At 53.2% G+C, this 112,933-nt stretch carries 118 protein-coding genes and 1 tRNA gene (1 of these 119 cut by a window edge); 37 read left to right on the forward strand and 82 right to left on the reverse strand.

The window, feature by feature from the left end; translation table 11 throughout:
* Window positions 1-380 precede the first annotated feature (380 nt).
* From rplI to ACT6RZ_RS04865, 5 genes are all read right to left on the reverse strand, one after another.
* The gene (gene rplI / locus ACT6RZ_RS04845) at window positions 381-830 is read right to left on the reverse strand and encodes a 50S ribosomal protein L9 (RefSeq protein ID WP_444701057.1); all 450 of its coding nucleotides are present in this window, start codon (window positions 828-830) and stop codon (window positions 381-383) included.
* 21 nt (window positions 831-851) lie between these two features.
* A complete protein-coding gene (gene rpsR, locus ACT6RZ_RS04850) occupies window positions 852-1,085 on the reverse strand; it encodes a 30S ribosomal protein S18 (RefSeq protein ID WP_024929836.1) in 234 nt (77 codons plus the stop codon).
* Window positions 1,086-1,394 (reverse strand): primosomal replication protein N, encoded by a 309-nt coding sequence (gene priB, locus ACT6RZ_RS04855; protein WP_444701058.1) that lies wholly within the window; start codon window positions 1,392-1,394, stop codon window positions 1,086-1,088.
* A gap of 5 nt (window positions 1,395-1,399) precedes the next feature.
* The gene (gene rpsF / locus ACT6RZ_RS04860) at window positions 1,400-1,774 is read right to left on the reverse strand and encodes a 30S ribosomal protein S6 (protein ID WP_379056222.1); all 375 of its coding nucleotides are present in this window, start codon (window positions 1,772-1,774) and stop codon (window positions 1,400-1,402) included.
* 125 nt (window positions 1,775-1,899) lie between these two features.
* Window positions 1,900-2,229 carry a hypothetical protein gene (locus ACT6RZ_RS04865; RefSeq protein ID WP_444701059.1) on the reverse strand — a complete coding sequence of 110 codons (330 nt, stop codon included), beginning with the start codon at window positions 2,227-2,229 and terminating at the stop codon, window positions 1,900-1,902.
* Between the two features lie 267 nt (window positions 2,230-2,496).
* On the opposite strand from ACT6RZ_RS04865, the gene epsA reads away from it, so the two are divergent.
* A complete protein-coding gene (gene epsA / locus ACT6RZ_RS04870) occupies window positions 2,497-3,276 on the forward strand; it encodes an XrtB/PEP-CTERM-associated transcriptional regulator EpsA (protein WP_444701060.1) in 780 nt (259 codons plus the stop codon).
* Between the two features lie 13 nt (window positions 3,277-3,289).
* Here the strand turns inward: epsA and ACT6RZ_RS04875 are convergent, their stop codons facing one another.
* From ACT6RZ_RS04875 to ACT6RZ_RS04910, 8 genes are all read right to left on the reverse strand, one after another.
* On the reverse strand, window positions 3,290-3,727 hold the full coding sequence (locus ACT6RZ_RS04875) for an RNA-binding S4 domain-containing protein (protein ID WP_444701061.1): 438 nt from the start codon (window positions 3,725-3,727) through the stop codon (window positions 3,290-3,292).
* An 8-nt stretch (window positions 3,728-3,735) separates the two neighbouring features.
* The gene (locus tag ACT6RZ_RS04880; RefSeq protein WP_444701062.1) at window positions 3,736-5,901 is read right to left on the reverse strand and encodes a Lon protease family protein; all 2,166 of its coding nucleotides are present in this window, start codon (window positions 5,899-5,901) and stop codon (window positions 3,736-3,738) included.
* The gene (locus tag ACT6RZ_RS04885) at window positions 5,898-6,389 is read right to left on the reverse strand and encodes a molybdenum cofactor biosynthesis protein MoaE (protein ID WP_444701063.1); all 492 of its coding nucleotides are present in this window, start codon (window positions 6,387-6,389) and stop codon (window positions 5,898-5,900) included. Before ACT6RZ_RS04885 ends, ACT6RZ_RS04880 begins: the two co-directional genes overlap by 4 nt.
* Before the next feature lie 2 nt (window positions 6,390-6,391).
* Window positions 6,392-6,649, reverse strand: coding sequence for a molybdopterin converting factor subunit 1 (gene moaD / locus ACT6RZ_RS04890; RefSeq protein ID WP_444701064.1), 258 nt, complete (start codon window positions 6,647-6,649; stop codon window positions 6,392-6,394).
* Window positions 6,646-8,022, reverse strand: coding sequence for a DNA recombination protein RmuC (locus ACT6RZ_RS04895; RefSeq protein ID WP_444701065.1), 1,377 nt, complete (start codon window positions 8,020-8,022; stop codon window positions 6,646-6,648). The genes moaD and ACT6RZ_RS04895 overlap by 4 nt, the downstream gene beginning before the upstream one ends.
* Before the next feature lie 102 nt (window positions 8,023-8,124).
* Window positions 8,125-8,874, reverse strand: coding sequence for a hypothetical protein (locus ACT6RZ_RS04900; protein ID WP_444701066.1), 750 nt, complete (start codon window positions 8,872-8,874; stop codon window positions 8,125-8,127).
* 99 nt (window positions 8,875-8,973) lie between these two features.
* Window positions 8,974-10,515, reverse strand: a complete 1,542-nt coding sequence (locus ACT6RZ_RS04905; protein WP_444701067.1) for an alkaline phosphatase — start codon at window positions 10,513-10,515, stop codon at window positions 8,974-8,976.
* An 82-nt stretch (window positions 10,516-10,597) separates the two neighbouring features.
* Window positions 10,598-11,344 (reverse strand): PEP-CTERM sorting domain-containing protein, encoded by a 747-nt coding sequence (locus tag ACT6RZ_RS04910; protein ID WP_444701068.1) that lies wholly within the window; start codon window positions 11,342-11,344, stop codon window positions 10,598-10,600.
* Between the two features lie 401 nt (window positions 11,345-11,745).
* Between ACT6RZ_RS04910 and ACT6RZ_RS04915 the strand changes: the two genes are divergently transcribed.
* From ACT6RZ_RS04915 to ACT6RZ_RS04930, 4 genes are read left to right on the forward strand one after another with little or no spacing between them, the layout of a single operon-like run.
* Complete coding sequence (locus ACT6RZ_RS04915; RefSeq protein ID WP_444701069.1) at window positions 11,746-11,901, forward strand: hypothetical protein; 156 nt, start codon at window positions 11,746-11,748, stop codon at window positions 11,899-11,901.
* An 18-nt stretch (window positions 11,902-11,919) separates the two neighbouring features.
* Complete coding sequence (locus tag ACT6RZ_RS04920) at window positions 11,920-13,548, forward strand: CHASE2 domain-containing protein (RefSeq protein WP_444701070.1); 1,629 nt, start codon at window positions 11,920-11,922, stop codon at window positions 13,546-13,548.
* A gap of 23 nt (window positions 13,549-13,571) precedes the next feature.
* Entirely contained in the window at window positions 13,572-14,066 is a 495-nt protein-coding gene (locus ACT6RZ_RS04925; RefSeq protein ID WP_444701071.1) for an SH3 domain-containing protein, read from the forward strand.
* A 53-nt stretch (window positions 14,067-14,119) separates the two neighbouring features.
* Window positions 14,120-15,031 carry a M48 family metalloprotease gene (locus tag ACT6RZ_RS04930; protein ID WP_444701325.1) on the forward strand — a complete coding sequence of 304 codons (912 nt, stop codon included), beginning with the start codon at window positions 14,120-14,122 and terminating at the stop codon, window positions 15,029-15,031.
* Window positions 15,032-15,100: 69 nt separating this feature from the next.
* Here the strand turns inward: ACT6RZ_RS04930 and ACT6RZ_RS04935 are convergent, their stop codons facing one another.
* The 8 genes from ACT6RZ_RS04935 to ACT6RZ_RS04970 all read right to left on the reverse strand — a co-directional run bounded on the left by ACT6RZ_RS04935 (window position 15,101) and on the right by ACT6RZ_RS04970 (window position 22,276).
* A complete protein-coding gene (locus ACT6RZ_RS04935) occupies window positions 15,101-16,105 on the reverse strand; it encodes an AI-2E family transporter (protein WP_444701072.1) in 1,005 nt (334 codons plus the stop codon).
* Window positions 16,106-16,134: 29 nt separating this feature from the next.
* A complete protein-coding gene (locus ACT6RZ_RS04940; protein ID WP_444701073.1) occupies window positions 16,135-16,692 on the reverse strand; it encodes an IMPACT family protein in 558 nt (185 codons plus the stop codon).
* Window positions 16,693-16,713: 21 nt separating this feature from the next.
* Entirely contained in the window at window positions 16,714-17,112 is a 399-nt protein-coding gene (locus tag ACT6RZ_RS04945) for a type II toxin-antitoxin system death-on-curing family toxin (protein WP_444701074.1), read from the reverse strand.
* Window positions 17,109-17,333, reverse strand: a complete 225-nt coding sequence (locus tag ACT6RZ_RS04950) for an AbrB/MazE/SpoVT family DNA-binding domain-containing protein (RefSeq protein WP_444701075.1) — start codon at window positions 17,331-17,333, stop codon at window positions 17,109-17,111. The genes ACT6RZ_RS04945 and ACT6RZ_RS04950 overlap by 4 nt, the downstream gene beginning before the upstream one ends.
* A 71-nt stretch (window positions 17,334-17,404) precedes the next feature.
* The gene (locus ACT6RZ_RS04955) at window positions 17,405-19,054 is read right to left on the reverse strand and encodes a formate--tetrahydrofolate ligase (RefSeq protein WP_444701076.1); all 1,650 of its coding nucleotides are present in this window, start codon (window positions 19,052-19,054) and stop codon (window positions 17,405-17,407) included.
* 27 nt (window positions 19,055-19,081) lie between these two features.
* Complete coding sequence (locus tag ACT6RZ_RS04960; RefSeq protein WP_444701077.1) at window positions 19,082-20,578, reverse strand: helicase HerA-like domain-containing protein; 1,497 nt, start codon at window positions 20,576-20,578, stop codon at window positions 19,082-19,084.
* A 105-nt stretch (window positions 20,579-20,683) separates the two neighbouring features.
* The gene (locus tag ACT6RZ_RS04965; RefSeq protein ID WP_444701326.1) at window positions 20,684-21,127 is read right to left on the reverse strand and encodes a DUF302 domain-containing protein; all 444 of its coding nucleotides are present in this window, start codon (window positions 21,125-21,127) and stop codon (window positions 20,684-20,686) included.
* Between the two features lie 222 nt (window positions 21,128-21,349).
* Complete coding sequence (locus tag ACT6RZ_RS04970) at window positions 21,350-22,276, reverse strand: CysB family HTH-type transcriptional regulator (protein ID WP_444701078.1); 927 nt, start codon at window positions 22,274-22,276, stop codon at window positions 21,350-21,352.
* A 106-nt stretch (window positions 22,277-22,382) separates the two neighbouring features.
* Here ACT6RZ_RS04970 and ACT6RZ_RS04975 point away from each other — a divergent pair, with 106 nt between their 5' ends.
* The 7 genes from ACT6RZ_RS04975 to fdxA all read left to right on the forward strand — a co-directional run bounded on the left by ACT6RZ_RS04975 (window position 22,383) and on the right by fdxA (window position 29,074).
* Complete coding sequence (locus ACT6RZ_RS04975) at window positions 22,383-23,153, forward strand: sulfite exporter TauE/SafE family protein (RefSeq protein WP_444701079.1); 771 nt, start codon at window positions 22,383-22,385, stop codon at window positions 23,151-23,153.
* A 40-nt stretch (window positions 23,154-23,193) separates the two neighbouring features.
* On the forward strand, window positions 23,194-24,867 hold the full coding sequence (locus ACT6RZ_RS04980) for a nitrite/sulfite reductase (RefSeq protein WP_444701080.1): 1,674 nt from the start codon (window positions 23,194-23,196) through the stop codon (window positions 24,865-24,867).
* The gene (locus tag ACT6RZ_RS04985; protein WP_444701081.1) at window positions 24,864-25,481 is read left to right on the forward strand and encodes a DUF934 domain-containing protein; all 618 of its coding nucleotides are present in this window, start codon (window positions 24,864-24,866) and stop codon (window positions 25,479-25,481) included. The genes ACT6RZ_RS04980 and ACT6RZ_RS04985 overlap by 4 nt, the downstream gene beginning before the upstream one ends.
* Complete coding sequence (locus ACT6RZ_RS04990) at window positions 25,478-26,236, forward strand: phosphoadenylyl-sulfate reductase (protein ID WP_444701082.1); 759 nt, start codon at window positions 25,478-25,480, stop codon at window positions 26,234-26,236. Before ACT6RZ_RS04985 ends, ACT6RZ_RS04990 begins: the two co-directional genes overlap by 4 nt.
* A 49-nt stretch (window positions 26,237-26,285) precedes the next feature.
* Window positions 26,286-27,215 carry a sulfate adenylyltransferase subunit CysD gene (gene cysD, locus ACT6RZ_RS04995; protein WP_444701083.1) on the forward strand — a complete coding sequence of 310 codons (930 nt, stop codon included), beginning with the start codon at window positions 26,286-26,288 and terminating at the stop codon, window positions 27,213-27,215.
* 153 nt (window positions 27,216-27,368) lie between these two features.
* Complete coding sequence (gene cysN / locus ACT6RZ_RS05000) at window positions 27,369-28,643, forward strand: sulfate adenylyltransferase subunit CysN (protein ID WP_444701084.1); 1,275 nt, start codon at window positions 27,369-27,371, stop codon at window positions 28,641-28,643.
* 107 nt (window positions 28,644-28,750) lie between these two features.
* On the forward strand, window positions 28,751-29,074 hold the full coding sequence (gene fdxA / locus ACT6RZ_RS05005) for a ferredoxin FdxA (protein WP_444701085.1): 324 nt from the start codon (window positions 28,751-28,753) through the stop codon (window positions 29,072-29,074).
* Between the two features lie 80 nt (window positions 29,075-29,154).
* On the opposite strand, the gene rnhB is transcribed toward fdxA, so the two are convergent.
* The 15 genes from rnhB to rpsB form a co-directional block, all read right to left on the reverse strand.
* Window positions 29,155-29,730, reverse strand: coding sequence for a ribonuclease HII (gene rnhB / locus ACT6RZ_RS05010; protein WP_444701086.1), 576 nt, complete (start codon window positions 29,728-29,730; stop codon window positions 29,155-29,157).
* Window positions 29,727-30,893 carry a lipid-A-disaccharide synthase gene (gene lpxB, locus ACT6RZ_RS05015; protein WP_444701087.1) on the reverse strand — a complete coding sequence of 389 codons (1,167 nt, stop codon included), beginning with the start codon at window positions 30,891-30,893 and terminating at the stop codon, window positions 29,727-29,729. The genes rnhB and lpxB overlap by 4 nt, the downstream gene beginning before the upstream one ends.
* Window positions 30,894-30,903: 10 nt before the next feature.
* Complete coding sequence (gene lpxA / locus ACT6RZ_RS05020) at window positions 30,904-31,683, reverse strand: acyl-ACP--UDP-N-acetylglucosamine O-acyltransferase (protein WP_444701088.1); 780 nt, start codon at window positions 31,681-31,683, stop codon at window positions 30,904-30,906.
* A gap of 45 nt (window positions 31,684-31,728) precedes the next feature.
* Complete coding sequence (fabZ, locus tag ACT6RZ_RS05025) at window positions 31,729-32,193, reverse strand: 3-hydroxyacyl-ACP dehydratase FabZ (RefSeq protein ID WP_444701089.1); 465 nt, start codon at window positions 32,191-32,193, stop codon at window positions 31,729-31,731.
* Between the two features lie 8 nt (window positions 32,194-32,201).
* Window positions 32,202-33,263 (reverse strand): UDP-3-O-(3-hydroxymyristoyl)glucosamine N-acyltransferase, encoded by a 1,062-nt coding sequence (lpxD, locus tag ACT6RZ_RS05030; RefSeq protein WP_444701090.1) that lies wholly within the window; start codon window positions 33,261-33,263, stop codon window positions 32,202-32,204.
* A gap of 46 nt (window positions 33,264-33,309) precedes the next feature.
* Entirely contained in the window at window positions 33,310-33,807 is a 498-nt protein-coding gene (locus ACT6RZ_RS05035; RefSeq protein ID WP_444701091.1) for an OmpH family outer membrane protein, read from the reverse strand.
* 52 nt (window positions 33,808-33,859) lie between these two features.
* Window positions 33,860-36,181, reverse strand: a complete 2,322-nt coding sequence (gene bamA, locus ACT6RZ_RS05040; RefSeq protein WP_444701092.1) for an outer membrane protein assembly factor BamA — start codon at window positions 36,179-36,181, stop codon at window positions 33,860-33,862.
* An 11-nt stretch (window positions 36,182-36,192) separates the two neighbouring features.
* On the reverse strand, window positions 36,193-37,569 hold the full coding sequence (gene rseP, locus ACT6RZ_RS05045; RefSeq protein ID WP_444701093.1) for an RIP metalloprotease RseP: 1,377 nt from the start codon (window positions 37,567-37,569) through the stop codon (window positions 36,193-36,195).
* Window positions 37,566-38,771: a 1-deoxy-D-xylulose-5-phosphate reductoisomerase gene (gene ispC / locus ACT6RZ_RS05050; RefSeq protein ID WP_444701094.1), complete on the reverse strand. Its 1,206-nt coding sequence runs from the start codon at window positions 38,769-38,771 to the stop codon at window positions 37,566-37,568. The genes rseP and ispC overlap by 4 nt, the downstream gene beginning before the upstream one ends.
* Window positions 38,772-38,780: 9 nt before the next feature.
* Window positions 38,781-39,608, reverse strand: a complete 828-nt coding sequence (locus ACT6RZ_RS05055; RefSeq protein WP_444701095.1) for a phosphatidate cytidylyltransferase — start codon at window positions 39,606-39,608, stop codon at window positions 38,781-38,783.
* A 3-nt stretch (window positions 39,609-39,611) separates the two neighbouring features.
* Window positions 39,612-40,376: a polyprenyl diphosphate synthase gene (gene uppS / locus ACT6RZ_RS05060; protein WP_444701096.1), complete on the reverse strand. Its 765-nt coding sequence runs from the start codon at window positions 40,374-40,376 to the stop codon at window positions 39,612-39,614.
* A 27-nt stretch (window positions 40,377-40,403) separates the two neighbouring features.
* Window positions 40,404-40,961, reverse strand: a complete 558-nt coding sequence (gene frr / locus ACT6RZ_RS05065; RefSeq protein ID WP_444701097.1) for a ribosome recycling factor — start codon at window positions 40,959-40,961, stop codon at window positions 40,404-40,406.
* Window positions 40,962-41,005: 44 nt separating this feature from the next.
* Entirely contained in the window at window positions 41,006-41,722 is a 717-nt protein-coding gene (pyrH, locus tag ACT6RZ_RS05070) for a UMP kinase (RefSeq protein ID WP_444701098.1), read from the reverse strand.
* A gap of 132 nt (window positions 41,723-41,854) precedes the next feature.
* Window positions 41,855-42,730, reverse strand: coding sequence for a translation elongation factor Ts (gene tsf, locus ACT6RZ_RS05075; RefSeq protein WP_444701099.1), 876 nt, complete (start codon window positions 42,728-42,730; stop codon window positions 41,855-41,857).
* 140 nt (window positions 42,731-42,870) lie between these two features.
* Window positions 42,871-43,626, reverse strand: coding sequence for a 30S ribosomal protein S2 (gene rpsB, locus ACT6RZ_RS05080; protein ID WP_379056279.1), 756 nt, complete (start codon window positions 43,624-43,626; stop codon window positions 42,871-42,873).
* A 387-nt stretch (window positions 43,627-44,013) separates the two neighbouring features.
* Between rpsB and dhaL the strand changes: the two genes are divergently transcribed.
* Both dhaL and dhaK read left to right on the forward strand, forming a co-directional pair.
* On the forward strand, window positions 44,014-44,661 hold the full coding sequence (gene dhaL, locus ACT6RZ_RS05085) for a dihydroxyacetone kinase subunit DhaL (RefSeq protein ID WP_444701327.1): 648 nt from the start codon (window positions 44,014-44,016) through the stop codon (window positions 44,659-44,661).
* A gap of 56 nt (window positions 44,662-44,717) precedes the next feature.
* A complete protein-coding gene (gene dhaK / locus ACT6RZ_RS05090; protein WP_444701100.1) occupies window positions 44,718-45,716 on the forward strand; it encodes a dihydroxyacetone kinase subunit DhaK in 999 nt (332 codons plus the stop codon).
* A gap of 10 nt (window positions 45,717-45,726) precedes the next feature.
* On the opposite strand, the gene glnE is transcribed toward dhaK, so the two are convergent.
* Window positions 45,727-48,450 carry a bifunctional [glutamate--ammonia ligase]-adenylyl-L-tyrosine phosphorylase/[glutamate--ammonia-ligase] adenylyltransferase gene (glnE, locus tag ACT6RZ_RS05095; protein WP_444701101.1) on the reverse strand — a complete coding sequence of 908 codons (2,724 nt, stop codon included), beginning with the start codon at window positions 48,448-48,450 and terminating at the stop codon, window positions 45,727-45,729.
* Window positions 48,451-48,584: 134 nt separating this feature from the next.
* Between glnE and acs the strand changes: the two genes are divergently transcribed.
* The 4 genes from acs to ACT6RZ_RS05115 all read left to right on the forward strand — a co-directional run bounded on the left by acs (window position 48,585) and on the right by ACT6RZ_RS05115 (window position 53,307).
* Window positions 48,585-50,561 carry an acetate--CoA ligase gene (acs, locus tag ACT6RZ_RS05100; protein WP_444701102.1) on the forward strand — a complete coding sequence of 659 codons (1,977 nt, stop codon included), beginning with the start codon at window positions 48,585-48,587 and terminating at the stop codon, window positions 50,559-50,561.
* A gap of 219 nt (window positions 50,562-50,780) precedes the next feature.
* On the forward strand, window positions 50,781-52,355 hold the full coding sequence (locus ACT6RZ_RS05105; RefSeq protein ID WP_444701103.1) for a peptide chain release factor 3: 1,575 nt from the start codon (window positions 50,781-50,783) through the stop codon (window positions 52,353-52,355).
* A gap of 27 nt (window positions 52,356-52,382) precedes the next feature.
* Window positions 52,383-52,847 carry an ASCH domain-containing protein gene (locus ACT6RZ_RS05110; RefSeq protein ID WP_444701104.1) on the forward strand — a complete coding sequence of 155 codons (465 nt, stop codon included), beginning with the start codon at window positions 52,383-52,385 and terminating at the stop codon, window positions 52,845-52,847.
* A 79-nt stretch (window positions 52,848-52,926) separates the two neighbouring features.
* Window positions 52,927-53,307 carry a YchJ family protein gene (locus ACT6RZ_RS05115; protein WP_444701105.1) on the forward strand — a complete coding sequence of 127 codons (381 nt, stop codon included), beginning with the start codon at window positions 52,927-52,929 and terminating at the stop codon, window positions 53,305-53,307.
* Window positions 53,308-53,378: 71 nt separating this feature from the next.
* On the opposite strand, the gene prfB is transcribed toward ACT6RZ_RS05115, so the two are convergent.
* A protein-coding gene (prfB, locus tag ACT6RZ_RS05120) for a peptide chain release factor 2 (protein ID WP_444701328.1) occupies window positions 53,379-54,483 on the reverse strand; the annotation gives its coding sequence in 2 pieces (ribosomal slippage) (window positions 53,379-54,401 and window positions 54,403-54,483; 1,104 coding nt in all).
* Between the two features lie 169 nt (window positions 54,484-54,652).
* Here prfB and ACT6RZ_RS05125 point away from each other — a divergent pair.
* From ACT6RZ_RS05125 to ACT6RZ_RS05155, 7 genes are all read left to right on the forward strand, one after another.
* Window positions 54,653-55,309, forward strand: coding sequence for a DUF47 domain-containing protein (locus ACT6RZ_RS05125; protein ID WP_444701106.1), 657 nt, complete (start codon window positions 54,653-54,655; stop codon window positions 55,307-55,309).
* Window positions 55,310-55,318: 9 nt separating this feature from the next.
* Window positions 55,319-56,320 carry an anion permease gene (locus tag ACT6RZ_RS05130; protein ID WP_444701107.1) on the forward strand — a complete coding sequence of 334 codons (1,002 nt, stop codon included), beginning with the start codon at window positions 55,319-55,321 and terminating at the stop codon, window positions 56,318-56,320.
* A gap of 141 nt (window positions 56,321-56,461) precedes the next feature.
* Entirely contained in the window at window positions 56,462-57,457 is a 996-nt protein-coding gene (locus tag ACT6RZ_RS05135) for a PstS family phosphate ABC transporter substrate-binding protein (RefSeq protein WP_444701108.1), read from the forward strand.
* A 108-nt stretch (window positions 57,458-57,565) separates the two neighbouring features.
* Window positions 57,566-58,492, forward strand: coding sequence for a phosphate ABC transporter permease subunit PstC (gene pstC, locus ACT6RZ_RS05140; protein ID WP_444701329.1), 927 nt, complete (start codon window positions 57,566-57,568; stop codon window positions 58,490-58,492).
* A 90-nt stretch (window positions 58,493-58,582) separates the two neighbouring features.
* Entirely contained in the window at window positions 58,583-59,521 is a 939-nt protein-coding gene (gene pstA / locus ACT6RZ_RS05145) for a phosphate ABC transporter permease PstA (RefSeq protein ID WP_444701109.1), read from the forward strand.
* Between the two features lie 25 nt (window positions 59,522-59,546).
* Window positions 59,547-60,326, forward strand: coding sequence for a phosphate ABC transporter ATP-binding protein PstB (gene pstB / locus ACT6RZ_RS05150; RefSeq protein WP_055825903.1), 780 nt, complete (start codon window positions 59,547-59,549; stop codon window positions 60,324-60,326).
* 356 nt (window positions 60,327-60,682) lie between these two features.
* Entirely contained in the window at window positions 60,683-61,780 is a 1,098-nt protein-coding gene (locus ACT6RZ_RS05155; protein WP_444701110.1) for a porin, read from the forward strand.
* Window positions 61,781-61,881: 101 nt separating this feature from the next.
* Here the strand turns inward: ACT6RZ_RS05155 and ACT6RZ_RS05160 are convergent, their stop codons facing one another.
* From ACT6RZ_RS05160 to msuE, 8 genes are all read right to left on the reverse strand, one after another.
* Entirely contained in the window at window positions 61,882-62,670 is a 789-nt protein-coding gene (locus ACT6RZ_RS05160) for an ABC transporter ATP-binding protein (RefSeq protein WP_444701111.1), read from the reverse strand.
* Window positions 62,671-62,780: 110 nt separating this feature from the next.
* Window positions 62,781-64,127: an ABC transporter substrate-binding protein gene (locus ACT6RZ_RS05165; protein WP_444701112.1), complete on the reverse strand. Its 1,347-nt coding sequence runs from the start codon at window positions 64,125-64,127 to the stop codon at window positions 62,781-62,783.
* A gap of 114 nt (window positions 64,128-64,241) precedes the next feature.
* Complete coding sequence (locus ACT6RZ_RS05170; RefSeq protein WP_444701113.1) at window positions 64,242-65,309, reverse strand: branched-chain amino acid ABC transporter permease; 1,068 nt, start codon at window positions 65,307-65,309, stop codon at window positions 64,242-64,244.
* A 10-nt stretch (window positions 65,310-65,319) separates the two neighbouring features.
* Window positions 65,320-66,201, reverse strand: a complete 882-nt coding sequence (locus tag ACT6RZ_RS05175) for a branched-chain amino acid ABC transporter permease (RefSeq protein ID WP_444701114.1) — start codon at window positions 66,199-66,201, stop codon at window positions 65,320-65,322.
* 19 nt (window positions 66,202-66,220) lie between these two features.
* On the reverse strand, window positions 66,221-67,036 hold the full coding sequence (locus tag ACT6RZ_RS05180; protein ID WP_444701115.1) for an ABC transporter ATP-binding protein: 816 nt from the start codon (window positions 67,034-67,036) through the stop codon (window positions 66,221-66,223).
* The gene (locus tag ACT6RZ_RS05185; RefSeq protein ID WP_444701116.1) at window positions 67,033-68,187 is read right to left on the reverse strand and encodes an AMP-binding protein; all 1,155 of its coding nucleotides are present in this window, start codon (window positions 68,185-68,187) and stop codon (window positions 67,033-67,035) included. The genes ACT6RZ_RS05180 and ACT6RZ_RS05185 overlap by 4 nt, the downstream gene beginning before the upstream one ends.
* A gap of 23 nt (window positions 68,188-68,210) precedes the next feature.
* Entirely contained in the window at window positions 68,211-69,299 is a 1,089-nt protein-coding gene (gene sfnG, locus ACT6RZ_RS05190) for a dimethylsulfone monooxygenase SfnG (RefSeq protein WP_444701117.1), read from the reverse strand.
* 26 nt (window positions 69,300-69,325) lie between these two features.
* Complete coding sequence (gene msuE / locus ACT6RZ_RS05195) at window positions 69,326-69,898, reverse strand: FMN reductase (protein WP_444701118.1); 573 nt, start codon at window positions 69,896-69,898, stop codon at window positions 69,326-69,328.
* Between the two features lie 468 nt (window positions 69,899-70,366).
* On the opposite strand from msuE, the gene ACT6RZ_RS05200 reads away from it, so the two are divergent.
* Entirely contained in the window at window positions 70,367-71,599 is a 1,233-nt protein-coding gene (locus ACT6RZ_RS05200) for an SfnB family sulfur acquisition oxidoreductase (RefSeq protein ID WP_444701119.1), read from the forward strand.
* An 83-nt stretch (window positions 71,600-71,682) separates the two neighbouring features.
* Here ACT6RZ_RS05200 and ribB read toward each other — a convergent pair whose 3' ends face one another.
* From ribB to ssuD, 4 genes are read right to left on the reverse strand one after another with little or no spacing between them, the layout of a single operon-like run.
* A complete protein-coding gene (gene ribB, locus ACT6RZ_RS05205; protein ID WP_444701120.1) occupies window positions 71,683-72,393 on the reverse strand; it encodes a 3,4-dihydroxy-2-butanone-4-phosphate synthase in 711 nt (236 codons plus the stop codon).
* Window positions 72,386-73,270, reverse strand: coding sequence for an amidohydrolase family protein (locus ACT6RZ_RS05210; RefSeq protein WP_444701121.1), 885 nt, complete (start codon window positions 73,268-73,270; stop codon window positions 72,386-72,388). The genes ribB and ACT6RZ_RS05210 overlap by 8 nt, the downstream gene beginning before the upstream one ends.
* A gap of 21 nt (window positions 73,271-73,291) precedes the next feature.
* Window positions 73,292-74,509, reverse strand: a complete 1,218-nt coding sequence (locus tag ACT6RZ_RS05215; RefSeq protein WP_444701122.1) for an acyl-CoA dehydrogenase family protein — start codon at window positions 74,507-74,509, stop codon at window positions 73,292-73,294.
* Between the two features lie 8 nt (window positions 74,510-74,517).
* Window positions 74,518-75,651, reverse strand: a complete 1,134-nt coding sequence (gene ssuD, locus ACT6RZ_RS05220; RefSeq protein ID WP_444701123.1) for an FMNH2-dependent alkanesulfonate monooxygenase — start codon at window positions 75,649-75,651, stop codon at window positions 74,518-74,520.
* Window positions 75,652-76,022: 371 nt separating this feature from the next.
* Here ssuD and ACT6RZ_RS05225 point away from each other — a divergent pair, with 371 nt between their 5' ends.
* From ACT6RZ_RS05225 to ribA, 3 genes are read left to right on the forward strand one after another with little or no spacing between them, the layout of a single operon-like run.
* On the forward strand, window positions 76,023-77,231 hold the full coding sequence (locus tag ACT6RZ_RS05225; RefSeq protein WP_444701124.1) for an acyl-CoA dehydrogenase family protein: 1,209 nt from the start codon (window positions 76,023-76,025) through the stop codon (window positions 77,229-77,231).
* Between the two features lie 5 nt (window positions 77,232-77,236).
* Window positions 77,237-78,349, forward strand: a complete 1,113-nt coding sequence (locus tag ACT6RZ_RS05230) for a sigma-54 interaction domain-containing protein (RefSeq protein WP_444701125.1) — start codon at window positions 77,237-77,239, stop codon at window positions 78,347-78,349.
* On the forward strand, window positions 78,336-78,965 hold the full coding sequence (gene ribA / locus ACT6RZ_RS05235; protein ID WP_444701126.1) for a GTP cyclohydrolase II: 630 nt from the start codon (window positions 78,336-78,338) through the stop codon (window positions 78,963-78,965). The genes ACT6RZ_RS05230 and ribA overlap by 14 nt, the downstream gene beginning before the upstream one ends.
* A gap of 126 nt (window positions 78,966-79,091) precedes the next feature.
* On the opposite strand, the gene ACT6RZ_RS05240 is transcribed toward ribA, so the two are convergent.
* On the reverse strand, window positions 79,092-79,415 hold the full coding sequence (locus ACT6RZ_RS05240; RefSeq protein WP_444701127.1) for a DUF1330 domain-containing protein: 324 nt from the start codon (window positions 79,413-79,415) through the stop codon (window positions 79,092-79,094).
* Between the two features lie 347 nt (window positions 79,416-79,762).
* Entirely contained in the window at window positions 79,763-80,962 is a 1,200-nt protein-coding gene (locus ACT6RZ_RS05245) for a glycosyltransferase (protein WP_444701128.1), read from the reverse strand.
* A 157-nt stretch (window positions 80,963-81,119) separates the two neighbouring features.
* Between ACT6RZ_RS05245 and ACT6RZ_RS05250 the strand changes: the two genes are divergently transcribed.
* A complete protein-coding gene (locus tag ACT6RZ_RS05250) occupies window positions 81,120-81,983 on the forward strand; it encodes a zinc dependent phospholipase C family protein (RefSeq protein WP_444701129.1) in 864 nt (287 codons plus the stop codon).
* Window positions 81,984-82,013: 30 nt separating this feature from the next.
* The gene (locus ACT6RZ_RS05255) at window positions 82,014-83,270 is read left to right on the forward strand and encodes a metallophosphoesterase (protein WP_444701130.1); all 1,257 of its coding nucleotides are present in this window, start codon (window positions 82,014-82,016) and stop codon (window positions 83,268-83,270) included.
* A 27-nt stretch (window positions 83,271-83,297) separates the two neighbouring features.
* Here ACT6RZ_RS05255 and ACT6RZ_RS05260 read toward each other — a convergent pair whose 3' ends face one another.
* From ACT6RZ_RS05260 to ACT6RZ_RS05285, 6 genes are read right to left on the reverse strand one after another with little or no spacing between them, the layout of a single operon-like run.
* On the reverse strand, window positions 83,298-84,251 hold the full coding sequence (locus ACT6RZ_RS05260) for a vWA domain-containing protein (protein ID WP_444701131.1): 954 nt from the start codon (window positions 84,249-84,251) through the stop codon (window positions 83,298-83,300).
* Window positions 84,251-84,787, reverse strand: coding sequence for a hypothetical protein (locus ACT6RZ_RS05265; RefSeq protein ID WP_444701132.1), 537 nt, complete (start codon window positions 84,785-84,787; stop codon window positions 84,251-84,253). The genes ACT6RZ_RS05260 and ACT6RZ_RS05265 overlap by 1 nt, the downstream gene beginning before the upstream one ends.
* The gene (locus ACT6RZ_RS05270) at window positions 84,788-85,753 is read right to left on the reverse strand and encodes a vWA domain-containing protein (RefSeq protein ID WP_444701133.1); all 966 of its coding nucleotides are present in this window, start codon (window positions 85,751-85,753) and stop codon (window positions 84,788-84,790) included.
* Entirely contained in the window at window positions 85,753-86,649 is an 897-nt protein-coding gene (locus ACT6RZ_RS05275) for a hypothetical protein (RefSeq protein ID WP_444701134.1), read from the reverse strand. Before ACT6RZ_RS05275 ends, ACT6RZ_RS05270 begins: the two co-directional genes overlap by 1 nt.
* Before the next feature lie 9 nt (window positions 86,650-86,658).
* Window positions 86,659-87,519: a DUF58 domain-containing protein gene (locus tag ACT6RZ_RS05280; RefSeq protein ID WP_444701135.1), complete on the reverse strand. Its 861-nt coding sequence runs from the start codon at window positions 87,517-87,519 to the stop codon at window positions 86,659-86,661.
* Window positions 87,516-88,562 (reverse strand): AAA family ATPase, encoded by a 1,047-nt coding sequence (locus tag ACT6RZ_RS05285; protein ID WP_444701136.1) that lies wholly within the window; start codon window positions 88,560-88,562, stop codon window positions 87,516-87,518. The genes ACT6RZ_RS05280 and ACT6RZ_RS05285 overlap by 4 nt, the downstream gene beginning before the upstream one ends.
* A 183-nt stretch (window positions 88,563-88,745) precedes the next feature.
* Between ACT6RZ_RS05285 and ACT6RZ_RS05290 the strand changes: the two genes are divergently transcribed.
* Complete coding sequence (locus ACT6RZ_RS05290; protein WP_444701137.1) at window positions 88,746-89,519, forward strand: hypothetical protein; 774 nt, start codon at window positions 88,746-88,748, stop codon at window positions 89,517-89,519.
* Between the two features lie 68 nt (window positions 89,520-89,587).
* A complete protein-coding gene (locus tag ACT6RZ_RS05295; protein WP_444701138.1) occupies window positions 89,588-90,142 on the forward strand; it encodes a TetR/AcrR family transcriptional regulator in 555 nt (184 codons plus the stop codon).
* A 13-nt stretch (window positions 90,143-90,155) separates the two neighbouring features.
* Here the strand turns inward: ACT6RZ_RS05295 and ACT6RZ_RS05300 are convergent, their stop codons facing one another.
* The gene (locus ACT6RZ_RS05300) at window positions 90,156-90,794 is read right to left on the reverse strand and encodes a TetR/AcrR family transcriptional regulator (protein WP_444701139.1); all 639 of its coding nucleotides are present in this window, start codon (window positions 90,792-90,794) and stop codon (window positions 90,156-90,158) included.
* Window positions 90,795-90,926: 132 nt separating this feature from the next.
* Here ACT6RZ_RS05300 and ACT6RZ_RS05305 point away from each other — a divergent pair, with 132 nt between their 5' ends.
* Both ACT6RZ_RS05305 and ACT6RZ_RS05310 read left to right on the forward strand, forming a co-directional pair.
* Window positions 90,927-91,670 (forward strand): SDR family oxidoreductase, encoded by a 744-nt coding sequence (locus tag ACT6RZ_RS05305; protein ID WP_444701140.1) that lies wholly within the window; start codon window positions 90,927-90,929, stop codon window positions 91,668-91,670.
* Window positions 91,664-91,912, forward strand: a complete 249-nt coding sequence (locus ACT6RZ_RS05310; RefSeq protein WP_444701141.1) for a DUF2798 domain-containing protein — start codon at window positions 91,664-91,666, stop codon at window positions 91,910-91,912. The genes ACT6RZ_RS05305 and ACT6RZ_RS05310 overlap by 7 nt, the downstream gene beginning before the upstream one ends.
* A gap of 79 nt (window positions 91,913-91,991) precedes the next feature.
* Here ACT6RZ_RS05310 and infA read toward each other — a convergent pair whose 3' ends face one another.
* The 3 genes from infA to ACT6RZ_RS05325 all read right to left on the reverse strand — a co-directional run bounded on the left by infA (window position 91,992) and on the right by ACT6RZ_RS05325 (window position 94,218).
* A complete protein-coding gene (infA, locus tag ACT6RZ_RS05315; protein ID WP_018985695.1) occupies window positions 91,992-92,228 on the reverse strand; it encodes a translation initiation factor IF-1 in 237 nt (78 codons plus the stop codon).
* An 87-nt stretch (window positions 92,229-92,315) separates the two neighbouring features.
* A complete protein-coding gene (locus ACT6RZ_RS05320) occupies window positions 92,316-92,522 on the reverse strand; it encodes a cold-shock protein (protein WP_018985697.1) in 207 nt (68 codons plus the stop codon).
* 286 nt (window positions 92,523-92,808) lie between these two features.
* Complete coding sequence (locus ACT6RZ_RS05325) at window positions 92,809-94,218, reverse strand: aminotransferase-like domain-containing protein (protein WP_444701142.1); 1,410 nt, start codon at window positions 94,216-94,218, stop codon at window positions 92,809-92,811.
* A 104-nt stretch (window positions 94,219-94,322) separates the two neighbouring features.
* Between ACT6RZ_RS05325 and ACT6RZ_RS05330 the strand changes: the two genes are divergently transcribed.
* Together ACT6RZ_RS05330 and ACT6RZ_RS05335 are read left to right on the forward strand one after the other, a co-directional pair.
* A complete protein-coding gene (locus ACT6RZ_RS05330) occupies window positions 94,323-94,529 on the forward strand; it encodes a hypothetical protein (RefSeq protein WP_444701143.1) in 207 nt (68 codons plus the stop codon).
* A 21-nt stretch (window positions 94,530-94,550) separates the two neighbouring features.
* Entirely contained in the window at window positions 94,551-95,189 is a 639-nt protein-coding gene (locus ACT6RZ_RS05335; RefSeq protein WP_444701144.1) for an FMN-binding negative transcriptional regulator, read from the forward strand.
* Between the two features lie 93 nt (window positions 95,190-95,282).
* Here ACT6RZ_RS05335 and ACT6RZ_RS05340 read toward each other — a convergent pair whose 3' ends face one another.
* The 20 genes from ACT6RZ_RS05340 to ACT6RZ_RS05435 form a co-directional block, all read right to left on the reverse strand.
* The gene (locus ACT6RZ_RS05340) at window positions 95,283-95,816 is read right to left on the reverse strand and encodes a phosphatase PAP2 family protein (protein WP_444701145.1); all 534 of its coding nucleotides are present in this window, start codon (window positions 95,814-95,816) and stop codon (window positions 95,283-95,285) included.
* A gap of 140 nt (window positions 95,817-95,956) precedes the next feature.
* Window positions 95,957-96,238 (reverse strand): DUF2818 family protein, encoded by a 282-nt coding sequence (locus ACT6RZ_RS05345; RefSeq protein WP_444701146.1) that lies wholly within the window; start codon window positions 96,236-96,238, stop codon window positions 95,957-95,959.
* Window positions 96,239-96,243: 5 nt separating this feature from the next.
* Window positions 96,244-97,689: an NADH-quinone oxidoreductase subunit NuoN gene (gene nuoN, locus ACT6RZ_RS05350; protein ID WP_444701147.1), complete on the reverse strand. Its 1,446-nt coding sequence runs from the start codon at window positions 97,687-97,689 to the stop codon at window positions 96,244-96,246.
* A 16-nt stretch (window positions 97,690-97,705) separates the two neighbouring features.
* Window positions 97,706-99,214, reverse strand: coding sequence for an NADH-quinone oxidoreductase subunit M (locus ACT6RZ_RS05355; protein ID WP_444701148.1), 1,509 nt, complete (start codon window positions 99,212-99,214; stop codon window positions 97,706-97,708).
* Window positions 99,214-101,292 carry an NADH-quinone oxidoreductase subunit L gene (gene nuoL, locus ACT6RZ_RS05360; protein WP_444701149.1) on the reverse strand — a complete coding sequence of 693 codons (2,079 nt, stop codon included), beginning with the start codon at window positions 101,290-101,292 and terminating at the stop codon, window positions 99,214-99,216. The genes ACT6RZ_RS05355 and nuoL overlap by 1 nt, the downstream gene beginning before the upstream one ends.
* 5 nt (window positions 101,293-101,297) lie before the next feature.
* Complete coding sequence (gene nuoK, locus ACT6RZ_RS05365; RefSeq protein ID WP_055825950.1) at window positions 101,298-101,603, reverse strand: NADH-quinone oxidoreductase subunit NuoK; 306 nt, start codon at window positions 101,601-101,603, stop codon at window positions 101,298-101,300.
* A gap of 2 nt (window positions 101,604-101,605) precedes the next feature.
* Window positions 101,606-102,235, reverse strand: coding sequence for an NADH-quinone oxidoreductase subunit J (locus tag ACT6RZ_RS05370; RefSeq protein ID WP_444701150.1), 630 nt, complete (start codon window positions 102,233-102,235; stop codon window positions 101,606-101,608).
* Between the two features lie 18 nt (window positions 102,236-102,253).
* Window positions 102,254-102,745, reverse strand: coding sequence for an NADH-quinone oxidoreductase subunit NuoI (gene nuoI / locus ACT6RZ_RS05375; protein ID WP_379030951.1), 492 nt, complete (start codon window positions 102,743-102,745; stop codon window positions 102,254-102,256).
* Between the two features lie 52 nt (window positions 102,746-102,797).
* Window positions 102,798-103,826, reverse strand: a complete 1,029-nt coding sequence (gene nuoH, locus ACT6RZ_RS05380) for an NADH-quinone oxidoreductase subunit NuoH (RefSeq protein ID WP_444701151.1) — start codon at window positions 103,824-103,826, stop codon at window positions 102,798-102,800.
* 1 nt (window position 103,827) lies between these two features.
* Entirely contained in the window at window positions 103,828-106,260 is a 2,433-nt protein-coding gene (nuoG, locus tag ACT6RZ_RS05385; protein ID WP_444701152.1) for an NADH-quinone oxidoreductase subunit NuoG, read from the reverse strand.
* Between the two features lie 151 nt (window positions 106,261-106,411).
* Window positions 106,412-107,761 carry an NADH-quinone oxidoreductase subunit NuoF gene (gene nuoF / locus ACT6RZ_RS05390; RefSeq protein ID WP_444701153.1) on the reverse strand — a complete coding sequence of 450 codons (1,350 nt, stop codon included), beginning with the start codon at window positions 107,759-107,761 and terminating at the stop codon, window positions 106,412-106,414.
* An 11-nt stretch (window positions 107,762-107,772) separates the two neighbouring features.
* Window positions 107,773-108,252 (reverse strand): NADH-quinone oxidoreductase subunit NuoE, encoded by a 480-nt coding sequence (gene nuoE, locus ACT6RZ_RS05395; protein WP_444701154.1) that lies wholly within the window; start codon window positions 108,250-108,252, stop codon window positions 107,773-107,775.
* A gap of 48 nt (window positions 108,253-108,300) precedes the next feature.
* The gene (locus ACT6RZ_RS05400; RefSeq protein ID WP_444701155.1) at window positions 108,301-109,554 is read right to left on the reverse strand and encodes an NADH-quinone oxidoreductase subunit D; all 1,254 of its coding nucleotides are present in this window, start codon (window positions 109,552-109,554) and stop codon (window positions 108,301-108,303) included.
* Window positions 109,555-109,650: 96 nt separating this feature from the next.
* Window positions 109,651-110,247 carry an NADH-quinone oxidoreductase subunit C gene (locus ACT6RZ_RS05405; protein ID WP_379056355.1) on the reverse strand — a complete coding sequence of 199 codons (597 nt, stop codon included), beginning with the start codon at window positions 110,245-110,247 and terminating at the stop codon, window positions 109,651-109,653.
* Between the two features lie 33 nt (window positions 110,248-110,280).
* Window positions 110,281-110,760, reverse strand: coding sequence for a NuoB/complex I 20 kDa subunit family protein (locus ACT6RZ_RS05410; RefSeq protein ID WP_055825969.1), 480 nt, complete (start codon window positions 110,758-110,760; stop codon window positions 110,281-110,283).
* Window positions 110,761-110,809: 49 nt separating this feature from the next.
* Window positions 110,810-111,166, reverse strand: a complete 357-nt coding sequence (locus ACT6RZ_RS05415; protein WP_444701156.1) for an NADH-quinone oxidoreductase subunit A — start codon at window positions 111,164-111,166, stop codon at window positions 110,810-110,812.
* A gap of 171 nt (window positions 111,167-111,337) precedes the next feature.
* Window positions 111,338-111,422, reverse strand: a tRNA-Leu gene (locus tag ACT6RZ_RS05420).
* Between the two features lie 9 nt (window positions 111,423-111,431).
* Window positions 111,432-111,776, reverse strand: a complete 345-nt coding sequence (secG, locus tag ACT6RZ_RS05425; RefSeq protein ID WP_444701157.1) for a preprotein translocase subunit SecG — start codon at window positions 111,774-111,776, stop codon at window positions 111,432-111,434.
* Between the two features lie 66 nt (window positions 111,777-111,842).
* Complete coding sequence (gene tpiA / locus ACT6RZ_RS05430; RefSeq protein WP_444701158.1) at window positions 111,843-112,625, reverse strand: triose-phosphate isomerase; 783 nt, start codon at window positions 112,623-112,625, stop codon at window positions 111,843-111,845.
* 114 nt (window positions 112,626-112,739) lie between these two features.
* On the reverse strand, window positions 112,740-112,933 hold the end of the coding sequence (locus tag ACT6RZ_RS05435) for an alkene reductase (RefSeq protein ID WP_444701159.1). It continues 886 nt past the right edge of the window; only the last 194 of its 1,080 coding nucleotides appear in the window; its start codon lies off the right edge, out of view; it ends in the stop codon at window positions 112,740-112,742.

A 112,933-nucleotide genomic window follows, 5' to 3' on the forward strand; every position in this document is an offset into this window, starting at 1 on the left:
AGTCAGCGTGGGAGTTTTCGGCCAGCGTCTGTTCGAGTTCCGCGGTGGCTTGCGCAGTGTGCAAGCCGCTAGGGCGAGTTTCGTTGGACGCCCACGCTGACGAGCAACGCAGGAAACAAGCGGAAGCTAGGGTGCCCTTTCCTTTGGTTACTTATCCTTTGGGCAAGCAAAGGAAAGTAACTCGCCGAGGGGCGAAATAAAATGCCGAAACTGAGCACTAATCCATCCAAAGAATTACCGATTAAACCGTCACAACCGACGCAACAACCGTTCTATCCAACCGCTATGCACACAGCCCAACCACCCATAGCCAGGATGGCTTTCACCAAATAAAAAAGGCTACCGAAGTAGCCTTTTTAAAGTACTGCTAAAAGCTAGAATTAAGCTTCAGCAACCACTGTCACAGTGATATCAACCACAACATCATGGTGCAGTGCAACGCTCACAACAAACTCACCGATATTCTTCAGTGGGCCGTTAGGCAAACGTACATCTGATTTTTTCACTTCATGACCCTGAGCTTGCAAACCAGTTGCAATATCCAGATTGGTCACAGAACCGAACAGACGGCCATCAACACCTGCTTTTTGCGCAATGGTTAACGCAAAACCTGCCAGTTTTTCGCCACGTGTCTGCGCAACAACCAACAAGTCAGCCTGTTGTTTTTCCAGATCAGCACGACGGGCAGCAAATTCAGCCTGGTTAGCTTCAGTTGCACGTTTGGCTTTGCCTTGTGGGATCAGGAAGTTACGGCCGTAACCGTCTTTCACACGAACCACGTCACCCAGTCCACCCAGGTTTGCTACTTTTTCTAATAAAATTACTTGCATGTTATTCTCCTAAGCCGCCGATTAACCTGGGTGTTTGTCTGTGTAAGGCATCAGCGCCAGGAAACGTGCGCGTTTAACCGCAGTTGTCAGTTGGCGTTGGTATTTAGCCTTGGTACCAGTCATACGGGCTGGAATGATTTTGAAGTTCTCAGAAACGAAATCTTTCAACAGATCCACGTCCTTGTAATCAACTTCTTTGATGCCTTCTGCACTGAAACGGCAGTAACGGCGGCGTTTGTACATATCTCTTGCCATTTATAACTCCTTCAATTCTGTATGCTGTATTAGCTGTATCTCTTGTATATGCATGACCACTTGTGTGCTTTTTGCACTGCGCTGCGCCAGGAAACCTTTGGCTTTGATGCGATCTCCGCTTTGCAGTGGCAGACTGGCTTTTTCACCAATCAACACTGCGGGTAACTGACACTGCACTTTGCGATTCAGGCCAGCTTCTTGCTGCTCTGAATCATGTTGCAACTGCAAACGCAACAAGGGTAACCCGGCCGGTGTATAGCGTAACGGTTCAATCGTTTGCACCGTTGCGGCGATCACCAGCGTATTCACGACGCTTAGGCGGCTGCCTCAGTAGTTGCTGCAGGTGCATCACCAACGATGGTTTTGGATTTTTCCTCTTTCATCATCGGGCTTGGTGCAGTCACTGCTGTTTTAGTCGAAATAGTCAGGTGACGTAATACAGCATCGTTAAATTTGAAGCCGTGTTCCAACTCTTCCAGCACTTCCTGGCTCACTTCGATGTTCATCAACACGTAGTGGGCTTTGTGTACTTTATTAATTGGGTAGGCAAGTTGACGACGGCCCCAGTCTTCCAGACGATGGATGTTGCCGCCATTACCAGTGATCTGAGTGCGGTAGCGCTCAATCATCGCAGGCACTTGTTCACTCTGGTCTGGGTGAACAATAAACACGATTTCGTAGTGTCGCATGTAATCTCCTTACGGTTATCAGCCACCCCGAATGCGAAATCAGGTGTGGCAAGGTTGGAAAAGCGTGCGATTATAGACTATAAGTCCTGTGTGAATCAAGGACTTATCTGCAATCCTGACTATGGCTAGCCACTATTGTCTTTATTTTCCAGGCTTTTGTCTTCTTTAGGCAGGTAATAAGGGTCGGCCACATAGCCCGGCCCTTTCATGATGATGATCACCACCAGCCCTATCATCATGGCGCCGATAAAAAACCAGAATGTGAACAGCAGGCCGAGAAACATCGAGGTGCGTTCAATGTTTTGCGACAGCAGGTCTTCCTGCTGCCACCAGGTGTAGGCGATAGGGCTTGCGAATACCAGCGTACCCAGCAACCACCACTTGGGCAGCTTTTTTAGCAATTGCCACTCTTTGTGGCTGGAATAACGTACCCCGTTAGGGAGCTTGTTCAACATAACCTTACCCTGCTCGCTGATCTATCAGCAAGTTGTGACACAAGAAAAAAACATTCATTCATTTTATCGCAAGTAGCGGCAGGTACCAGCCCAAACTCCCCCCACACGCAGCCGGTTTGATCTTTATCAAGCGTCTATTTCAGGCGGGCGTGATGTTTTGCAGGGAAACAGATTAAAGAAGCACGCGGTCGCTGCCGTAAACAAAGTTAAACCATGAATGTGCATGGGTGAAGCCTGGCCTGCGCACAATAACTTTGAGGTATCTCCATGCTGGCACAAAAAAAACAAACACATTGGGAGGGAATTCTGCATGCGATCCAGAATTCATACGCCATTCAACGCCATGTTGATTTTTTCAACTGGCTGAAACAGGACATACATCCGCTGATGCGCCACGACGCCCTGCTGGCGACCTGGGGCAATTTCAGCACCGGCGACCTGCACTTTGATGTGTCTTCTTCGCTGCCTGAAGTGACCACACAGCGTCTGCTGCAGGATTCTGCCATCGTCAATTACCTGATGTGCAACCTGCACAAGCGCTGGCTGGAAAATGACGAGAAATGGTATGTCATCAACCGCTTTGACGCCAGCGGCATACATGCGCAATCGCCCAATGCCTTTACCCAGCAATTAATGAAGATGCACTCGCTGCTGGTGTATGGCGTGCGCGATACCCGCGGAAAAAATGATTGTATCTATGTGTTTTTTGATCGCACACGCGAGTTTCATGTGCCGGACCAGTTTCTCGGTATGATCATGCCGCATGTGGATGCCGCCATACGCCGTGTCGGCCATCTGAAACCGATAGTGAAAGATGAAGAGCTACTCGATAGCATGGCCCAGGGTGGATTGTCTGATCGCGAGCAGGAGATCCTGCATTGGGTGCGCGGTGGCAAAACCAATCTGGAGATAGGCATGATCCTGGATATCAGCGCCAACACCGTGAAAAACCACCTCAAGCGTATTTTCCAGAAACTGGATGTTTCCTGCCGTGCGCAAGCAGTGGCCAAAACCGGCACCGTGACGGCCTACCCCAAACCTAGCTAGGCTGGAATGCGCTTTAATCCCTGCCGGTAAAGCGCTGGATATCGCGCATCTGCCGTTTGGTGGGGCGGCCTACGCCTCTATCACGCTCAGCAAAATGGTCAGCGCCACTTTCCTGGGCCTGTTGCCGTATGCGCAGGCTTTCTTCTGTTTCGCGGTATAGCAGTGCCGCTTCTGGCGCGCCGCGCCGCACATTACTCAGTGCCAGCACTTCGACTTCTATCTGCATATCTTTGTTTTTGATGCTGACGCGCATGCCGGGCTTCATCTCCCTGGCATTCTTGGCGCGGTCACCGTCTATGCGCACCTTGCCGCCATCGACGGCATCGGCTGCCAGGCTGCGTGTCTTAAAGAACCGCGCCGCCCATAACCACTTGTCCAGGCGGCAACTGTCATCCTGGTCGTTGTCGACGGACGATGGTTTATCCTGTTTTTTATTGTGCGTTCTGGCCATGGCGTTGTTTAAGGCTTGCCGCTGTCTGCCTGCGGTTGAATATAGGCCAGATGGGCCTGGTTGCGCTCCAGCGTCTGCCTGAAACTGGCAAGCATGGTTTGTGCACGCGCCATCAGCGTATTGCCGCTATAAGTGCCGTCAGCTTCCTGGGTGCCGGCTTCGCAACCTGTCAGGTGCGCAATGCCTTCCAGCACATGGTCTATGGTAATGATCTTGAACATGCCATTATTCACCGCCGTCACCACGCTCTCATCCAGCACCAGGTGGCGCTGGTTGCGTTTGGGGATGATCACCCCCTGCTCGCCATTCAGGCCCAGTGCCTGGCAGACGCGGAAATAACCTTCTATCTTCTCGTTGACGCCGCCTATAGGCATCACTTCACCAAACTGGTTGAGCGCGCCAGTCACGGCGATGCCCTGTTTGATAGGCAAGCCGGTCAGTGCCGACAGCAATGCAAACAACTCGGCACAAGAGGCTGAATCACCCTCCACGCCGTTGTACTCCTGCTCAAATACCAGCGAAGCGCTCAGGCTTAACGGGGCCAGTGCCCAGAAACTGGCACTCAGCCAGTTTTGTAATATATAGATACCCTTGTCGTGGCTGGGGCCGCTCATCTCGACTTCGCGATCTATATTGATCACCCCGCTACGGCCAGGGTAGCAACGCGCCGTGATACGGATAGGTGAGCCAAAACTGGCATCGCCCAGCTCGATATGGGTCAGGCCATTGACCTGGCCGACCACATCGCCATGCACCTGGATCAGCAGCTCGTTATCAATGATGGAGTCGCGGATCTGCGTTTCGAAGAACTGCTGGCGCAACAGGCGCGCCGAGAGCGCCTGCTTGACATGCGTTTCTCTCACCAACCGCGCATCTGCCGCCGCGGCCACGCTTTCATGCATCAGCTGGTCCAGGTGCGCAAAACGGATGCTGATGCGGCTCTGGTCTTCTTCCAGCCTGTGCATAAAGTGCAATAGCTCGTTGACTGCCGCGCCACTGAAATGTGGCAGGCTGTGCTGCTGGCATTTTTGCGCGATATAACCCGCCACCCAGGCATAGTTTTCCAGCGAGGCGACGACCCGGTCTTCAAACTCGACCTTGACCGGGAAAAAGTCAAAGAAATCCGGCTGCGCTTCCAGGCAATCATAATAGTCTTCGCGCGTGGCGATCATGATCAGCTTGACATGCACCGGCAAGGCGCCGTGGCGGTTGCCGCCCGCGCCTTGCTGGGCATGGTTGGCCCAGTCTTCGATCTGCACTTCGCGGTTACGCATCAGGCGGTAGAGTTTCTCCAGCAAGGCGCCACCGTTATTCTCATCCTGCATCAGGTCACGCAGATGCAGCAGCAGCATGCCGCCATCTGCCCTGTGCACGCTGCCTGCGCGCAAGCGCAGAAACTCCGGCCATTGCGCGGCTTCACCGGCGGCGGTTTCCAGCATGCCGAACAGCGCAGCAAAACCGGGGTCTTTTTCTTCCACCACCGGCTGTTTGACAGCGGCGGTCAGATTGGCCCGCTGGTCTACCAGCAGATTGACGCGGAAACGCGATAAAAAGCCTTCATTGACCAGGCCATCGTTGCTGCTTTCAGGCTCACTGCCCAGTTGCTGCCAGGCTTGCAGATAAGCGAGCACTTCTGGCTTGATCACATTAAACAGCGGCGACAGCTTGGCACTGCTCAGTTGCGCGCGCAGGCTGTCTACCCGCTCTTCCAGCCAGACTTCTGCCTGCGGGAAATTCACCTGGCCGTTGCTATCCAGCCACTGCGACATCTCCACCATCAGCGTCTTGATGAATGCATCCATCACGGTGCGCAACTGCGCACCCAGCCCGGCCGGCAGCTTGATGTAATTGGCACAGGATTGCTGGCTGAAATCATAGAGTGCGACCAGGTCAGTCAGTGTACTGTCTATGCCGGTCACGGCCGAGGCTTTCATGGCGGCCAGGCTCAGAGTGGCACGACCTGAGCCAGGCGTGCCCAGCACCAGCACATTGCAACCGCCCTCTTGTATGGACAAGCCCATCATCAAGGTCTTTTGCGCCTCGGGCTGCAATTTCCAGCCGTAGTCGGTCAGGCTGAGATCAGACGCATCCAGCAATTCTTGCGTAGATTCAAACGCCATGGGCGACAGTTTGTACGACACTGTCATTTCATCAGGATTTAATACTTGCATCATGTAGGTGACTTTCCGTTATTCTTTTGCCACTGTTGTTTTGCGTGTTCATCCGAGACACGGGCCTCGACCCAGCGCTCGCCAAAATCGCCGATTTCTTTTTTCCAGAACGGAGCTTCCGTTTTCAAATAGTCCATGATAAAAGCGCAGGCTTCAAATGCGGCCTGCCGGTGCAGGCTGCTGGTGGCCACCAGCACGATCTGCGCCTGTGCCGCCAGGGCGCCCACGCGGTGGATCAAACGCACACCGAGCACAGGCCAGCGCTGGCAGGCCTGTTCGGCGATACGCTGCAAGGCCGCTTCTGTCATGCCCGGGTAATGCTCTATCAGCATCTGAGCCAGCTTGCCATCTGCCGACAGATCGCGCACCAGCCCGACGAAACTGACCACGGCGCCAGCTTGCGGCGTCGCCGCCCGCAGCTGTTGCAACTCAAGGCCGGTGTCAAAGTCTTGCGACTGCACAGAGATCTTCAGGGTGGCAGGTACGCTCAAGTTCAGCCTCCGGTCACCGGCGGGAAAAACGCCACTTCGTCGCCATCGTCCATGGTCGCCATATCATCTACCAGCTCATGGTTGATGGCGGCACGTACTACGCCTGCACCACTGAACAGTTTCTGCCAGGTGGCACCGCGACCAGACAGCCAGGCTTTTAAAGCAATGATGGTCTCCACACCTTCGGGCAGCGCCACCTCCTCAGAGGAGTAATTGACGACTTCCTTGATGCGGGCAAAGTACAAAATGGTGATCTTCATAAAGGCTTGCTCTTCTCTATATCTTCTAACTCTTCCAGCAGTTCCATCGTGTCCAGCCCTTCTTCCTGCGCCAGTTCTACTTTCTCTATCTGGGCAAAGCGTCTGGAAATCTTCTGGCTGCTGATATGCACGTCCTGTGCGTTTTCATGTGCCTGGCGGATATTATCTGCCAGTTTTTTCATGCGCGTATCAAAGCGCTCAAAGTCTTTGCTGAGTTTGCCCAGCTCGTCTTTAATGATATGCACCTGCTTGCGCATCTCCACATCCTTGAGTACGGCGCGGGCGGTGTTGAGCACTGCCATCAGCGTGGTCGGTGATACCAGCCACACGCGTTTCTTCATCGCATAATCCACCACTTCGCTGTGGTAGGCATGGATCTCGGCAAATACCGCTTCGGCCGGAATAAACATCACCGCGCCATCTGAAGTCTCATTGGCGATGATGTATTTCTGGCTGATATCGTCTATATGTTTTTTGACATCGGCCTTGAACTGTTTGCCGGCCTGCGCCTGTACTAACTCACCCAGGCTGCTGTCATACATGCGATGGTAGTTCTCTAGCGGGAATTTGCTATCGACCGCCACCGTGCCGGTAGGCTCGGGCAAGAACAAGGCACAGTCCACGCGCAAGCCGTTACTCAGGGTATGCTGCATGGCAAAACTGTTGCTAGGCAGCACATTACGCACCAGCCCTTCCAGCTGCACCTCGCCAAAGGCGCCACGGCTGCGTTTATCGCCCAATAACTCTTGCAAGCTCACCATGTTGACGCTGAGGCCATCAATTTTCTTCTGTGCTTCATCTATGGTTGCCAGACGGGCCATGACGCTGGCGAAAGTTTCGTTGGTTTTCTTGAAGCCGGCTTCCAGGCGTTCAGAGACTTTTCCGCTCATTTCTTCCAGGCGAGAATCCACCACCTTGGTTAAGGACTCAATACTTTGCAGCAGGCTTTGGGTGGTGGTTTGCAAGGCGGTGTTGAGCAAATTTTGCTGCGCCATGCCCTGCTCTGACAAACCGTTACGCAGACTCAGACTGAGCTGCTCGCTGCTTTGCGCCAGGTGGTCGCGCTGGGCTACCTGCAGCTCCTGCATGGTGACGCGCAACGCCTGCATGGAATCACGCGTGGCAGTCAGCTCCTGCGACAGCTGCGTGCGTAAACGGTCTTGCTGGTCGGCGTTCTGGTTTTGCAGACGATCTGCCAGCAGATTGAGCGATTGATGCATCTCGCTCATCATCAGTCTATGTTTTTCTTCCAGTTGCTGGGACAGCAACAGGGCGAGTGCCTGCTGCGAAGCCTGTTGCTGCTTGCGTGACTGCCAGACCAGTATGCCTATGATCAGGGCTAACAGGAGTAATTGAATGATTTGTAGGGCCATCAGCGCATTATAGCCGATGACAGTTGCGCCATAGCGCCTCGCAGAAAATTACGCTGCGAGGCGCCGGCATAGTTTGTGCCTGTGAGCCAGGCCAGATGTCAGTTAATGACTATGTGACTGCACGCCAGGCGCGCCGTGTGCGCGGGCCAGCCACTGCATTTCCGAAGGGTTATGCTCCATATCGCCGATGTCGGTAAAATCGACATGCTGGTAATTGCTCAGCGTCGCCAGGCTCGCTTTTGGCGGGATCACCGCATCGCTGGCAGCCAGGGCACCGGTCTGCAATGCCTGCAGCTGGATAGTGACGGTATGCCCGGGATAGTGATATTGCACTGAATAAGGCAATTTCACCGCCGGCATCCACAATATCTCTGTACGCACGCCGTTACCCAGTTCGCCTACATATTTCTCTACGTCCTGACCGTATTGTTTTTGATTGTCAGACTGCACTTTCTTCAGTTTTCCCAGCTCTTCATCGGCGACCAGTTGTGATTTCACCTGCCAGATATTGAGATCGGTTTTAATTGCCAGCAACTTCAGGTCTACATCAGAATAGTCGATAGTGCGGCCATCTTCATGCATGAGATAGCTGTAATTGAACTGACCGGCCGGTTTTTTCATCCACAGGCTGCTGTTATGGGCTGGCTGGCCATTCTGGTACAAGTGGCGGATCTCGACCTGGTCGTCTTCACGCATCAACCACCACTGCAGGCGCTTAGCCGAACCATCTATGCAAGGTGTCGCACATTGTGTGGTTTCGAAACGCGCATTGACGATCTCCTCGGCAATACTTGCTTTGGCAGCCAGCATGGACAGCGCGGCCAAACCAAGCATTTGAATAGTTTTGTTCATTATTTCTTTCCCTCAAGTGGGACAGGGCGACAGATTGTCGCCCTGCATTACAGCTGATAATAACTAGACTAGATAATAACCAGACTAATACGGCTCAAATTAATAACCGAAAGCGTCTTTCATCACCTGGTAGATATAGCTTTGCTCTTGCACGCCATGCACCAGGTAAGATTTAGGGCCTATGGCATAGATAGCCACTTCTTCACCTGCGTGGGTCTCAGAGCTCAATGGTACCAATGCTTCCTGATGGAAATCAGGATCTTCAGTATCTACGCCTGACATATCCACCACGCGGCCAGCAGCGATCGCTTCATTGTAAACAGCTTCGCCCGGTGAGTTAGTGTGGTAACCAGGGCCGTTAGCAAAGCTCACTGTGGTGTAAGGCTTGCCATCAGCAGCCAGCGTCGGCGCTGTTCTGCCTGGCTCAACCACTTTACCCAGAATAGGGTTGCCACGTTTTGGATAACCACCGATAGTCAGTGTGTGGCTATGGTCAGCCGTCACAATGATCAGCGTTTCGTTCAGGTTCACCTTGCTGGCAGCTTCACGTACCGCGTCAGACAGTGCCACTGCGTCCTTGAAGGTACGGAAGGCGTTACCAGCGTGTGAAGCGTGATCGATACGGCCACCTTCAACCATCAGGAAATAACCGTTCTGGTTTTTCTTCAGGATATCGATCGCTTTGCCGGTCATGTCAGCCAATGAAGGCTCGCCTGCGATATCGTTGGCACGGTCTTGCTCAAACTCCATGTGCGATGGATTGAACAGGCCGATGACTTTATTGGTGGTCACCGGGTTCAGTGCATTGAAACCGTTCTGGTCCTGAATATACACACCACCGAATTTGGTGACATATTCTTGCGCCAGATTACGGCCATCGGTACGGCGGCCTTTAGTGCCTTCGATATCAGTCACTGTGTTTGGCAGGAAATAGCTACGGCCACCGCCAAATACCACATCAATACCATCACCGATCTTGCCGGTACCGAAGTTGTCTATCAACTGTGCAGCAATGTCTTTTACACCATTGGCGGCTGCGGCAGGGGTCAGGTTTGCGTTACCTTCCCAGTCACGGTTTGAAGTATGAGCATAAGTTGCAGCAGGTGTAGCGTGCGTGATACGTGCAGTCGATACCACGCCTGTAGATTTACCTGCTGTTTCAGCCTGCTCAAGCAAGGTAGTCACTTTATTAGCATTAATAACCGCTGGATTCGCTTCGTTTCTTGGCACAGACTGGTTCAGCGAAATAATGCCATCATTGGTTTTCACACCAGAGATGATTGCTGTCATGGTAGGTGCAGAGTCAGAAGTCTGCTGGTTGGTCGAGTAGGTCTTGGACAAGGCTACATAAGGAAACTCTTCGAATGACAGCTTGTTACGCTCGCCGTCTATGCCTTTTAACTGGCCTTCAAAGATACGTGCGCCGGTCACGGTAGAGATACCCATGCCATCGCCTACGAACAGGATGATGTTCTTGGCTTTTTTGGCATTCGGTACCAGCCTTTTGCTGTCATTCAGGCTGGCAACGCCATCATTCAGCCAGAACTGTGCATCTTCAGCCAGTGCCACATTAGACAGTGCGAATTGCGAGCCCAGCAGCATGGCGACCACGGCCGTGCGTTTCAAGTTTAAAAAGTCCATGATGTTTTCCTTTAATTTAGAGTTAATCTTATATTTTTATACAGATTTTTATACAGATTTTTATACAGGCTTTGCATTTCAGTTAGCTGCGGCGACGGCGCATGACGCCAGCCATCAGGCCCAGGCCTGCCAGCAACATGGCAGCTGAATCAGCTTCCGGCACCATAGCGATGGCATTGATGCTGACATTGTCTACGCCCAGTTGTAACGAGTTCTGGTTAGCGACAGTGGCGAAACGCAACACGTAGTTGCCACCGGCCGCCAGGCTGGAAGTGAGATCAAACTGGTAGTTGATATAGTTGTTGGCACCCAGTACGCCATTGGCACCGCCCAGATACAGGCTTTGCAATACGTCTGCGCTGCTGGTTGAAAACGGGTCGCTGCCAGCTTTCAGCACATCCACACGTACATGCTGGTTTGGGTTATCGCTCGCATCCACGCTGTAATCCAGGCCGGCTACATCTACATGGCTGCTGGCGTTCTGGTTATTTACAAACATCTGGAAGCTCAAAGTAGCAGAAGAGACCGCACCGGTGCTAAAGGTCTGGAACAGAGCGCTGCCTGACAGACCATTGTTATCCAGCAGGCCATAGTAGCTGCCCTGAAAAGCGCCTACCGTGGTATTGCCTGTCACTTCAGTGGTGGTGCCGGACTGGGCCAGCACACTGCCGAAAATGCCCTGTTCGGCTGACTGCCAGCCGGTAATATCGTAATTGTCCGCACCATGCGTTTCAAAACCACCGTTTTGGATAAGTTCGGCCGCCTGTGTCGCAGGTGACAGTGCTGCCATTACCAGCAAGCCGGTCATCGCCCAAGAGTTAAGCTTCATGTGTAGTTCTCCCTGATTGTATGTGATTAACTTGCGCACCGGCATGCAAGCCAGCGCGTTTACCTGGTGTATTGTTAAAAACATCTGTTGCAGAAAGGTTGCACTAACGTGAAGCTTGTGTGACTGGTGAGACTAGGCTGGCCGGAAGGCTGTTACTGATATGCGCCAGAAAAGAAAAAACCCCGTCAAGACGGGGTTATAAATGACTTTAAACTTGAAAAACACGCCACACTCACACAAAGACGTCCATCATGCTGATGATCATGAGCAGAATAAATCCAAAAAAGACAATTTTCAGATTTACACTCATAAACGACCCTGCGCATTTGTGATGTTGCTAGAATAAGACTATTACACTTGGCGCTCAATGGCCCGTTCGGGTCAATGCAAACATGGCGTCAATGCAGAGATGGCGTCAATACAAACATAGCGTCACTAAAAATACCGACCGGCGTGACCCGTCACCACCAGGGAGCGATATGCTAAAACTGAAACTCATGCTCGGGTTCTGGCTGGCCAGCCTGACCCGCAGGCTCAAGAATAACTTTTACCTTTAACTGGCGCTGCTGTTCAGCGTGGTGATCCTGCTGGATGCCGGCGTGTTTCATGTCGGCCAGAACATGCGCGACAAGGCGTTTGACCTGATGGTGAAGAACCGCATCTTCAAACCGGCCGCCGACCCTGCCATCGTCATTATCGATATCAATGAAGCCAGCCTGGAAGCCATGTCCAAAGAATATGGCCGCTGGCCGTGGCCGCGCCAGGTGATAGGCGAGCTGGTAGAGAATATCCAGCGCCAGCAACCTAAAGCCATCATTTTTGATATCGTATTCTCGGATGCCGATGTCTATAACCCGGATAGCGACAGCTATTTCAACGATGTCATCACTGCCTGCGATCACTGCTTTTTTCCGCTGTTAAGGCTGGATCCCAGCCAGGACAGCAAAAGCCAGCTCACCTATGCGAATATCCCCGGCCTGACGCACACGCAGGATGCCGAGCAGCAGGCCACTTTTGCCGCTATCCCGCCCTACTTTAAAGGCGCCTGGCAAGCGCAGCGTCTGGGCACGCATAATGTTTACCCCGACAACGATGGCGTAGTGCGCCAGTACCGCATGCGCCATCACGACCGGGGCTGGACCTTGCCTGCCCTGCCCTTGCTGGTGGCGGATGCCATGCAGTTCGAGACTGGCGATACGCCGGATGAGATGCTGCTGAACTGGCGCGGAAAACCGTTCACCTATCAGTATGTTTCGTTCAGCGAGGTGTATAGCGATAGCGCCAGCTCGCAGCCCAAGCGCCCGCAGGGTGAGTTCAGGGACAAGATCGTCATCATAGGCTCCACCGCACCGGCGCTGTTCGATATCAAACCTACCGCCATGGATAAGCAGTTTCCGGGAGTGGAGATCCTGGCAACGGCGCTGGACAACACCTTGCACCAGGATTACCTGAAAGTCTGGCGCGGCAAACTGCCTTATATACTGCTCAGCCTGTTACTGGTGTGGCTGACCACGCTGGCGTTTTATTTCAAGGTAGACCGTGACCGTTTCAATGGCATCTTCACCGGCAGCCAGATCGGCCTGCTGGTGCTGTCTTACCTTGCCATCAATTTTTTTCACACCTATCTCGACCTGGCGGCCCCCATCGTCTGGGCAGTGGCCTATTTCGGCATTGCCAAGATCTATGCACTGGCGACCGACCGTGCCCTGCAACGCTGGCTGGCATTTGGCCTGAGCGCCAACAGTGCAGAGCTGGAAGTCTTGCTCATGCCTATCGTGATCGAAAGCCCGGAGACCCTGGGCGATGCGGTGATGAAACTGGTACGCAAGGAGATAGAATCCGCCTGCCGCGCGCCCAACCAGACAGATATCCTGGTGGGTACGCAAAGCGGTATCTGGGGTCTGTTTGGCGACCTGGTCATCGTCAGCTGGCAATACAAGCCGGAAACCGTTTACCGCGAAGCCGCCGCGCAGGACGCGCAACAGCTGGCAGCACAATTACCGGCTTTACTGGATAAATTGCGGTTACCGAATAAGCCGGCTATCCGTTATGGCATGCACCAGGGCAAGATCGCCAACCAGGTGGAGCAACTGGCGGCACAATGGCGCATCCTGTTTGCGCAAGCCATCATCCAGCTGGAAATGGCAGATTTACCAAGCATGGCACAACCATCAGGCACGCAGAAAGTGGAGACACCTATATGATAAAAACCATGATAAAAACAGGCATGATCAAACAAAGACTGATCGCACTGCTGGCTGTATGTTGTTGCAGCAGCGCGATCGCAGCCGACACCGGCGTGGTGTTGAAACCTGACCAGCTGCGCGCCGATGCATTTGGCGACGCCAAAGTGGTCGGCAATGTGAACAAGAATGATGCGGTCGAGATACTGAATAAAAAAGGTGCCTGGCTGCAGATCAAAACAGCAGGCAAGAGCGGCTGGGTGCGTTTATTGACCGTAAAACGCAATACCGCCTCCGGCAATAATGTCGCCGGTGTGGTGGGCGTGGCGACTGGCCGCAGTGGCACCGGCAAAGTGGTGTCGACCACCGGCATCCGCGGACTCAGTGCCGAAGATCTGAAAACCGCGCAGTTCAGTGAAACAGAGACCAAAAAGCTGGAAAGCTATAGCGTGAGTGCCGATGAAGCAAAACAATATGCTGCCAGCGCTGGCTTGAGCAGTCATCAGTACCCTTATTTTCAGGGAGGTAACCTGCCGTGAAACCAGTAGTGAAGCGACACTTATTGAATAACACCCTGCTCAAACGGGCAGTCATGGTTGCCGTATCCAGCGGCTTGCTGGCTGCTGGCAGCGCCTTACTCTTTGCTGGCAGCGCCTTGGCCTTCGACCTCAAGGGCGCACTAAAGGATGCGGTGAGCGATCAGCTGGGCGGCAACAGCAAGACCGAGCAACCTGCCGCCAGCGATAACCAGAACGCTACTGCTCAGGAAAAATCGGCCCAGGAAAAATTAGCCAATATCAACTGGAAGAACCCCAGCCAGGAAGATGAGATCGCCGTAGGCCGCAATGTGACCGGCACCATACTCGGCGCGGCGCCGCTGGTGAATGATGCCAAGTTGCAGCAATATGTGAACAAGGTGGGCCGCTGGGTGGCCAGCCAGTCAGAACGTACCAGCCTGCCCTGGCATTTTGGTGTCATAGACAGTAGCGATGTCAATGCGTTTGCCGCACCGGGCGGCTATGTGCTGATCACCAAAGGCCTTTATCAGCGGTTGAGCAGCGAAGCACAACTGGCCGGTGTGCTGGGGCATGAGATCGCCCACATCGTGCAGAGGCATCACCTGAAAGTGATGCAGAAACAGGCACTGATGGATGCAGGCAGCTCATTTCTGAAAGAGAAGATCAGCAAAAACAAGATCACCCAACGCGCCTTGTCTACCGGCGCCGAGATCAGCGCCCGCAACCTGGATAAAAGCGCCGAGTATGAAGCCGACAGCATGGGCACAGTGCTGGCGGCGCGTGCCGGCTATGAAGCCTATGGCCTGGCCGAAGTGCTGCAGGACATGGAGACCCTGAGCAGCAATGATGGCAGCGTGGCCCTGCTGTTTCAGACCCATCCGCACCCGGATGACCGTGTCGCGCAACTGAGCCTGGTCAGTGGCGAGCAGATCGATAAGATCAGCGGCGGTAAAACGCTGGAAAACCGTTTGTACAAGCTGAAGTGACCGCGCCAGCCGGCAAAACGATCAGGCTCGCGATTGCGAGCCTGATCGTTTTATGAATACGCCACCCGTCTAGACCCAGCCGCGTTCGCGGCACTCACTTTTAATATAGGCGTAATAGATAGGTGCCGCCACTATGCCGGGCAAGCCGAATGTCGCTTCCATCAGCAGCATGGCCACCAATAGCTCCCAGGCATGCGCGCGTATCTGGCTGCCAACGATGCGTGCATTTAAAAAGTATTCCAGCTTGTGGATGACGATCAGGAAAAACAGCGAACCGATCGCCACCACGAATGAATGACTGATACTGACGATTACGATCACGGTATTGGAGATCAGGTTACCGACTACCGGCAGCAAACCGACCAGAAAGGTGATCAGGATCATGGTTTTGGTAAACGGCAGATGTATGCCGCACAGGGGCAATATGATGGCCAGATAGACCGCGGTCAGGCTGGCATTCACTGCAGAGATCTTGATCTGGGCAAAGATGATATTCTTAAACGCCTGGGCGAACAGCGTGATGCGTTGCAACAGGCTGAGTGCAAACGGGCGCGGGTTGGTCTTGGTCTGCACGTCATGCAAAGCCACCATCGCCCCTATCACCATACCTATCAGTATATGTGCCAGGTGATGGCCGGCTTCTTTACCCAGTAACTGCCAGTCAGCCGAGTGCGCACGCAGCCATTCGATCACGGTATGCTGCAAGGTGATCGCATCATCCGGCAACCTGTCATTCAGCCACACTGGCAGTACCTGGCGCGAGTCTTCAATGATCTTGGCCAGCTGGTCGAACAACATGGTCAGCCCGCCGGTGTCACTGCGTATCAGGGTGATGATACTCATGCCGATGGCGACCAGCAGGCCTATCACCAAGGTTGCCAGCAACACCACAGCCAGCCACTTGGCATATTTGCCTGGCAAGCGGCGCGCGATCAATGGCGCGATCACATGGATCAGCTCGTAGACCAGCAGACCGGCCAGCAAGGCTGGCAGCAACTGTACTTTCAATACCAGCCACATCAGTACCGCGATCAACACATAGGTGGCAGTATCGAATTTTTGCGCTTGGGTCACATCAGACTCCGGACTTTAATCATAAATGGCTAATATTTGGCCTGTAACTGCCTGGCCGCATCAATCGGTAGTTTAAGCAGAAAATGCACCGCTTCATCAAATTTCTTGTCCAGCACCTCGCCGTGCAATCTCTGCACTTCGCGGGTCAGCTCATCGACACGTTTGTAAGTGGTCGATATCTTCAGCTGCACCATCTCAACGAAAGGGATGCTGCCTGCCTGCTCCATCGCCTGTTTGGCAGTGCCGCCATAAGCTCTGACCAGGCCGCCGGTGCCCAGATTGATGCCGCCATAATAGCGTATCACCGCGACACAGCAGTTCACATAATTCTGCCCGTCCAGCATCTGCTGTATCGGTTTTCCGGCGGTGCCCGCAGGCTCGCCAGCGTCAGAAAAACGGGCGACTATGCCTTCAGCCGTCTTCATGCGGAAAGCATATGCCAGATGGCCCGCGCTTTGATGCTCGCTGGCAAACTGGCGCAAAAACAAGGCCAGCTCGCGCTCGTTCTCGCAACGGCCGGCACGGGCAATAAAACGTGATTTGTTGATGGTCTGGTCGGCGTGGCCGGTTTGTTGAAAGGTCAGCATGAATATTCGTCTTTGAAATGCCTAAGCCTGGAAAGTCGCATGCTGACGTATCCATTCGGCAAAAACCTCTTCATCCATATCACCGGCGGCCACGGCCAGCATGACCATGACGCACTCTACATCAGTGGCATTGAGCTCATAACCATTCAGGACCAGAAATAACTCCATCGCGACAAAGGCGGTGCGTTTGTTGCCATCCAGAAACGGATGATTGCGCGCGATGCCATAGCCATAAGCCGCGGCTAAGGCGGCATGATCCGGGGCTTCGTATACGGCCAAATTTTGTGGTCGACTCAAAGCCGATTCAAACAAGCCCAGGTCACGCACACCTGAAATACCGCCATGTTCGGTTAGTTGTTCATCGTGTACAGCCAATAATACTTGCGAATCCAACCATACCCAGCTTTGCCCGGCTGTCATTTAGCCAGCTCGCGCAATACTTCTCGTCTGGACTTCATGATTTTCCGCGCCACATCCATCTGTGTTTCAAAGGCTGGATCATGCGGCGAGATCGTCACTGCACCAGGTGCATCCGTCAGGTACACGGTATCGCCTTTTTCCAGTTTGAGTCGTGACAGTACTTCTTTGGGCAAAATCACACCAACAGAATTACCGATTTGAGTCAGCTTAAGTGAATGCATAATATGCTCCTAGAAATATTAAATGTTATAACAAAAGTTATAATATCAGACTCTTCAGAGGAAAAATAGCCTTAGGAGAGGCCAAGAATACGGCCACTATCGTCTACCGATATCCGCCCGCTGGCAGGCTGTTTCGGTAAGCCTGGCATAGTCATGATGTCACCACAAATGGCAACCACAAAACCGGCCCCGCGTGACAGGCGCAATTCACGCACATGCAGGGTATGGTTTTGCGGCACATTGCGCAATTTTGCATCGCTGGACAGCGAATATTGCGTTTTAGCGACGCACACCGGCAGACCGTCACTGGCGCCAGCCATGTTCAGCAGTTGCTGCTGGGCCAGCTCGCTCAAGGTCACGCCATCGGCGCCATACAGCGATTGTGCGATCACCGTCAGTTTTTCAGGCAATGACAGCTGATCTTCGTAAAGCAGCTTTGGGTTTGCCGGCTGTTGTGCCAGTGTGGCCACCGCATGCGCCAGCTCCAGTGCACCTTTGCCGCCCTCGGCCCAGTGTTTGCAAACGTGCAGGCTGGAACCCCAGGACTCAACGGCAGCGCGTAGCTGCGCTACTTCTGCCTCGGTATCCTGGGTAAAGTGATTGAGCGCCACCAGCACCGGCAAGCCAAAATGCTGGCGCATGTTATCTACATGTTTTTTCAGGTTGTCTATACCGGCAGCCAATGCGGGCAGATTCTCGCTGTTCAAGTCTGCGACTTCCACGCCACCATGATATTTAAGGGCGCGCACAGTGGCGACCACTACCGCCATATCCGGCCGCAGGCCAGACTGGCGACACTTGATATCCATAAACTTTTCGGCACCCAGGTCGGCGCCAAAGCCCGCTTCAGTCACCACATAATCGGCCAGCCGCAGCGCTGTCTGCGTGGCGACCAGGCTGTTACAGCCATGTGCGATATTGGCAAACGGGCCGCCATGCAGCAAGGCCGGTGAACCTTCCAGCGTCTGCACCAGATTAGGCTGGAAAGCGTCTTTCAGCAAAGCGGTCATGGCGCCTTCGGCCTGCAGATCGCTGGCTGAGATAGGCGTACCCTGCAACGAGACACCCACCTGCACCCGCCCCAGACGCCGGGTCAGATCGGCCAGATCAGTCGCCAGACAGAATATCGCCATCACTTCACTGGCAACGGTGATATCAAAACCGGTGTCATAAGAAGTCGGCTGGTTAATGGTGATCCTGCGCAGCGCCCTGTCATTCATGTCCATGCAGCGGCGCCAGCTGACCTGGTCGAACTGCAGCGTATTGCCATGGTAAATATGGTTGTCGACCAGGGCCGCCAGCAGGTTATTGGCGGCGCTGATGGCGTGAAAATCGCCAGTGAAATGCAGGTTGATATTCTCCATGGGCACGACCTGCGCATAACCACCCCCGGTGGCACCGCCCTTCATACCAAACACCGGGCCCAGTGAAGGCTCGCGCAAACAGGCCAGTGCCTGATAGCCGGCCAGGTTCAGGGCATCGGTCAACCCCACCGTGGTGGTGGTTTTGCCTTCGCCTGCGGGTGTAGGGTTGATAGCGGTGACCAGTATCAGTTTGGCACGCCTGGGCTGGCTATGCAGGCGATTGACTGTGGCCTGCGTCAACTTGGCCATGTGCTGGCCGTAAACATGCAGGTCAGTGGGCGCCAGGCCCAGGCGCTGCGCGATATCTTGTATGGGCCGCAAAGTGGCTGCTTGTGCTATTTCGATATCGCTAGACATGCGTTTTACGTCCCCTTTAGCCAAGTATCAGCGTTTAGTCTTGCTGCCGCCAAGTATAGACCCGAGCACGCCACGGATAATGGCACGACCAAGCTGTGAACCTATGGCGCGCGCCGCCGATTTGGCAGCAGATTCGAGCACTGAATCCGAACGGCCGGATTTACCAGTGAGTATGCCGCCCAGATCGAAGCCGGAAGAAGATTCCTGTTCCGGCGTGGTTTTTTCCTGGCTGGCGCTAGCCGCCTGTTCAGCCCGCTGTTTGAGGATCTCATAAGCTGATTCCCTGTCCACCAGTTTGTCATAGACACCAGCCACCAGTGATTGCTGCATGACCTGCTTGCGCTCGGCATCGGTCGCCGGGCCGACACGGCTTTCCGGCGGACAGATAAAGGTGCGCTCCACCGGGGTAGGTGCGCCCTTCTCATCCAGAAACGACACCAGCGCTTCGCCCACGCCCAGCTCGGTGATCACGGTCGCTACATTCAATTTAGGGTTGGCCCTGAAGGTTTGCGCCGCCACCTGCACCGCTTTCTGGTCGCGCGGCGTGAATGCGCGCAAGGCATGCTGCACGCGGTTGCCCAGTTGCCCCAGCACCACATCCGGGATATCCAGCGGGTTCTGTGACACAAAATAAATACCTACGCCTTTAGAACGCACCAGGCGCACTACCTGTTCTATCTTCTGCATCAACATGGCAGGCGCATCATTGAATAACAGGTGCGCTTCATCAAAGAAGAACACCAGTTTGGGTTTTTCCAGGTCACCGACTTCCGGCAGTTTTTCAAATAGTTCGGATAACAGCCAAAGCAATAAAGTGGCATAGACACGTGGCGCATTCAGCAGTTTGTCTGCCGCCAGGATATTGATATAGCCCAGGCCCTTGGCGTCGGTCTGCATCATGTCTTCCAGGTTGAGTGCCGGCTCGCCAAACAGGGCATCGCCGCCTTCAGTCTCCAGTTGCAACAAGGCACGCTGAATCGCGCCCACGCTGGCGGTAGAGATATTGCCGTATTGCGTCTGGTAGGTGGCCGCATTTTCAGCGCAATGCTGCGCCATGGCGCGCAAGTCCTTCAGGTCGAGCAACAGCATGCCATTGTCGTCTGCCACTTTGAAGATCGCATTCAGCACCCCGCTTTGCACCTCATTCAGGTTGAGCATGCGCGACAGCAGCAACGGCCCCATCTCACTCAGGGTGGTGCGTACCGGGTGACCTTTTTCGCCGAACATATCCCACAACATGGTCGGATATGCTTTATTACTGTAGCCGCTCAATGCCAGCTGCTGCACGCGCGCTTCGACTTTGGCATTGCCGCCGCCGATCTGACTCATGCCCGAAAGGTCGCCTTTGACATCGGCCATAAACACCGGCACGCCTATGCGTGAAAACTGTTCGGCCAGGCTTTGCAAGGTCACGGTCTTGCCAGTGCCGGTGGCACCGGCGATCAGGCCATGGCGGTTAGCCATTCTTGGCAGCATCACGCTGTCGGTTTCATTATTCTTGGCGATGAGCATGGGTTGTATCATGGTAGCTACTCGGATAAGTAATGGGTTGGTTTGAGTATAGGTGATGGGCCTGAAAAGTGGAAGGCAGTCAGCCGAAATCGATGTGTCCTCAACGCTTTTGGCGGTTTAAAAATCGCCGCGTCTGGCTTTTTCCAGCAAACCTATCAAGGCATCTTCCAGTTGCTGGGCAGAAGCCTGTGCCCTGGGGGTGGGGTTTTTGATATTTTTCAGATCATGGGTAGGCCGGTCCAGACCCAGATACAGATGCCGTTTGCCATGCGCATCCGGCTTTTCATAAATGGCTACCCGGCAAGGTGCGAACACCAGGAACTCGGGGTGATCGAGGATGATCTCTGTGCCCATGCTCAGATTACAGAAGGTGCGCACCTCTTTGATCCCTTGCGGGTCCTGCCCGCGCAGCTTCATGTGCTCACCGATGGGGAAACTGGCCGGGCTGACAAAATTCATGCCTTCGGAAAGTGACTTCAGGCTGTCGACCAGATCCTGGTAGCTGACATTGGCGGCGACCGGCACTTCGTAGATCGCGTTATCCAGGTCTACATCCGGCATGCCATGCCCGATCACGCGCAGATGGGCCTGATGACCCGGTGGCGCTGCCTGCAAGCCTAAGGGCAATATCAGGCACAGCAAAGCTAGACTATGACGCATAGAAATCCTTTATTCGCTATATCCACCCTACTACACCTACCCTATTAAAGCAGCAAAGCGGGTGCTGATCGGTGACTGTGGTTACAGGCCTGCAGCCAGGCTTAACATCCGCCTGGCCTGTAATCAAAGGTCCTGGTGAAATGCACGCTGCACAGTGCGCTTGTCATATTGTGGCGACAGCATGGTGATAAAGTTCAGCATATAGTCGCGCAGGAAAGCATCGCGCCTGACCCCTAAGAACGTGGTGCTATTGGGGAACAAATGGCTGCAATCCAGGCTTTTGAGCGGTGCGTCACGTGTTTCGTCATAGGCCATATTGGCGATCAAACCTATGCCCAGGCCAAGGTTGACATAGGTTTTGATCACATCTGCATCGATCGCAGTAAACACCACGTTAGGTTGCAGGCCGGCGTCGTGAAATACTTTTGAGACCAGCGTGCCGCCGGTAAAGGCAAAGTCATAGGTGATCAGCGGGTAATCGGCCAGGTCTTTCAGCGTAAGCCGGGATTTTTGCAGCAGAGGGTGCTGCGGCGGCACCACCAGGCAACGGTTCCATTCATAGCATGACAGGCAGGACAAGCGCTCGTCATCACTGATATTCTCGGTCGCAATGCCGATGTCTGCCTCACCTGAGGCCACATGCTCGGTCACTTGCGCCGGGTTGCCCTGGTGTATGGCCAGTTTAACATTAGGGTATTGCGCCATGAACTGCTTGACCGCTGAAGGCAGGCGGTAGCGTGCCTGCGTGTGTGTGGTGGCGATCGTCAGTTCGCCACTGTCTTCCTGGCTGTATTCATCACCGACGCGCTTGATGTTCTGCATATCCAGGATCACGCGTGCGGCCAGTTCAACGATCTTGCGGCCCGGCTCGGTCACACCTATCAGACGTTTGCCATTACGCTGGAAGATCTGCAAGCCCAGTTCTTCTTCCAGTAACTGGATCTGCTTGCTGACCCCGGGCTGTGAAGTATGCAGCACTTCCGAGGCTGAAGAAATGTTCAGCTGTTGGCGGACGACCTCGTGTACATAGCGTAATTGATGGAATTTCATTACCGGCTCAATATAACCAAATGCTATATCATAGAACAACTGGTTATTAAATCAATAATTAAAAATCTGGTACATTTCGCGCACTAAAGTTTAGAAGATACTCCTCATGGAATTCGGATACATACTGGCGGGCTTTGTGGTCGGCTTTTTGGTGGGCCTTACCGGCGTAGGTGGCGGCTCGTTAATGACCCCTATCCTGCTGCTGATTTATAACATCAAACCGGCAGTAGCTGTAGGCACAGACCTGCTGTATGCATCTGTCACCAAATCCGTTGGTATTTTTGCACATGGCAAGCTAGGGAACATAGACTGGGTGATTGTCAAACGCCTGGCCATCGGTAGCGTACCCGCCTCAGTGGTCACGTTATGGGTGTTGCACAACACGGACCTGCAATCTGACAATGTCGTTTCAGCCATCAAATTCTGGTTAGGCATTGCCCTGATTGTCACTTCTATCGCCGTATTGCTGCGCAACAGGCTGCATTCTTTAGTTTCAAATGGAGAGTGGGTGCCTGAACGCCATGTTCCCCTGGCAACCGTCATACTCGGAGTAATACTGGGTGGCCTGGTGACACTCACTTCAGTAGGTGCCGGCGCACTGGGCGTAACAGCGCTCATCATGCTCTACCCTAAAGAAAAGATCACCACTATTGTCGGCAGTGATATCGCGCATGCGGTGCCATTGACACTGGTGGCAGGTGCAGGCCATGCCTCTCTGGGCACTATAGACTACACCTTGCTGGGTACATTATTGATAGGTTCTATCCCCGGCATCTACCTTGGCAGCCACCTCAGTTCAAGGGTTGCCGAGCACTGGGTGCGTATTGTGCTGGCTATGATATTGATTTATGTAGGCTTTAAGCTGGTTTTCCATTAAAATACTGCCTCTTCGCATATGGCGAAAAAGTGATTCAAGCATGTACAAATACGACCCTATAGACCAACAGATTGTCAACGAACGTGTCGCGCAATACCGCGACCAGACCCGCCGCTATATCGCTGGCGAGCTCTCAGATGAAGAATACCGCCCGCTGCGTTTGCAGAACGGCCTGTATATACAGCGCCATGCACCTATGCTGCGCATCGCCATCCCTTATGGCCTGCTCGCCAGCAGACAGCTGCGCAAACTGGCGGATATCACTAAAAAGTATGACCGTGGTTACGGCCATTTCAGCACCCGCCAGAACCTGCAATTGAACTGGCCCAAGCTGGAAGATACGCCGGATATCCTGGCTGAACTTGCCACTGTCGAGATGCACGCCATCCAGACTTCGGGCAATTGCATACGCAATATCACCACCGACCAGTTCGCCGGTATCGCCCCGGACGAGATCATAGATCCGCGCGCCATCGCCGAGATCATGCGCCAATGGAGCACCTTCCACCCGGAATTCGCCCTGTTACCGCGTAAATTCAAGATCGCAGTTTCCGGGACCACCCAGGACAGGGCCATCGTGCAGGCGCACGATATCGGCCTGGAGTTCTACAAGGACAGCAACGACGAGATGGCGATCAAAGTCTGGGTCGGCGGTGGCCTGGGCCGTACGCCTATCCTGGGCATGGTCATACGCGAGCACCTGGAATGGCGTCATATCCTTTCCTACTGCGAAGCCGTGATCCGTGTCTATAACGTACATGGCCGCCGTGATAATGCCTATAAAGCACGTATCAAGATCCTGGCCAAAGCGCTGGGCATAGAAGAATTCAAGCGCCAGGTAGAAGAAGAATGGGCGCATTTAAAAGATGGCCCACTCACCATCACGCAGAGCGAGCTTGACCGTGTGGCCAAACATTTTGAGCCTATGCCCTATGAGACATTGCCGGCGAACGAGGCCTCATTCGACGCCGCTATTGCCTGCAACCCGGCCTTTGCCGCCTGGGTGAAACGCAATGTGCAAGCGCACCGTGTGCCTGGCTACCGCGCAGTGACTCTGTCACTGAAACCGCATGGCAAAGCGCCAGGCGATGTCACCAGCGAGCAGATGCATGTGGTGGCCGATCTGGCCGACGCTTACAGCTTTGGTGAACTGCGTTCTTCGCATGAGCAGAACCTGATCCTGGCCGATGTCAAACTGTCTGACCTGTTTGCAGTGTGGGAAAAAGCACGTGCAGCAGGCCTGGCAACGCCTAACATAGGCTTGCTGACCGATATCATCTGCTGCCCTGGCGGCGATTTCTGCAGCCTGGCCAATGCCAAATCCATCCCGATCGCTGAAGCGATACAGCTGCAATTCGATGACCTCGACTACCTGTACGAGATCGGCGACATCGAACTCAATATCTCAGGTTGCATGAACGCCTGCGGCCATCACCACGTGGGCCATATCGGCGTACTCGGTGTGGATAAAGACGGTTCCGAATGGTACCAGGTCACCATAGGTGGCAAACAGGGTAACGATGCCAGCATAGGCAGCGTGATCGGTCCTTCTTTCTCGGCCGAAGAGATGCCTGGCGTGGTGCAGAAACTGATAGAAGTGTATATCCGCGAACGTCATGAAGATGAGCGTTTTATCGACACCGCACGCCGCCTGGGCATCGCCCCGTTCAAAGCGCATGTCTACGCAGACCAGAAAAAAGGAGCCACGGCATGAGTAACCTGATCCGCTTGAATGCCGCAGGCGTCGCCGAGATCGTGCAGGACGAATGGACGCGCGTGATTCCGCCTGCCCCGGGCGAAGAGTCCGTGCGTAAACAGGCCGGTAAAGTGGTGCTGTTCAAACTGACCGGCGAAGCCACTTTTACACCTGAGCAAATTGCTGACACGCAAATTCCGGCCACTGGCAAAGTGCTGGTGCCGCTGACCATCTGGCAGGCGCGCAAGGCTGAACTGCAAGCGCGTTTTGACACAGGTGACGTTGGCATTGTGCTGGCAACGCATGAAACAGCCGAAGCTCTGCAGGCTGAGTTTACCGACATCAACACCCTGCCATTGGTGGCCGTGTTTGTTGAACGCTTTGCCGATGGCCGTATCTTCACGCTGGGCAACTGGTTGCGCACCCGTTTTGCCTATAAAAACGAATTGCGTGCCATAGGCGACGTATTACGCGACCAACTGTTTTTCCATAAACGTTCCGGCTTTAACAGCTTTCTGATCCGTGCCGACCGTTCGGCACAAGAAGCAGTTGCCAGCCTGAATGATTTCAGCCAGCCATATCAGGGCGCGGTAGATGACGTACCTGTGTGGCGGAGAGTCAACCGCACATGAGTGGTGCTGTCAGCATGCTGAAGCCGGCGTTTAAAAACCCGGCTACCAGCCCTGAATTAACGGATGCTCTGGTTGCCAGCGTACAAGCTAAACGTGCACAATTACTGGACTTGTTAAAGTCTGCTGCAGCCGAGTTTCCTGCGATCACATTTGCCAACAGCTATGGCGCAGAAGACATGGTGCTGACCGATATCATTGCCAGAGAAAATCTCGCGATCGAGATCTTCTCACTGGATACCGGCCGCCTGCCTGCTGAAACCTACACGCTGATGGCTGACGTGGAAAATACTTATGTGATCAAACCCATGGTGTTTTTTCCAAAACACGAAGCAGTTGAAAGCTATGTGCGTACGCAGGGCATCAATGCATTCTATGAAAGCATAGAGCTGCGCAAAGCCTGCTGCCACATGCGTAAAGTAGAACCTTTGCAGCGCGCCCTTTCCGGCAAGCAAGCCTGGATCACTGGCATGCGTGCAGAACAAGCCACTACCCGCAGCAACCTGCCTACGCGTGAATACGATGCTGGCAACAAGCTGGAAAAATTCAATCCTTTAAGTGACTGGACTGAAAAAGAAGTATGGGCTTATATCCGCATGTATAGCGTGCCCTACAATGATTTGCACGACCAGTTTTACCCCAGCATAGGCTGCGCGCCTTGTACGCGAGCGGTGGCCATGGGCGAAGATATCCGTGCCGGCCGCTGGTGGTGGGAAGACCCGACCAGTAAAGAATGCGGACTGCATGTTAAAAAGTAACGACAGATGCACTTACCAAGCATCTGTAGCTGATTGATAGAAGATTGAAATGACTACAAAACAACCTTTGTCTCACCTCGACTGGCTGGAAGCCGAAGCCATTCATATTCTGCGCGAAGTCGCCGGTCAATGCGCCAACCCGGTATTGCTGTTTTCGGGTGGTAAAGACTCATTATGCATACTGCGCCTGGCTGAAAAAGCGTTCCGCCCTGGCCGCTTCCCTTTCCCGCTATTGCATATAGATACCGGCCACAACTATCTGGAAGTGGTCAACTTCAGGGACCAGCGTGCAGCTGAACTGGGTGAGCGCCTGATCGTGCGTTCGGTGGAAGACTCGATGAAACGCGGCACCGTGGTGCTGAAATCAGCCGATGAACCGCGTAACAAGCACCAGTCGGTGACTTTGCTGGAAGCGATTGAAGAGTTCGGTTTTGATTGCTGCATAGGCGGCGCACGCAGGGACGAAGAAAAAGCCCGCGCCAAAGAGCGCATCATGAGTTTCCGTGATGAGTTCGGCCAGTGGGACCCGAAAAACCAGCGTCCTGAATTGTGGAACCTGTATAACGCCCGCGTGCACAAAGGCGAGAACATACGCGCTTTCCCGATCTCGAACTGGACGGAAATGGATGTCTGGCAATATATAGAGCGCGAAAAACTGGAGTTACCCAGCATCTACTTTGCGCATCAACGCGATATCGTCATGCGTCATGGCTCTATCTTCCCGGTCAATGTGCCGCTGTCGAATGGCGGCGTGATCAACCAGCCTAAAGGTAGCGAAGAAGTGATCAATATGCAGGTGCGCTTCCGCACTGTGGGTGATATCACTTGTACCGCGCCAGTGATCTCGGACGCCGATGACGTGGGCAAGATCGTGCTGGAAACGGCAACCACCACCATTACCGAGCGTGGCGCGACCCGCCTGGACGACCAGACTTCCGAGGCTTCGATGGAGCAGCGTAAAAAAGAAGGTTATTTCTAAAATGCAGATAAATCCATGGGTAACATCCATAGCAGCGTTGCGCGGTGCTCAAAATCCTCATGTACTGAATGTACATTCCGGTTTTTCCGCGCCGTGCGCCTTGCTCTGAACGTTCCCCAAGAATTTATCAAGCATTTTAATTAAGTGAAAATTATGACAACACAACACAATGATTCTTTGCTGCGCTTTATGACTTGCGGCAGCGTGGATGATGGCAAAAGCACTTTGATCGGCCGTTTGCTGTACGACACCAAGACCATACTGGCCGATACACTGAGCAATATTGAGCGTACTTCGAGCAAACGCGGCATGGAAGCCGTGGATCTGTCATTGCTGACCGACGGTTTGCAGGCAGAGCGTGAACAAGGCATCACTATTGATGTGGCTTACCGCTATTTCAGCACCGGCACGCGCAAATATATTATTGCCGATGCGCCCGGCCACGAGCAATATACCCGCAACATGGTCACCGCCGCTTCTACCGCCAACCTGGCGATCATCCTTATCGATGCACGCAGGGGCGTATTGACGCAAACCCGCCGCCATAGCTATCTGGCGCATCTGGTAGGTATCCCGCACATTGTGGTGGCGGTCAACAAAATGGATCTGGTGAATTATGACCAGACCATTTACGAGAAGATCAAAGCCGACTATATCGCCTTTGCCAGCGAGATCGGCCTGGCCCAGGCGCGTGACATCAAGTTCCTGCCCATGTCTGCCCTGAATGGCGATATGCTGGTAGACCGCCTGGACAATATGAACTGGTACCAGGGTGCAACCCTGCTGGAGACACTGGAAGCAGTGCCGGCTGCCCATAGCGAGCAGGCCGAAGCATTCCGCTTCCCGGTACAGTTCGTCTGCCGTCCGCATGACTCAGCCAACCCTGAACTGCATGATTTCAGAGGCTTTATGGGCCGTGTAGAGTCCGGTGATATCGCAGTGGGTGATGCGGTGACGGTATTGCCGAATGGCTACCAGTCCAAGGTCAAAGCCATACAACTGGGTAATCAGCAGTTGCAAAGCGCACAAACGGAACAAAGTATCACCCTGCTGCTCGAAGATGAGATCGATACCTCGCGCGGCGATATGATAGTAAAAACGGCTGAAGCCATAGAGCCGGTGAAGCAGATAGAAGCGCATGTGTGCTGGCTGTCTGAAACACCGCTTTCTACTGCGCGCACCTACATCGTACGCCATACCAGCCGCGAATCTAAAGCCAAGATCGGCAACATTCAATACAAGGTAGACGTGAACACCCTGGAACAACAGGCCACTGCCGACCTCAAAATGAATGATATCGCGCGTGTCAGCTTTAAACTGGCGCAACCGTTAATGGTGGATAGCTACGATAAGAATCGTGCCACCGGCGCGTTTATCGTCATCGACGAAAGTACTAACAATACTGTAGGCGCTGGCATGATCGTTTGAGCCAAAGCAAAACGCCGCATCGTCATTTAGACTAATTTGCAATAAAATATCGTTTTGGCAGTACCTAATATTCTGGCTGTGAACCTGGCCACTAAGGATTTGAAAATATGACATATGTAGTAACCGAAAATTGTATTCAGTGCAAATATACCGACTGCGTAGATGTCTGCCCGGTAGACTGCTTTGTTGAAGGCCCCAATTTTCTCGCCATTAACCCGGATGAGTGCATAGACTGCACCCTGTGCGTGGCAGAGTGCCCGGCTGAAGCCATTTTCTCAGAAGATGATGTCCCGGCTGACCAGCAACATTTTATCGAGCTGAATGCGCGCCTGTCGCAAGTATGGCCTGCCATCACGGCCAGAAAAGACCCTCTGCCTGATGCCGAGGAAATGAATGGCAAAACCGGCAAAACCGAATTACTGATCGAATAGTTTTTTTAACTGGCTGTAATAGAAAAAACCGCTAGTTAATAGCGGTTTTTTGTTTGCCGGGCGCTAGGTGAACCCTCAGTTTAACCCAGCAATCGTTTCACTGGCGCGTAACTGAGGCGGTGCTCTGCCGTCACGCCATGTTCGGCAAGCCGCTGCAGGTGTAAAGCGGTAGGGTAGCCTTTGTGCTGCGCAAAGCCGTATTGCGGATACTGACTATCCAGCACCAGCAGCGAGGCATCCCTGGCAGTTTTGGCCAGGATAGAGGCAGCGGATATCTCGGCAACCTTGCTATCGCCTTTGACGATAGCCTCGCACGGCAGATCGAACCTGGGGCTGCGATTGCCATCCACCTGAATCAGCGTGGCATGCAGGCCGAAATCCGTCACCATGGCCAGATAGGCACGCTGCATCGCCAGCATGCTGGCTTGCAGTATATTGATCTCGTCTATCTCTTGCGCGCTGACACTGGCGATGCCCCAGGCCAGGGCATGTGCCTTGATCTCAAGCGCCAGTGCATCGCGTCTGGCTTCAGACAGTTTTTTCGAGTCAGCCAGCCCGGCGATAGGCCGTGCCGGGTTAAGGATCACCGCCGCGGCATACACAGCACCGGCCAATGGCCCCCTGCCCGCTTCGTCTATGCCGCAGAGCACGGTCATGCGGCAGGCAGAAACTGCTTGATGACAGCGGCGGCTTTCTGCGCACTGTTCTGTTTGAGCTGGGTGTGTATAGCGCGGTATTTTTCGCGCAACTCGTTCAAGCCGGTCTTATCTGCCAGCAGGTTATACAGGGTCTGTGCGATCTGCTCGGGGTTAGCGTCTTTTTGCAATAACTCCGGCACTATGAATTCACCGGCCAGTATATTCGGCAAGCCCACATACGGTTGCAGCCGCATGCGTTTCAGCAGCTGCCAGCTCATATTCGACATCTTGTAAGTGATGACCATGGGCTTCTTGAGCAAAGCCGCCTCCAGCGTGGCTGTGCCTGAGGCCACCACAATGGCATCGGCGGCGATCATGGCTTCGTGCGCGTGGCCGAACATGATCTGCATATCGATATGCACGTCCGGCTTCAGTGTCAGCAGCTGATGCCAGGCATTCTCGAAGATATCGCGGGTTTCCCGCGTCACCAGTGGCACCAGGAACTGCACGCTCTTGCCGTTCTCGCGCATCAGGCGCTCGAACGAGATCGCGCTTTCCAGCATCAGCTCGGCATGAAAGATCACTTCTGACTGGCGGCTGCCAGGCAGTAGCGCGATCACCACGCTGTTCTTTTTCAATTTGAGTTTTTCGCGCATCTGCGCGACGTCCGGCTCCATAGGCAGTGCATCCGCCAACGGGTGACCGATATAGGTCACAGGCACGCCTATCTGTTGATATAGCGCAGGTTCAAACGGAAACAGCGCCAGGATGTGCGACACCGCGCGCTTGATACCGTGGATACGGTTCTTGCGCCAGGCCCAGATAGACGGGCTGACGTAGTGGATAGTGGCGATGCCCCTGGCCTTGAGTTTCTTCTCCAGCCAGAAATTGAAATCAGGCGCATCAATGCCGATAAACACATCCGGCTTTTGCTTGAGGATCTGCTTGAGTAACTCTTTGCGTAGCTTGAGCAGACCCCACAGATGCCTGAGCACTTCGAGGTAGCCGCGTACAGAAAGACGTTCTATCGGGTATAGTGATTTCGCCCCCAGACTCATCATTTTTGGCCCGGCGATACCGAAGATCTCGATATCCGGCTGCAGTGACTTCAGCTCCTGGATCAGGTGATAACCCAGCAAGTCACCGGAGGCTTCGCCCGCCACCATTGCAATCTTCGCCATATTTTTTGAATTAACGCACAATGCCGCGCGTGGTTTGCGCGAGAAAACGGGTCATCAGGCCAATCTCTGGGCAAGATTGCTCCATCGCAGCTAACGCTACCTTGGCCTCTTCAAATGACAGGCCCTGTCTGTATAACACTTTATAGGCGCGTTTGATCTGCTGGATGGCTTCGGCACTGTAGCCACGGCGTTTCAGGCCCTCGGCATTGATGCCATGCGGCTGGGCGTCATAGCCGGCGGCTGTGACATACGGCGGGATATCCTTGAATACCACGGAGCCGACGGCGGTGATGATATGCTCGCCGATCTGGCAGAACTGGTGCACCAGGGTGAAACCACCGAGGATGGCGTGATCGTATATGGTCACATGGCCGGCCAGCGACGAGTTGTTGGCCATGATGGTATGGTTACCGACGATACAATCATGCGCGATATGCACATAGGCCATGATCCAGTTATGGTCGCCTATCTTGGTGGTGCCTTTATCCTGTATGGTGCCGCGGTTAAAGGTACAGAATTCGCGTATGGTATTGTGGTCACCGATTTCCAGCAGGGTAGGTTCGTCCTTGAACTTCTTGTCCTGCGGTTTTGCCCCCAGCGAAGAAAACTGGAAGATCTCGTTGTGTTTGCCTATGGTGGTCGGGCCTTCAATGACCACATGTGAGCCGACTTTAGTGCCGGCATCTATGCGCACACCGGCGCCTATGGTCGTGAAAGGGCCCACCTCTACCGAACTGTCGAGTTCGGCTTTGGGGTCTATGATGGCAGTAGGATGGATCAGGCTTTGCATCTTTAATTGTGTGCTGCATACCGCCAGCAGAACGGAGATAGGAGGTTATTTTTCAATGGCTTTGAGAATACACATCATGCTGGCTTCAGCCACCACTTCGTCAGCCACTCTGGCGACCGCGTTATATTTCCAGATGCCTTTCAGGATACGGTCTATCTTGACGGTCAGAATGATCTGGTCTCCAGGCGAGACAGGTTTCTTGAAACGTACATTATCAATACCGGCAAAATAATACACAGAGTCATTGGTCGGCTTGGTATTCATGGTTTTGAACGACAGCAACGCTGCTGCCTGCGCCATGGCTTCGACGATGAGCACACCTGGCATGACCGGATGGTAAGGAAAATGGCCAGGGAAGTATGGCTCGTTCACTGAGACGTTTTTTACCGCCACAATCTCCTTACCCAGTTCCATCGACAATACACGATCCACTAGTACAAACGGGTAACGATGCGGCAGGTGTTCTAAAATCTCATGAATATCCATGCTATTCATTGCATTCTCAGCCATAAATTCTCTCAATCTTCTGTATGTTTTTTTACACTACTTATTGCTTGCTCAAGCTGCTTGAGCTTGAGGTTGGTTTGTTCCAAATGCCGGATATTCGCAGCTGTGCGCAACCAGTCTTCATGTTTCTGGAAAGGCATCAGCGCAGTATAAGTGCCCGGTTGCTGGATGGAGCGCATGATCATGGAGCCCGGCGATATCGTCACGCCGTCGACGATCTGCAGGTGACCCAGGATCATCGCCGCCCCGCCTATCTTGCAATGCTGCCCTATCACAGCGCTTCCGGCAATGCCTGTGCAGCCTGCAATCACGGTATGCGCGCCAATGCGGACATTATGGGCGACCTGTATCAAATTGTCCAACTTCACACCATCTTCAATGACAGTATCATCCAAAGCGCCGCGGTCTATAGTGGTATTGGCACCGATATCGACATGATTGCCTATCACCACCCGCCCTACTTGCGGTATTTTAACCCATTGGCCTTGTTCTTCGGCATAGCCAAAGCCATCATTTCCAATCACCGCGCCGGAAAAAAAGTGGCAATCATGGCCTATGATGCTGCCATGCTTGATGACCACCCTGGGTTCCAGGATGGTATGGGCACCGATCACCACATCATCTTCGATCACGCAGCCTGCACCTATACGCACGCCTTTACCCAGCGTCACGCGGTCACCCACGGTGACCATGGCATCTATGGTCAGGTCAGAAGGCAATTTGGTCTCATAGCCTATCACCGCACTGGCATGCACATGATGCGTGTATTGCTTGGGCGGATTCAACAGCGCAGACAATCTGGCAAAATAAGCATAAGGATTGTCAGTCAGTATTACTGGCAGACTTGTCAGATGCTGATGCTCTGGGCGCAGGATAACCGCGGTTGCTTGCGTGGTCTGCAGCGACTGCGTGTATTTGGTGTCATTGAAAAAACTGATGGAGCCAGCTTGCGCATGTGCCAGCGAAGACATGCGTGAGACCACTATTTTACCGGGGCTGGCGGCAGATAGTCCGACATTGACTTCGCCACCCAATGACGCCGCAATGTCTTGCAATGAAAAAAGTTGCGCCATGGACTTATTTGACCTTAAAAATGCTTTCCTGCCTGATAGCGCAAGTTTATTTCTTGCCCAGCAGCTTGAGGACTTTATCAGTGATATCGATACGCTTGCTGGCATAAGCGATGCCGCTATAAGCTACCAGGTCATAGCCTTCGCTCTCTGCCACTGTTTGTACCGCTTTATTGATACGTTCCTGCAGCACAGCCAGCTCTTCATTCTTGCGCAGGTTGATATCTTCGCGCAATTCACGCTGTTTGCTCTGAAACTCCAGACGCATATTGTTCAGCTGACGTTCCTTGACGCGGCGCTCTGATTCATTCACGTTGCTACGTTCATGATCCAGCTGGGCTTCGAGGTCACGGATCTGCTTTTGCAGTTTTTCCAGATCCAGCGAACGCGGGCTGAACTCTTTTTCCAGCTTCTTACCTGTTTCCACTGTCTGTGGCGCTTCTTGCAGCAACTTGTCTACCTGCACATAGCCCACCTTGAAATCGGCGGACCAGACCTGGCCGCTCCATAGCAACAGGCTTAGCCACAACACAAAGATATTTCTCATGCAGCGATTCCTTTCCGCCCGGGCATTGTTGCCGACTTAAGCCAGTCTGCCATTAAAACTGCTGACCAAACTGAAATTGTAAGGTTTGCGTATCGTCGTTCTCTTTTTCTTTCAGCGGCTTGGCCAGCACCAGCTTCAACGGGCCAAATGGTGAGACCCAGGTCACACCGACGCCGGTTGAGAATCTCAGATAATCAGAGTTGATGGAATCGTTTTCGCCAAACACACCACCGCCATCGATAAACGCGCTTAACCTGAATTGATTAGACTGCGACACAAAAGGCACAGGCATGAATAATTCGATGTTACCCACCAGGCGTTTTGTACCACCGATGGCAAAGTCAGAGCCCGACACCGGGTTAACATCACGCGGACCCAGTGAAGAGTTCAGGAAACCACGCACACTGTTCACACCACCGGCATAGAAGTTCTTGAAGAACGGATAGTTTTTGCCACCATAGCTCTTGGCATAACCCGCTTCACCATTCAGCATCAGGGTGAAATCTTTACCCATGTCTTTGAACCAGCTGTGCTGGTAACTCATTTTATAGTATTGCAAGTCCAGGCCTGGCAGTGAGACATCGCCTGACAAGCGTTGCAGCACACCACGCCGCGGGAACAGGATATTATCCCTGGAGTCGAAGGTCCAGCCTGCGTTCAATACGATAGAGTTACTGCTACAACCGCTGCTATTCTCGCAGAATCTCAGGTACTGGATAGGACTGTCAGCAGACAGGTCTACGCTGGTCATATCCAGCGTGACACCAGCACTGAGGAAATCCATTTCCGACATAGGCATGCCGAAACGCATACCGACACCGTAAGACTGGCTATTGTAAGTACCGACGTTCAGGGTAGAAGAGTTTCTTCTGCTGGTATCCACATCGCGCCTATAGACATCGAAGCCACGGCTGATGCCATCCGGCGTGAAATAAGGGTCGGTGTATGACAATGAATACACCGTGTTGTAGCTGCTGGTGTTCACCTGCAGGGCCACCCGGTTACCAGTACCAAGGAAGTTAGGCTGGTTGACGTTAAAGCCCAGTACCACACCATCACTACTAGACAGACCGGCACCGAACTGCACGCTGCCGGTGGCTTTTTCGGCCACTGTCACCGTCATATCCACCTGGTCATTGATGCCTGGGACAGATGGCGTCTCCAGTTCTACACTGTCAAAGAAGTTCAGACGCTGGATACGCTCTTTGGAACGCTTGATCTTGTCGCCGGCATACCAGGCGGATTCCAGCTGGCGCATCTCGCGGCGTACCACTGCGTCACGCGTCCTGGTGTTGCCTTGTACATTGATACGACGCACATAGACTTTACGGCCCGGGTCGACAAAGAAAGTAAATGCGACCGTATGCTCAAGTTTGTTGATCTCTGGCACCGCGTTGACGTTGGCAAAGGCATAGCCTTCTTCACCCAGCTTGTCATTGATGTTCTTGCTGGCATCGGTGACTTTTTGACGGTTGAACACATCACCGTCCTGAATATTGATCAGCTTCCTCAAGTCTTCTTCTGGCAGCAACATGTCGCCAGCCAGCTTGGTCTTGCTGATATTGTATTTTTCGCCTTCAGTGATATTGACGTTGATATACACGTCACGCTTGTCCGGCGAGATCGATACCTGGGTGGAATCGATAGAGAACTCCAGGTAACCCTGGTTCATGTAAAACGAACGCAGCGCTTCAAGGTCAGCGGTCAGTTTCTGCTTGGAATACTGGTCATCCTTATTCCACCAGCTCATCCAGTTAGGCGTGGTCAACAAAAAGTTGGCGCGCAGATCTTCAGTGGTGAACAGGTGATTACCGACGATATTGATATCGCGGATCTTGGCCGCCGGGCCTTCGGTGATCTCAAAACGGATGGAGACGCGGTTGCGTTCCAGCGGGCTGGAAACGGCTTTCACTTCGGCGCTGTATTTACCTTGTGACAGATACTGGCGTTTGATCTCCTGTTCGGCGCGGTCAAGTTGCGCCTTGTCGAAGATCTGGCCTTCGGCGATGCCGATCTGTTTGAGGCCTTCTTTCATCTTGTCAGTAGGGAAAGATTTGTTACCGCTAAAGTCTATCTGCGAAATGGATGGACGTTCCTGTACCGTGACCACCAGTACATCACCCTCATTTTCAATACGTACATCCTTGAAAAAACCGGTGGAATACAGGGATTTGATCGCTTGTGCGGCCTTTTCGTCGCTCATCACATCACCTACCTGCATAGGCAGGTAATTGAACACCGTACCGGCTTCGGTACGCTGCAAGCCTTCGACGCGAATGTCAGAGATGACAAACGGCTCTGTCGCGTAGGCTTTCAGATGGATGATTGCTGTTAACAGGCACAACAATAACTTGGAACTAGACTTTATTCTCATTAACTATGCTCTCAACCTACCAGGTAGCGATTAATGTCATTAAAAAACGCAATAAACATCAATACACCCAATAACCCCAAACCAAGGCGCTGACCAATCTCCAGCACCCTGTCAGGCAAAGGTTCTCCTCGAATCAATTCCGCCATATGATACAACAAATGCCCGCCATCCAATACTGGTATTGGTAGCAGATTCATGACTGCGATGCTGATACTCAGCAGCGCGATAAAGCCTATATACGGTTTAAGGCCCAAACCGGCGGTCTCACCAGCCGCATCTGCAATACTGACAGGGCCACTGATGGCTTTTAAAGACGCCTGGCCGGTCAGCATCTTGCCTATCATCTTCAATGTGAAAACAATGGTTTCCTGCACTCTGTGCACTGCGCGTAGCGCGGCTTCGGCCACCGAGTACTGCCGCTCTACGCGGTAGGGCGTCAGGTCGACTGCATCCATATTCACGCCGGCACCCAGACGGCCTATCTTTTGCCCGGCTTCTACCACCGTTTCCGGCAGCAATTTCACCTGCAGGGTCTCGCTGCCACGCTGATATTCCACTTTGAGCGGCTGTGACGGGTTGGCCCTGACCCATTTCACGAATTGTTGCCAGTCTTCTACCGGCTTATTATTCACCCTGAGTATATGGTCGCCCACCTGCAAGCCACTTTTTTCTGCCACCGAGCCTGGCAGTATCTCGCCGACCACAGCCGGGATCACCGGCATCAGCATGGAAATACCCACTTTTTGCAGCACATCGCCTTCAGGCTCGCCTGGCAACTTTGACATCGGCAGTACATGCGTATGTGACTCGCCCTGTGGCGTGCGCGTCACTACCGTCAGCGACTTATGTGCCACCCAGGCTTCAAGCAACTGCCATTGGGCATCTTGCCAGGTGCCTATGGGCTTGCCATCCAGACTCACCACCAGGTCACCAGAGCGCAACTTGGCCTGGGCCGCCAGCGAGCCCGACTCTACCGGCCCGATATAGGGTTTCAGGCCGACCTCGCCCTGCGCGATCAGGCCCCAGTAACAGACAAATGCCAGCAATAGATTAGCCAGTGGTCCGGCAAACACTATCCACATTTTGGCAGCGACTTTTTGCCGGTCAAAAGCGCGGGACCAGTCGTTGGCCACACCCTGTTGTTCGGCTGTCTCTGACGCTTCAGTCTCGCGACTATCCAGCATTTTCACGTAGCCACCCAGCGGGATCCAGGATAACACCCACAGGGTGGACTGCGGCGTGTGCTGGTACTGCAAGATCGGTTTGCCAAAACCGATGGAGAACTTGAGCACCCTGACGCCACAGCTGCGCGCAGCGAGGTAATGGCCGAACTCGTGTATGGTGACCAGCACACCGATAGCGACGATAAATGCCAGAGCAGCCATCATAGCGCCAGCGCCTTATCAGCCGCGCCGGAGAGATTGCGCATGGCAAGCTGCACACAGGCGCGCGCCCTGGCATCAATCGCCAACAACTGATCGATAGAAGTCACTTGTTCTACCGGCAGCGTTTGCAGTGTTTGATCTAACAGGTGCGGGATATCCAGGTAATGGATCTCGTCGCGCAGAAAAGCAGCCACCGCCACCTCATTGGCGGCGTTGAGCACGGCAGGTGCGGTGCCGCCTGCCGCCAGCGCATCATAGGCGAGTTGCAGACAGGGGAAACGGTCAGTATCAGGCGCTTCGAATTCAAGTTTGGCGATCTCGACCAGGCTTAACGGTTTCACGCCCGAGGCGATGCGTTCGGGGTATCCCAGGCCATAAGCGATAGGCGTACGCATATCCGGGTTGCCCAGTTGCGCCAGTATGCTGCCATCAACATACGAGACCATGGAGTGGATCACGCTTTGTGGATGCACCACCACTTCTATCTGCTGCGGTCTGGCATTGAATAGCCAATGTGCTTCTATCACTTCCAACCCTTTGTTCATCAGGGTAGAAGAATCGACTGTGATCTTTGCTCCCATCACCCAGTTGGGGTGTTGCAGCGCCAGGGCGGGCGTGACTTTCGCCAGTTGCGTCTTGCTATAACAGCGAAATGGGCCGCCAGAGGCAGTCAGTATGATCTGGTTGACACCGACCTCGGCCAGGTCAGCATACGCCTGGCGCGGCATGGCCTGGAAGATGGCATTATGTTCGCTGTCTATAGGCAGCAATGTCGCCTGCCCCTGCTTGACGGCATCCATAAACAGCTGGCCAGCCATCACCAGCGTTTCTTTATTGGCGAGCAATATCTTCTTGCCGGCTTTAGCCGCGGCCAGTGCAGGTAACAGTCCGGCAGCACCGACGATGGCCGCCATCACGGCATGCACGCTCTCATGCGCCGAGACTTCGATCAGGCCTTCAACCCCAGCCAGCACTGTTATCTTGCAGCCTTCTGCCTGCAATCGCTGACGCAACGCTTGCGCAGCCTCTGCATCCTGCATCACGGCATATTGTGGCTGGTAACGCACGCATTGCTGCAACATGGCTTCCACATTGCGGTGTGCGGTCAGGGCGAACACGGCATAACGGTCCGCATGCTGTGAGATCACATCCAGCGTCTGCTGACCTATGGTACCAGTACTACCCAATATGGTGACGTATTGCAAAGTGGCCTTTTAAAATGAATAAGACTGTTGCCAGTAATGAAACCAGAACACCAGGCACAAACCGACCGGCAGGGCCGGGATCACGCCATCGACACGGTCCAGCAATCCACCATGCCCGGGCAGAAACTGCCCGCTATCCTTCAGATTGGCGCGACGCTTGAAAAACGATTCGAACAGATCGCCATAAATGCCGACGATGGTGATCAGCCACAAGCCTGGCAATATCCACCAGGTGGCTACCGCAGCGCTGGCTTTCAAAGTCACAGCATACACCGCTACGGCCAGCAAAGCACCCAGTACGCCTTCCCAGGTTTTACCCGGGCTGATGGCTGGCGCCAGCTTGTGCCGCCCGAACTGCTTGCCGAAAAAGTAGGCGGCACTGTCTGCCAGCCAGATGGTGGAAATGATCACCAGCAACACATAAGGGTTGACTTCCTGTGCGGTCACCAGCGCCATCCACAATGACAGCATCAAACACCAGCCCAGCAACAGATTCACCGCCTGCTGCTTGAAAAAGGTGTTAAAGAACATCGCCACCGGCACCACGACCAGCCAGAATAAAGTCATGCCCATAAACACATGCAGCGCATGATAAAAGAACCAGTGAAAGCCCCACTGCTGCAACAACACCAGCAGGCCCACGCCGGTGACTGTAGACAAGGCCAGGTAAACACGCGCCTGCAGCGGGCTTAACTGCAAAAATCCGGCCCACTCATGCAGACACACCAGTGTCAGCACCAGCATGCCCGCCGCCCACCACAGCATGGGTAAAAAAAACAACGCCGGGAGAAATAGCCCCAGCAACACAAGTGCCGTAATGACTCTGGTTTTCAACATAGGTTAAGAGGTGCTGCTATCGCTGCTGAATTGTTCACTGGTACGCCCGAAGCGGCGCTCGCGCTGACGATAGGAAAGCAATGCCTGCTCGAAAGCCGTATCGTCAAAATCCGGCCACAGGGTAGGTGTGAAGTAGAGTTCGGTATAGGCGAGCTGCCATAACAGGAAATTACTGATGCGTGTCTCACCACCGGTGCGGATAAACAGGTCAGGCTCGGGCGCATACGGCATGGAAAGATAAGGTGCCAGGTCAGACTCACTGATTTCGCTGACCTGACCAGGATTGGCTTGCAACAGCGCATTGACCGCATTGACTACATCCCAGCGGCCGCCATAGTTCACGGCGATAGACAGGGTCAGCCCGGTGTTGGCTGCCGTTTTCTGTTCGGCTTCCAGCATCTTTTGCTGTAACACCTCGTTGAACAGGCTGCGGTCACCTATGAGCTTGAGGATGATATTGGCTTCGTGCAGCTTGCTGACTTCGCGCTCCAGCGCTTCCAGAAACAAGCCCATCAGAAAAGTCACTTCGTCAGAAGGACGGCGCCAGTTCTCACTGCTGAAAGCAAACAGGGTAAGAAACTTGATATCAAGACGGACGCAGGCTTTCACCAATTGCCTGACAGACTCCAGGCCACGCTGGTGACCGGCAACACGCGGCAAAAATCGTTTTTTTGCCCAACGTCCGTTACCATCCATGATGACTGCCACATGTTGAGGCAGCTCAGCGGTGTCAGGGACTTGCTTGGTAGAACTGGAAAAGAAACCCAAAATATATACGCCCGGCCAGATAGCAGCTTACACTGCCATCAGATCCGTTTCTTTTTGCTGTAACAGTTTATCGACTTCAGCCACTGCTTTATCGGTCATTTTCTGCACTTCGTCCTGCGCTCTATGTTCATCATCTTCTGAGATAGCTTTGTCTTTGACCAGCTTTTTCAAGGCATCGTTGGCATCGCGGCGTACATTGCGGATAGCGACTTTGGCGCCCTCGCCTTCGGTGCGCACGATCTTGGTCAGATCCTTGCGGCGCTCCTCAGTTAGCATAGGCATGGGCACGCGGATCAGATCGCCATTGGTGGCGGGGTTCAGGCCAAGGTCGCTGTCGCGTATGGCTTTTTCCACCTTGCCTATCATGTTCTTCTCGTAAGGCTGCACGTTGATGGTACGCGCATCGCCCAGGTTGACGTTGGCGACCTGGTTGACTGCCACATAGGAGCCATAGTATTCCACCATCACATGGTCTAACAGGCCGGCGTGCGCACGCCCGGTACGCACTTTCGCCAGGTCAGTCCTTAACGATTCCAGTGACTTTTGCATCTTCTGCTCAGCAGATTTTTTAATTTCTTCAACCATGGTCGCTCTCCAATCTCGCTCTACTTGCACATGCACCAGCAGCCTTAAGCTCCAACGCGTGTGCCTTCATTCTTACCTAGGATCACGCTTTTCAGGGCGCCTTCCTTGAAAATACTGAATACCGCAATCGGCATCTTCTGGTCCCTGCACAAGGTGAATGCCGTGGCATCCATGACTTTCAGGTTTTTATTGATCGCCTCATCATAAGACACATTGTCATAACGTGTCGCGCTAGGATCTTTTTTCGGGTCAGCCGTGTAAATACCATCCACCTTGGTGGCTTTTAATACGATCTCGGCATCGATCTCGACACCACGCAAGGCGGCAGCCGTATCTGTAGTGAAGAAAGGGTTGCCGGTGCCGGCGCCAAAAATCACCACTTTACCCTCTTCCAGGTAGCGGATAGCCTTGCCGCGGATATACGGCTCAGCCACGGCTTCAATGTTCAGAGCACTTTGTACTCGTGCAGCCACGCCGGCATGTTTCATGGCATCCTGCAAGGCCATGGCATTCATGACTGTCGCCAGCATGCCCATGTAATCAGCGGTAGCGCGGTCCATGCCTTCGGCTGCGGGTGCGATGCCACGGAAAATATTGCCGCCACCGATCACGATACCGACTTGCACGCCCATGTCGACGATTTCTTTGACTTGCTGGACAATCGCATTCACCGTCTCGCGATTGATGCCGTAAGCATCGTCGCCCATCAGCGCTTCACCGGATAACTTGAGGAGAACACGCTTAAAAACTGGTTGTGCCATTGCTATTTTTCCCAAACTCAAAATGTGCCTATTTAATCACAAAACACGGTTTCTTGGGCCGTAAACCTGGCCTTTAAGCATAAAAAAAGTGGAATCCGCAGATTCCACTTTTTAGATATTGCTTGATGGCAATTAAACTTTTGCCGCAGCAGCTACTTCAGCAGCGTAATCTACCACTACTTTTTCAATGCCTTCACCAACGACATACATGGTAAATGAAGCAACACTTGCATTGTTATTTTTCAACAACTGCTCAATCGACACTTTGTCATCTTTTACAAAAGTCTGGCTCAGCAGAGTGACTTCTTTCAAGAATTTTTGCACAGTACCGTCAGCAATTTTTTCCAGCATTGCGTCTGGCTTGCCTGCTTCTTTAGCTTTTTCAATGGCAACACGACGTTCAGCTTCAATCAAAGCCGCATCCACGCCGCTGGCATCCAGTGATTTTGGTTTGGCAGCAGCGATGTGCATAGCCAGGTCTTTGCCCAATGTCTCGTCGCCACCAACCAGGTCCACCAGAACGCCGATCTTGCTACCGTGTACATAGCTGTACAACTGGCCTTTGGCTTCAGTACGTACAAAACGGCGTGGCGTGATGTTTTCGCCGATTTTACCAACCAGTTGGGCACGCACCGCTTCAGCAGTTTCACCACGCAAAGGCACTGAACCCACCGCTTCAATATCAGCCGGGTTATTTTCGTTAACCACTTGCGCCAGGTCAGCGACGAATTTCAGGAATTCTTCGTTTTTCGCACAGAAGTCAGTTTCAGAGTTCACTTCGATCAGCGTACCCAGTTTGCCATCGGCAGCGATACTGATACCAACTGTACCTTCAGCAGCCACACGGCCAGCAGCCTTGCTTGCCTTGTTACCAAAACGCACACGCAGAATCTCTTCTGCACGTGTCATATCGCCTTCAGCTTCAGTCAATGCTTTTTTACAGTCCATCATAGGGGCGTCGGTGCGCTCACGTAACTCTTTCACCATGCCTGCGGTAATTTCAGCCATTTACTACTCCTTTTGTTAGGATTCCTGCTTGAGGATTTACTTAATATTCTTTATCAACAATACACCGACTGTGTGTCAGCCATATTGCACGCGATGCAATAGAAAAAGGGGCGCATAGCCCCTTTTTTAGCTGCGAGTGATTACTCGGCAACAGCCTCTGTAGGCGCTGCTGCTGGCGCTGTTTCTTCTTGCGCTGCTTTTACGATCTCTGAAATCGCGTTAGCACGGCCTTCAAGCACTGCATCAGCCATACCACGTGCGTACAAACGGATCGCGCGGGATGAGTCATCGTTACCTGGGATCACATAAGTGATGCCATCTGGCGAGTTGTTAGTATCAACGATACCGATCACTGGGATACCCAGTTTGCGTGCTTCAGTGATCGCACCGCTTTCGTGACCGACGTCGATGACGAAGATCGCATCTGGCAAGCCACCCATCTCTTTAATACCACCGATGGAACGCTCGAGCTTCTCGATCTCGCGCTTGATGCCCAACGCTTCTTTTTTACCGAATTTCTCAATGCTGCCGTCTTGCAACATGTTTTCGAAATCGGTTAAACGCTTGATAGATTGTTTAACAGTTTTGAAGTTAGTCAACATACCACCCAACCAGCGGTGATTCACGTATGCGCAGCTGGCACGTTGTGCTTCTTCTTTAACGATATCGCGGGCTTGACGCTTGGTGCCCACGAACAGGATACGGCCTTTGTTTGCTGCCAGGTTACGCACGTATTTTTGTGCATCTTCAAACAGTGGCAGGGTTTTTTCAAGGTTTACGATATGGATCTTGTTACGATCACCAAAAATGAACTCGGCCATTTTTGGGTTCCAGTAACGGGTTTGGTGGCCGAAGTGAACACCGGCCTCCAGCATTTGACGCATAGTAACTGACATAATAAGTCTTTCTATTTCAAAGGGTTATTCATACACATGCATTCAATAACACCCTTGCGGGCACCCTATGTGAACACATGCCAAGTTAATTGACCAAAAAGTCAATCCGCGATTATATGGCATAAAACGCTTGTTTTCAAGCACTTACCAACATAATTCATACGGAATGGGTGTCCCCGTCAGGACTCGAACCTGAAACTAGCCCTTAGGAGGGGCTGGTGATATCCTGTTTCACCACGAGGACAGCGACGGCATTTTAAACGCTAGCGGGCAAAACGCCTAGCGCGGCAGACGAAAAAACCGGCTTTTGCGGCATGATGGCGCATGCGATATTGTTTAGCCGCCAGCCGCCTGCGTGGCAATTTGGAGGATGACAGCACATTTATGATGAACAGCGACACGATCAATCACATGGCCGCAGCCATACGCACGGCCATCCTGGCGCATGAAGCCGATATTGAAAGCCTGGACCGGGAGATCGGTGACGGTGACCACTATATCAATATGAAGCGCGGCTGTGAGGCGATCAGCAATATCGCAGCCGAGCTGGCACCTTTAGCAGCTGCGGATGCGCTGAATAAGATAGGCATGAAATTACTCAGCACCATAGGCGGCGCATCCGGCCCTTTGTTTGCCAGTTTTTTTATCAGCATGGGCAAAACGCTTAAAACGGTAGCGACACCGGCCAGCAATGATATCGCCCTGGCTTTTGCGGCGGGTGTAGAAGCCATCATGCAACGCGGCAAGGCGCAGGCCGGTGAAAAAACCATGCTCGATGTACTGATCCCGGTCGCCTTTGCATTTACCCAGCTGGCGGAACAAGGCAAGTCAGCTGCGGAGATCGCAACCGCCCTGAAACAGGTGGCCAGCGAGGGCCTGGAATCGACGCGCAACCTGCTTGCCACCAAGGGTCGGGCGGCCGGCCTGGGCGAGCGCGCCATCGGCCATCTGGATGCAGGCGCCAAAAGCTGCCAGGTGATGATACATGCCGTATGCGACCAGGTATTGGCGCGACCAGATCCTGGCGCCATCTAACTAAACGACGATCAGTCTGCGACGCCAATATCGAGCAAACGCACGGGAGAACCCTAGTGAAAAAATTTCTGAACAATGTAGACCATATGCTGAGCGAAAGCCTGAGCGGCTTTGCCAGCGCCCATGCCGACCTGGTAACAGTTGCATTTGAGCCCACCTTTGTCACGCGCAAGCAGCAAGCACAAAACAAGGTGGCCATCATCTCTGGTGGCGGCTCTGGCCATGAACCGCTGCATGCTGGCTACGTGGGCAAAGGCATGCTGGATGCGGCCTGCCCTGGCCAGGTGTTCACCTCGCCTACGCCAGACCAGATGCTGGCCGCGGCAGAGGCGGTGCATGCCGGCAAAGGCGTGCTGTTTATTGTGAAAAACTATGCCGGCGATGTGATGAATTTTGAGATGGCGGCCGAGATGCTGCCATTTGAACATGCAACGGTCTACACCTCGGATGACTGTGCGGTGGTCAACAGCACTTACACCACCGGCCGCCGTGGCGTTGCCGGCACCGTGATCGTGGAAAAATGTGTAGGCAGCCTGGCAGAAACTGGCGCAGACCTGGCGGCTTGTAAGGCACTGGCCGAAAAGATCAATCTGCGCACTTCCAGCATAGGCGTGGCGCTGAGCAGTTGCACCGTACCCGCTGCTGGTCGGCCTACCTTTGATATTTCCGAAACCGAGATTGAAATGGGCGTAGGCATACACGGTGAACCTGGCCGCCGCCGCGAGGCCATGCGTGCAGCGGATGCTATCGTCAGCGATATGGTGGCTGCCATTTTGCACGATATTGCAGCCAAGCAGTTGCCGGCAGACGGTGAGATCCTGTTACTGGTGAATGGCCTGGGCGCCACGCCACTGATGGAGTTGTACCTGATCTACCAGCAGGCGGCCAGCCTGCTCACCGCAAAAGGCTATAGCATCGCACGCAGCCTGGTCGGCAACTACATCACCGCCATCGATATGGCAGGTGCCTCTATCAGCGTGTGCCTGTTTGATGCAGAGATCAAACAGCACTGGGATAGCGCTGTGCATACTGCTGGCTTGCGCTGGGGCATATAAAACCTGGCACTTACGCCTTAAGCCCGAAGACTGCTTGCCACAACTGGATCACGGGTTGCTGCAGCGGTTCTGCCAGGGCTTTATCCACTTTAGCAGGCTCACCCTGCAATTTACTGGCATGTATCCATGCGCGGTATTGGCGATACGACTGTTGCACCTGCTCTGCCAGGCTGGCAGCTATCAGCCCGTTTTCTGCCAGCACCCCCAGTAATGCGATATTGCCGATATTGTCGGTCAGCACCGGGTAGGCGGCTGCATGCAACAACACCAAATATTGCACCATGAACTCCACATCTATGATGCCGCCCGCCTCATGTTTTAAATCAAACTTGGCCGCATCAAAACGATGCGCGGCGCGCATCTTCTGGCGCATCTCTATGATCTGTGGCTGAATATCCGTCTGCTGGCGCGCTGTTTTTAACACCGCCAGGCGGATACGCTCAAACTGTTTGCCCACTGCCGGCTCGCCCGCCACAAAGCGTGCCCGTGTGATCGCCTGATGCTCCCACACCCAGGCCTTGTTTTCCTGATAATCATTGAACGCAGTCACGCTGCTCACCAGCAGGCCGCTATTACCATCCGGCCGCAGTTGCAGATCGGTCTCGTAGAGCAGGCCTGCGTTAGTGATGGTGTTGAACCAGGTATTCAGCCGCTGTGCGTACCTGGCATATACCTCCTGCGCATTGTCGGCGTCATCGTCATACAAAAAGATGATATCCAGATCAGACAGGTAGCCCAGCTCCTTACCGCCCAGCTTGCCATAGCCGATCACGGCAAACTGCGGCGTGTCTCTGTGCTTGAAACTGATGTTCTGCCACACCGTGTGCAGGCTGACCTGCAAGACCACTTCGGCCAGCGCGCTCAGGTCATCGGAAATAGCTTCCAGCGGCAAGGCTGTCATCAGATCCTGGGCGGCGATCTTCAGCACATTGGCATGCTTGAAGTGGCGCATGGCATCCATTTGCGCCTCCACATCGCCAGCCAGGTGCGCCATATGCTGCGTCAACTCGGCTTTCAACTGCGCGGAGTCCAGACGCTTGAACAGGGTCTGCTTATTGAGCAGCTCGTCCAGCAACACCGGGTGTGCAGCCACATATTGCGCGATCCACGGACTGGCAGCACACAGTTTCACTATCAGCGACAAGGCATCTGGAAACTCGGCCAGCAAAGCCAGGTAACTGGCACGCCGGCAGATACTTTCCAGCAGATCCAGTGTGCGTATCAGCGCGGTATCCGGCAGCGTGCTTTGCTGTTGCACTGCTTCACGCAACAACAGGGGCATCAGCTGGTCGAGGCGGCGCCTGCTTTGTTCAGGCAACTGCTGTATCTTCTGGCTGGTGCGGGTATTTTTCAGCATCTGCACCAGATCGGCAGGCCGCGTGTAACCTTGTGCCTGCAGCCATTGTTCAGCCTCGCCGGTCGCGATGGTGCCTTGCCAGATGGCGGTTTCCTGCTGCAGGTCATTGTTCTGCTGGTCTTTAAAGGTATCGTCAAAAAAACGCTGCACGCGGTCGCGATGCACGTTCAATTCGGCAATAAAGCTTTGCCAGTCTGCATGCCCAAGCATGCGCAACAGATATTGCCGGTAAGTATCTGAGTCCGGCAGGTCCTGGGTTTGCTGGTCATCGATATACATCAGCCTGTGCTCAAGGTTGCGCAGGTAAATATAACTTTCCTGCAGTGCTGCCACGTCTTCTTGCGGCAACATGCCGCGCTCGGCCAGGCGCGTCAGCACCGCCAGGGTGGGTTTGATCTGCAGATCGGGCAGTTGCCCGCCACGGATCAGCTGGAACACCTGGGCGATGAACTCGACCTCGCGGATACCACCGCGGCCCAGCTTGATATTGTCGGATAAACGGCGCTGCACCACATCACGCTGTATCTGTGTTTTCAGGTCGCGCATGGAAGCATAGGCGTTAAAGTCGAGGTATTTGCGGAACACGAATGGCCGGATCAGCCTGGTCAGCGCTTCTGCCGGCCCATACACCACGCGGCCTTTGATCCAGGCATAGCGCTCCCACTCACGGCCATAGTTCTGGTAATAATCCTCCAGCGCATCCAGATTGCAGACCAACGCCCCTTCAGAGCCGAACGGGCGCAAACGCATATCCATGCGGAACACAAAGCCATCCGCGGTGACATCATCCAGTGCCGTAATCAGCTTTTTGCCCAGCCGGGTGAAGAAATCCTGGTTACTGATCACCTTTTCGCCATCGGTCTCGCCTTCCTGCTCATAGGCAAAGATCAGGTCTATATCTGAAGATACATTCAGTTCACGCCCGCCCAGTTTACCCATGCCGACCACGATCAACTGCTGCGCCTGGCCTTGCGCATCGCGTGGCGAGCCGTAAGTCTTGCTCAGCTCGGCATGATAAAAATCCGCCGCCGCCGTGATCGCCGCTTCAGCCAGCGCACTGGTGATCTCTACCACCTCGGCAAAGTCTGCCAGGCCATTCAGGTCGCGCAATATCATGTGTGCCATCAGGCGCTGGCGGGTCTGCCGTATATGTTGCAAAAAAACAGTTTCTGCTAAATATTTTTCGCCGGAAAATAAAGCATACACATCGTCAGTCTTATAGGTCTTATATAAGTTATCTAACAAATCAGTCAGAGTATCTGTATTTTTTGTAACGAATCTGGCAAAAAACGGGCTGCACGCCGCCGCATGTTGCAAATAGGCCGCCTCTGTAGACGGAACCTGCTTTTCTGTTAGAATTTGGTCAAGCTGTTGCATGGGATATCGCTCTTATGTGGTGTCTTGTGTGCTCGGAGAGTTTGTCAATCAGAACCAGAATAATAATACCTGAGGTTCACCAAACCTGCCTTTTTGGCGCTTTCATTTTTTGACATTGATTTTTGGGGGACGCTATGTCTATCGAATCTGTACTTCATGAACACCGCGTATTTGCACCGGGCACAGCTTTTTCAAGCCAGGCCGCAGTCGGCAGCATGGAGGAATATCAACGTTTGTGCAAAGAAGTGGCACAGGATTACGAAGGATTCTGGGCCAATCTGGCACGCGAACTATTGATCTGGCACAAACCATTCACTAAAACCCTGAACGAAACCCAGGCCCCGTTCTACAAGTGGTTTGAAGATGGCGAATTAAACGTTTCTGCCAACTGTCTGGACAAGCACCTGCACACCATCCCCAACAAGACCGCCATCATCTTTGAAGCAGATAATGGCGAAGTTAAAAACATCAGTTACAAAGCGCTTTACCACCAGGTGTGCCAGTTTGCCAATGGCCTGAAATCCTTAAACCTGGCCAAGGGTGACCGCGTCATTATTTACCTGCCCATGGGCATAGAAGCGATAGTCGCCATGCAGGCCTGTGCCCGTCTGGGCATCATACACTCGGTGGTGTTTGGCGGTTTTTCTGCCAAGAGCCTGAATGAACGCATCATTGACGCCGGTGCGGTGGCCGTGATCACCTCTGACGGCCAGTTTCGCGGTGGCAAGACCTTGCCGCTGAAACAGGCAGTCGATGAAGGCATAGCCATGGGTGGCTGTGACAGCATACGCAATATCGTGGTGTTCAAGAAAACCGGCCAGGAAGTGGCCTGGGGCAGCAACTGTATCTGGTGGCATGACCTGATCGCCGGCCAGGCAGATGAATGTGCCCCGGTGATGGTCAACGCCGAACATCCTTTGTTCCTGCTGTATACCTCTGGTTCTACCGGCAAACCCAAAGGTGTGCAACACAGCTCTGCAGGCTATCTGCTGCATGCCATGAATACCATGCGCTGGACCTTTGATATCAAGCCTGATGATGTTTACTGGTGTACCGCCGATGTGGGCTGGATCACCGGCCATAGTTATGTGACTTATGGCCCGCTGGCGATGGGCGCGACCCAGATCGTGTTTGAAGGCATCCCGACTTTCCCTAACGCCGGCCGTTTCTGGGAAATGATACAGCGCCACAAAGTCAGCGTGTTTTACACTGCGCCCACTGCGATCCGCTCCCTGATCAAAGCCGGTGAATCTGATCCGGCGACGCATCCCAAACAGTATGATTTATCCAGCCTGCGCTTGCTGGGCACGGTGGGTGAGCCTATCAACCCGGAAGCCTGGATGTGGTACTACGAGCAGGTGGGTGGCAGCCGCTGCCCTATCGTGGATACCTTCTGGCAAACCGAGACCGGCGGCCATGTGATCACGCCTTTACCGGGTGCGACCAAACTGGTGCCTGGCTCCTGCACCCTGCCCTTCCCCGGCATTGATATCGATGTGGTGGATGAGACCGGCAAGGATATCCCCTGGGGTACCGGCGGCCTGCTGGTGATCAAAAAGCCATGGCCTTCCATGATACGTACCATTTATAACGACCCGGAACGCTTTATCGCCAGTTACTACCCGGCAGAACTGGGCGGCAATATTTACCTGGCGGGTGATGGTGCCGTGCGTGACGCGACCACCGGCAACTTCACCATCATGGGCCGTATCGATGATGTGCTGAATGTTTCCGGCCACCGCCTGGGCACCATGGAGATCGAATCGGCACTGGTTGCCAATCCTCTGGTGGCAGAGTCGGCAGTAGTGGGTAAACCGCACGCTATCAAAGGCGAATCGGTGGTGGCATACGTGGTGCTCAAGGGCAAACGCCCGGAAGGCGAAGATGCCAAACGCATCGTCGCCGAACTGCGTGAATGGGTAGGCAAGGAGATAGGCCCGATCGCCAAGCCGGACGAGATCCGTTTTGGTGACAATCTGCCCAAGACACGCTCTGGCAAGATCATGCGCCGCTTGCTGCGCAGCCTGGCCAAAGGCGAAGAGATCACGTCTGATATATCCACTCTGGATAACCCGGCCATCCTGGAACAGCTGAAACAGCCTGTGAATTAATCACAGTTTGAATCCACTGAAAAAACACGAGGTTAAACCCAGTTGGAAGGCCTGATCATTCTATGTGTATTTGTCGCCATCGCGATCTTTCTGATGCGAAAATAAGGTCATCGCCAGCGCATCAGGCATCACCTGGCTGATAGTCCGCTCCGGCGCTCAATAGGTTAAACAAGTTGGATAGGTTAAAATAGCGGCTTTTAAACGAGCCGCTATTTTTTCATGTCCAGTTTGCAGCAAGAAGTCCAACGCCGTCGCACCTTTGCCATCATTTCTCACCCGGATGCGGGTAAAACCACCCTGACAGAAAAACTGCTGTGGTTCGGTGGCGCGATCCAGGTCGCCGGGGAAGTGCGTGGCCGCAAGGCTGCCCGTCACGCGACTTCTGACTGGATGGAGCTGGAAAAGCAACGCGGTATTTCCGTGACTTCCTCCGTGATGCAGTTCCCCTACCGCGAGCATATGGTCAACCTGCTGGATACGCCAGGCCATGATGACTTCTCTGAAGATACCTATAGGACCCTGACAGCGGTCGACTCGGCCGTGATGGTCATTGACTCGGTCAACGGTGTTGAAGCGCAAACCATCAAGCTGCTCAATGTCTGCCGTATGCGCGACACGCCCATCATCACTTTTATCAACAAGCTGGACCGTGAGAGCCGCGCGCCTATCGAATTGCTGGACGAGATAGAAACCACGCTGGGCATGGAATGCGCGCCCATGACCTGGCCGATCGGCATGGGTAAGACTTTCCGTGGCGTGTATAACCTGGTCACGGACAGCATACTGTTTTTCGACCCGCGTGCAGAAAAAGGCACTTCAGAAACCATACAGGGCATAGATAACCCGCGCCTGGACGAACTGATAGGCTACCAGGCACAAGAGCTGCGGGTAGACATAGAACTGGTACGCGGCGCCTCTAACGAATTCAACCAGGAACGTTATTTGAATGGCAAGCAGACGCCGGTATTCTTCGGCTCGGCGGTGAATAACTTCGGCGTGCAATCCCTGCTCGATGCAGTGGTCGACTTGTCGCCACCGCCACAGGCACGCAATACCGCTACCCGCTCTGTCGCTGCCAATGAAGAAAAATTCGCCGGCTTCGTGTTCAAGATCCAGGCCAATATGGACCCCAAGCACAGGGACCGTATCGCCTTCCTGCGCGTCTGTTCCGGCCGCTTTGAGCGCGGCATGAAGATCAAGCAGGTGGCTTCCGGCAAAATGCTCAACGTCAACAACGCCATCACCTTTATGGCGCAAGACCGCACTATTATGGATGAAGCCTATTCCGGCGACATCATCGGCATCCCCAACCACGGCACCATCAAACTGGGCGATACCTTCACTGAAAACGAGGCGCTTAAATTCACCGGCATCCCCTCGTTTGCGCCAGAGTTTTTCCGCCGCGCACGTATCAAGAACCCGATGAAAATGAAGCAGTTGCAGATAGGCCTCAAGCAATTATCCGAAGAAGGTGCGGCGCAGCTGTTCCGTCCGCTGCTTTCCAACGACCTGATCCTGGGTGCGGTCGGCATGCTGCAGTTTGACGTGGTGGCGCACCGCCTGGAACATGAATACGGCGTCGATATGATATTTGAACCCTACGACTGCTATACCGCGCGCTGGCTGAAAGGCTCAGATGCCGACCTGAAAGCGATCGCCGATAAATACGGTTTTAACGTCGGCCTGGATAGTGCCGATGATTACGTTTACCTGGCACCCAATCGCGTCAACCTGCAAATGGCACAAGAGCGCTACCCGGATATCCAGTTTATGGAAACCCGCGAGATCGCCTAAGCAGGCGATCAGGGCAGCAGACAGACCATGTCCACTTTAGCGCCGTCCGGCGTCCTCAAAGCCCTGTCTCTCAAGCAGCCGTTCGCCTGGCTGATCGCCAACGGCTACTTGCTGGTAGATGACCGCAGCTGGGGCACGCAATACCGTGGCCCTATCCTGATCCACGCCAGCAAAGGCCTGTATGAAGCCTATTACCAGCACATCAGGTCCAATACCGACGTGCCCATCCCGGACCGGGATAAACTGGAATACGGCGGCGTGGTCGGCATCGCCGACCTGGTGTTGTGCAGCAAGCCTGGCCAGCTACCTGCCGGCATCAGCCGCGAACAACGCGCGCATTTCGGCGGCGTGCACCAGGAGTATTATGGTTTTTTATTTGCACAGGCAAGGCCATTGCCGCTGATGCCATGTGCCGGCAAACTCGGCATATTCGAGATAGACACAGACAAGCTGCTGGCCGCGCCGCCTGCAGCGCAAAAGGCCTTATTCTGATGCCAACATGGTTTGCGTCACAACGTGGTTTGCGGCACAAAGTGTCGTGTAGATTAAATTTTAGAGACTGGTTGCTGCAATGAAAAATGCCTGCCCCTGCTACAGCGGCAAACCCTATACCGATTGCTGCCAGCCTTTACATGGCGGGCAGCCTGCGCCAGATGCCGAACGGTTGATGCGCTCGCGCTACAGTGCTTATGCACTCAAACTGCCAGCGTATATCCTGCAGACCTGGCATGCCGATACCCGCCCGAAAAACCTGACCCTGGAAAACCTGGGCGGCATCAAATGGTTAAAACTGCAGGTGTTGTCACATGAGCAAACTGCTGAAAATACCGCTTTCGTCAGGTTTATCGCTACTTTCCAGAGCGGCAAACTCAAAAAAGAACAACTGAGCGAATATAGCCGTTTCAGCCTTGAGCAGGGGCGCTGGCTGTATGTGGATGGCCAGCCCGACTGACTGAGCGAGCGGTCAGACAATAAAAAAAGCAGCGTTTACGCTGCTTTTTTTATTGCGCGAGTCTGGCTGGTTTACAGCCCCTGTTTCAGGCTTTCCATAATAAACGGGTCCAGGTCACCATCGAGCACGCCCTGGGTATTGCCTATCTCGACACTGGTACGCAGGTCTTTGATACGGCCCTGGTCCAGCACATAACTGCGGATCTGGTGGCCCCAGCCGATGTCGGTCTTGGCATCTTCCAGCGCCTGCTTCTCTTCGTTACGCTTGCTCAACTCCAGGTTATACAAGGCGCCTTTCAGCATGTTCATCGCTTCTTCGCGGTTGCGGTGCTGTGACCTGTCGTTCTGGCATTGCACGACGACGTTGGTCGGCAAGTGGGTGATACGCACGGCTGAATCGGTTTTGTTGATGTGCTGGCCACCGGCACCACTGGCGCGGTAGGTATCTATACGCAGGTCGGCCGGGTTGATATCGATCTCGATCGAATCATCGACTTCAGGGAATATCTGCACGCTGGCAAAACTGGTATGCCGCTTGGAGTTGGCGTCAAACGGCGATTTGCGTACCAAACGATGCACACCGCTTTCGGTACGCAGGGTGCCAAAAGCATAATCACCACTGACCTTGATCGATGCACCCTTGATGCCGGCGATATCGCCTTCGGACTCTTCCAGCACTTCGACTTTAAAGCCTTTACGCTCTACGTAGCGCAAATACATGCGCAGCAACATGCCTGCCCAATCCTGCGCCTCGGTGCCGCCACTGCCGGACTGGAATTCGATAAAGCAGTTATTGGCGTCCATGGGTTGCGAGAACATACGCTTGAACTCCATGGCCGCGATGATCTCTTCTATCTTTTGCGTATCTGCTTCTACACTTAACAGGGTATCGTCATCATTCTCTTCGCGCGCCATATCGAAGAGTTCGCGGCTATCTGAAAGTGACTGCTGCACATCGTCCAGCGTCATGACCACGGTTTCCAGCATGCGTTTTTCCTTGCCCAGGTTTTGCGCCTTCTCTGCGTTATCCCAGACTTTGGGGTCTTCGAGCAGACCATTGACCTCGGCTAAACGTTGCTCTTTGTTTTCGTAGTCAAAGATACCCCCGAAGGGCCTGGTGACGTTGCGTCAAGTCGCTGAGTGCGTTGGCGATACTATTAAGGTGTTCGGCTTCCATTTTTTCAGTGGTCAGTGAGTAAAAACCAGCATTATACCGCAGCCGGGCGCGTGATTCAGGGCCATCTACAGGCATCAATTTCATAAAGAATTCATATTTTTGTCACATACCGTGTCACAAAATAGTAAAATCACGGTCACAAAACCTTGTAACCGTCCGGGAGTCCTCAATGGCGCATGCCACCTTTGGCCGCATTATGGCTGCAATCAGCCCTAGAAACGATAACTACTTTGTGCTGTTTAACCGTTTGGCCGACTGTGCTGTGCGTGGTTCAAAAGTACTGGCATTGATGGCCGCGGAGGTAGATCAGGCTGGTTTTCACACCCATTTTTCTGAAATCCGCAAAATCGAATCAGAAGCCGACGAGTACACCAAAGAGATACTGCTCTCACTGCACAAGACCTTTATTACCCCGTTTGACCGCCGCGAGATCCGCGAGCTGGCCATGGCGCTGGACGATATCATTGATTATATGGAAGCGATCCCGCAAAGTGCCGAGATCTACGGCCATACCAAGTTCACCCCGGAAATGGTCGCGCTGGCACAGATACTGTTGCGCGCCGCAGAAAAAGTACGTGATGCGGTGCATATGCTGTCAGACATGAAAAATGCCGAACGCATCTTGCGCACCTGTGAAGAGATCAGCACCATTGAAGGCGAAGCCGACCATATCATGCGCTCAGGCATGCACAGGCTGTTTGCCGAAGACCATGATGCGCGCACCCTGATACGTTCCAAGCAATTGTATGATCTGTTCGAAGAGGCCGTGGATAGCTGTGAAGATGTCGCGGATGTGATTCACGGCGTAGTGTTGGAACGAATCTAAGGAACCATCATGGATCACGTGATAATCGTCATGGCGGTGCTAGTGTTCGTCGCCCTGATCTTTGATTTTATGAATGGCTTTCATGACGCCGCCAATTCAATCGCTTTAATGGTCTCCACCCGCTTGCTGACACCGCAGGCCGCAGTGATCTGGGCCGCTTTTTTCAACTTTGTCGCTTTTCTGTTTTTTGGCCTGCATGTGGCAGACACGGTAGGTAAAGGCATCATAGACCCGAATATCGTCAACAACACCATCATCTTTGGTGCGCTGTTTGGCGCGATCGCCTGGAACGTCATCACCTGGTGGTTCGGTATCCCCTCATCGTCTTCACACGCGCTGATCGGTGGCCTGATAGGTGCCGGCATGGCGCACTCGGGCACCAAAGGCGTGATCATAGGCAGCAAGCTGATCAGCACAGGTGTCGCCATCATCCTGTCGCCGCTGTTCGGCATGTTGCTGGCACTGCTGTTATCCATCGCCATCATGTGGCTGTTCCAGCGCTCTTCGCCCTATAAAATCGAAAGCCGCTTCAACAAGATGCAATTCATTTCATCTTCATTGTTCAGCCTGGGCCACGGCGCCAATGACGCGCAAAAAACCATGGGTATCATCACGGTATTGCTGTTTGCCAATGGCTACCTGCAAGGCGACTTTCATGTACCGTTCTGGGTGGTGATCGCCTGCCAGCTGGCGATGGGCCTGGGCACGCTGTTTGGTGGCTGGCGCATAGTACGCACTATGGGTATGGGCATCACCAAGATACGCCCTACCGGCGGCTTTGCCGCACAAACCTCAGGCTCTATCGCATTGTTCCTGGCCACCAGCCTGGGCATCCCGGTTTCTACTACCCATACCATCACTGGTGCGATCGTCGGCGTCGGACTATCCCGCCGTATGACAGCCGTGCGCTGGGGGCTGGCGTCGCGCATAGTATGGGCCTGGGTGCTCACTATCCCCTGCGCAGCCATCATGGCGGCGATCGCTTACCATATAGGCGAAAGTGTGCTGTAAGAAAATTGTCATAAAAAAGAGGCGCCCAGTGCGCCTTTCTTTTTATATGGCGCGCCTTTTTTATCTTTTGTCACATTTCTGTCATATAAAGTTTCTAAGATTCACGCATTGCAAGACAACACCACACACAGGAGTGTATAAATGAATACCCAGCTGTTCCGCACTACTTTTCTCGCGACACTGATAGTACAAGCATTCAGTTTCTCACACACAGCCGCTGCTGCGGACAAGATCATCAAAATCGATGGTTCCAGCACTGTGTACCCGATCACCGAAGCCGTGGCTGAAGAGTTTCAGCGCACCAAAGGCATTAAAGTCACGGTGGGCGAATCAGGCACCGGCGGTGGTTTCAAAAAATTCTGCCGTGGCGAGACCGACATTTCTGATGCTTCACGCCCTATCACCCAAAAAGAGATAGACCTGTGTAAAGAAGGTGGCGTGCAGTTTATCGAGTTACCAGTGGCTTACGATGCGCTGACAGTTGTGGTCAATAGCAAGAATGACTGGGTAAAACAACTTTCTGTGGCAGAGCTGAAAAAAATCTGGGAGCCTAACTCTTCAGTCAAGAACTGGAAGCAAGTGAACGCGACTTTCCCGGACAAAGCCATGAACCTGTACGGTCCAGGCACTTCCTCAGGTACATTTGATTACTTTACTGAGGCAGTCAACGGCAAATCCAAAGCCAGCCGTAAAGATTACACACCTTCAGAAGATGACAACGTCCTGGTACAAGGTGTTGCAGGTAACGTAGGCGGTCTGGCTTACTTCGGCCTGGCTTACTACCTGGAAAACACTGACAAGCTGAGAGCGGTACCTATCGCTGCCAAAGAAGGTGGCAAACCGGTATTGCCTTCTGAAGCCACAGTGATGGACGGTACTTACCAGCCATTGGCACGCCCGCTGTTCATTTACGTGAACGCGACTTCAGCGGCATTCAAACCAGAAGTGAAAGCGTTTATCAACTTCTACCTGGAAAATGCACCTGAACTGGTTAAAGAAGTGAAGTATGTCCCTTTGCCTAAAGAAGATTACGATGCAGTAAAAACGCATTTCAAAGCCATGAAACCAGGCACTGGATTTAACGGTACTTCAGAAGTCGGCATCAAGATCACTGACCTGTTATCCCGTATCAAGTAATGATGAAAGGGGCTGATCAAGCCCCTTTTTTCGTGACTATTCGGCCTGTAGCGCGGATTATCCGCTAAAATTCTTACCCCGACAGATCATCATATGGCGACTCAAGCAATGCAAGCACCCGTGGAACTGCCCATCAGCCCCAGACTGGCTAAAAACATCCGTAGAAACGTCAAAGAGCGTGTTATTGAACTGATACTGATGATGGCGGCACTGGTGGCCGTAGCGACCACCTTTGCCATCGTGGGCGTATTGCTTTACGAGTCACTGAGTTTCTTTAAAACCGTGTCTGTGGTGGAGTTTTTCACCGACACCGAATGGACACCGCTGTTTGAAGATGCGCACTACGGCATCATGCCTCTGGTTTCCGGCACCTTGACCACCTCGGCGATCGCCCTGGCAGTGGCAGTGCCTATAGGCACTGTGTCAGCGATCTTCCTGTCTGAATTTGCTTCACACAAAACTCGCGAGATCGTCAAACCTATCCTGGAACTGCTGGTGGGTGTGCCTACCGTAGTGTTTGGCTATTTCGCCCTGTTTTTTGTCACCCCGTTACTGCAATCCATCTATCCTGATCTGCCTAGTTTCAACATGCTGGGCGCAGGTATCGTGATGGGTATCATGATCATTCCTTACATTGCTTCTTTGTCTGAAGATGCCATGCGCGCAGTGCCTATGAGTATGCGTGAAGGCTCTTATGCCATGGGTGCCACCCGCTTTCAGACCGCCGTCAAGGTGGTGACACCGGCGGCGATCTCCGGCATTGTAGCCGCGTATATTCTGGCGATTTCACGTGCAGTCGGTGAAACCATGGTGGTAGCGATCGCAGCTGGCCAGCAACCTAATTTAACCTTCAACCCGCTCGAAAGCGCCGCCACCATCACGGCGTATATCGTGCAGGTGGCAATGGGCGATCTGCCGCATGGCAGCATAGGCTATCAAAGTATTTTTGCCGCAGGCCTGGTGCTGATGGCCATGACTTTGTCCTTCAATATTATAGGCCACTGGGTACGCAAGCGTTACCGCGAGAATTACTGATTGATTCACGCAAGCTTTGACGCAAAACTGACATATAACAACGATACACTGCCGCTAGCCATCTAGCGGAAGAAGCAGGAAAGACACCAAATGGAACATAAAGCTTCTGTACTTGAAAATCTGGGCGAAGTACGCGCCATGATTAAACGCCACAAGCGTAACGACACCCTGTTTGCCGCACTGGGCCTGTTATGCCTGATGTTTGGCCTGATGACCTTGATGTTGCTGTTCTGGCAATTGATCGCCGATGGCTACCCAAAATTCAACCTTGAGTTCCTGACTGAATTCCCTTCCCGCCGCGCAGGCCGTGCCGGCCTGCTTTCGGCCTGGGTAGGTTCGCTGCTGGTGATGAGCGTGACATTCCTTTCTGCAGTGCCAGTCGGCGTGGCAGCGGGTCTGTACCTGGAAGAATATGCGCCAAAAAACTGGTTTACTGACCTGATCGAAATCAATGTGTCTAACCTGGCTGGTGTGCCTTCTATCATTTATGGTTTGCTGGCGCTGGGCCTGTTTGTCTACATCCTCGGTTTCGGCCAAAGCATACTGACTGCCGGTTTGACCCTGGGCCTGCTGATACTGCCTATCGTGATCGTGTCTACCCGTGAAGCCATACGCGCCATCCCGGTTTCTATACGAGAAGCCGCCTATGGCGTCGGTGCCACCAAGTGGCAAGTGGTTTACGACCATGTCTTCAAATACTCTTATGGCGGTATTCTGACAGGTGTGATCATCGGTATGTCCCGTGCTCTCGGTGAAACTGCTCCTATCATCACCATCGGTGCGCTGACGTTTATTGCTTTCCTGCCGCCCTCACCTATCACCACTGAACCGCCGTTTATCAACTTTGAATGGCTGTCTTCCGGTTTTACCGTGATGCCGATTCAGATGTTTAACTGGCTGTCGCGTCCTGACCATGCATTTCATGTCAATGCGGCTGCCACTGGTGCGCTGATCATCGTCGTCACCTTGTTGATGAACGGTGGCGCGATCTGGTTACGCTACAAAATTCGTAAAAATATTAAATGGTAATGCCACACAGGATTTAGGAAACATCATGGCCACAATAACGACCCCGATTAAAGCCGAAGCACGCGATTTAAACTTCTTCTACAGCAACGGCGCCCGCGCACTCAAAGGCATTTCCATGCCTTTGTACGAGAACAAGATCACTGCGTTGATCGGCCCCTCAGGTTGCGGAAAATCTACCTTTCTGCGCTGTTTCAACCGTATGCATGATCTGTATCCAGGTAATAAATACCAGGGCCAGATCGTGATGCACCCGGATAACACCAATGTGCTCGATAGCGGTGTAGACCCGATAGAAGTACGCATGCGTATCAGCATGGTGTTTCAGAAACCCAACCCTTTCCCCAAGTCCATTTACGAGAACGTGGCTTACGGCCTGCGCGTGCGTGGTGAGAACAACAAACGCATCATGGATGACAAGGTGGAAGAAGCGCTCAAAGGTGCGGCCTTGTGGAACGAAGTGAAAGACCGCTTGCATGACCTGGCATTCAACCTGTCAGGCGGCCAGCAACAACGTCTGTGTATCGCCCGCGCGCTGGCGACTGACCCGGAGATCATGCTGTTCGATGAACCGACTTCAGCGCTGGACCCGATCGCGACCGCCAATATTGAAGAGTTGATGGTAGAGCTGCGCAGCAAACTGACTATCCTGGTGGTGACCCACAACATGCAGCAGGCAGCCCGTGTGTCTGACTACACTGCCTATATGTATCTGGGTGAGCTGATCGAATATGATGATACCGACAAGATCTTCACCAACCCTGGCCGTAAAGAGACTGAAGACTACATTACCGGCAAGTTTGGTTGATCCCTGCACCGTCTGATAAAAACGCCGCTTTAGCGGCGTTTTTTGTTTTCTGCGCTGCTGAATACAAGCCTAACACGCATGCCCGCGTAAAAACTGCATCTACAGCAGCAGTTTTAAGCTGCACTGACGTTCTCTGCCGCCGCTTAGACCGGCGAGTGCTGTCTCAACGGCATACAAACAGCAACCATGCCGATAGCTCAGCATGCCCAACACAGGAATTTTAATATAAGTCATTGTTTTTAATTGGTTTTAATGGTGGCACGCTTTCTGCAATAAGCAAGTTGGTATCCCTACGCTGTGCGTGAATAAAACGCTGGCAGGTCTTAATCCAATCTTTCAAAAAGCAGAGAGTTCAAATGAAAATAAAATCTAAATTTCATCGTAAACCATTAGCCGTGCTTACTGGCCTGATCCTCAGCCAGCAGGCATTCGCCGAGGCGACCATACAAAGGGACGAGAATCTTTTTCTGAATATCGGTATCGCTTCACGCGTCAGCTTCAGCTCCATCAGCGATGCCGCGCCCAATGGCTCCAGCCGCTCCAAAGACTTTGAAGTCGAAGAAGCGCGTTTGTATACCAATGGTAAATTACATAAGAATGTGACCTATGAATTCAACTTTGCCCGCAATACCGCAGATGACAAGATAGAGTTGCTGGATGGCCATTTGGGTCTGGAGGTCAATAATTACGTCAATATCTGGGCCGGTCGTTTCTTGCCGGCCGCCAGCCGCGCCTCGGCATCTGCCCCCATGTATTCGACTACCTTTGATTTCCCTATCGCCGAGCAGGGCTCTTATGAGTTTGCCGGCCGTGATAACGGGGCCGTCCTGTTCGGCTGGGATAACAGTGCCGCATTCAAATACTATGTCTCTGCCACCAATGGCAGGCAAGGCGGGTCTAACCAGGCCGATAACCTGTCTTATGCCACGCGTCTGCAATACAACTTCTGGGATACCGAAGCAGGCTTTTACAACCTGGCCAGCTATGATGGTAAAAAATCCATACTTTCCATTGGTGCTTCTTACCGCTATCAGAAAGATGGTACCGGCACTATCCTCAACAAAGGTGACTCCAAATACTGGAACCTGGATGCACGTTTGGAAAAACCGTTAAGCAATGGCGCGGTGCTGGGCGCCGAGGCGTCTTATTACAACTACGACAATGACAACACCGGCGATACCGTTCTGCCAGAAGCCAAAGGCTTTTTTGTCAATGGCAGCTATACCTTTGCCGATACCGTCTGGATAGGTAAATTCCAGCCCAAAGTCATCTATCAGGAATTCAACAATGACACCACAGGCCTGGATAGAAAACGGGTGGATGTAGGGGTCGGTTATCTGATCGATGGTGACAGCAACAAGCGTATAGACCTGTTTTACTTTAGAGAGAACCGCAACAACCTGCCTGATATCGATGGCATCAAGGCGATCTTCCACGTCGCGCATTTCTTTTAAAGCGCTATCAGCAAAAAACGGCCGCAGGGCCGTTTTTTTTCATGTTGAAACCGGTGTATGGCGAAACTGGTGCGAGCCAGTGTCTGGCTGCTGGATATGCGTCAGTGACTGGCCCCCAGATATGAATCACTCAAGGCCACACTGTCAGCCATGCATTGCGCATCGCCCTGTTGCGTGACATGCCCGCTTTCTATGACATAGGCATAATCGGCATAGCGCAATGCCACCGTCGCATTCTGCTCAGCCAGCAGAAAGCTCAGGCCTTGTGTTTGCTGCAGCTGGTGCACGATATCAAAGATCTCCTCCACGATTTGTGGCGCCAGGCCCATGGAAGGCTCATCCAGCAGTATCAGCTTGGGGTCTGCCATCAATGCTCTGCCTATGGCGACCATTTGCTGTTCGCCACCGGAGGTGTAGCCGGCATGGTTTTTACGCAGCAATTTCAGCCGGGGGAAAAAGCTATACACTTTTTCCAGTTCCTGAGCCAACACCCTGGCGGATGGTCTGCGTACAAAGCCACCTGTCAGCAGGTTTTCTTCCACCGTCAGGTGGCCGAAGCAATGCCGGCCTTCCAGCACCTGAACCAGGCCCTGGGCGACTAGGTCACCAGGCGTAGACTGGGTGACGTCACGCCCCTGATAGTAGATCTTGCCCTGCACGATTTCGCCGCGCTGGGCTGGAACCAGACCGGAGATGGCTTTCAGTATGGTGCTTTTACCGGCACCATTGGCGCCCAGCAAGGCGACGATGGATCGCGGGCCGACTTGCAGCGAGATATGTTTAATGGCAAAGATCACCTGCTCGTAGATGACTTCAATATCATGCAGTTGCAAGATGGCATCCGCAGCCACATCCGCAACCGGATTTAGTTTTTCAATGGCCTGTGTCATCAGACTCTCCTCAATTTGATCACGTGGGCAATGTTTGCGCCTTTGCCCACGGCATCAAACTGAAAATGCATACCGCTCACGGTATGCATCCCAGTCAACCTCAGCCTAAGTTATTTAGCTGCCAGCTCTTCCTTGCTGCAATCACGCGGGGTGATGCCTTTTTCTTTCGCGTATTCATGCGATGATTTTTCAATGATAGGCCGCAACAACTGGCGATCAGCCTGTACCCACTCGGTAATGACTTTCCATTGCGTACCATCCCATTGCTGGAAGCGTACGGCACCGCCACCTTCATGGTCAGCGCAACTTAACTTCAGTGGCTGCACCAGGCCCAAGGCACCCAGTTCGGTCAGGCGTTTGTCATCCAGCCTGATGTTTTCAAAACCCCAGCGCACTTCTTCACCGCTTAAAGGACGTTTACCGAACCTTGCCTGAGCCACACGCACCGCTTCTACGTTGAGAATGCCGTTTACCACACCAAGGTTGTAATAAACATTACCGAAACGCTTGGGGTCTTGCAGGTTACCTTTGCCGGCTTTCACCACGTATTGATTGATGCCTTGCAGTACCGGGAAGCTGGTGCCTGAAGGATGGGTAGTGATGGAAACATAACCCTTGGCTGCGTTACCCGCTGGCGCGGCGTCATCTTCCGAATTGCTCCAGATGTTGCCTATGATATGGTCGGCAGGGAAACCGGTCTTTTGCGCGGTTTTCAGCGCTACCGGGTTCATTACGCCCCAGCCACGCAAGATCACCCAATCCGGTTTGATACGCCGTATGGATAACCACTGTGACTGTTGCTCATTGCCTGGATGAGGCACTTCCAGCAATGTCAGCTCAAAGCCGTATTTCTTAGCCAGCAGTTCCAGGATAGGGCTGGTTTCCTTACCGTAAGGTGAACCGTGGTACAGGGTGACGATCTTCTTGCCCTTGAGTTTGTCCAGACCACCGGATTTTTGTGCAATGTAGTTCACAATGGCAGAAACTTCACTGTACGGGTTCAACTGCAACGGGAAAGCATATGGGAATACGCTGCCATCTGTAGAATCAGTACGGCCATGGTTAATAGTGATCAACGGCAGTTTGTCAGCGGTAGAACGCTCTAAAGTGGCATAGGCGATGCCCACTGACAAAGGATTGGTGGCAGCGGCTGGCGCGCCGTTCAAACCTTTTTTCAGCCGCTCGTAGCATTCAACGCCTTTTTCTACCACATATTCTGTTTCGCACTCACTCCAGGTGAACTTGACTCCATTCACCCCACCCTCTTTAGCATTCACATATTGCAGGTAATCGATGAATCCGCCAAAGAAGCCGGAGCCACCAGCCGCATATGGCCCTATGCGGTAACTCTGCAACGGGAAATACTGTTCATTCGCCGCTTGCGTTTGCGTGCTGACACTGGCGACACCCAGACCCAGTGCCAGCAATAGCCAGGCATGTTTACCTAATAATTTCACTTTAAGACTCCTTTTTTAAAAATATAAAAGTTGTTGTTAATAATTTTTTGTTATATAAATGCGTATACAGGTCAGTTTCAACATATGTAATGACTCCTTAAGTGTATGAACTGCCTAGAAACGCAACGGCCAAACGCGTAGCCGTTGTTTGATGGTTTGCCAGACCTTGGCCAACCCGCTGGGCTCTTTGATCAGGAAAAATATGATCAACGCACCGAAAATCATCTTCTGAAAATTTTCCAGCTGCCCGGGGTCTATCGTGCCGGCAAACAGGCCCGATGACAGGTTAGAAAGCAGTATGGGGAAAAGCACGATAAACGCGGCCCCCAGAAAGTTGCCTAAAATACTGCCCATGCCACCAATGATAATGATGAACAAGATCTGGAATGACCGGGTGAGGTCGAATCCGTGCGGTTCAACCGTACCCAGATAGGTAAATGCCCACAGTGCACCGGCGATACCCAAATAAAAAGAACTGATGGCGAACGCCAGTAGTTTGGTTTTTGGCACCGAGATACCAATAACAGCCGCGGCCGTATCCATATCCCGCACCGCCATCCATTTCCTGCCTATCTCACCACTGACTATGGTTTTGGCTAACAGGCCGAGGGCTACCACTGTAGTCAGTGTCAGCAGATAACGGCCTGCCGGTGAATTGAAGTCAGCCCCTGCTACACGCAACGGCGGCGCGGTGATCACGCCTGAAGACGAGTTATTCGAGAACCATGCGAAATTGGTGAACACCCATTGCACAAAAAACTGCGCCGCCAGGGTTGAAACAATCAGATAAAAACCCTTGATGCGTAAACTGGGCAAGCCGAACACCAGGCCCACGCCGCCGGCAGCCAGCCCGCCCAGGATAAGGCTGGCAATCAATGGCAAGCCTTCAATACGCAGGTTGAAGTTGTAGGTGGCGAATGCGCCTACCGCCATAAACGCCGCTGAACCTAAAGACAGTTGCCCGGCGTAACCGGTCAGCAGATTCAGGCCCAGACCGGCCAGCGACAACACCAGAAAAGGGATTAAAATGGCACTGAACCAATAGTCGTTACCAATCAGGGGCACGACCAGGAAAGCAAACGCCAGCAAGCCGGCAAACGACCATCTTTCCTGTCTGAGGCGCAGGAATCGTCTATCAAAACGATAGGCAGTGACAAACTGACCTGATTCTTTATAAAGCATGCTGACCCTGTTAAACGCGTTCTATGGCTTTGTCGCCGAAAAGACCATAAGGTCTGACTAATAAAAACAACACTGCCAGCACATATGGAAACCAGTTTTCAATGCCGCCACCGATCAAGGGGCCGATAAAGACTTCGGCCAGCTTTTCGGACGACCCTACGATCAGGCCGCCAACGATGGCACCTTCGATAGAGGTGAAACCACCTATGATCAATACCGGCAATGCTTTGAGTACGATCAGCGATAAAGAGAACTGAACGCCGACCCGCGCCCCCCAGAGTATGCCGGCGACCAGGCCGACAAAGCCGGCGACCGCCCACACGATCAGCCACAAGCGTTGTAATCTGATGCCAACTGCCAACGCTGCCAGCTGGTCATCAGCCACGGCTCTGAGCGAGATGCCCACCCGGGTTCGGTTAAACAGAAAACCAAGCAATGCCACCAACACCCCGGCGATGGCGGCGGCGAATAAATCAAACTGCGACAGCAAGATGCCGAACACCTCATACGGCTCGTCATTAATGCCTATGTCTAAAGCATGTACTTGTGCGCCCCACATGGCCTGGGCCAGGCCTTCAACGATATAGCTCAAACCCAGCGTCGCCATGAACAGGGTGATAGGTGAGCGATTGACCAGCTTTCTTAATACCAGGCGCTCTATCAGCCAGGCCAGCAGCACCATGATGATCAGCGTGACCACGAATGCTCCCCAGAACGGTATGCCGCGTTCTATCAGGCTGACCAAGGTCAAGGCGGCAAATAACACCATGGCCCCCTGAGCAAAGTTAAAAACGCCCGAGGCTTTGTATATCAGCACAAAACCGATGGCCACCAGTGAATACATCACGCCGGCCAGCAAACCACCGCTTAATACTTCCAGAAAAAAATTCATTGTTAATCTATGTCCCTATTTACCTGGCGCCAGCCTTAGCCTGGTGTTTGCTGCCTAAATAAGCTTCTATCACTTGCGGATCTACCCTGACTTCAGCAGGTGTGCCATCGCCTATCTTTTTACCGTAGTCCAGCACCACCACATGGTCAGACAAGGACATCACCACGCTGATATCGTGCTCTATCAGCACTATAGTGGTGCCATACTCTTTTTGCGTTTCTATGATGAAGCGGCTCATTTCGGCCTTTTCATCTGCATTCATGCCTGCCATAGGCTCATCCAGCAATAACAACTCGGGCTCGGCAGCCAGGGCACGTGCTAATTCGACCCGTTTTTGCAGGCCATAAGGCAGGTTGCCAACGATGCTGTTACGCCATGATTGCAGTTTTAAAAAGGCAATCACCTGCTCGGCTTTCTGCCGCTGCCGCAATCCATCAGCCGGCGCGCGGCCGATATTGAATACCTGTTCTATCCAGCTGCTTTTAAGCTTGAGGTTGGTGCCGGTGATTACGTTATCGAGTACCGACATGCCCTTGAACAAAGCGATGTTCTGGAAGGTCCTGGCGACGCCACGCCTGGCCGCCCACTGCGGATGCATGCTTTTTCTGGTTTCACCCTTATAAGTGATCAGGCCTTCATCTGCCTGGTAAACACCATTGATCACGTTGAGCAGCGAGCTTTTTCCGGCACCATTAGGGCCTATCAGCGAAAATATCTCGCCTTTGTTCACCGTAAAACTAATATTGGTGATGGCTTTCACGCCCTTGAAAGACAAAGAGATGCCCTGCAGGCTTAATAGTGCCTGATTCATGGACGTGGTCGTGGACGCGGTCATGATGCGGCCCTTAAGCCCTTGAGGGCGAAGTAAGCTTCAGCGCTGCTATTGAGCTGCGGGATCACCTGCAGCTGGCTGATGTGCCATGTTGTTTCCTCCGGCCAGCCACGCACCTGAATGCCGATGGCAGAAAAAAACTGCTCCGCCTCGCCGGATAATGGCTCCCCCACCAGTAACGGCACCCGGGTACGACCCAGGCCAAGCACATCTTTCAAGGGTGCGATTACTAGCCAATGGGCAATGACACTGAGTAAGGGCACGCGTGTGCGATAAACCTTTAACGCCCATTGCACCAGCGCAAATTGCCAGCTCTTTTGCAGCGGCCAACGCGACAGGGTCAATACATACAAGCGTTGATAGGTCGCTGCAGTGCCGGCCACCAGGCTAGGGCCAAGTTCGCGTCTATCGCTATCTCTGGTCGCCAGATTTTCCGGAAAGTTGAGTTTGAAACCGGCTATCAACCACGGAGAAAGCAGATATCGCGCATGGCCGCTGGCGGCAAACGCGCGTGCTGCCAAGGCCTCTTCCCTATCGGTCAGCGCTTCATGCAGCACCAGCGTCTGGCCGTTCTTCAATAACTCGGCATGCGTGAGCTCGCGGTATTCCAGCTGGTAATGCTGGCTCAGCCGGTAAAAGCGGAAAGCAATGTCATTGGCTGCGGCTTTGATCGCCAAATCAGGCAATGCCTGTTCAGCGATCTGGCTATAGGCGACCATAGCTGGATGATGGTAGTCAGCCAGGCCCCTGGAATCGGCAAAGATCAGCAGCTGCACATCCGGCTTCGCTGCAAACACCTGATCGACCTGTGCTTGCGCCTCAGCAAAAATAAATCTGGGGCGTAAGGTGTGCAGCAGGTCCAATAACTCGGATTGCTTGTGGGCAGGATCAAGCGGTGCCGACACGCCACCTAGCCAGTGAGCAGCCAGGGATAACAGCAGTGCCTCTGGTCTGGGCTCACTTAGTAAAAACAAGGTGTCTCCGCTAGTGAAGCCTTTTTGTTTGAGCAACTGCGCAGCCAGCACTACCGCTTTATGCGCGGCTTGCCAGCTGTGTTCATACCATATGCCCAGCTGCTTGTGCCGGATGGCGACATGCTGTGCTCTAATCCCGGTTTGAAACCTGAGCCAGTGCGGTAAAGTGTCTGTCGTCATCAGGATTTTCCCCAGGCTTGTGATCAGGCGGCTTTAGCCAGTTGCTTTGCTTCCAGCTCACGTACCAGAGGCAACACTTTGTCACCGAAGTAAGCCACCTCTTCCTGAAAGTGCAAAAAGCCGGACAGGATCAGATCGACACCCACCGCTTTTAACTCGACGATACGTTCAGCGATTTGCGCAGGGGTACCGATCAGATTAGTCTTGAAGCCGTCGTTGTATTGAACCAGATCCTCAAAGGTGGACTTGGCCCAGTTACCTTCTCTTTCCGGGCTGGCGGCGCCGGCATTCTTCACTTCATGACCGAAAGCATTCACCGCCTCAGGGTTAGCCTGGTCTATGATTTCCTTGAGCACCGCCCTGGCTTCTTCTTCGGTATCACGCGCGATGACGAAAGCATTGACGCCTATCTTGACCTGGTGATTATTGGCGGCCGCTTTTTCACGGATGTCATCAATTTGCGCCTTGATGCCTTCCACAGTGTTGCCATTGGTGAAATACCAGTCAGACACGCTGGCGGCATTGTCACGCGCCGCACGCGAGCTGCCGCCCTGAAAGATCTCGGGATGCGGTTTTTGCAATGGTTTGGGTTTCAGCGTGTAGTTGCTGAAACGATAGAAGTCGCCGCGGTAGGTGAAGTTATCCTGGGTCCAGATGCCTTTCAAGGCTTCGATAAACTCTTTAGAACGGCGATAACGCTCATCATGGTCCAGCCAGGGCTCACCGATAGCAGTGAACTCACCGCGGAACCAGCCGGAAACGACATTGATCGCGACACGGCCTTCAGTCAACAAATCTATGGTGGCCAACTGCTTGGCAGCCAGCACCGGGTTCCATGGGCCAGGCAGGATGGCTGCGATCACTTTAAGCTTGGTGGTGGCGGCCAACAGCGCATGCGAGAAGGAAACCGATTCGTGCTGAAACTCGGCACCGTAACCAGCGGTAAAACGGATCTGGCTCAATGCATATTCAAACCCTGCTTTTTCGGCGATCTGTGCCAACTTGCGGTTGTAATCGATATCCCAGCTAGTGCGTTGCTCAATATTACTTACCACCAGGCCGCCACTGACGTTTGGTACCCAGTAAGCAAATTTGATGTTTTGTGTACTCATACAAGTTCTCCAAAGATTCGTTAGGGTCACACCGCCTGAAGGCTGGCTTCAGTCACGGCGACACGATGTTTAAGCAATGGCAGCGCACGCGCTATCGCCAGATCAATACGCGCTTTCAGGGCCTCACTTTTCACTTTGTAGTTTTCAAAGTCGGCTTCAGTGGCATACACGCCTACCGGCAGAGTCAATGCCTGGAAAAAACTGAACAGCGGCCTTAACTCGTGATCTATGATCAAGGCATGCCGGTCGCTGCCGCCGGTCGCACCCAGCAACACAGGCACATCGATCAATGCTTCGTAATTGACCAGATCGAACAGATGCTTGAACAGACCACTATAAGAAGCGCGATATACCGGTGTAGCAACGATCAGCAAGTCAGCCGTTTCAATCGCTGCAATATCCTTTTGCACTCTGGCAGGCAGATCCCTGGGATCAAATGAGGCGGTGAAACTACCGCCTATCTCACTCAAGTCTATCTGGTGCAGATCGATAGCGATCTGTTGCCCCAGTTTCTCGGTCAATGCCGCAACCAGTGCTGCGGTTCTGGAAGGTAATTTGTAGCTGCCTGCAACAGCTGTGACTTTCAAGGGACGACTCATTCATGGCTCCTAAACATGTGTTGCCGGTGCCAACTTGATTTGTTCAATGCTGGAATACCGGCTCATATCAGTAATAGCAGCAACCATGCCAAGATTATTTACCTATACAAATCAATGATATACAGATTATTTTCTGTTTTTCAGGGTGTTGAATTAATCAATATTTTGCTGATGCACTGCTGCTTTATCAGCAACTATTCATGAAATGCAGCATGGCAAGGCTGAGGCTTGCTGCGCAGCCGCCAGGCAGTGTGCTGATTAATCAGCATGCATTCAGCAACTTATTGTCGATTTACAAGCTTTGCAGCGCGACCATTCCTGGAAACTATTATCAAATTCAATGACTTAGCAGTTGGCATATTTAATGCAATGAAGCAGGTAGACGCGCAGCGCACATGATTAGCTGAGGACTGCGTTGTTTTAGCCCAACATCAACTTAATCCAACATCAACTTAATAAGGATCAACCATGACTGCACAAGCAAGTAATGTTGCGCGTTTGCCTGAGACCCGCTCCAGGGACCTCGCGCATATCATCAAAACTGACGCTGAAGCCATTGAGGTAGCAAAACAGGTCGCCAGCGAGATCGCAAAAGAAGCTTCACTGCGCGATAAGGAAAGACGTCTGCCGCGTAAAGAACTGGATCTGTTCTCCAGCAGCGGCCTTTGGGGTATCACTGTGCCTAAAGAATACGGAGGTGCATTCGTCTCAAACAAAACCCTGGCCGAAGTCATTGCAACGGTTTCTGAAGCGGACCCCAGCATAGGCCAGATCCCGCAGAATCATCTGTATATGGTGGAAGGTTTACGTCTGGATGGCACCGAATTCCAGAAACGCTACTTCTTTGAACTGGTACTGCAAGGGGTACGCTTCGGTAATGCATTTTCCGAGATAGGCACCAAGAGCGTGAATGATGTTAAAACAAAATTAACGCCAGCCAACAGCGGCTTTTTCCTGAATGGCAAGAAGTTCTATTCATCAGGTGCCTTGCTGGCAGACTGGGTACCGGTGATCACCAAGGATGTGAATGATAATACAGCGGTCGCCTTTGTCCCCGCCGGCGCCCAGGGCCTGACCATTATTGATGACTGGTCTAGCTTTGGCCAACGCACCACTGCCAGCGGCACCACCATACTGGACAATATTTTCGTGCCTAGCGAACACGTGGTGCCTCACCAGCAAGCCTTTGACCGGCCGACCGCCATGGGCCCGTTAGCGCAGATCATTCAAGCCGCGGTGGATACCGGCATTGCGCGTGCCGCATTCAAGGATACGCTGCATTTTGTACGTAACCACACCCGGCCCTGGATAGATACCGATCTGGAGCATGGCTACGAAGACCCGCACACCATCAAGGATATCGGCGATCTGCAGATCCGTATCCATGCCACTGAAGCTTTGCTGGCGCGTGCCGGAGAATATCTGGATGAAGCACAACGCAACCCGAATGAGGAGACGGTCGCGGAAGCCTCTATCGCTGTGGCAGAAGCCAAAGTGTTAAGCACTGAAACAGCTTTGCTGGCCGGCAGCAAGCTGTTTGAGTTAGCAGGCACCCGTTCAACCCTGGGTGAATTCAACCTGGACAGGCACTGGCGCAATGCACGTACCCACACCCTGCATGACCCGGTACGCTGGAAATATCATGCCGTGGGCAATTACAGCCTGAACAAGGTGAAGCCACCGCGTCACCCCTGGATCTGACGCTGCACCGCCTGACAACAAAAAGCCCTCACTTGAGGGCTTTTGTTTTAGATGCCGCTCACTTGCAGCGGCCTGGTGTGCACTCAGATATAACTGAGCGCAGCATCCAGCAACTGATGCTGCCGGCTACTTGCGGCTGGCCTTTCTGCTGCAATGGCATAAGCTGTTTGTAAAGCCTGTTCACGGTAACTGATCATGGCGGCAATAGTGATGATCTTCAGCCCATGCTTTCTGGCGAATAACAGCAGGTCTGGCCTTCTGGCCATGCTGCCATCTTCATTGACGATTTCGCACAGCACGCCCACCGGGCTTAAGCCCGCCAGCCTGGCCAGGTCATAAGCGGCTTCAGTATGCCCTGGCCGAGCCAGCACACCGCCTGCACGCGCGCGCAGCGGAAAGATATGACCAGGCCGGTGAAACTCTCCCGCCTGGCTATGCGGATCAGCCAGCGCTTTTAAGGTTAAGGCTCTATCTGCCGCAGAGATACCACTACTGGTGCCATATTTATAATCAACGCTCACGGTAAACGCAGTTCTGTAAGGGTCTGCGTTGTGAGCCACCATCTGCGGCAGTTGCAAAGCCTGCAGTCGCTGTTCGCCCATGGCGACGCAGACCAGGCCACTGCTATGTTTCACCAGAAAAGCCATTTGCTCGGTGCTGATCTTTTCAGCGGCGATGATTAGATCACCCTCATTTTCTCTATCGGTATCGTCCACAACGATCACGAATTCGCCATGGGCGATCGCAGCAATGGCGTCACTCACCGCATCAAAATGCTCGCTGTCATCATGCATTCCCTGCCCCGTTTCCCACCGCTTGATTGCCTAGTTTCAGCAATCTGGCAGCATTCTGATAAAACACTTTCTCCAGCACTTCGTCTTTGAAACCCAACTGGATGAAATCATCTATGGTCTGCTGCATGGGCCTGAACGGGTAAGAAGTACCGAACAGCAGCTGGTTACTTAAAAACTTGTTTGCCGCTTGCACGTAGAGCTCGGCGCCAGGCTGGAAGATGTACATGTCTGGCACCAGATACAGGTTAGGATAACGGAACGCCGCACCCACGATTTCGTTCACATACGGATAGTAACCATGGAAACAAATGATGCTCAGCTCGGGGTACTTTCTGGCCAGGCGTGCGACAGCATTGGGGTGGGCATAATCCAGGTCTGGCGTGGTTGGCCCCGACATTATGCACACCGGAACCTGGTGCTGCTGGCAGGCCTGATACACAGGGTCAAATATGGGGTCATCCACGTAGCGGGCCGGCTTGGAAAAACCCGGCTCAATATTGATAGCCCTGAAGCCATGCTGATGTATGGCCTGGTCTATCGCCGCCAGCGCACTTTCAACACCACGCGTCGCTATATCCACCGAGCCCAGCCCGATCAGCTTTGGGCTTTGCTGCACCAGTTGCGCGACCTCAGCATCAGCGATGGTCAGGTCAGGTGTTTCCCGGCCCACCACCACGGCGTAATCTATGCCGGCCTGGTCTATCTCCTGCAAGTAGCCTTGCAGCGTATAAGAGCGTTTGAAATGTTCCGGCTCTAGCGAGCCCACTCTCTGATTCAGCCATTTGGCAGTATCGTAGGCAGCAGTGGCCGGGGTGGCGCCAAAAAAGTCATGCAAGAATGCAGGACGGTTGCGCATATCAATAATTTTTTGTTTCATAAAACCAGTTCTATTCAAGAGTTAAGCGTAAAAGCTGGGCGTGGGGTATTTGCCGTTCAATGCCCAGTCACCCAGATCTTTGAGTTTGTAATCCACGGGGTCATGCAGGGTGTAAACCCGCAGATTGCGCCAATATCTATCCATGCGTAACTTGGCCGTGGTCGCCCTGGCCCCGGCGACCTCAAAGATCCTGGAGGTCACATCCAGGCCTGATCTGGTCGCCTGCACTTTGGCAGAGAACACCGCCAGCGCAAGTTCGCCTCTGGCGGTCTCGTCTAATGCCAGATCTTGCTGCCACGCCTTATCCAGCAGGCTGGCGGCGTGGTCGGCGAGTATGGCTGAGGCATGCAGACCAGACCAGAACTCGCCGTAGTGAAGCAGTGTGAAAGGATCTTCCTGTATGGTTTGCGCAAGTGAGCCGGACCAGACACGACTGTTGCCACTGGTGTATTTGACGCCATCCTGCAGCGCACCCTCAGCCAGGCCGATATAGATATTGGTAAATATCAATTGCGCCACCAGCGAACGCAGGCTGGCGAATAAAGAGCTGAGTGGGCCGGGGTCTAGCAATAGCTCATTATCATTGACCAGCAAGCGGTCAAACTCTGCGCTACCGCTGTCCGTTTGGCGCTGGCCCATATTGTCCCAGTCGCCATTCAAGCGTATACCGTTACGATCTGTAGGCACCGCAGCGACCAGGAACTTGCCGGTTCTTTCTTCAATGGCGGAGACGATCATATAGTCCGAATCCATAGAGCCCGAGCAAAAGCTTTTCTGGCCGGTGAACTGGTAGCCACCAGCTACTTTGCGGGCGATGGTGCGGTTATCCAGCGGGTTTAATGCATTGCCCCACCAGATATTCTGGCTGGCGGTTAAGCGGTAGTAATGCTGCCATTGCGCTTGTGATGCGTACAACCTGATAGAGGTCAGCATCAGGAACTGGAATGCAAACACTTGTGCGATAGAACTATCGACCCTGGCGATCTGGCGGATGATGGCGTAGATCTCCAGCCAGCTGCCGCCCAAGCCGCCATAGGCCTCGGGTATCAATAGTTTTAATAGTCCGCTATCGCGCACTGCCTGGCGCTGCTCGTAGGGTGTGCCGCCTGCAATGTCGCGCTCTACCGCCGACCGGGCCAGGTAGGCGGATAACTGATCAGCCAATTGCTGTGGCGTGCCACTGAAATCAACGCCGTGTAGATGAGCATGTTTGGATTGTGAATCAACTGCGAGTTTCATACGCTCCCCTAAGCGGCATGTTTGACAGGTTTGGCTGCACCAAATGGGCCTGTCATATTGGTATTGATACTGACTTCATCATCATTTTTTCTGGCCAGCGGCAGCAGCGGAAACAACAATTCAGCCACGCGATAAGATTCCTCCAGATGCGGGTAGCCCGAGAAGATGAAATAATCGATGCCCAGTGCCTGGTACTCCTTGATCCTGTCAGCCACTTGCTGCGGATCGCCCACCAGCGCAGTGCCTGCGCCTCCACGTACCAGGCCTACGCCTGCCCAAAGGTTGGGTGCCACCTCCAGCTGGTCGCGCCTGCCGTGATGCAGTGCCGTCATGCGTTTCTGCGCCACCGAATCAAAATTGGCCACCGCAGCCTGCGCCGCAGCGATGGTTTCATCGGTGACATGCGAGATCAGCTCTTCGGCAGCCTGCCAGGCCTGCTCGCTGGTTTCACGCACGATGACATGCAGCCGGATGCCGAATCGGATAGTGCGCCCTTGTTTTGCCGCAGCCTCTCTAATCACTCTGACCTTTTCAGCGACGGCAGCCGGTGGCTCACCCCAGGTCAGATGCACATCAATATGCTTGCTGCTAAGCGCAATCGCAGCTTCTGAAGCACCGCCTATAAACAGGGGTGGATACGGTTTTTGCAGACTACCGGTAGGCAGACTGGCGCCTTTCACCTTTAAATGATCACCGTCAAAATCCACCACAGATTCAGATAACACTGAACGCCAGATGGATAAAAATTCCTCGGCTTCAGCATAACGCTCGTCATGGGCTAAAAAACTGCCTTCAGCCTGCTGTTCGGCAGGGTCTCCACCAGCCACGACGTTGATCAGTAACCGCCCACCAGAGATGCGGTCCAGCGTCGAAGCCATTCTGGCTGACACCACCGGCGATATAAAGCCAGGGCGGGTAGCCACCAGAAACTTGAGCTGCCGGGTTTCATTGATCAATGCCGATGAAATGACCCAGGCGTCCTCGCATGATCTGCCAGAAGGCACAAGGACGCCGCCATATCCCAGGCGATCTGCAGCCTGGGCGATTTGTTTGAGGTAAGAGAGTGTTGCCGGCCTGGCACCTTGGGTGGTACCCAGGTAGCGCTGGTCACCGTGGGTAGGCAAAAACCAGAATATTTCCATGAGATGAGTTTCCTTTTATTCATGCTGCATACATAAACAGGCATACTGCAAAGACCATGCCATAAATAAAATTTAACAAATTCATATACTTACAACTGAAAAAAGCAGAGTTGCTGTTTTATCAGCACAATCACACCGCATGCTGCTGTATCAGCAGCATTGTTGCTGATAAAACAGCATAGCCCTGCTGCAAGCCCAAGTCAGGCATTTTAAAAATATCAGCCAGCGTCAGGAAAAAACTACCGCAAGCGACTGATTTTATTCAACTAATCATCAAAAAACCCGCTTGCGCCAGCCTGCAGATAAGCATATTCAGAGTTGGCACAAAACATGCTGAATCATCAGCATATGTAATAAGCTGGATATAACTTTTGAATATAAATCATTTTTCCTTCATCCCGCCGGTGCACCTTAATGAAGGCCTGGGTGCGCTAGAGGTCGCCAGACAACTGGCGGATGCTTTTTCTCTGACCGCAGTAGAGAGGGATCACCGCGGTGGTACTCCTAAGGTGGAGCGTGATGCCATACGCAACAGCGGATTACTGTCGCTGATCATCCCCAGCGAGTATGGCGGCCATGGCTCCAGCTGGCAGGAAACGCTGACAGTGGTGCGCGAGTTCGCAAAAGTGGATAGCTCTATCGCTCACGTTTATGGTTTTCAGCACTTGATGCTGGCGACTGTGCGCTTATTTTCCAGGCCGGATCAGTGGCAGCGCTGGTATGAGCAGACAGCACAACTCAACTGGTTCTGGGGCAATGCCTTGAACCCCTTGGACGAGCGCACCATTTCTAAAAGCTATACTCACTGGCACGAGTTCTCGGGAAAAAAAAGCTTTTGCTCAGGCGCACTCGATTCCGAGATGCTGATTGCCTCAGCGAATCGCAAGAGCGATGGCGAGCTGGTGATCGCGGCTATCCCTACACTACGCACCGGCATCACCATCATGGATGACTGGGACAACATCGGTCAGCGTCAAACCGACAGCGGCACAGTCAATTTTGAAAAAGTGCGGGTAGAAGACAATGAGCTGCTGACTGAGCCTGGCCCCTTGAGCAACCCCTACGCCTGCCTGCGGCCATTGATCGCCCAGCTAATACTGACCAATATCTATCTGGGCATCGCAGAAGGTGCGTTCAACGATGCACAAAACTACACCCTGCACGAAGCCAGGCCATGGAAGAATTCAAATGTGGCACTGACCAGCCAGGACCCCTACATTCTCGGGCATTATGGTGAGTTCTGGGTGGGCCTGGAGGCAACGCGCGCATTAAGCGACCTGGCAGCAGAAAAGCTGGATAGCGCCTGGGCAAAAGGCCTGGCTTTAACCGAAGAAGAACGTGGCCTGGTAGCCACCAGTATCAGCACGGCAAAAGTGCTGGCCACTCGCACCGGACTGGACATCACCAGCCGCATGTTTGAAGTCGCAGGCTCCAGAGCCACACATGCCGGCCTGCGCCTGGATAGACATTGGCGTAACCTGAGAACGCACACCCTGCATGATCCATTAGATTACAAAATCAAGGAGCTGGGAGAATGGGCGCTGAATGGCAGCTTCCCTAAACCTACTTTTTACTCATGAATATTATGGAAAAATTTATTGATAATCTTGACCAGTCTCATGATGTGCAATACCGCGAAAGTGATAAAAAGCTGCTGACGCTGCCGAATTCGCGCACCTTGACCACATCGATACGAGCGACGGCGCAGGTGTTCGAAGACCCCAAGTCTATCGCCCTGCTCAGCCGTATCAATCAGATCGCGCCTAGCGATGCCAACGTGCTTATCATAGGGGAAACCGGTACCGGCAAAGAACTGATCGCGCGCCATGTGCATGAGTTAAGCAACCGCAAGGGCAAGCCATTCGTGGCGGTCAACTGCGGCGCTTTTTCGGACACCCTGGTTGAGAGCGAATTATTCGGGCATGAAAAAGGCGCTTTTACTGGCGCGTTTGTCGCCAAAGCTGGCTGGTTTGAAGCTGCCAATGGCGGCACGCTGTTTTTAGACGAGATAGGCGACCTGCCACTCAGCATACAAGTCAAATTGCTGCGGGTGTTACAAGAGCGTGAAGTTGTCAGACTGGGTTCACGCAAAGCTACCCCTATCGATGTGCGCCTGGTCGCAGCGACTAACGTCAGGCTGGAAGAAGCAGTACAGGCAGGTAATTTCCGCGAAGACCTGTTCTACAGGCTCAGGGTGGCGCACCTGGAATTACCGACACTGAGAAATCGCCCTGGCGATATCCTGCCTCTGGCCGAATACTTTGTGGGTGAATATACACGCCGCCTGGGCTATGCAGAGATCAGGCTGGACGACTCGGCCAGGCAGAAGTTATTGCAGCACACCTGGCCAGGCAATATTCGTGAACTGGAAAATGTGATCCATCATTCGCTACTGATCTGCAGAAACAATCTGGTGCGTAGTGATGACCTGCATTTGTCATCCATACAACTGCACAGGCAAAAATCGGAACAACCGCTGCAACACCATGCCGAAACTGATGCACTCAAAGAGGCATTTGAGCAGTTGTTTGAATCTGGCAAAGACGATCTGTATACCTATTTTGAAGATGCTTTCGTCAAAGCGGCCTATGACCATTGTCATCAGAATCAGGTGCAGACGGCAAAACTGCTGGGCGTCAGCAGAAATGTAGTGCGGGCGAAGCTGATCAAGATGGGAGCGATCAATGCGCTTAGATGATCTGCGACCAGCCAGCTCCGCGGCAAGAATCAGCTTAACTGCCACTTCCAAATTACCTACCCGCTTTGGTGTATATGTATTACACGTTTTTCAGGATCATCAGGCCGGGGTCGAACATATCGCCTTAGTGCTGGGAGAGATTGAGAATAGCAGCAATGTACTGGCAAGAGTGCACTCCGAGTGCCTGACTGGCGATATCTTCTCCTCGCAGCGCTGCGATTGTGGCGAGCAGCTTGAAGCGTCACAATCGCTTATTTATACCGCACAACAGGGGGTGATCATCTACTTGCGCGGCCATGAAGGCAGAGGCATAGGCATCACCAATAAAATACTGGCCTATGCCTTGCAAGACCAAGGTCTGGACACGGTTGAAGCAAATTTAGAATTGAATCTGCCAGTCGATAGCCGACACTACGATGCCGCGGCGGAGATACTAAAAATGCTGAAAGTCAGGTCTATCCGGCTATTAACCAACAACCCGGACAAGGTCTCTGCACTGTTAAGCAGCAAGATACTGATAGATAGCATACAGCCTATACAGACATCGCCGAATGCGTTCAATCACGCCTATCTGCAAACCAAGCAGTTGAAGTTGGGGCATACACTATTGCTCTGAAAGCATAGCGTATCTATGACTGGCCTTTGCAGTAAGATAAAAAGCCACACTCTGGCCTTTGAGTGTGGCTTTGATGTCAGGCAGTCAGCGCTGTTTTTAGCTAAGCTGACTGATGAAACTTATCCCTTATTTAGCAAGGTAAGGGATGGTGCCTGCAACATCAGTATCATCTATCAACTGGAAACGGCTTTCCGTGCCATCTTGCCTGGCTTTGGAGTAAGGCGCATATTCCGGATCATTGGCAAACGCCAGTGCGGCTTCTTTGTTGGGGAACTGGATCAAAGCAATCAATGTGTTTTCCAGTGGTTTACCCTCAAGCACATCAATATTAGCACTACGACTTAGATATTTTCCACCATGCTTTGCGGCAATAATGTGCACATGCTTGGCATATTCAGGCACCCATTCATCATTTTTAAGTAGTACATCTGCAATTAGAAATGCTGTCATTTTTTACTCCTTTTATGGAAAAACGCTTGATTTTATTGGATAGGAAAATTACTGGATGTTTGACGGCTGTTGCACCTGGTCTGCAAGGTCTTCAACGCCGCTGTGTATACTTGCAGCGGGATCAGAACCAGCGCGCAGCAGGCGTCTGTGGTAAACATGATCGATTTCTCCTGATTTTTTGCTTGTGGCTGGATTTGCTTGTGGAAAGATCAGATGCACAAGTCAGGCCATATCTTGGCCTGCATGGCAGTTGGCGTCAAGGGGCCAGGAAAACGCCCTGGCCGTGACAGTCTGGCAAACCTGTGGCATCAGATCCAGTCATGCAAACCACAGGTCACCAATTAGACTTAAGCGGCGGCAGACACCGGCAGCGAGTAATTGACCAGCATCAGGCGCTCGTAGCATTCAAGCAATTTCTTCGCCTGCGCTTCGCTGGACCATACCTGTTCCACATAGCGTTTGCCTTGCTTGCCCACCCGTTCACGCAGTTGGTGATCTATCAGCAGCGTTTGTACCTGCTCGGCAAAATGCAGCTCATCATCCTGTGCGATCAATGCGCCCTGCTCCTGACGCAGGATGGAGGCAGTGCCCAGTTCGGCAATGGCGACCACAGGTGTCTCCTGTGCCATGGCTTCCAGCAGTACCAGACCTTGCGTCTCGCTCTTGGAGGCGAATACAAAGATATCAGCGGCACGGTAAGCGGCATTCAGGCCGACCGCGCGGTCCAGATAGCCGAGGAACATCACATTCTGCTGCAACCCGTTGTCACGCGTCATTTTCTTCAGCATGGCTTCGGCAGGGCCTTCGCCGGTGATCACCAGCAACACTTCAGGATGATCCTGTATCACCAGCGACAGCATTTCCAGCAAGAACTGGATATTCTTTTCGTGCGCGACACGGCCAACGAACATCAATAACGGACGTTGTTCGGGAATCGCGTATTTTTCCCTGAAAGCCAGCCCATCACCCGGCACAAAACGTGAGGCATCCAGCCCGGTGGGGATCACCGAGACCGGGGTAGTCACCCCGTATTGCTGCAGTACATCGCGCATCTGGCCTGAAGGTGACACCACGGTATCTACCTGCTGGCATTGCTTGCGCGACACCCACTGTGCGATATTGACCGCCAGTTTGCGTGGCACCCATGGCAGGTAGTGATGCATATAATCTTCAAAAAAGGTGTGGTAGGTTTCAACCACCGGCACCTGCAGTTTTTTGGCGATCTTGAGCCCGGCATAATGCGCCACAAATGGCGTGTGTATGTGGACCAGATCATAATCACCAGGGTGCAGGCTATCTATATAAGCCACCAGCGCTGACCATTTCATCAAATAATCTTCAGGGTCGAACACGATCTTGCGCGCGGCGATACGTGTGATCCATGCTTCATCCGCACTCAGCTTGCTCTCCATGGCCTGGGCATATTGCGGTGCGATCAGGTGCACGCTATGGCCTTCGCTACGCAGGCTTTCTGCAAACGTGCGTATGCTGGTAGAAACGCCGTTCACACGCGGGAAATACACATCTGAAATCATTAATATTTTCATGCTAATTCTGTCCAAAGCTATGCTTAAGCTGGCCCCCAGTTAACAAATCTCACATAGTTTAACAATGGCAAATGATGCTTTTATGACAAAAATCGCTTTCATATCAACGTCATACAACCGTCATTGATCTGTCATCTGGCGGGCGCAGAGTGCGCACATGCAAAAGCGACATTTTCGATATTTACTGGTCCTGCTGTTACTGATCGCCATGCCCGGCGAAGCGCACGCCTGGGGCCTGTATTCACATGTCGCTTATACCCACAGTTGGATGCAGGCCTTGCCACTGCTACCTTTGCCGTGGCTGGGCGTGTTGCGCCGCTACCCTACCCTGGTGCTGGCGGGGGCTTGCCTGCCAGACCTGGCGGTGGTGTCGCGCACCTTCAATCACAGCCATGGCTGGGGCATAGGCCAGCAACTGCTGCAGACGCGCAATGACAGGCAGCTGGCACTGGGCATAGGCTATAACGTGCATTTACTCACCGATGTGGTCGCCCACCAGCATTTTGTACCCACTTTTGAGGCCAAGTGGCAGCATGACAGCCTGCTCACGCATGCCGCGGCCGAGTGGGCCATGGATGCCTACCTGCAGACCACAGACTTTCCCTCGCCTTCGAAACTGCTGCGTATACACCGCAAAACCATAGTCGAGACCTTAACGCAAACCATGCAGTGCGAGGCAAATATCGTGGAAAAAGCGGTATCCAGGCTGGCCACTGCCGATCAGGCATTGCGCCTGTCGCGTATCCCGCAATATCTGTTACGCCGCTATGGCAGGCTGGATAGCGAGTTTGAACACAAACTCGGCTATTACCGCGACCAGGTCAGCCTGGCATTGCAGGATCTGCCGCAATTGCTGAACGGCGCTTTCCCCTCCTTGCATGCCGAGCATGTCAATCTGGGCATGGAACAACTGGATGACTGGCGCCGCAAATGTCTGCAGGATGCCAGGCTACGCCCTACCCGCGCCATCAGCGCGTTTGAACATTACCAGCATCAGTGGTTTAACCAGCCAGACAGCTAGCCGGATATTCGGCAAGCTGGCAGGCATTCAATGGCACAGGCTTTTAGCCGCGATATAGCCTGGCGTGACTTGAATCTGGGGCCGCAGTCACCATCTAATGAATATCTAAGCCGCCACCCCACCACACGCCCCATGCCACCCTTACGCTTTCTGCTCACTGTCACCACGCTGGTCAGTGTTTTACACTATTACATAGGTGCACGTTTGCTCAACAGCCTGGCCTGGCCGGACTGGGTATTATGGGGTGGATGGGGTTTCCTGATACTGTCTACGCTGCTACAACCTATTGCGTTTCTGGCCCGCCGCTTTCGCGACCAGGCGCTGCGCGATATCAGCAGCTGGATCTCTATGACACTGATGGGCGTGTTTTCTTCGCTACTGGTACTGACGCTGTTGCGTGATGCCTTGTTACTGACAGTGGCTGGCCTGGATGCCTTGCATGTGCTGCAGGCGGATTTCATCGCCATCGAAAAGAATACGGCTTTACTGGCTGCCCTGGGCGCGCTGGTCATCAGTGTGATCGGGTTTTTCAATGCGCGCAGATTAGCCACGGTAGTCAAGATCAAGGTGCCATTGCGCAACCTGCCTGCCGTGTTGCATGGCTTCCGTATCGTGCAGATCAGCGATATCCACGTCGGGCCTACCATCAAGCAAGGTTATCTCTCGCGTATCGTGAATCGCGTCAATGCGCTCGAAGCTGACCTGATCGCCATTACCGGCGACCTGGTGGATGGCCGTGTCAGCGAACTCGCCAGCCATACCCGGCCGCTAGCCTCTCTGACTGCGCGCCACGGCAGTTTTTTTGTCACTGGTAACCACGAATATTACTCCGGCGCACTGGACTGGATACAGGAATTGCAACGGCTGGGCATACAGGTCTTGCTCAATGAACATGTGCAGCTGTCACATGATGGGGCGACACTGGTATTGGCGGGCGTCACCGACTACACCGCTGGCGGCTTCTACGCGCACCACCAGAGTGACCCGCATGCCGCGATCGCCGGTGCGCCGCAGCATGCGCCCAAGATACTGCTCGCGCACCAGCCCCTGAGTGCCAAAGCCGCCGAGTCTGCCGGCTTTGACCTGCAGTTATCCGGGCATACCCATGGCGGCCAGTTCTGGCCATGGAAATATCTGGTGCCACTGCAACAGCCCTATGTCGCCGGCCTGCACCGTTTAAAAGACTTGTGGGTGTATGTGAACCGCGGCACCGGCTACTGGGGGCCACCCAATCGCTTTGGTTCCCCTTCGGAGATCACCTGTCTGACGCTAGTGCCTGCTGATTAAGTACCTGCACTTGATTAAACACTGGCATCAAGCCTCTACGCGTCGGCGATAAAGCACATCGGGCAGATAGCTGGCCAGCACCAGCAGTATCGCCAGCACCAGGTAAACCGCCCGTAGCGGATAGTCGGTGACAAAACTGGCGGTGGCTTTTTTCGCCGCGATGGCACGGTAAAACCCCTCCTGGTCCTGCCCTTTCAGGTAACTGCCCTTGAACTCTGCAGACAGCTCTTTCAGGTAATCTTCTTCCAGCTGTGACAGCATGCGGTCGTATTCTGCATAAGCCACCGGCGGGTCGGGTTCATCACTGCTGGGGTCAGCATAAGTCACGCCTACGGCACCGGCGTTGTTATTCTCGCTGACCGGCCAGTAGCCTACCGGCTTGTTGGCGGTGTTATAGCGGGTGATGGCGACTTTTTCAGGGCCACCTACGCCGACAAAAGTAAAGAACTCGCCTATCTGCACTCCGCTCAGATCCTGCTTGATGGTGACGTTGACGCGCGGTGCTTCATCGCCATCAGTGAAAAACAGCATTTGTGCCGGCTGGTCCAGCCCATCGTAGATATGGGTCGCGGCATGCACGGAAAAACTCAGGCGGCTATTGCCTTTCCAGGCCATGCGCCATTCCAGGTGGTCTATACCGTCGCTGATCACATCCAGGTTCTTGCACACTTCCAGCGGCGTTTGCAGCATGGCCACGTTATCAGAGGCGAAAATGCCCAAACTGAAATAAGTGCCACAGGGCGCTTTATGCACGATCTGCTTCATCAGATGCTGGGCGTAGGCGATGCGGCTGACTTTCTTCTGGCTCAACAGCTCATCTTCGGCATTCATGCTTTGCGACACATCGGTGATCAGCAAATAATGCTGCACCTGCTGCCTGAGCTGTATGCTGGGCTTGAACAGCGCCAACAGCAGCAAACACAAGGCGAGTACATACAGCACCGGCTCATAATACTGTTTCAGCCATGCGATCACTTTCATTATGGCAACCCTATCGGCAGGTTACTCAGTTCCATATGCGACTGGTCTTTGGCGCCCGCCTGCATGCCACGCGCCATCACCGAATGCAGCAGACTCAAATTGAACTTGGCCGCTTGATCTGCCGGCTGCAGGCGCAATGACTGCTCATAGGCGATCTTGGCCTGTGTGTATGCGTAGCGTGCCTCATCCTGGAAAGAACCATCCTCATTGACCGTGCGCACCAGGCCTGACAAGAACAGATTGTTACCGATATTGAAATGGATATGCGGCAACTCGGCTTCTGGTGGCGAGACTTCCAGCAGTTGCGCATAAGTCTGCACCGCATGTTTGTAATCCGCGTGCTTGCCCTGGTCATAAGCGGCAGTAAAACGCTGCAGATAGGGGTAGTTTTTGTCTTTGATCAGGCTGCCACTCTGTATCTGCTGGTTGAGCGCCTGTAGTGACTGTAGCTGCCAGCCGAAATAAACCGCGCCTATCACCCCCGCCAGCGTGATGCTACCCCACAGCCAGTTGGCTTTTTTTGCATGTGTTGCCATTTAGTACATCCTTATATGTTTAACCAGCACCAGGCCCAGGCCCAGCACCAGAGCCGCCACAATCAGGTCTCTGGCATAATCGTGCCCGGGAATGATGATGGCGTATTGAATGACATTCTTCTCCTTGGCGTCTATCTCGCGCAAGGCAGATTCCAGTGCCGTGGCGTTATCCGCCTCAAATGCCTTGTATTTGACTTTGAGCGATCTGAAGAACCTGTCCAGCGAGATCGCTTCTGGTGTACGTTCTTCTTCATAAACGTTGTCGCTGAAAATACTGATGTCATCAGGTTCGCGCAGCACTATCCAGTACAAATTGATTTTTTTACCTGTCAGCTGTTTCTGGATCTGGTATTTCACGCGCGGGCTTAATTTACCGGCGCCATCAGACAGCAATACGATGGCACGCGAGCCGGTACTGGCGATATTCTCAAACAGGGTCACGGCGTTGGTGATACCGGCGCCGATATTGGTCTGGTTCAGGGCCGGGCCGGTCGCTGCCTGGATCGCCGAGTGTATGCCATCACGGTTGGTGGTGATCTTCATGCCATACAAGGCCGAATTGGTGAAACCGACCACGCCCATCATGTCATCCGGTCTGGAATCGATAAATGCGGTGATCAAGCGTCTGGCAGCAGCGGATTTGATCTCTGCCGCATGCCCGCCAGTGCTTTGCCCGGCAAACGGGTGATCCATACTCACACTGCGGTCTATCACAAACACGCTTTGTGCACCTTTGCCTACCTTTTGCTCCTGGTGGCTATCGCCCTGCGGGCTGGCCAGCGCCAGCACCAGGCAGAGTAACAACAGCGAAGTCGCGGTTTTCACCAGGCGGTTAGCGGTATCAGAGAACGGGTCGGCAGGGACCATCTGCAACCAGGAATAAGATTGCGCATGCCGGCTTTTTAACAGAAAAGGCACAGCGACTACTGGTAACAGCAGCAAGAACCAGGGGTGTAACCAATGCATCAGACGCCCCGTTCACAATCGCGCAGCTGGCGCGTAAAGGTTTTACATTGCTGCAGGTAGGCAGCGGCGTCATTGGTTTGCCCGCTATACAGCACCGCATTGGCCTGGGCAAAGAAAGCGTGCAGCTCTTGTTCCAGCGGTTTAAAGCCTGGCTGCTGGAGAAGGAACTCAGGCACATGTTTAGCCAGCATCTGCTGACCAAAACGCTGGTTCAAGGCATCCTGCACCAGCAGGGCGGCCTGCTTCTGGCCTTCGGCATTCGCCGGCAGTTTTTTCAGTTTGCGGTAGGCACGCGAAAAATGGCTATGCCTCATAGGCAACAAGCTCCAGTCTGCATGCCGGTATAGCAGCACCAGGCCGCCAACCACGGCCAGTAACAGGCTAATGGCCAGCCCGCGTTGCGGTGTCTGCGTGTCGAGCAAGGCCGGGCGGTATTGCGCGATCACGCTTTGTTTGGCTTTTTGTAACTGGTCTGGCAGTTGCGCCACCAGCCAGAAGCGCCAGGAAGGCAAGCTCACCGTGGCGCCACTGTTAAATGTCAGTTGCTCGGCTGGCAGTTGCAATTGCAGCGGTTTGCCACTGCTGGCGAATACCTGATAATCAAACACCAGGGTATAAACCTGTTGTCCGCCCTGTTTCTGGCTAGCTATCTGTAATTGCCTCAGCTCAACGCCATTGCGCTGCAAACCTTTCAGCGGCAGCTGGCTATCATTGAGCTGATCACCGGCAGCCACCGAGAGCCGGATAGTGCGCTGTAACACATCGCCTATCTGTATGCCGGCATAGGAAGCCGGATTATGCACACTGAGCACCTGTACCTGGGCCGCCGCGGTTTCGGCGTAGGCCAGGGTGGGACACACACAGGCGATCAACCACCCTAAAAAAATCTGTTTCATCAGCACACTCTAATGGATAAGTTGTTCAAAATAGTCCGACAGCAAGGCCGCTTCAAAGCGCCCGGAGACATACAGTGGCCGGATATCAAAGCGCGCAAACAGTTGGTCCAGCGCCTGTTTACGTTGCTCGAACATCTCGACAAACTGGGCACGTATGGCCTGACGGAAGAAAATGGTTTTTTGCTCGCCGGTTTCCGGGTCCTGCAGATTGCCAAAACCGAAGCGCGGTAAACGCTGATATTCCAGCGGGTCCCACAATATGATAGGGATGATCTGGTGATTGGCCATCAGGTTCAGGCCATGCTCTATCAGTGACAATGGCAGATGGAAATCCGATATCCAGAACACCAGGCCTTTTTGCTGACCCAATAAGCCGGCTGCCTCCCCCACACCGCTGCCATCGCGGCGGGCACTGCGAAAATCACCGAGTTCGGCGATGGTGGCGAATGACTGGTGTGCATGGTGGCCAGGCGACTGGCTCAGATGCGGGATCACATGCTGGTCATAACTGACCATGCCAAACAGGTCGCTGTTGTCGTGCGCAGAGCAGGCAATAGACGCCGCCACAGCCTGCACCGTATCCAGCTTGCGTAGCTGCCCCTGAAACTGCATGGAGCTGGACAGGTCGCACACCGCATACAGCGGTGAAGAGGCTTCCTGCTTGAACACGCGCACCTGTATCTGCTCGTAGGGGTCGCGTATGGTTTGCCGCAGATCGACACGCCTGGCATCCGGGTAATCAACCAGTGACACATGTTTGCTGAACTCATCACCCGGCCCGCGCTGTATACCCAGGTGCTCACCAGTGTGCACACTGGCTGAACGCCAGGGCACCTGGTAGAAAAAAGGCTGGGCGTAATCTGGGATCATGCTGCTTTAGCCCTGGCAGGCACACTGACTGTAGCCAGGATCTGGTTGGTCAGCTCGCGCGACAACTCGGTGCGACGGCTCTCGAACATAGGGTTAAGCACCAGCCTGTGCGCAATGATCTCATGGAACACCGCGTGTATATCTTCGGGGAACAGACTGTCACGGTTCATCAACCATGCATGCACGCGCGCTGCCTTCAACAGCATGCCCATGCCGCGAGGGCTGGCGCCGGTATGTATCAGGCGGTTAACATCTACGCTATCGAGCTGGATTCCGAAAGCCGCAGGTTTTTGTGTGGATTCCCACAGATCCAGTGCGTAGTCTTCCAGCACATCACTGGAGCGGATATGGCTTTGCAACACGTCAGAGAAAGCATTGAGCTGGTCGTAGGCCAGCACGCCCGCATCTACTTGCTGGGTCAGGCGCTCGGCATGCTGGAATTTCACATCGAACATCAAGGCCTTACGCAGCGCACGGTCTTCAGGGATCTCGATAGGGATCTCCATCATAAAGCGGTCACGCGCCGCTGAAGGGATCTCGAAGGTCTCATTTTTTTCCACCTGGTTGCGGTCAGCAAACACCAGCATGTGCGGCAGACGATATTCTTTTTTAAATGCGCTGATATGGCGTTCAGCCATCACCCGCAACATCAATGCATGTACTTGCGGCCTGGCGCGGTTGATCTCGTTAAAGAAAAACACTGACAGTTGCTCACCGGCGCGCAGCAAAGGCCCCTCTTCCACTTTCGGCCTGCCATCCTCACCGAGGAAAGTATGGTAGATCAGGTCGTTCGGCATGAGATCGACCGTGCCTTCAATACGCTCGTAGGCGCCACCCAGACCACGGGCGATAGATTGCAGCAAAGTGGTTTTACCTACGCCTACACCCCCCTCCAGCAGCACATGGCCACGGGCAAAAATAGCGATATTGATGGCGCGGATTGCCTTGTCCTGGCCGACCACTACTTTCTTCACTTCGTTTTCGAGTGTCAGCGCATGATCGCGCCACTCGGTCAATTGTGTTTCGATTGATACGGATGTCATGGTTATCCCTTGTTTACAAATTCAGCCGGGGCTATGATGCCAAAGTAGCTTATGGAAAGGTGTTGAAGAACTGGTTGCAATTTGTGGTACGCCACGTTAATATGCAGACAGGTCTGTTCACTTACTTTCTAGTCTACTGCAGCCATCGAAAAAAAAGCAAGAAGATTTTTAGGGGTTATCAGCGTGAATGTACTAGCGATTGTGAATAAGACGGGGCAACGTGGTATGCGTACCGCCAGGGCTTACGCCGCCCAAGGCCTTTGGCAACTGGGGCTGAAGCAGTGGAGCAGGCAGGCGCCGTTCTACCGGCTGCGCCACCAGCTGGTGAGCTGGAACACGCAGCGCGTGGCAGCCTCTGGAATGGATGCCGCATTGAATGCGCAGGATATCTCGCATATACGCCATTTGATAGAACAGGCGCAGCAGCAGTCGCTGGCACCGGTGTCGCCCACCCTGCTAGACCAGTGGTTTTTTCAGGCGGTGGGTGCAGTGCGTGTGCAGTCGCAAACCGGTGTAGCAACTGCCTGGCATCTGTTTGAACAGTCTGTGCATGAGCAGTTAGGCGCGCCAGCATGGCAACGCTCACTGTCTTTAGGCCTGCTGGTGACGTTGTGCGTGGTGTGGATGAGCATGGTCGCCCCGGTGCAGCAACCGGCAGCAATTGCTGAGTCGCCTTATGAAGAAGCGCAATTGAGCGACACCAGTGGTACGCCTGACCCGGTGACCATCAGTCTGCTCAATCTGGCCTACCAGAAGATGCAAAATGGCAGCTGCCAACTGCCGCAGGCAGCCATGCTGCCCGATGCACAGCGTCAGGCGTTTATCATGTTTGTGACCAAGGGCAAGGTAGATGTAGCGCATGTAGAGCAATTACGGCAGGCGCTGGGCTATGTCAGTTGCCTGTATCCGCAGGAACTCATGCATCCGCAAGGACGTGATCGTGGTGAAAGACTATAAGCAAAAAATTCGGGATATCCCAGCAATGGGAAAAAAATGACCAGAAGTTTGGTAAAAAAGGATAAGTGATGAACATGCGAGAGAAAATATTAACCATTGCCAGCAGCCTGTTTGATACCAGAGGCATACAGGCTTCAGGTGTTGATACCATCATCATGGAAGCGGGCGTCGCCAAAGCCACACTGTACAAGCACTTCCCCAGCAAAAACCAGCTGATCACAGCCTATCTGCGTGACAAGTCTGATAAATTTTATGCCTGGCTGAATGCACAACTGGCGAACCAGAGAACTGAATCGATAGAACTGCTGATCCAACTGTGCGAACTGCTGGAACAATGGATCACGCAGCCGGAATTCCATGGCCTGCCGTTTCATATCGCCGCCGTCGAGTTCCCTGATCCTGAACACCCTATCAATCAATACTCGGCGGTACTTTCGGTAGAGCTGCAGACCTATTTGTGCAAGATCGCCCGCAATGCAGGTGCCAAAGACCCGGAAGCACTGGGCCAGCAATTAACCATATTGTTTGAAGGTGCTGCGCTGGTAGAACGACTGGCACCGAATACCGGCGCCGCCAGCCGTGCCAAACTGGCTGCCATCACCCTGGTGCACAGCGCCACCTGATTTAAAACAAAGCCTATGTGTGCGCCTGCTGCGTGGTGCCCACATAGGCTGTTATAAGCTCGCTAGCCATTTTTACCATCGCCAGCAATTCTGCCTGCGTTACCCCGCTTACCGCTTGTACTGTCATCCCCTGATGCAAGGTCATCACCAGCCTGGCCAGTGCCACAGCATCGGCGTCAGCAGATAGATCCCCTTCTGCCCTGGCACGTTCAAAACGTTGCGCCAGCTTTGCTTCAGTAGTGTTGCGGTAGCCACTGAGCAAGGTCTGCATGTGCGCAGCTTCTGCGCTGCAAGCCAGTGCTCCCTTGGTGACCAGACAGCCGGCAGCATGACTGCCCTCCGCCAGCATATTGGCTGCCTGCGTCAGCAAGGCATGTATCACCTGGGCGGCGGTCGGCTCCTGTAACGAGGTGGCGATAAAACCGGCAGGCCCTTGCACATAAGCGTCCAGCGCTTTCTGAAACAACGCTTCCTTGCTGCCATAAGCCGCATAAATGCTGGCTTTGTTCATATCCATAGCGGTCATCAATGTCGCCATCGAAGTCCCTTCATAGCCATGCTGCCAGAATGCATGCATCGCTTTTTCCAGCGCCGTATCGTAATCGAACGCCACTGGCCGACCGCGTTTTTTGGGCATCACCGGTTCATTCATCTTATATTCCTGATTGATTTTTAATTATTATACCACTTGGTATAAAATATGTTGACACCTTTGAAATTGGACAGTATTATTTATTTACCGATTGGTATTTAATTTAAACAAAGTCAAAAAAGGAAACTCAACATGAGCACTACTCAACAACGTATCGCCTTTATCACCGGCGCCAACCGCGGCATAGGCTTAGAGACTGCCAAACATCTGGGCGCGCAAGGTATTAAAGTCATTATTGGCGCGCGTGATAATGCCAAAGGGGCTGAAGCTGTGGCACAACTGAAAGCGGCAGGGGCAGATGCTGAATATCTGCACTATGACGCGGCACTGCCGAACTCACCACAGGCAGTGGCCGCAGCCTTGCAGTCGCGCTTTGGCAAGCTGGATATCCTGATCAACAATGCCGGCATATTGAAAGAAACGCTGATCGGGCAGAACAACACCCTGACCGTTGACCAGGAAACGCTGAGAACCACGTTTGAGGCTAACTTTTTTGCCGTGGTGTCGTTGACACAAGCCTTACTGCCTTTATTGCAAAACTCAGCCGCAGGACGTATCGTTAACTTATCCAGCATACTAGGTTCGCAAACCTTGCATAGCACACCAGAATCGCCTATCGATGTGGCTAAAGGCCTGGCTTACAACGCTTCAAAAACCGCACTGAATATGTTCACCATCCACCTGGCACATGCCTTGAAAGACAGCCATATCAAAGTCAATTCTGCGCACCCTGGCTGGGTTAAAACCGAATTGGGTGGCGAGAACGCGCCTATGGAGATCAGTGATAGCTGGAAAACATCGGTGAGGCTGGCGACACTGGACGATAACGGGCCAACTGGCGGTTATTTTCATGAAGACCAGGCATTGCCATGGTAAGTAGCAGCAAGTCGCGGCTGGCCTTGAAACGGCAACTGCTATTCGCGCTGCTGATGTCACTGGTGACTGTGAATATTGTGAGCATAGCCATCCTGCTCATACACGGGGTACCGCTGGCGCTATTGTTTGAAAAATGGCTCACCAGTATCGTGGTGGCATGGCCTATCGTATTTATCAGTATTTTGCTGGTGGCGCCGCACTTGTTACGGCTGACGGAACGGCTGGTTAAAGACCACGATTAGCCATGGTTTTTAAGGGGGGCTAGCGCGAGGCTGGACTGCCAAGCCTGGCAGACCTGCTCGCATGAGACTGACGGGCAGGTTAGAAAGGCTTACGTGGTTCCAGGTGACGGAAAATAATACGGCCTTTATCCATATCATACGGTGACATCTCTATGGTGATCTTGTCGCCGGCCAGAATACGGATCTTGTGCTTGCGCATTTTGCCGCCAGTATAAGCGATCAGCTCGTGACCGTTATCCAGCTTTACGCGGTAACGCGCATCCGGCAAGATCTCGGTGACTGCACCCTGCATTTCAATTAATTCTTCTTTTGCCATTCAGCATCCTTTAAAAATAAAAAAGCCCGGAATTTCCGGGCCCTTTTCCCGTAGGCCGGTTAACCAGCCTTGCGGACGTAAACTGAATTATTCAATGATTTGAATATTTGCAGCTTGTTTGCCTTTAGGGCCAGTAGCTACTTCAAAGCTCACGCGTTGGTTTTCTTTCAAAGTTTTGAAGCCTGCAGATTGAATCGCAGAGAAGTGTGCGAACAGATCTTCGCCGCCATTGTCAGGAGTGATGAAGCCAAAACCTTTTGAATCGTTAAACCATTTAACTGAACCTGTTACCATAATAAATCCTTGAATGAAAATTGATAATTCGGGCTAATGCCCATAACGAGGATCAAGATGGCGGGAAGTAACGATACACCAAAAGATAGAACCATAGAACAACGACACTACTTGAACTTCGTGAGGGCACACTATGCACGGAATATTCAGGATTGGCAACAAGAATTTGCTAAACCTTAAAAAATTCAAAAAAATCATTAGATTTCAAGGCCTATCGGCGATTAAAGCAGTGATTCTGGGTGCCTGATGGACCATGATTTCGAGCATATTCGGCCATTTTCAGCCCTTAATGCGCACGCAATAATGCAAAGATCCTGGGGTCGTCACAATGCGCTACATTAAAGCGCAACCAGGATGACGGCTCCTGGTACGGTCTGAACAGATTACCCGGTGCCAGCATGATATTTTGTCTGGATGCCATGGTCGCCACCTCTGCCGCACTTCGCCCATCTGCCAGCTGTGCCCACACGAACATGCCGCCTTCAGGTTCGGCATGGATAAGCAGACCACAGGCTTCCAGCTCTCTGATCACCTGACCGCGCTTGACCTCCAGCCGGGCGCGTATTTTTTCAATATGTTTACGATAGCGGCCTTCTACCAGTATCTGGTGCATGATGCGCTGATTGATCTCCGAAGTGGTGAGCCCGGACAGCAGCTTGATATCCAGCAACCGCATGGCCAGCTCGCGATGGCATGCAATAAAACCGACCCGCATGCTGGCGGAAATGGTTTTGGAATAGCTGCTGACATAAATCACACGGTTCAGCTGATCTAGCGCCGCCAGTCGCGTCGCATGCTGCGAGTGAAAATCACCATAGATATCATCCTCGACGATATATAAGCCGGACTTTTCTGCCAGTTGCAGCAGCTGGTGGGCGATCGCCGCACTGGTGCTGGTGCCCGTAGGGTTATGTAATACGGTGTTGGTGAAGAACAGTTTGGGCCTGTGAGTCTCAAGCAGTTGTTGCAATACGCTGATATCCGGGCCATTGCTCAGGCGTGGCACCCCTACCAGCCTGGCGCCCAGTGATTTCAGGTAGCCAAACAAAGTGTAATAGCCCGGGTCATCCACCAGCACTACATCACCAGGCTGGATAAATAGCCTGGCTACCAGATCCAGCCCATGCGATGCGCCATTGGTCATGATGATCTGCTGCGCATCCGCACTGATGCCGATATCAGCAAGATTCTTTTGCGACAGTTGCTGCCGCAGCGGCAGGTAGCCGCTGATATCGCCATAAGCGGTTAAAAATGCCCCCGGCTTGCGCGAAAGCTCATGCAGGCTTTTCTGCATGACTTTTTCATCCAGCCAATCGCCAGGCAGCCAGCCACAGCCTGGCCTGATCACATCGGGCACATCCCGGAATGTGTTGTGCAACAGCCACAGCACATCATCTGCACGCTCAAGAAATGTAGTCTGGGTCGGAGTTTCCTGCGTTTTTGCCAGCGGCGCGACATAAAAGCCCGAGCCACGCCTGGACAGCAGATAGCCCTGCGCGACCAGCCTGTCGTAAGCATCAACCACGGTAAAGCGGCTGATGCCATGCTGCACGGCGAAATCGCGGATGGAAGGCAAGCGCGTCCCGGCTCGCAATACCCTTTGTTCCACCAATTGCTTGATGCCAGTGACCACCTGCTCAACCAGCGGGATGGACTCTAGCGGATTCAATGTGAGCAGTGCTGACGTAACTGGCATGGTAAGAGACCCTGTACAGTGCATTTAATTGTTTAACAAATTGTATATGTAGTGTACATGGATTCATGCTTATGATGCGACTGATATCAACCCTGAGAGTCAGAATGAAATATTTCATCATCTGTGTAGCAGTGGCTGGCATCTGTATATCTGTATTGCCGGGCAAACAGTCTGCAGACATACACATGCAGGCAGATGACACTCTAGTTGGTGCATGTATGGCCAACCTGTCTGCAGGCGCTGCCTGCCCGCCTTCTGCACAGTCACAGCACAAATATGTACTGGTCAGAGGCCAGCTGCTGCCGCTATAGGCAGTGGCATCCAGTTGACGCATGTATACCCCCGCACACTTTAGCGAGACAGATAGTGATGCCTTGCAGGCGATCATGCGTAGCTATCCACTGGCAACGCTGGTGTGTGCCTCGGCAGACACCATGCATGCCAATCACCTGCCCCTGCACTTCAGCGCGCACGCCGACACACCAGGCAGGTTGAGCGGACACGTGGCCAGGGCTAACCCACTCTGTGCAGAGGGCATGGATGGCAAAGAGGTACTGGTGATCTTCCATGGCCCGCAGGCTTACATCTCGCCTGCGTGGTATGCTACAAAAGCACGCACCGGCATGGTGGTGCCCACCTGGAATTATGTGGTGGTGCATGCGCACGGCACCCTGAAACTGATAGATGACGCCCGCTGGCTGCATGCGCACCTGGCAAGGCTGACCGCAGAACTCGAAGCCGGTTTTGAAACACCATGGCAACTGGCAGACGCACCCACGGCATTCATCGATAAACTGATACAGGCCGTGGTGGGCATAGAGATAGAGATCAAATGCCTGACTGGCAAATGCAAAGTCAGCCAGAATCAGCCAGTAGAGAACCAGCTAGGCGTGATACAGGGACTGGCTGAGCTTGATCAGCAACAAGCGCATGAAATGGCGGCGACTATCGCCCGTAGCAATCATTTGTGAGGGATACTCAGCTGGCATGCTGCCGGCATTGATATCGCTTTCAGACAACAAAAAACGGATGCCAGTGCATCCGTTCTTTAATCTGATACTGGCTTAAAACAGTGGCGAATACAAGGCGACCAGCACATAGCCTATGCCGGCACCGGCCAATACATCACTCGGGTAATGCAACCCTAATACCACCCGCGACATACCGACCAGCACCACAAACGGGTAAATGATGGGAAACAGCTGCGGATAATGTTGCACAGCGACCATACCGAAAGCCACGGCGTGCAAGGTATGACCTGAGGGAAAGCTGAAATAATCCAGTGGCGTACCGCTTAACAATACATCCTGGCGCACCTGGAATGGGCGCGGGCGGCTGGTCCTGTGCTTGAGCCATTTATATACCAGCGTGCCGGTCAGACCTACCGTGAGCATTTGCAGGCAGACAAACAAACCAGCCTGCCCCTGCGTCAGTGCGATCACCAGCATCAGCAGATACCAGAACATGCCGTCGCCCATGCGAGAGATGGCACGAAACGAGTGGCGGATAAAACGATATTGCCCGGTGTGGCTGACTTTGACACACAGGCGGCTATCCACAGACTGCACCCATCCCAACGTTTGTTGTAGTTTTAGCATCACAGGTCCTTTCCGGGGCTACCCCGGCTATGCTGGAGTAAACCGACTACTTAGGTGTAGCCAGTGTGACTGTGATGCTTGAAACTATCGTGAAGGATTCGTGAAACAAATATGACGCGGTGCTATTTCTACAACACGCGCTATTTCCACAGCATGCGATAAACAAAGCCCGGAAATGAAAACACCAGGAACAGGCACAGGGTGATAGAGTAAAACTCCCAGCCCTGCGGCCAGACCTGGCCCATGACCAGCTGCTCAACAAAATAGGCGATCACCAGTGTGATGAAGTAAGCAGGTAACAGCACGGCAAAGCGTTGCCATAGCTGGTTGATGTGACCTGCGACGCCCAGCCATTTATCCGAGATCCAGCCCAGATTGGCCATAAACAGCATCAATAGCAGATATAAGGATTTAGTTAACATAGGCTTTACTGCAAACTCATCAACAGACTACGGCCGCAGACACTGAGCAAGATCTCGGGGAACAAGCCTAGGCCCAGCAAGGCCAGAGAATGTACGCTTAATACAAAGCGCATGTCCACCGGGGCAGTCAGCGGCGAGTTATCCACTGGTGCGTCGAAATACATTTTGCGTACGATATTCAGGTAGTAGAAAGCGCCTATCACTGCCATCAATACCGCCAGCACCACCTGCCAGGTGAACCCGGCCTGCCATGCCGCTTGCAACACGGTGAACTTGGCGTAGAAACCAATGGTAGGCGGAATGCCTGCCATGCTGAACATAATGATCAACATCAGGAAAGCAAACCACGGGTGACGCTGGTTAAGGCCTTTCAGGTCATCGATCTGCTCGGCTTCAAAACCCTGGCGGCTCAACAGCAGGATAATGCCGAAACCCGCGATCGAGGTCAGCACATAGGTGCTGATATAGAAAAAGCTGGAGGCAAAGCCATTGGCATTCGCACTCATCATGCCAAACAGGATAAAACCTACATGCGAGATGGTGGAATAAGCCAGCATACGCTTGAGGTTGGTCTGCACAATGGCACTGAAATTACCAATGATGATAGAGAGGATAGCCATCAGCATCAGCATATCCTGCCAGTCTTGCGCCAGCGGATGCAGGCCTTGTACCAGCAGACGCACTGTCATCGCAAACGCGGCCAGCTTGGGCACAGAGCCTATCAGCAGGGTCATGGGCGTGGGCGAACCCTGATACACATCCGGCACCCACATCTGGAAAGGCACAGCGCCAAACTTGAAAGCGATGCCAGACACCAGGAACACCAGCCCCAGGATCAATACCGGGCTCTTCTCCTGCTGCAATATGCTATTGGCGATATCACTGACATCCAGGCTGCCGGTCATGCCGTAGATCATGCTCATGCCGTACAGCAGCATGCCGGAAGCCAGCGCCCCCAGTACAAAGTATTTCATGGCTGCCTCTGAAGCGCGCGGATTATCGCGGTCAAACGCCACCAGTGAGTACAGACACAGTGACAGCAGTTCCAGGCCGATATAAATCGTCAGCAGGTTATGGCCGGAAACCATGATCATCATGCCCAGCAGGCCAAACAGCACCATGGCATAAAACTCACCACGGTAGAGATTGCGGTCCTGCAGGTATTTGCGGCTATAGACAAAGATCAGCGAGGTGCCCAGATACATCATCATCTTGATCACGTCTGACAGCGTATCGTCTATGAACATATGCGAGAAGGCAAAGCCTACCGCAGGTGTATGCGTTTTAAAAGTGAAGAACGCCGCTGCAAACAGCGTGAACTGGCTCAGGCCATAAATGATGGAACGGTTTTGCGGCAGGATAAATAGATCCAGCAGCAAAATAAACATGGCCATGCCGAGCAATACCAGTTCCGGCAACAGGGCGAGCAAATCGAATTGCATATTATCCATTTTCTTACATCCTGCCTTAATAGCCTGTGACCGGCAATTTTGAGATCGCCATATGTTTCAGGAATTCGCTACTGGTCGCCTGCATGACCTCGGTGATCGGGTCTGGATACAGACCAAAGCCTATCACCAGAATAGCCAGAACGCCGAGGATGAGGAATTCGCGTTTATTTAAATCTGTCAGCTCTGCCACATGGTGGTTGCTGACGTCGCCGAAGAATACGCGCTTGGTCATCCACAAGGTATATGCCGCGCCAAAGATCAGCGTGGTGGCAGCCGCAAAGCCTACCCAGAAGTTGAATTTCACTGCCGCCAGTATCACCATGAACTCACCGACAAAGCCTGAGGTGCCTGGCAGACCGCTGTTGGCCATGGCAAACAGCACCGCGAACCCGGCAAATACCGGCATTTTGTTGGCAACGCCGCCATAGGCCGAGATCTCGCGGCTGTGTACCCTGTCATACAGCACACCTACACTGAGGAACATGGCAGAAGAAATAAAGCCGTGCGAGATCATCTGCACCATCGCCCCTTCCAGAGCGAGCTGGCCAAACATGAAAAAGCCCAGCGTGACAAAACCCATGTGCGAGATAGAAGAATACGCGATCAGTTTCTTCATATCGGTTTGCACCAGGGCCACCAGCGCGATATAGACGACGGCGATCAGCGACAGCACTATCATCGCGGTGCTGAAATAATGCGAAGCATCCGGCGCGATCGGCATGGCAAAGCGCAGGAAACTGTAACCACCGAGTTTCAGTGCGATGGCTGCCAGCACCACAGAACCGCCGGTAGGTGCTTCCACGTGAGCATCCGGCAACCAGGTATGCACCGGCCACATCGGGATCTTGACCGCGAACGCCATAAAGAAGGCAATAAAAATATAAATCTGCGCCTGCATGCTGAGTGGCAGCAGGTAGTAATCGGCCAGCTCAAAACTGCCGGTCTGGTGATACAGGTGTATAAATGCCACCAGCATCAGCAAGGAACCGAGCAAGGTGTACAGGAAAAACTTGACCGTGGCATACACCCGGTTAGGCCCACCCCAGATACCGATCACCAGGAACATCGGGATCAGCATCGCTTCCCAGAACACGTAGTAGAGTATCGCATCCAGCGCCGTGAACACCCCTATCATGATACCGCTCATGATCAGGAAAGCCGCCATATACTGGGCGATATGCTTGGTGATCACTTCCCAGCCGGCCAGCACCACGATCACGGTAGTAAAGCTGGTCAGCAGCACCAATGGCATGGAGAAGCCATCTATGCCCAGGTGATAATGCATATTGAATGCAGGCACCCAGGGCAGCAACTCTTCAAACTGGAAGAAGCCATCCTGCACATCAAACATCGTGTACAGCGGGATGGTGACCAGGAAACTGGCCAGGCTGCCCGCCAGCGCCAGCCAGCGCGTCAGTGTCGCCTTGTGGTCGCCCCCGAGCAGCAATACCAGCACGCCGGAGAATACCGGCAGCCAGACGGCCAGACTTAACCATGAAATACTTGTGAGGTCGGCTTGCATCATTAATTGATTTTTATAAAGAAAGTCATGAGAAGGAATACGCCTATGATCATTGCAAAAGCGTAGTGATAAATTAAACCTGATTGCACATTACGTAATCTGGCTGCGATCTTGCCCATGGTCCTGGCAGTGCCATTCACCATCGCGCCATCGATCAGTGTGATATCGCCGAACTTCCACAGCAAGCGGCCCAGGTAACGCGAACCACCGGCAAAGAATTTCTCATTAAAGCTGTCGAAACCGTATTTGTTATCCAGTATGCGGTAAATCAGGTCAAAGCGCTGTTTGATCGCAGCCGGGATATCCGGGCGCTTCATATAGAAGAACCAGGACAGCAACACGCCAGAGGCCGCCAGAATAAATGGCAGGCTGGCAAAGCCATGTATCGCCATGCCGGCCGGGCTGTGCATGAACTCATGGTAGTGATGCGCCAGGTGTTCCATCGCCGGATGCGCTTCAGCATCGACAAAGATCACGTTCTTGAAGAAATCGCCAAACACCATGGGTTCCAGCGCAAAATAACCGATCAGCAACGATGGGATAGCCAGCAGGATCAATGGCAGTGTCACCACCCAGCCCGGCTCATGCGGGTCATCCTCAGGGCCCAGGCCGTGGTGATGGGCATCGTCATGCGCGTGATCGTCAGCATGCGCATCGTGCGTCTCATGTGCATCTTTGCTGTCATGGCTAGGTGCTGCATGCGCGTGCGCTGCATGGCGCCATTTCTCCTCACCATGAAACACCAGGAAATACAGACGGAAAGAGTAGAACGCCGTCACGAATACACCAACGATCACGGCAAAGTAGGCAAAGCCGCTACCGGGGATATGCGACAACTCGACTGCTTCTATGATGCTGTCTTTGGAGTAAAAGCCGGAGAAGAACGGCGTGCCTATCAAGGCCAGCGAACCTATCAGCGAAGTGATCCAGGTGACAGGCAGGTATTTTTTCAGGTTACCCATGTTGCGGATATCCTGATCATGGTGCATGCCCATGATGACAGCACCCGCACCCAGGAATAACAACGCCTTGAAGAAAGCATGTGTCATCAGGTGGAAAATAGCCACTGAATAAGCTGAGGCACCCAGCGCGACCGTCATATAACCCAGCTGTGACAGTGTGGAATAGGCCACCACGCGCTTGATATCGTTCTGGATGATGCCGAGGAACCCCATGAACAAGGCGGTGATCGCGCCTATCACCATCACTGTCGACAAGGCAGTGGTCGATAATTCATATAGCGGCGACATACGCGCAACCATGAAGATACCGGCGGTGACCATGGTCGCCGCGTGGATCAGCGCAGAGATCGGCGTTGGGCCTTCCATGGAATCCGGCAGCCATACATGCAGAGGCACCTGTGCCGATTTACCCATGGCGCCAACAAACAGCAGCAGGCAGGTGACTGTCATCAGCGACCAGGAATAGTTACCCAGCAGATTGACCTGTGCCCCGGCCAACGAAGGCGCACGCTCAAATACGGTGGCGTAATCCAGGCTGCCAAAATAATAGAGCACCATGCCTATGCCGAGCAAGAAACCAAAGTCGCCCACCCGGTTGACCAGGAAAGCTTTCAGGTTGGCGTAGATCGCCGTTGGCCGTGTGAACCAGAAACCGATCAGCAGATAAGACACCAGGCCTACCGCTTCCCAGCCGAAAAACAGTTGCATGAAGTTATTGCTCATCACCAGCATCAGCATGGAGAAAGTAAACAGCGAGATATAGCTAAAGAAACGGCTGTAGCCCGGGTCTTCATGCATATAGCCTATGGTGTAGATATGCACCATCAGTGACACGAAAGTCACCACCACCATCATCATGGCACTCAGGTTATCGATAAGGAAACCGACTTCAAAATGGATGTCGCCGGAATTTAGCCAGGTGTACACCGATTCATTGAGGGTAAAGCCAGCCAGCGTCTGGCTGAGTATGTTCACCGACAAGATAAAAGCGCCGCCTACGCCGGCAATGGTGATGACGTGTGCAGCCCAGCGTGGCAGGTAGTTGCGCAACAAGCCGACCACCGCAGCTGCCAGCAGGGGCAGCAGGGGGATAAGTATCAGGATTTGTTTTATTGTCATTGCACTTAACCTTTTAACTGATCCAGATCATCAACATTGATGGTATGCAGATTACGGAACAGCACCACCAGGATGGCGAGGCCTATCGCTGATTCAGCCGCCGCGACCGTCAGTATGAAAAACACGAATACCTGGCCGGCAATATCATTGAGGTAATGCGAGAAGGCAATGAAATTCAGGTTCACCGCCAGCAGCATCAGCTCAATCGCCATCAGCAGGATAATGACGTTCTTGCGGTTGAGGAAGATACCGATCACGCTGATGGCAAACATCAGGGCACCCAGGATCAGGTAATGAGACAAGCCGACCATGATTATTTTTTCTCCTCTGGTGCCGGTGGTGGTTCTGGTGGCTCTACTTCAGCGGGCATAGACACAATGCGCAGCCTGTCGCTACGTTTCACTTTCACCTGCTCGGACGGGTTCATGGATTTGTTATCCTGGCGCTCGCGCAGCGTGAGTACGATGGCCGCGATCATGGCCACCAGCAACACCACGGCAGCCAGTTCGAATGGCAGCAGATAATCGGTATACAACACTTTGCCCAGTGCTGCGGTGTTACTGAAGCCATCAGGGGCGGTCACCGCCTGGCTGGGGTTAAGATTCTTTGCCGACAGCACGATTACCATCTCCGCCATCATCACCACGCCAAAGGTCAGTGCCAACGGCAGGTTAGACCAGAAGCCTTCACGCAGCTTGTCGATATTGATATCCAGCATCATCACCACAAACAGGAACAGCACCATCACCGCCCCCACATAGACCAGTATCAGCGCGATAGCGAGGAACTCCGCTTCCAGCAGCAGCCAGATACCAGCGGCGGTAAAAAAAGCCAATACCAGGAACAGCGCGGCATGCACCGGGTTGCGGGTAGTAATGACACGTATGCCGGAAAACAGCAGTATCGCTGCCAGCACATAAAAAACTATATCGGTGAATATCATGGATTTTCCTGTCCGCGCCTAGCGATAAGCCTTGTCCTGGGTACGATCGGCAGCGATCTCTGCCTCATATTTATCGCCGACTTCCAGCAACATTTCCTTGGTATATAACAGGTCACCGCGCTGTTCGCCGTGGTAATCGAATATACGCGTCTCGACGATGCTGTCCACCGGGCAGGATTCTTCGCAAAAGCCGCAGAAAATGCACTTGGTCAGGTCAATATCGTAACGGGTGGTACGGCGGCTGCCATCTTCACGCTGGTCTGATTCTATGGTGATCGCCATCGCCGGGCACACCGCTTCGCACAATTTGCAGGCGATGCAACGCTCTTCACCGTTAGGGTAACGGCGCAAGGCATGCAGACCACGAAAGCGGTTTGACTGCGGCGTACGCTCTTCCGGGTACTGGATAGTGATCTTCTTGGCAAAGAAATAGCGTCCGGTCAGGGCCATGCCTTTCAGCATCTCCCATAACATCAGACTGCCTAATGTATTTTTAATCGCGTTCAACATGGTAAGGTTTCTGTTATCCCTGTATGTGCATGGTCCAATAGGTGAATATCCATCAATGGAACAAGTAAGCCCACTGCGTTTGCATCATGGCGGCTACCACGACTATCCATACCAGTGTGATTGGAATAAATACTTTCCATCCCAGACGCATGATCTGGTCATAGCGGTAACGCGGGAAGGTCGCGCGGAACCATAAGAACATAAACAGCAGGAAAGCGACTTTGGCAAACAGCCACAGTATGCTGTCCGGCAGGAAAGGCAGTGGTGACAACCAGCCGCCCAGGAACATCAGCGCTGCCAGCATGGACACCAGTATCATATTGGCATATTCAGCCAGGAAGAACACCGCGAACGCCATGCCTGAATACTCGACATGGAAACCGGCCACGATCTCGGATTCACCTTCGGCCACGTCAAACGGAGCACGGTTGGTTTCGGCGACCGCGCTGATGAAATAGACGATGAACAAGGGGAACAAGGGAATAAAGTACCAGTGCCAGAAACCGCCCTCCTGCCCCATCACTATCTTGCCCAGGTTGAGCGAGTTGGCACACATGAGCACACCCACCAGCGTGAAACCCATGGCGATCTCGTATGACACGATCTGTGCGGCTGAACGCAGCGAGCCCAGAAAAGCGTATTTGGAGTTGGATGCCCAACCGGCGATAATCACACCGTAAACCGCCACTGAAGTCATGGCCAGGATATACAGCAAGCCGGCATCGATATTGGCTAATACCAGGGTCGCATCGAACGGGATCACCGCCCAGGCAGCAAAGGCCGGCGCTATGGTGAGTATTGGGCCTATAAAGAACAGCACCTTATTCGACGCGGTCGGCAGGATGATCTCTTTAAACAACAGTTTTAATGCATCTGCGATCGGTTGCAGCAAACCAAACGGGCCGACACGGTTAGGCCCTATGCGCACCTGCATAAAGCCGATCACCTTGCGCTCAAAATAGGTCAGGTAAGCGACGCACACCATCAAAGGCAGCACGATGGCCACGATTTTCACCAGCGTCCAGGTCACCAGTTGCACATCTGGCCAGTAGGAACCAAATAATTCAGCAAAGAATTGCATGTTATGCCATCTCGGTCAGTTGTTTTTCGTAGATCACCACCTGCTCGGCGGCTGCTTTTTCTATGGTGATATCACCCATCAGGTCACCCAGGCCCACGGTCAGCGGGTGTGCTGCGGCCACGCGTACGCAACCTTTGGCCACATGGTTATCCAGGCGCACCTTCAATACCGCGCTGCCCTTATCCTGACGCGCCACCACGATGTCGCCATCCTGCAAGCCCAGCTCGGCCAGCTGCTCACCATGCATGCGTGCCATAGGGCGGATGTTGTATTTGGTTTTCTGCAACGGTGCTGAACGACGTACGATAGGGTCAGACTCGTATTGCGGCACTTCACCTATGCGCTGCAGACCCAGTTTCTTGATATTGACCTGGATTTCAACCAGCTCTTTCAGGTTATTGTTCAGACTACGCCAGACCACGGCCGAAGGCTTCTCGCCATTGAAGACGGCATTTTTCACTTCTTCTGAACTGTTGTAGTCAAACCCTGGCAGGCCCAGGGTATTGGCCAGCACACGTAACACTTTCCAGCCCGGGCGGCACTCGCCTAAAGGACGCGTCACTGCCTGGAAGCTTTGTACCCGGCCTTCCATGCTCATAAAAGTACCCGAGGTCTCGGTGAACGGCGCGATAGGCAACAGGATATCGGCGTTTTCCAGAGCGGTAGACTTGTAGGCGGTCAACGCTACCACGCACTCCGCTTTTGCCATGGCCTCATTCGCCAATGCCGCGTGCTGGCAATCCAGTTCAGGTTCGATATTCAATAACAGGTAGGCCTTGCGTGGCACTTCCAGCATGGCGCGTGCATGCATGCCGGTGGCGCCAGGCATCACGCCTATCATGTGCATGCCGGTGCTGTTGGCCGCCGGCGGCAGGATACCGCCCTTGGCACCACTGATACCGCCTATCGCTTCTGCCATGCTGTACATTTCGGTAAAGCGCGGGTCGCTGAGCGCCATATTACCGAGGAAGATGCCGACTTTAGGCGCGATCAGGATCAGGTCTTCGCGGATACCGGCCAGGCTTTCCGCGATCTTTTGCGTGTTCGGACGTACCTGTATCTCTTCGAGTAACTTGTTCAGTGTCGGCGGCAGGCACAGCGACAACTTTTGCAGGCCGGACATGCCTTTGAGGATCTGCCCGAGCACGTTCACCATATCATTAGGACGCACGATCACTTTGTGGGCGATATCCATCAGCGGATCATTGTCCAGCGGGCTGACTATGCTCAGCTCGGCGCCATTGGCCACCGCCTTGCGGATGCGCTGTGCCAGCAGCGGGTGTTCGTTACGGATATTGGAGCCTATCAGCAGGATGCGGTCCAGCTCTTCGATCTCCTGGATATTGCAGCCCATCCATGGTGTACCTGTGCGCTTGCCATCCAGGCGGAAGTCAGTCTGGCGCAGGCGGTAATCGACGTTGCCACAAGCGAGGCCATCGGCCAGTTGCTTGATCAGGTAGCCCTCTTCCATGGTGCTGTTAGGTGAAACCAGTACTCCCAGCGCATCACCACCATATTGCTTGGTGATGTCCTTGAGCTGGCCGGCGGCGAATTCCAGCGCGGTTTTCCAGTCTGTCTCCTGCCACTGCCCGTTGTGCTTGATCATAGGCACTTTCAGGCGATCCGGGCTGTTCAGGCCTTCATAGGAGAAGCGGTCGCGGTCAGACAGCCAGCATTCATTGATAGATTCTTTTTCACGCGGCAGTATGCGCATGACTTTGTTGTCTTTAACGTGCACTTCAACATGTGAACCCAGGCCGTCATGCGGGGCGATAGAAGGCCTGCGCACCAGTTCCCAGCTACGCGCTGAATAACGGAACGGCTTGCTGGTCAGTGCGCCTACCGGGCACAGGTCAATGATGTTGCCACTAAGTTCGGAGTTGACTGATTGATCGACATAAGCGGTGATCTCGGCATGTTCACCACGGCCGACCAGACCCAGCTCCTGCATGCCACCGACTTCCTTGAGGAAGCGCACGCAACGGGTACACTGGATGCAGCGCGTCATATCGGTGCTGACCAGCGGGCCTATGTTTTTGTTGAAGACTACGCGTTTCTCTTCGGTGTAACGTGAACCTGAAGCGCCGTAAGCCACCGCGATATCCTGCAGATCACACTCGCCACCCTGGTCACAGATAGGGCAATCCAGCGGGTGGTTGATCAGCAAGAACTCCATCACGCTCTTTTGTGCTTCGACCGAGGCTTTGCTACGGGTGTAGATCTTCATGCCATCTGCCACTGGCGTCGCGCAGGCAGGCAATGGCTTATTGAATTTTTCCACCTGTACCAGGCACATGCGGCAGTTGGCGGCCACCGACAGCTTTTTGTGATAGCAGAAACGCGGGATGGCAATGCCTACCGCATCCGCAGCATCAATAATGGTGCTGCCGTGTTCGACCTCTAGTGGTTTGCCATCAATTTCGATATTTAGCATAGTTCCAGCACTGTATTATTCGTTACAAAACATATTGTTAAATGAGCGAGCGGGTGAAGGACAAGGCGCACGGCACGCAGAAACCGCAATGTACTGATGTACATGAGGATTTCGAGCACCGCGCAACGCAGTCATTCGCACGCGCAGCCATTTAACGACCGTCAATCATGGATTTACCATGCTGTATGTAGTACTCAAACTCCGGGCGGAAATGCTTGATAAAGCTCAGCACCGGCGTTGCCGCTGCATCTCCCAACGCACAAATGGTGCGGCCGGAAATGTTGTTGCTCAGATCGGTCAGCAGGTCCAGGTCTTCCATCTTGCCTTTGCCATCCACGATACGCTCAATGATGCGGTAGACCCAGCCGGTACCTTCACGGCATGGCGTACACTGGCCACAACTTTCTTCATAAAAGAAATAGCTCAGGCGCTTGAGTGTTTTCACCATGCAGGTGGTTTCATCCATGACTATCATGGAACCCGCTCCCAGGCTGGAACCGGCTTTGCTCAGGCCGTCGTAATCCATGGTGGCATTTTCAATGGCGCTGGCTGGCATCACCGCAGTAGAAGGTCCGCCAGGAATGACTGCCTTCAGTTGACGGTCTTTCCAGATACCGCCTGCCATTTCGAGCAGCTCTTTAAAAGGCGTGCCCATTTTGATCTCATAGTTGCCAGGTTTTTCAACATGGCCTGATACCGAGAATAACTTGCTGCCACCAGAGTTAGGCACGCCGAGGTCGGCAAACGCCTGGCCGCCGTGCTGCATGATCCACGGGATAGAGGTATAGCTCTCGGTATTGTTGACATTGGTCGGCTTGCCAAACACACCATAACTGGCGGGGAATGGCGGCTTGAAACGCGGCTGGCCTTTTTTGCCTTCTATCGATTCGATCAGCGCGGTCTCTTCACCACAGATATAGGCGCCGTAGCCGTGCACGGCATACAGATCAAAACTGAAACTGCTGCCGAACAGGTTTTCACCGAGGTAGCCCGCTTCGCGTGCTTCTGCCAGTGCGGCTTCAAAAATCTCGTAATCCTGCCAGATCTCACCGTGTATATAGTTGTAACCTACGCGTGCGCCCAGGGTATAGGCGGCGATCGCCATGCCTTCTATCAGCTGGTGCGGGTTATAGCGGATGATGTCGCGGTCTTTAAAGGTGCCGGGTTCGCCTTCATCGGTATTACAGACCAGGTATTTGGTGCCATCGTAATAACGTGGCATAAAGCTCCACTTGAGGCCGGTGGGGAAACCCGCACCACCGCGTCCGCGCAAGTTGGAGACTTTGATCTGACTGATGATTTCCGGGGCCTTGGTTTTTTCTGCCACCAGCCGTTTGAGCTGCACATAACCGCCCAGCTTTTCATACGTGGCCAGTGAAGCCGGGTTTTCTTCAGTCAGTGTGCGCAAGGTGACCAGCGTTTGCCCGGCCAGTTCGGTTTTCACCACTGCTGCCTGCTTGACTGGTGTCTGCTTGATTGGGTTAGTTGAAGTATTTGCCATTCACGCTTCCTTCAGCCCTTATTCAGCTCATTGATGAGCGCATCCACTTTTTCAGTGGTCAAAAATTCATGCATCTGGCTATTGTTGACATGCAGCAAGGGTGCACCGCCACAACAACCCATGCACTCGCCCTCTTTCAGACAGAATTTGCCGTCGGCGGTGACCTGATTAAAGCCGACACCGAGTTTATGTTGCAGGTGTTCAACGATCTCATCCGAGCCGCGCAGCATGCAGGATATATTGGTACAGATAGTGATCTTGTGCTCGCCTACCGGCTCCAGATCATACATATTGTAGAAAGTGGCCACTTCCAGGGCGGCGATCTCCGGGATGCGCAGGTACTTCGCCACTTCGGTGATGCTTTCCTTGGATAACCAGCCGCGTTCCATCTGCACAATACGCAAGGCTGACATCACTGCCGCCTGGCGCCTGTCTTTAGGATACTTGGACAGTTCGTACTCTATTTTCTCTATAGCTTCTGCACTTAACATGCTTGTACCTTAATCTCTTTTCGATCTGGGGCTGTCACGTCTATCCGGTTATCTATCGATCTCACCGAACACGATATCCTGTGTACCAATGATAGCCACCAGGTCGGCGATCATATGCCCTCTGGTCATCTCATCCAGCGCGGCCAGGTGCGCAAAACCCGGCGCCCGTATCTTCAGGCGATAAGGCTTGTTGGCACCATCTGAAACCATATAGATACCGAACTCACCCTTTGGATGCTCTATCGCGGCATAGGCTTCGCCTACCGGCACGTGGAAACCTTCGGTGAATAACTTGAAGTGGTGGATCAAGTCTTCCATATTGGTTTTCATGCCTTCGCGGTTAGGCGGCGCCACTTTGTTATCATCGGTGATGACAGGGCCGGGATTCACGCGCAGCCAGTCTATACATTGTTTGATGATGCGGTTGGACTGGCGCATTTCTTCCACGCGCACCAGGTAGCGGTCATAACAGTCGCCATTGACGCCCAGCGGGATATCGAAATCCATTTTGTCATAGACTTCATACGGCTGTTTCTTGCGCAGATCCCAGGCGATGCCGGAACCGCGCAGCATGGCGCCGGTAAGCCCCAGCGCCAACGCACGCTCAGGTGTCACCACGCCTATGCCCACCGTACGCTGCTTCCAGATACGGTTATCTGTCAGCAGGGTCTCGTATTCATCGACATAAGTGGGAAAGCGGTTGCAAAAATCTTCAATGAAATCAAGCATGGAACCCTGGCGGTTCTCATTCAGTTTGTTGATCTCGGCGGCACTGCGGAACTTGGTGGTCTCGTGCTGCGGCATTTTTTCCGGCAGGTCACGGTAAACACCACCCGGGCGGTAATAGGCCGCATGCATACGCGCGCCAGAAACGGCCTCATAGACATCGAACAGGTCTTCACGCTCACGGAAGGCATACAGGAACACGGTCATCGCCCCTACATCCAGCGCATGCGCACCCAGCCATAACAGGTGATTGAGGATACGGGTGATCTCGTCAAACATGACGCGGATATACTGCGCGCGTACCGGCACTGCCAGCCCCAGCATCTTTTCGATCGCCATCACATAGGCATGCTCGTTGGCCATCATGGACACATAATCCAGCCTGTCCATATAAGGCACGCTCTGCAGATAAGTGCGGTTCTCAGCCAACTTTTCGGTGGCCCGGTGCAACAAGCCTATATGCGGGTCTGCACGCTGTATCACCTCACCATCCAGCTCCAGCACCAAACGCAACACACCATGCGCCGCAGGGTGCTGCGGGCCAAAGTTCATGGTGTAATTCTTAATTTCTGCCATAGCTAGCAAGCCCCAAACATGCAATATTCAGCCAAAGCAAAGGCAGAACTTTGAAAAGAGAATGAATGACTGTGATGGTATGCAACGGTTAAACGATTAACCATGATGCTTTCCTTCATCACGAATCAGGCGCGGCACATTGTTACGCGGATCTATAGACACTGGTTGATAAACCACACGCTGCTGCACCGGGTCATAACGCATTTCCACATTACCTATCATGGGGAAATCTTTACGGAACGGATGGCCGACAAAACCGTAGTCTGTCAGCAAGCGGCGTAGATCTGGATGGTTCTCAAACATCAGGCCATACAGGTCAAACGCTTCACGCTCGAACCAGTTAGCCACCGGCCAGACATCGACCAGGGTAGGAAAAACAGGAAAATCATCGTCGGTGGCAAACGCGCGTATGCGCACACGCTGGTTCAAACCAACGGATAAAAGATGCAGCACCACGGCAAAGCGCGGGCCTTCCCAACGGCCATCAGCATAATCGGAATAATCCACCCCACACAGATCGATCAATTGCTCGAACCTGAGTTCGGCATGGGTCTTCAATTTATCAGCCACTGCCAGCAAGTGTTTCACATGCACTTCTACCGTGATCTCGCCCAGCTTCTGCTCCAGCTTTACCACGCCATCACCCAGGGCTAACTTGAGCTGTGCGGACAAATGTTCTAGTTTTGCGGACATAGTGTGGTTTCTTGGGCTGGTTATTTGTTGGCGTCAGGTTCTGGCGATGGTATTGGTACGTTTGATTTTTTTCTGCAGCTGGATGATGCCGTACAACAGTGCTTCGGCGGTGGGCGGGCAACCAGGCACATAGACATCGACCGGCACGATACGGTCACAACCGCGTACTACCGCATAAGAGTAATGGTAATAGCCGCCACCATTGGCACAGCTACCCATGGAGATCACCCAGCGTGGCTCTGCCATCTGGTCATAGACTTTACGCAGGGCCGGGGCCATTTTGTTCACCAGTGTGCCGGCGACTATCATGACATCCGATTGACGCGGGCTGGGGCGGAAAACAATGCCGAAACGGTCCAGGTCGTAACGCGCTGCACCAGCATGCATCATTTCAACCGCGCAACAGGCCAGACCGAAGGTCATAGGCCATAAAGAACCCGTACGCGTGTAATTGATCACCGTATCCAGGGTGGTGGTGACAAAGCCTTTTTCCAGTACGCCTTCAATGCTCATAGCATGTACCCCATTCCCATCAACTGTATTCTTCCTGGTCTCATTACAGCTAGTCCCATTCCAGAGCACCCTTCATCCACTCGAAGATAAAGCCGACCACCAGTACAAACAAGAACACCATCATGGCCCAGAAACCGGCAGCACCGATTTCCTGGATGACGATAGCCCAGGGGAAGAGAAACGCGATTTCGAGATCAAACAGGATAAACAGAATGGCAACCAGGTAGTAGCGCACGTCAAACTTCATACGCGCATCTTCAAACGCTTCAAAGCCGCATTCATAAGGAGAGTTTTTTTCCGCATCAGGCCGGTGCGGAGAGACAAGTTTACCGGCGATAAGCGGTCCCAGGCCAACGCCCAAGCCCACCAGGGTAAACATTAAAATCGGGAAATAATTTTCTAACACTGATTTGCCTTAATCGATCATGTTAACAAGTCATTTCACTGCAAACCAAAACGGCCTGACAAGCACACACGAAACACGCCCAAGCAAACTATCCCAAACAGCCAGCGCCGCTAAAATGTCATCAACCCTGCAATCAGAACACAATCACAGCCAGATCACACATGACGTCACTGGTGCCGTCGGCGAGACTCGAACTCGCACAACTTTCGTCACTACCCCCTCAAGATAGCGTGTCTACCAATTCCACCACGACGGCTTAAAAAAACTAGTTTGGAATATCTTTGGGTGTATTTTCAACCGGCTGAGCGGGTTTAACCGCTTCGCCTTTGGCCGGAGCCTGTTGTGTCAACGGGGATTTAACCACGCTGCCAGAACCCGCTTTATGACTGGACATAAATGCCAGCGTCAAACTGGTTGCAAAAAATACTGTAATAAAAATCGATGTCAGCTTACTGAGCAAATTGGAAGAGCCGGAAACCCCAAACAGACTACCTGAGGCACCACTTCCGAACGCTGCACCCATGTCAGCGCCTTTGCCGTGCTGTAATAAGACCAGGCCAATCACTGAAGCAGCTGCCAACACATGAATGACGAGAATGACGTTTTCCATAATCCTTTAATCCGATAAATGAATAACAATTGCGCTTGTGGCACTTTTGTTATTTAGCTAGAGGTACTATTTTACAGGGACGGCCTGACATATTTTTATAAATTGCTCTACATCTAATGAGCAACGGCCGACCAGCGCACCATCTATTTCCTTCTGATTTAATAATTGTACCGCATTTTGTGGATTTACGCTGCCCCCGTAAAGGATTTTTAACGAGGCCGAGGCTGATTTATCGGCACTTGCCACCGTGTCACGGATAAACTGGTGCATGGCGACAGCCTGCTCTGCAGTGGCAGCCAGGCCGGTACCTATCGCCCAGATCGGCTCGTAAGAAACGATAGCACCGGCAAATGCCTCGCCACCAAACAGGCGGATAATGGTTTCCAGTTGCTTGCCGACCACCCGCTCCATCACGCCGGCTTCGCGCTCCAGCAGGGTTTCACCTACACACAGGATAGGTGTCAGGCCGTGGCGTTTGGCGACCATCATTTTTTCAGCAATATTCTCATCCGACTCACAATAGGCGGTGCTGCGCTCGGAATGGCCTATGATCACATAGTGCGCGCCAAAATCCTGCAACATGCTGGCACCGACTTCGCCGGTGTAAGCACCCTGCTCGAATTTGGCCAGGTTCTGCGCACCCCAACCCAGCCTGGTTGACGACAGCAATGACTGCGCCTGAGGCAGATACGGGTAAGGCACACAGACCACGACATCGGTTTGCGGCAACGATTGCAAGCCTTGCAGATAGCCTTGTATCAACGCCTGGTTCAGCGCCAGGCTGCCATGCATCTTCCAGTTGGCGACAACTAATTTATTGCTAGAGGTGGTTGAATCAGGTTGGGACATGCAGAAAATTAACTCACAGTGTACAGAGCATCAGCTCAATTGAATTTGCTTTGCGCGAATTCTACGCCCGCACACTGTGAGCGACAAGCCCGGTCGGCAAAAACCCGGAAAAAACTAAGCGGTTAAAAACGGATAATCGGTATAACCCTGCTCGTTGCCGCCATAGAAGGATGCAGAATCGGCTTCATTCAATGGGGCATCTTTGGCATAACGTGCCACCAGGTCAGGGTTGGCGATAAACGGTACGCCATAAGCGACCGCATCGGCATGCCCGCTGGCGATCACCGCATTGCCACGTGCTTTATCGT

Origin of the sequence: Methylophilus sp. (assembly GCF_052437885.1) — a bacterium.
Taxonomy (GTDB): Bacteria; Pseudomonadota; Gammaproteobacteria; order Burkholderiales; family Methylophilaceae; genus Methylophilus.

What these genes read in the sequence shown, in the direction of transcription:
- rplI (WP_444701057.1), bottom strand. Translation starts at nt 830, where the DNA reads ATGCAAGTAATTTTATTAGAAAAAGTAGCAAACCTGGGTGGACTGGGT.
- ACT6RZ_RS05135 (WP_444701108.1), top strand. Translation starts at nt 56,462, where the DNA reads ATGAATACCCAGCTGTTCCGCACTACTTTTCTCGCGACACTGATAGTA.
- glnE (WP_444701101.1), bottom strand. Translation starts at nt 48,450, where the DNA reads ATGCAACAGCTTGACCAAATTCTAACAGAAAAGCAGGTTCCGTCTACA.
- fabZ (WP_444701089.1), bottom strand. Translation starts at nt 32,193, where the DNA reads ATGGCTGAGAATGCAATGAATAGCATGGATATTCATGAGATTTTAGAA.
- ACT6RZ_RS05305 (WP_444701140.1), top strand. Translation starts at nt 90,927, where the DNA reads ATGAGCACTACTCAACAACGTATCGCCTTTATCACCGGCGCCAACCGC.
- ACT6RZ_RS05330 (WP_444701143.1), top strand. Translation starts at nt 94,323, where the DNA reads ATGAAATATTTCATCATCTGTGTAGCAGTGGCTGGCATCTGTATATCT.
- ACT6RZ_RS04985 (WP_444701081.1), top strand. Translation starts at nt 24,864, where the DNA reads ATGAGTAACCTGATCCGCTTGAATGCCGCAGGCGTCGCCGAGATCGTG.
- ACT6RZ_RS05215 (WP_444701122.1), bottom strand. Translation starts at nt 74,509, where the DNA reads ATGAAACTCGCAGTTGATTCACAATCCAAACATGCTCATCTACACGGC.
- ACT6RZ_RS05130 (WP_444701107.1), top strand. Translation starts at nt 55,319, where the DNA reads ATGGATCACGTGATAATCGTCATGGCGGTGCTAGTGTTCGTCGCCCTG.
- ACT6RZ_RS05245 (WP_444701128.1), bottom strand. Translation starts at nt 80,962, where the DNA reads ATGAAAATATTAATGATTTCAGATGTGTATTTCCCGCGTGTGAACGGC.
- ACT6RZ_RS04975 (WP_444701079.1), top strand. Translation starts at nt 22,383, where the DNA reads ATGGAATTCGGATACATACTGGCGGGCTTTGTGGTCGGCTTTTTGGTG.
- dhaL (WP_444701327.1), top strand. Translation starts at nt 44,014, where the DNA reads ATGAACAGCGACACGATCAATCACATGGCCGCAGCCATACGCACGGCC.
- ACT6RZ_RS05035 (WP_444701091.1), bottom strand. Translation starts at nt 33,807, where the DNA reads ATGAGAAATATCTTTGTGTTGTGGCTAAGCCTGTTGCTATGGAGCGGC.
- ACT6RZ_RS04895 (WP_444701065.1), bottom strand. Translation starts at nt 8,022, where the DNA reads ATGGCCCTACAAATCATTCAATTACTCCTGTTAGCCCTGATCATAGGC.
- ACT6RZ_RS04950 (WP_444701075.1), bottom strand. Translation starts at nt 17,333, where the DNA reads ATGCATTCACTTAAGCTGACTCAAATCGGTAATTCTGTTGGTGTGATT.
- ACT6RZ_RS05345 (WP_444701146.1), bottom strand. Translation starts at nt 96,238, where the DNA reads ATGTTAACTAAATCCTTATATCTGCTATTGATGCTGTTTATGGCCAAT.
- ACT6RZ_RS04955 (WP_444701076.1), bottom strand. Translation starts at nt 19,054, where the DNA reads ATGTCTAGCGATATCGAAATAGCACAAGCAGCCACTTTGCGGCCCATA.
- pstB (WP_055825903.1), top strand. Translation starts at nt 59,547, where the DNA reads ATGGCCACAATAACGACCCCGATTAAAGCCGAAGCACGCGATTTAAAC.
- ACT6RZ_RS05240 (WP_444701127.1), bottom strand. Translation starts at nt 79,415, where the DNA reads ATGACAGCATTTCTAATTGCAGATGTACTACTTAAAAATGATGAATGG.
- ACT6RZ_RS04930 (WP_444701325.1), top strand. Translation starts at nt 14,120, where the DNA reads ATGGTTGCCGTATCCAGCGGCTTGCTGGCTGCTGGCAGCGCCTTACTC.
- ACT6RZ_RS05275 (WP_444701134.1), bottom strand. Translation starts at nt 86,649, where the DNA reads ATGAAACAGATTTTTTTAGGGTGGTTGATCGCCTGTGTGTGTCCCACC.
- ACT6RZ_RS04965 (WP_444701326.1), bottom strand. Translation starts at nt 21,127, where the DNA reads ATGCCGGATGTAGACCTGGATAACGCGATCTACGAAGTGCCGGTCGCC.
- rpsF (WP_379056222.1), bottom strand. Translation starts at nt 1,774, where the DNA reads ATGCGACACTACGAAATCGTGTTTATTGTTCACCCAGACCAGAGTGAA.
- nuoI (WP_379030951.1), bottom strand. Translation starts at nt 102,745, where the DNA reads ATGTTGAACGCGATTAAAAATACATTAGGCAGTCTGATGTTATGGGAG.
- rpsR (WP_024929836.1), bottom strand. Translation starts at nt 1,085, where the DNA reads ATGGCAAGAGATATGTACAAACGCCGCCGTTACTGCCGTTTCAGTGCA.
- ACT6RZ_RS05285 (WP_444701136.1), bottom strand. Translation starts at nt 88,562, where the DNA reads ATGACATCCGTATCAATCGAAACACAATTGACCGAGTGGCGCGATCAT.
- ACT6RZ_RS04990 (WP_444701082.1), top strand. Translation starts at nt 25,478, where the DNA reads ATGAGTGGTGCTGTCAGCATGCTGAAGCCGGCGTTTAAAAACCCGGCT.
- ACT6RZ_RS05280 (WP_444701135.1), bottom strand. Translation starts at nt 87,519, where the DNA reads ATGATCCCAGATTACGCCCAGCCTTTTTTCTACCAGGTGCCCTGGCGT.
- ACT6RZ_RS04880 (WP_444701062.1), bottom strand. Translation starts at nt 5,901, where the DNA reads ATGATGCAAGTATTAAATCCTGATGAAATGACAGTGTCGTACAAACTG.
- ACT6RZ_RS05325 (WP_444701142.1), bottom strand. Translation starts at nt 94,218, where the DNA reads ATGCCAGTTACGTCAGCACTGCTCACATTGAATCCGCTAGAGTCCATC.
- ACT6RZ_RS04970 (WP_444701078.1), bottom strand. Translation starts at nt 22,276, where the DNA reads ATGAAATTCCATCAATTACGCTATGTACACGAGGTCGTCCGCCAACAG.
- ACT6RZ_RS04865 (WP_444701059.1), bottom strand. Translation starts at nt 2,229, where the DNA reads ATGTTGAACAAGCTCCCTAACGGGGTACGTTATTCCAGCCACAAAGAG.
- lpxA (WP_444701088.1), bottom strand. Translation starts at nt 31,683, where the DNA reads ATGCAAAGCCTGATCCATCCTACTGCCATCATAGACCCCAAAGCCGAA.
- ACT6RZ_RS05230 (WP_444701125.1), top strand. Translation starts at nt 77,237, where the DNA reads ATGGAAAAATTTATTGATAATCTTGACCAGTCTCATGATGTGCAATAC.
- ACT6RZ_RS04875 (WP_444701061.1), bottom strand. Translation starts at nt 3,727, where the DNA reads ATGGCCAGAACGCACAATAAAAAACAGGATAAACCATCGTCCGTCGAC.
- epsA (WP_444701060.1), top strand. Translation starts at nt 2,497, where the DNA reads ATGCTGGCACAAAAAAAACAAACACATTGGGAGGGAATTCTGCATGCG.
- ACT6RZ_RS04980 (WP_444701080.1), top strand. Translation starts at nt 23,194, where the DNA reads ATGTACAAATACGACCCTATAGACCAACAGATTGTCAACGAACGTGTC.
- frr (WP_444701097.1), bottom strand. Translation starts at nt 40,961, where the DNA reads ATGGTTGAAGAAATTAAAAAATCTGCTGAGCAGAAGATGCAAAAGTCA.
- pstC (WP_444701329.1), top strand. Translation starts at nt 57,566, where the DNA reads ATGCAAGCACCCGTGGAACTGCCCATCAGCCCCAGACTGGCTAAAAAC.
- ACT6RZ_RS04900 (WP_444701066.1), bottom strand. Translation starts at nt 8,874, where the DNA reads ATGAACAAAACTATTCAAATGCTTGGTTTGGCCGCGCTGTCCATGCTG.
- ACT6RZ_RS05310 (WP_444701141.1), top strand. Translation starts at nt 91,664, where the DNA reads ATGGTAAGTAGCAGCAAGTCGCGGCTGGCCTTGAAACGGCAACTGCTA.
- ACT6RZ_RS04960 (WP_444701077.1), bottom strand. Translation starts at nt 20,578, where the DNA reads ATGATACAACCCATGCTCATCGCCAAGAATAATGAAACCGACAGCGTG.
- rnhB (WP_444701086.1), bottom strand. Translation starts at nt 29,730, where the DNA reads ATGACCGTGCTCTGCGGCATAGACGAAGCGGGCAGGGGGCCATTGGCC.
- ACT6RZ_RS05180 (WP_444701115.1), bottom strand. Translation starts at nt 67,036, where the DNA reads ATGACCGCGTCCACGACCACGTCCATGAATCAGGCACTATTAAGCCTG.
- lpxD (WP_444701090.1), bottom strand. Translation starts at nt 33,263, where the DNA reads ATGGCGCAACTTTTTTCATTGCAAGACATTGCGGCGTCATTGGGTGGC.
- ribA (WP_444701126.1), top strand. Translation starts at nt 78,336, where the DNA reads ATGCGCTTAGATGATCTGCGACCAGCCAGCTCCGCGGCAAGAATCAGC.
- ACT6RZ_RS05125 (WP_444701106.1), top strand. Translation starts at nt 54,653, where the DNA reads ATGGCGCATGCCACCTTTGGCCGCATTATGGCTGCAATCAGCCCTAGA.
- ACT6RZ_RS04910 (WP_444701068.1), bottom strand. Translation starts at nt 11,344, where the DNA reads ATGAAGCTTAACTCTTGGGCGATGACCGGCTTGCTGGTAATGGCAGCA.
- ACT6RZ_RS05055 (WP_444701095.1), bottom strand. Translation starts at nt 39,608, where the DNA reads ATGTTGAAAACCAGAGTCATTACGGCACTTGTGTTGCTGGGGCTATTT.
- nuoF (WP_444701153.1), bottom strand. Translation starts at nt 107,761, where the DNA reads ATGGCAAATACTTCAACTAACCCAATCAAGCAGACACCAGTCAAGCAG.
- ACT6RZ_RS05260 (WP_444701131.1), bottom strand. Translation starts at nt 84,251, where the DNA reads ATGAAAGTGATCGCATGGCTGAAACAGTATTATGAGCCGGTGCTGTAT.
- nuoH (WP_444701151.1), bottom strand. Translation starts at nt 103,826, where the DNA reads ATGCAATTCTTTGCTGAATTATTTGGTTCCTACTGGCCAGATGTGCAA.
- ACT6RZ_RS05105 (WP_444701103.1), top strand. Translation starts at nt 50,781, where the DNA reads ATGTCCAGTTTGCAGCAAGAAGTCCAACGCCGTCGCACCTTTGCCATC.
- nuoE (WP_444701154.1), bottom strand. Translation starts at nt 108,252, where the DNA reads ATGTTAAGTGCAGAAGCTATAGAGAAAATAGAGTACGAACTGTCCAAG.
- cysD (WP_444701083.1), top strand. Translation starts at nt 26,286, where the DNA reads ATGACTACAAAACAACCTTTGTCTCACCTCGACTGGCTGGAAGCCGAA.
- sfnG (WP_444701117.1), bottom strand. Translation starts at nt 69,299, where the DNA reads ATGAGTACACAAAACATCAAATTTGCTTACTGGGTACCAAACGTCAGT.
- nuoN (WP_444701147.1), bottom strand. Translation starts at nt 97,689, where the DNA reads ATGGATAATATGCAATTCGATTTGCTCGCCCTGTTGCCGGAACTGGTA.
- ssuD (WP_444701123.1), bottom strand. Translation starts at nt 75,651, where the DNA reads ATGGAAATATTCTGGTTTTTGCCTACCCACGGTGACCAGCGCTACCTG.
- ACT6RZ_RS05170 (WP_444701113.1), bottom strand. Translation starts at nt 65,309, where the DNA reads ATGCTTTATAAAGAATCAGGTCAGTTTGTCACTGCCTATCGTTTTGAT.
- nuoK (WP_055825950.1), bottom strand. Translation starts at nt 101,603, where the DNA reads ATGGTCGGCTTGTCTCATTACCTGATCCTGGGTGCCCTGATGTTTGCC.
- msuE (WP_444701118.1), bottom strand. Translation starts at nt 69,898, where the DNA reads ATGAGTCGTCCCTTGAAAGTCACAGCTGTTGCAGGCAGCTACAAATTA.
- tsf (WP_444701099.1), bottom strand. Translation starts at nt 42,730, where the DNA reads ATGGCTGAAATTACCGCAGGCATGGTGAAAGAGTTACGTGAGCGCACC.
- bamA (WP_444701092.1), bottom strand. Translation starts at nt 36,181, where the DNA reads ATGAGAATAAAGTCTAGTTCCAAGTTATTGTTGTGCCTGTTAACAGCA.
- ACT6RZ_RS05210 (WP_444701121.1), bottom strand. Translation starts at nt 73,270, where the DNA reads ATGAAACAAAAAATTATTGATATGCGCAACCGTCCTGCATTCTTGCAT.
- ACT6RZ_RS05335 (WP_444701144.1), top strand. Translation starts at nt 94,551, where the DNA reads ATGTATACCCCCGCACACTTTAGCGAGACAGATAGTGATGCCTTGCAG.
- ACT6RZ_RS05115 (WP_444701105.1), top strand. Translation starts at nt 52,927, where the DNA reads ATGAAAAATGCCTGCCCCTGCTACAGCGGCAAACCCTATACCGATTGC.
- moaD (WP_444701064.1), bottom strand. Translation starts at nt 6,649, where the DNA reads ATGAAGATCACCATTTTGTACTTTGCCCGCATCAAGGAAGTCGTCAAT.
- infA (WP_018985695.1), bottom strand. Translation starts at nt 92,228, where the DNA reads ATGGCAAAAGAAGAATTAATTGAAATGCAGGGTGCAGTCACCGAGATC.
- rseP (WP_444701093.1), bottom strand. Translation starts at nt 37,569, where the DNA reads ATGATGGCTGCTCTGGCATTTATCGTCGCTATCGGTGTGCTGGTCACC.
- ACT6RZ_RS05300 (WP_444701139.1), bottom strand. Translation starts at nt 90,794, where the DNA reads ATGAATGAACCGGTGATGCCCAAAAAACGCGGTCGGCCAGTGGCGTTC.
- acs (WP_444701102.1), top strand. Translation starts at nt 48,585, where the DNA reads ATGTCTATCGAATCTGTACTTCATGAACACCGCGTATTTGCACCGGGC.
- ACT6RZ_RS05160 (WP_444701111.1), bottom strand. Translation starts at nt 62,670, where the DNA reads ATGACACAGGCCATTGAAAAACTAAATCCGGTTGCGGATGTGGCTGCG.
- nuoL (WP_444701149.1), bottom strand. Translation starts at nt 101,292, where the DNA reads ATGACAATAAAACAAATCCTGATACTTATCCCCCTGCTGCCCCTGCTG.
- rpsB (WP_379056279.1), bottom strand. Translation starts at nt 43,626, where the DNA reads ATGTCAGTTACTATGCGTCAAATGCTGGAGGCCGGTGTTCACTTCGGC.
- ACT6RZ_RS05200 (WP_444701119.1), top strand. Translation starts at nt 70,367, where the DNA reads ATGACTGCACAAGCAAGTAATGTTGCGCGTTTGCCTGAGACCCGCTCC.
- lpxB (WP_444701087.1), bottom strand. Translation starts at nt 30,893, where the DNA reads ATGGCGAAGATTGCAATGGTGGCGGGCGAAGCCTCCGGTGACTTGCTG.
- ACT6RZ_RS04915 (WP_444701069.1), top strand. Translation starts at nt 11,746, where the DNA reads ATGCAGAGATGGCGTCAATACAAACATAGCGTCACTAAAAATACCGAC.
- ACT6RZ_RS04905 (WP_444701067.1), bottom strand. Translation starts at nt 10,515, where the DNA reads ATGGACTTTTTAAACTTGAAACGCACGGCCGTGGTCGCCATGCTGCTG.
- ACT6RZ_RS05400 (WP_444701155.1), bottom strand. Translation starts at nt 109,554, where the DNA reads ATGGCAGAAATTAAGAATTACACCATGAACTTTGGCCCGCAGCACCCT.
- ACT6RZ_RS05370 (WP_444701150.1), bottom strand. Translation starts at nt 102,235, where the DNA reads ATGATATTCACCGATATAGTTTTTTATGTGCTGGCAGCGATACTGCTG.
- ACT6RZ_RS04945 (WP_444701074.1), bottom strand. Translation starts at nt 17,112, where the DNA reads ATGACAGCCGGGCAAAGCTGGGTATGGTTGGATTCGCAAGTATTATTG.
- cysN (WP_444701084.1), top strand. Translation starts at nt 27,369, where the DNA reads ATGACAACACAACACAATGATTCTTTGCTGCGCTTTATGACTTGCGGC.
- ACT6RZ_RS05265 (WP_444701132.1), bottom strand. Translation starts at nt 84,787, where the DNA reads ATGGCAACACATGCAAAAAAAGCCAACTGGCTGTGGGGTAGCATCACG.
- ACT6RZ_RS05340 (WP_444701145.1), bottom strand. Translation starts at nt 95,816, where the DNA reads ATGCTAAAACTACAACAAACGTTGGGATGGGTGCAGTCTGTGGATAGC.
- ACT6RZ_RS05110 (WP_444701104.1), top strand. Translation starts at nt 52,383, where the DNA reads ATGTCCACTTTAGCGCCGTCCGGCGTCCTCAAAGCCCTGTCTCTCAAG.
- tpiA (WP_444701158.1), bottom strand. Translation starts at nt 112,625, where the DNA reads ATGTCCCAACCTGATTCAACCACCTCTAGCAATAAATTAGTTGTCGCC.
- ACT6RZ_RS05410 (WP_055825969.1), bottom strand. Translation starts at nt 110,760, where the DNA reads ATGAGCATTGAAGGCGTACTGGAAAAAGGCTTTGTCACCACCACCCTG.
- pyrH (WP_444701098.1), bottom strand. Translation starts at nt 41,722, where the DNA reads ATGGCACAACCAGTTTTTAAGCGTGTTCTCCTCAAGTTATCCGGTGAA.
- ACT6RZ_RS05255 (WP_444701130.1), top strand. Translation starts at nt 82,014, where the DNA reads ATGGCACAGGCTTTTAGCCGCGATATAGCCTGGCGTGACTTGAATCTG.
- nuoG (WP_444701152.1), bottom strand. Translation starts at nt 106,260, where the DNA reads ATGCTAAATATCGAAATTGATGGCAAACCACTAGAGGTCGAACACGGC.
- ACT6RZ_RS05405 (WP_379056355.1), bottom strand. Translation starts at nt 110,247, where the DNA reads ATGTCCGCAAAACTAGAACATTTGTCCGCACAGCTCAAGTTAGCCCTG.
- ribB (WP_444701120.1), bottom strand. Translation starts at nt 72,393, where the DNA reads ATGCATGATGACAGCGAGCATTTTGATGCGGTGAGTGACGCCATTGCT.
- ACT6RZ_RS05320 (WP_018985697.1), bottom strand. Translation starts at nt 92,522, where the DNA reads ATGGTAACAGGTTCAGTTAAATGGTTTAACGATTCAAAAGGTTTTGGC.
- ACT6RZ_RS05250 (WP_444701129.1), top strand. Translation starts at nt 81,120, where the DNA reads ATGCAAAAGCGACATTTTCGATATTTACTGGTCCTGCTGTTACTGATC.
- ACT6RZ_RS05295 (WP_444701138.1), top strand. Translation starts at nt 89,588, where the DNA reads ATGAACATGCGAGAGAAAATATTAACCATTGCCAGCAGCCTGTTTGAT.
- ACT6RZ_RS04925 (WP_444701071.1), top strand. Translation starts at nt 13,572, where the DNA reads ATGATCAAACAAAGACTGATCGCACTGCTGGCTGTATGTTGTTGCAGC.
- secG (WP_444701157.1), bottom strand. Translation starts at nt 111,776, where the DNA reads ATGGAAAACGTCATTCTCGTCATTCATGTGTTGGCAGCTGCTTCAGTG.
- fdxA (WP_444701085.1), top strand. Translation starts at nt 28,751, where the DNA reads ATGACATATGTAGTAACCGAAAATTGTATTCAGTGCAAATATACCGAC.
- ACT6RZ_RS04940 (WP_444701073.1), bottom strand. Translation starts at nt 16,692, where the DNA reads ATGCTGACCTTTCAACAAACCGGCCACGCCGACCAGACCATCAACAAA.
- ACT6RZ_RS05270 (WP_444701133.1), bottom strand. Translation starts at nt 85,753, where the DNA reads ATGCATTGGTTACACCCCTGGTTCTTGCTGCTGTTACCAGTAGTCGCT.
- pstA (WP_444701109.1), top strand. Translation starts at nt 58,583, where the DNA reads ATGGAACATAAAGCTTCTGTACTTGAAAATCTGGGCGAAGTACGCGCC.
- ACT6RZ_RS05355 (WP_444701148.1), bottom strand. Translation starts at nt 99,214, where the DNA reads ATGATGCAAGCCGACCTCACAAGTATTTCATGGTTAAGTCTGGCCGTC.
- ACT6RZ_RS05175 (WP_444701114.1), bottom strand. Translation starts at nt 66,201, where the DNA reads ATGAATTTTTTTCTGGAAGTATTAAGCGGTGGTTTGCTGGCCGGCGTG.
- ACT6RZ_RS05155 (WP_444701110.1), top strand. Translation starts at nt 60,683, where the DNA reads ATGAAAATAAAATCTAAATTTCATCGTAAACCATTAGCCGTGCTTACT.
- ACT6RZ_RS05185 (WP_444701116.1), bottom strand. Translation starts at nt 68,187, where the DNA reads ATGACGACAGACACTTTACCGCACTGGCTCAGGTTTCAAACCGGGATT.